General features: G+C 64.0%; 103 protein-coding genes and 5 pseudogenes (2 of these 108 running past the window's edge). 66 read left to right on the top strand and 42 right to left on the bottom strand.

Annotated features, from left to right (window positions below; genetic code table 11):
* Window positions 1-372: the end of a serine hydrolase domain-containing protein gene (locus tag VUG52_RS11120; RefSeq protein ID WP_050706080.1), read on the top strand. 519 nt of this gene lie to the left of the window's left edge; 372 of the gene's 891 nt are visible here — the last part of the coding sequence; its start codon lies beyond the left edge, outside the window; the stop codon is at window positions 370-372.
* A 31-nt stretch (window positions 373-403) separates the two neighbouring features.
* On the opposite strand, the gene VUG52_RS11125 is transcribed toward VUG52_RS11120, so the two are convergent.
* Window positions 404-1,441, bottom strand: coding sequence for a GGDEF domain-containing protein (locus VUG52_RS11125; RefSeq protein WP_262974318.1), 1,038 nt, complete (start codon window positions 1,439-1,441; stop codon window positions 404-406).
* 443 nt (window positions 1,442-1,884) lie between these two features.
* On the opposite strand from VUG52_RS11125, the gene VUG52_RS11130 reads away from it, so the two are divergent.
* The 4 genes from VUG52_RS11130 to VUG52_RS11145 all read left to right on the top strand — a co-directional run bounded on the left by VUG52_RS11130 (window position 1,885) and on the right by VUG52_RS11145 (window position 4,430).
* Window positions 1,885-2,706 (top strand): AraC family transcriptional regulator, encoded by an 822-nt coding sequence (locus VUG52_RS11130; RefSeq protein ID WP_050706078.1) that lies wholly within the window; start codon window positions 1,885-1,887, stop codon window positions 2,704-2,706.
* Window positions 2,707-2,778: 72 nt separating this feature from the next.
* Window positions 2,779-3,165 carry a cupin domain-containing protein gene (locus VUG52_RS11135; protein ID WP_050706077.1) on the top strand — a complete coding sequence of 129 codons (387 nt, stop codon included), beginning with the start codon at window positions 2,779-2,781 and terminating at the stop codon, window positions 3,163-3,165.
* A gap of 242 nt (window positions 3,166-3,407) precedes the next feature.
* Window positions 3,408-3,983: an NAD(P)H-dependent oxidoreductase gene (locus VUG52_RS11140; RefSeq protein ID WP_050706076.1), complete on the top strand. Its 576-nt coding sequence runs from the start codon at window positions 3,408-3,410 to the stop codon at window positions 3,981-3,983.
* A 72-nt stretch (window positions 3,984-4,055) separates the two neighbouring features.
* Entirely contained in the window at window positions 4,056-4,430 is a 375-nt protein-coding gene (locus VUG52_RS11145; protein ID WP_050706075.1) for a MerR family transcriptional regulator, read from the top strand.
* Between the two features lie 110 nt (window positions 4,431-4,540).
* Here the strand turns inward: VUG52_RS11145 and VUG52_RS11150 are convergent.
* Together VUG52_RS11150 and VUG52_RS11155 are read right to left on the bottom strand one after the other, a co-directional pair.
* Window positions 4,541-4,627 (bottom strand): annotated as a pseudogene (locus VUG52_RS11150) (integrase); the annotation flags it as partial.
* A 150-nt stretch (window positions 4,628-4,777) separates the two neighbouring features.
* The gene (locus VUG52_RS11155; RefSeq protein WP_050706074.1) at window positions 4,778-5,500 is read right to left on the bottom strand and encodes a CPBP family intramembrane glutamic endopeptidase; all 723 of its coding nucleotides are present in this window, start codon (window positions 5,498-5,500) and stop codon (window positions 4,778-4,780) included.
* A 136-nt stretch (window positions 5,501-5,636) separates the two neighbouring features.
* Between VUG52_RS11155 and VUG52_RS11160 the strand changes: the two genes are divergently transcribed.
* Both VUG52_RS11160 and VUG52_RS27245 read left to right on the top strand, forming a co-directional pair.
* Window positions 5,637-6,179 carry an AAA family ATPase gene (locus VUG52_RS11160; RefSeq protein ID WP_050706073.1) on the top strand — a complete coding sequence of 181 codons (543 nt, stop codon included), beginning with the start codon at window positions 5,637-5,639 and terminating at the stop codon, window positions 6,177-6,179.
* Window positions 6,180-6,258: 79 nt separating this feature from the next.
* Window positions 6,259-6,447, top strand: coding sequence for a hypothetical protein (locus VUG52_RS27245; protein ID WP_050706072.1), 189 nt, complete (start codon window positions 6,259-6,261; stop codon window positions 6,445-6,447).
* A 33-nt stretch (window positions 6,448-6,480) separates the two neighbouring features.
* On the opposite strand, the pseudogene VUG52_RS27250 reads toward VUG52_RS27245, so the two are convergent.
* A pseudogene (locus tag VUG52_RS27250) lies at window positions 6,481-6,819 on the bottom strand (DUF7079 family protein); the annotation flags it as partial.
* Between the two features lie 105 nt (window positions 6,820-6,924).
* On the opposite strand from VUG52_RS27250, the gene VUG52_RS11170 reads away from it, so the two are divergent.
* Both VUG52_RS11170 and VUG52_RS11175 read left to right on the top strand, forming a co-directional pair.
* Window positions 6,925-7,164 (top strand): hypothetical protein, encoded by a 240-nt coding sequence (locus VUG52_RS11170; protein ID WP_050706071.1) that lies wholly within the window; start codon window positions 6,925-6,927, stop codon window positions 7,162-7,164.
* A gap of 67 nt (window positions 7,165-7,231) precedes the next feature.
* Window positions 7,232-7,495 (top strand): contact-dependent growth inhibition system immunity protein, encoded by a 264-nt coding sequence (locus VUG52_RS11175; RefSeq protein WP_052895967.1) that lies wholly within the window; start codon window positions 7,232-7,234, stop codon window positions 7,493-7,495.
* Window positions 7,496-7,651: 156 nt separating this feature from the next.
* On the opposite strand, the gene VUG52_RS11180 is transcribed toward VUG52_RS11175, so the two are convergent.
* A complete protein-coding gene (locus tag VUG52_RS11180; protein ID WP_050706069.1) occupies window positions 7,652-8,569 on the bottom strand; it encodes a LysR family transcriptional regulator in 918 nt (305 codons plus the stop codon).
* Window positions 8,570-8,694: 125 nt separating this feature from the next.
* Between VUG52_RS11180 and VUG52_RS11185 the strand changes: the two genes are divergently transcribed.
* From VUG52_RS11185 to VUG52_RS11205, 5 genes are all read left to right on the top strand, one after another.
* Complete coding sequence (locus tag VUG52_RS11185; RefSeq protein ID WP_050706068.1) at window positions 8,695-9,453, top strand: 5-oxoprolinase subunit PxpA; 759 nt, start codon at window positions 8,695-8,697, stop codon at window positions 9,451-9,453.
* 94 nt (window positions 9,454-9,547) lie between these two features.
* Window positions 9,548-9,793 (top strand): acetyl-CoA carboxylase, encoded by a 246-nt coding sequence (locus tag VUG52_RS11190; RefSeq protein WP_050706067.1) that lies wholly within the window; start codon window positions 9,548-9,550, stop codon window positions 9,791-9,793.
* 10 nt (window positions 9,794-9,803) lie between these two features.
* Window positions 9,804-11,177 (top strand): acetyl-CoA carboxylase biotin carboxylase subunit, encoded by a 1,374-nt coding sequence (locus tag VUG52_RS11195; protein ID WP_050706066.1) that lies wholly within the window; start codon window positions 9,804-9,806, stop codon window positions 11,175-11,177.
* Complete coding sequence (locus tag VUG52_RS11200; protein ID WP_050706065.1) at window positions 11,174-12,046, top strand: 5-oxoprolinase subunit B family protein; 873 nt, start codon at window positions 11,174-11,176, stop codon at window positions 12,044-12,046. Before VUG52_RS11195 ends, VUG52_RS11200 begins: the two co-directional genes overlap by 4 nt.
* The gene (locus VUG52_RS11205) at window positions 12,043-13,017 is read left to right on the top strand and encodes a biotin-dependent carboxyltransferase family protein (protein WP_050706064.1); all 975 of its coding nucleotides are present in this window, start codon (window positions 12,043-12,045) and stop codon (window positions 13,015-13,017) included. Before VUG52_RS11200 ends, VUG52_RS11205 begins: the two co-directional genes overlap by 4 nt.
* Window positions 13,018-13,093: 76 nt before the next feature.
* Here the strand turns inward: VUG52_RS11205 and VUG52_RS11210 are convergent.
* A pseudogene (locus tag VUG52_RS11210) lies at window positions 13,094-13,330 on the bottom strand (GNAT family N-acetyltransferase); the annotation flags it as partial.
* Window positions 13,331-13,438: 108 nt separating this feature from the next.
* Between VUG52_RS11210 and VUG52_RS11215 the strand changes: the two are divergent.
* Together VUG52_RS11215 and VUG52_RS11220 are read left to right on the top strand one after the other, a co-directional pair.
* Window positions 13,439-13,681, top strand: coding sequence for a DUF7660 family protein (locus tag VUG52_RS11215; protein ID WP_052895951.1), 243 nt, complete (start codon window positions 13,439-13,441; stop codon window positions 13,679-13,681).
* 104 nt (window positions 13,682-13,785) lie between these two features.
* Window positions 13,786-14,235 (top strand): hypothetical protein, encoded by a 450-nt coding sequence (locus tag VUG52_RS11220; RefSeq protein WP_050706063.1) that lies wholly within the window; start codon window positions 13,786-13,788, stop codon window positions 14,233-14,235.
* Between the two features lie 254 nt (window positions 14,236-14,489).
* On the opposite strand, the pseudogene VUG52_RS11225 reads toward VUG52_RS11220, so the two are convergent.
* The 3 genes and pseudogenes from VUG52_RS11225 to VUG52_RS11235 all read right to left on the bottom strand — a co-directional run bounded on the left by VUG52_RS11225 (window position 14,490) and on the right by VUG52_RS11235 (window position 18,180).
* A pseudogene (locus VUG52_RS11225) lies at window positions 14,490-15,387 on the bottom strand (DMT family transporter).
* A 23-nt stretch (window positions 15,388-15,410) separates the two neighbouring features.
* Window positions 15,411-16,922 (bottom strand): sensor domain-containing diguanylate cyclase, encoded by a 1,512-nt coding sequence (locus VUG52_RS11230; RefSeq protein ID WP_052895949.1) that lies wholly within the window; start codon window positions 16,920-16,922, stop codon window positions 15,411-15,413.
* 160 nt (window positions 16,923-17,082) lie between these two features.
* Window positions 17,083-18,180 (bottom strand): SDR family oxidoreductase, encoded by a 1,098-nt coding sequence (locus VUG52_RS11235; protein ID WP_050706060.1) that lies wholly within the window; start codon window positions 18,178-18,180, stop codon window positions 17,083-17,085.
* Between the two features lie 73 nt (window positions 18,181-18,253).
* On the opposite strand from VUG52_RS11235, the gene VUG52_RS11240 reads away from it, so the two are divergent.
* The 4 genes from VUG52_RS11240 (at window position 18,254) to VUG52_RS11255 (ending at window position 22,606) form a co-directional block, all read left to right on the top strand.
* On the top strand, window positions 18,254-18,640 hold the full coding sequence (locus VUG52_RS11240) for a MerR family transcriptional regulator (protein WP_050706059.1): 387 nt from the start codon (window positions 18,254-18,256) through the stop codon (window positions 18,638-18,640).
* 92 nt (window positions 18,641-18,732) lie between these two features.
* Window positions 18,733-19,257 carry an RNA polymerase sigma factor gene (locus tag VUG52_RS11245; protein ID WP_025339489.1) on the top strand — a complete coding sequence of 175 codons (525 nt, stop codon included), beginning with the start codon at window positions 18,733-18,735 and terminating at the stop codon, window positions 19,255-19,257.
* On the top strand, window positions 19,254-20,090 hold the full coding sequence (locus VUG52_RS11250) for a FecR family protein (RefSeq protein WP_050706058.1): 837 nt from the start codon (window positions 19,254-19,256) through the stop codon (window positions 20,088-20,090). Before VUG52_RS11245 ends, VUG52_RS11250 begins: the two co-directional genes overlap by 4 nt.
* A 77-nt stretch (window positions 20,091-20,167) precedes the next feature.
* On the top strand, window positions 20,168-22,606 hold the full coding sequence (locus VUG52_RS11255; RefSeq protein ID WP_050706057.1) for a TonB-dependent siderophore receptor: 2,439 nt from the start codon (window positions 20,168-20,170) through the stop codon (window positions 22,604-22,606).
* A gap of 322 nt (window positions 22,607-22,928) precedes the next feature.
* Here the strand turns inward: VUG52_RS11255 and VUG52_RS11260 are convergent, their stop codons facing one another.
* Window positions 22,929-23,843: a LysR family transcriptional regulator gene (locus tag VUG52_RS11260; protein WP_220690011.1), complete on the bottom strand. Its 915-nt coding sequence runs from the start codon at window positions 23,841-23,843 to the stop codon at window positions 22,929-22,931.
* Window positions 23,844-23,984: 141 nt separating this feature from the next.
* On the opposite strand from VUG52_RS11260, the gene VUG52_RS11265 reads away from it, so the two are divergent.
* Window positions 23,985-24,380: a RidA family protein gene (locus VUG52_RS11265; RefSeq protein ID WP_050706055.1), complete on the top strand. Its 396-nt coding sequence runs from the start codon at window positions 23,985-23,987 to the stop codon at window positions 24,378-24,380.
* A 166-nt stretch (window positions 24,381-24,546) separates the two neighbouring features.
* Window positions 24,547-25,260: a tellurite resistance TerB family protein gene (locus tag VUG52_RS11270; protein WP_050706054.1), complete on the top strand. Its 714-nt coding sequence runs from the start codon at window positions 24,547-24,549 to the stop codon at window positions 25,258-25,260.
* Between the two features lie 311 nt (window positions 25,261-25,571).
* Here the strand turns inward: VUG52_RS11270 and VUG52_RS11275 are convergent, their stop codons facing one another.
* Window positions 25,572-25,814, bottom strand: coding sequence for a hypothetical protein (locus tag VUG52_RS11275; protein ID WP_050706053.1), 243 nt, complete (start codon window positions 25,812-25,814; stop codon window positions 25,572-25,574).
* Window positions 25,815-26,427: 613 nt separating this feature from the next.
* On the opposite strand from VUG52_RS11275, the gene VUG52_RS11280 reads away from it, so the two are divergent.
* The 7 genes and pseudogenes from VUG52_RS11280 to VUG52_RS11310 all read left to right on the top strand — a co-directional run bounded on the left by VUG52_RS11280 (window position 26,428) and on the right by VUG52_RS11310 (window position 30,338).
* Window positions 26,428-26,928 (top strand): hypothetical protein, encoded by a 501-nt coding sequence (locus VUG52_RS11280; protein ID WP_050706052.1) that lies wholly within the window; start codon window positions 26,428-26,430, stop codon window positions 26,926-26,928.
* Between the two features lie 12 nt (window positions 26,929-26,940).
* Entirely contained in the window at window positions 26,941-27,183 is a 243-nt protein-coding gene (locus VUG52_RS11285; protein WP_050706051.1) for a hypothetical protein, read from the top strand.
* Window positions 27,184-27,583: 400 nt separating this feature from the next.
* Window positions 27,584-27,841 (top strand): hypothetical protein, encoded by a 258-nt coding sequence (locus tag VUG52_RS11290; protein WP_050706050.1) that lies wholly within the window; start codon window positions 27,584-27,586, stop codon window positions 27,839-27,841.
* 202 nt (window positions 27,842-28,043) lie between these two features.
* The gene (locus VUG52_RS11295) at window positions 28,044-28,202 is read left to right on the top strand and encodes a DUF3077 domain-containing protein (protein ID WP_256206004.1); all 159 of its coding nucleotides are present in this window, start codon (window positions 28,044-28,046) and stop codon (window positions 28,200-28,202) included.
* A gap of 163 nt (window positions 28,203-28,365) precedes the next feature.
* A pseudogene (locus VUG52_RS11300) lies at window positions 28,366-29,270 on the top strand (alpha/beta fold hydrolase).
* 378 nt (window positions 29,271-29,648) lie between these two features.
* Window positions 29,649-29,906 carry a hypothetical protein gene (locus tag VUG52_RS11305; protein WP_050706187.1) on the top strand — a complete coding sequence of 86 codons (258 nt, stop codon included), beginning with the start codon at window positions 29,649-29,651 and terminating at the stop codon, window positions 29,904-29,906.
* Between the two features lie 144 nt (window positions 29,907-30,050).
* A complete protein-coding gene (locus VUG52_RS11310; protein ID WP_050706048.1) occupies window positions 30,051-30,338 on the top strand; it encodes a DUF3077 domain-containing protein in 288 nt (95 codons plus the stop codon).
* A 160-nt stretch (window positions 30,339-30,498) separates the two neighbouring features.
* Here VUG52_RS11310 and VUG52_RS11315 read toward each other — a convergent pair whose 3' ends face one another.
* The 5 genes from VUG52_RS11315 to VUG52_RS11335 form a co-directional block, all read right to left on the bottom strand.
* Window positions 30,499-31,425: an RHS repeat-associated core domain-containing protein gene (locus tag VUG52_RS11315; protein WP_256206003.1), complete on the bottom strand. Its 927-nt coding sequence runs from the start codon at window positions 31,423-31,425 to the stop codon at window positions 30,499-30,501.
* Between the two features lie 651 nt (window positions 31,426-32,076).
* Complete coding sequence (locus VUG52_RS11320) at window positions 32,077-34,560, bottom strand: TonB-dependent siderophore receptor (RefSeq protein ID WP_050706047.1); 2,484 nt, start codon at window positions 34,558-34,560, stop codon at window positions 32,077-32,079.
* A gap of 110 nt (window positions 34,561-34,670) precedes the next feature.
* Window positions 34,671-35,606: a FecR domain-containing protein gene (locus VUG52_RS11325; RefSeq protein WP_050706046.1), complete on the bottom strand. Its 936-nt coding sequence runs from the start codon at window positions 35,604-35,606 to the stop codon at window positions 34,671-34,673.
* A gap of 10 nt (window positions 35,607-35,616) precedes the next feature.
* A complete protein-coding gene (locus VUG52_RS11330) occupies window positions 35,617-36,117 on the bottom strand; it encodes a sigma-70 family RNA polymerase sigma factor (RefSeq protein WP_050706045.1) in 501 nt (166 codons plus the stop codon).
* Between the two features lie 254 nt (window positions 36,118-36,371).
* Entirely contained in the window at window positions 36,372-36,944 is a 573-nt protein-coding gene (locus VUG52_RS11335; protein ID WP_050706044.1) for a LuxR C-terminal-related transcriptional regulator, read from the bottom strand.
* A 135-nt stretch (window positions 36,945-37,079) separates the two neighbouring features.
* On the opposite strand from VUG52_RS11335, the gene VUG52_RS11340 reads away from it, so the two are divergent.
* The 6 genes from VUG52_RS11340 (at window position 37,080) to VUG52_RS11365 (ending at window position 43,493) form a co-directional block, all read left to right on the top strand.
* Window positions 37,080-38,258, top strand: coding sequence for an acetyl-CoA acetyltransferase (locus VUG52_RS11340; protein ID WP_050706043.1), 1,179 nt, complete (start codon window positions 37,080-37,082; stop codon window positions 38,256-38,258).
* A 2-nt stretch (window positions 38,259-38,260) separates the two neighbouring features.
* Window positions 38,261-39,802, top strand: coding sequence for a class I adenylate-forming enzyme family protein (locus VUG52_RS11345; protein ID WP_050706042.1), 1,542 nt, complete (start codon window positions 38,261-38,263; stop codon window positions 39,800-39,802).
* A gap of 229 nt (window positions 39,803-40,031) precedes the next feature.
* Complete coding sequence (locus VUG52_RS11350) at window positions 40,032-41,366, top strand: MFS transporter (RefSeq protein ID WP_050706041.1); 1,335 nt, start codon at window positions 40,032-40,034, stop codon at window positions 41,364-41,366.
* A 187-nt stretch (window positions 41,367-41,553) separates the two neighbouring features.
* Window positions 41,554-42,189, top strand: coding sequence for a LysE family translocator (locus VUG52_RS11355; RefSeq protein ID WP_050706040.1), 636 nt, complete (start codon window positions 41,554-41,556; stop codon window positions 42,187-42,189).
* Window positions 42,190-42,217: 28 nt separating this feature from the next.
* Window positions 42,218-42,514: a DUF3144 domain-containing protein gene (locus VUG52_RS11360; protein ID WP_050706039.1), complete on the top strand. Its 297-nt coding sequence runs from the start codon at window positions 42,218-42,220 to the stop codon at window positions 42,512-42,514.
* A 157-nt stretch (window positions 42,515-42,671) separates the two neighbouring features.
* Complete coding sequence (locus VUG52_RS11365) at window positions 42,672-43,493, top strand: MipA/OmpV family protein (protein WP_050706186.1); 822 nt, start codon at window positions 42,672-42,674, stop codon at window positions 43,491-43,493.
* 1 nt (window position 43,494) lies between these two features.
* On the opposite strand, the gene VUG52_RS11370 is transcribed toward VUG52_RS11365, so the two are convergent.
* Both VUG52_RS11370 and VUG52_RS11375 read right to left on the bottom strand, forming a co-directional pair.
* The gene (locus VUG52_RS11370; RefSeq protein WP_050706038.1) at window positions 43,495-43,959 is read right to left on the bottom strand and encodes a VOC family protein; all 465 of its coding nucleotides are present in this window, start codon (window positions 43,957-43,959) and stop codon (window positions 43,495-43,497) included.
* Window positions 43,960-44,000: 41 nt separating this feature from the next.
* Complete coding sequence (locus VUG52_RS11375) at window positions 44,001-44,183, bottom strand: DUF2986 domain-containing protein (RefSeq protein ID WP_050706037.1); 183 nt, start codon at window positions 44,181-44,183, stop codon at window positions 44,001-44,003.
* Between the two features lie 153 nt (window positions 44,184-44,336).
* On the opposite strand from VUG52_RS11375, the gene VUG52_RS11380 reads away from it, so the two are divergent.
* The 5 genes from VUG52_RS11380 (at window position 44,337) to VUG52_RS11400 (ending at window position 50,603) form a co-directional block, all read left to right on the top strand.
* Window positions 44,337-45,104 (top strand): ribonuclease T2 family protein, encoded by a 768-nt coding sequence (locus VUG52_RS11380; RefSeq protein ID WP_050706036.1) that lies wholly within the window; start codon window positions 44,337-44,339, stop codon window positions 45,102-45,104.
* A 22-nt stretch (window positions 45,105-45,126) separates the two neighbouring features.
* Window positions 45,127-46,818, top strand: coding sequence for a phospholipase D-like domain-containing protein (locus VUG52_RS11385; RefSeq protein WP_050706035.1), 1,692 nt, complete (start codon window positions 45,127-45,129; stop codon window positions 46,816-46,818).
* Window positions 46,819-47,238: 420 nt separating this feature from the next.
* On the top strand, window positions 47,239-47,874 hold the full coding sequence (locus VUG52_RS11390) for a lytic polysaccharide monooxygenase auxiliary activity family 9 protein (RefSeq protein ID WP_028689290.1): 636 nt from the start codon (window positions 47,239-47,241) through the stop codon (window positions 47,872-47,874).
* A 37-nt stretch (window positions 47,875-47,911) separates the two neighbouring features.
* Window positions 47,912-48,961, top strand: coding sequence for a chitinase (locus VUG52_RS11395; protein ID WP_050706034.1), 1,050 nt, complete (start codon window positions 47,912-47,914; stop codon window positions 48,959-48,961).
* 175 nt (window positions 48,962-49,136) lie between these two features.
* The gene (locus tag VUG52_RS11400) at window positions 49,137-50,603 is read left to right on the top strand and encodes a DNA-3-methyladenine glycosylase 2 family protein (RefSeq protein WP_050706033.1); all 1,467 of its coding nucleotides are present in this window, start codon (window positions 49,137-49,139) and stop codon (window positions 50,601-50,603) included.
* Between the two features lie 28 nt (window positions 50,604-50,631).
* On the opposite strand, the gene VUG52_RS11405 is transcribed toward VUG52_RS11400, so the two are convergent.
* Window positions 50,632-51,429, bottom strand: coding sequence for a helix-turn-helix transcriptional regulator (locus VUG52_RS11405; protein WP_050706032.1), 798 nt, complete (start codon window positions 51,427-51,429; stop codon window positions 50,632-50,634).
* A 299-nt stretch (window positions 51,430-51,728) separates the two neighbouring features.
* Here VUG52_RS11405 and VUG52_RS11410 point away from each other — a divergent pair, with 299 nt between their 5' ends.
* Entirely contained in the window at window positions 51,729-53,093 is a 1,365-nt protein-coding gene (locus VUG52_RS11410) for an APC family permease (RefSeq protein WP_050706031.1), read from the top strand.
* A 17-nt stretch (window positions 53,094-53,110) separates the two neighbouring features.
* Entirely contained in the window at window positions 53,111-54,220 is a 1,110-nt protein-coding gene (locus tag VUG52_RS11415; RefSeq protein WP_220690013.1) for a DmpA family aminopeptidase, read from the top strand.
* Between the two features lie 102 nt (window positions 54,221-54,322).
* Here the strand turns inward: VUG52_RS11415 and VUG52_RS11420 are convergent, their stop codons facing one another.
* Entirely contained in the window at window positions 54,323-55,651 is a 1,329-nt protein-coding gene (locus VUG52_RS11420; protein WP_050705635.1) for an MFS transporter, read from the bottom strand.
* Window positions 55,652-55,825: 174 nt separating this feature from the next.
* On the opposite strand from VUG52_RS11420, the gene VUG52_RS11425 reads away from it, so the two are divergent.
* Both VUG52_RS11425 and VUG52_RS11430 read left to right on the top strand, forming a co-directional pair.
* Entirely contained in the window at window positions 55,826-56,929 is a 1,104-nt protein-coding gene (locus VUG52_RS11425) for a sugar diacid recognition domain-containing protein (RefSeq protein ID WP_050705636.1), read from the top strand.
* A gap of 101 nt (window positions 56,930-57,030) precedes the next feature.
* The gene (locus VUG52_RS11430; RefSeq protein ID WP_050705637.1) at window positions 57,031-58,170 is read left to right on the top strand and encodes a glycerate kinase; all 1,140 of its coding nucleotides are present in this window, start codon (window positions 57,031-57,033) and stop codon (window positions 58,168-58,170) included.
* 849 nt (window positions 58,171-59,019) lie between these two features.
* On the opposite strand, the gene VUG52_RS11435 is transcribed toward VUG52_RS11430, so the two are convergent.
* On the bottom strand, window positions 59,020-59,193 hold the full coding sequence (locus VUG52_RS11435) for a hypothetical protein (RefSeq protein WP_220690015.1): 174 nt from the start codon (window positions 59,191-59,193) through the stop codon (window positions 59,020-59,022).
* Between the two features lie 201 nt (window positions 59,194-59,394).
* Here VUG52_RS11435 and VUG52_RS11440 point away from each other — a divergent pair, with 201 nt between their 5' ends.
* The 8 genes from VUG52_RS11440 to VUG52_RS11475 all read left to right on the top strand — a co-directional run bounded on the left by VUG52_RS11440 (window position 59,395) and on the right by VUG52_RS11475 (window position 68,609).
* Complete coding sequence (locus tag VUG52_RS11440) at window positions 59,395-60,417, top strand: LacI family DNA-binding transcriptional regulator (protein WP_050705807.1); 1,023 nt, start codon at window positions 59,395-59,397, stop codon at window positions 60,415-60,417.
* A 72-nt stretch (window positions 60,418-60,489) separates the two neighbouring features.
* A complete protein-coding gene (locus VUG52_RS11445) occupies window positions 60,490-61,260 on the top strand; it encodes a sugar phosphate isomerase/epimerase family protein (protein WP_050705806.1) in 771 nt (256 codons plus the stop codon).
* Window positions 61,253-62,212: a sugar kinase gene (locus VUG52_RS11450; RefSeq protein ID WP_050705805.1), complete on the top strand. Its 960-nt coding sequence runs from the start codon at window positions 61,253-61,255 to the stop codon at window positions 62,210-62,212. The genes VUG52_RS11445 and VUG52_RS11450 overlap by 8 nt, the downstream gene beginning before the upstream one ends.
* 57 nt (window positions 62,213-62,269) lie before the next feature.
* Window positions 62,270-63,547 carry an MFS transporter gene (locus VUG52_RS11455; RefSeq protein WP_050705804.1) on the top strand — a complete coding sequence of 426 codons (1,278 nt, stop codon included), beginning with the start codon at window positions 62,270-62,272 and terminating at the stop codon, window positions 63,545-63,547.
* Between the two features lie 10 nt (window positions 63,548-63,557).
* Window positions 63,558-64,544 (top strand): 2-hydroxyacid dehydrogenase, encoded by a 987-nt coding sequence (locus VUG52_RS11460; RefSeq protein WP_050705803.1) that lies wholly within the window; start codon window positions 63,558-63,560, stop codon window positions 64,542-64,544.
* Between the two features lie 202 nt (window positions 64,545-64,746).
* Complete coding sequence (locus VUG52_RS11465; RefSeq protein WP_050705802.1) at window positions 64,747-65,493, top strand: gluconate 2-dehydrogenase subunit 3 family protein; 747 nt, start codon at window positions 64,747-64,749, stop codon at window positions 65,491-65,493.
* 3 nt (window positions 65,494-65,496) lie between these two features.
* On the top strand, window positions 65,497-67,284 hold the full coding sequence (locus tag VUG52_RS11470; protein ID WP_331832982.1) for a GMC family oxidoreductase: 1,788 nt from the start codon (window positions 65,497-65,499) through the stop codon (window positions 67,282-67,284).
* A gap of 11 nt (window positions 67,285-67,295) precedes the next feature.
* On the top strand, window positions 67,296-68,609 hold the full coding sequence (locus VUG52_RS11475; protein WP_050705800.1) for a cytochrome c: 1,314 nt from the start codon (window positions 67,296-67,298) through the stop codon (window positions 68,607-68,609).
* Window positions 68,610-68,659: 50 nt separating this feature from the next.
* Here VUG52_RS11475 and VUG52_RS11480 read toward each other — a convergent pair whose 3' ends face one another.
* The 4 genes from VUG52_RS11480 to VUG52_RS11495 all read right to left on the bottom strand — a co-directional run bounded on the left by VUG52_RS11480 (window position 68,660) and on the right by VUG52_RS11495 (window position 73,078).
* Window positions 68,660-69,310, bottom strand: coding sequence for a TIGR04211 family SH3 domain-containing protein (locus VUG52_RS11480; RefSeq protein ID WP_050705799.1), 651 nt, complete (start codon window positions 69,308-69,310; stop codon window positions 68,660-68,662).
* Between the two features lie 349 nt (window positions 69,311-69,659).
* A complete protein-coding gene (ppnN, locus tag VUG52_RS11485; protein ID WP_050705798.1) occupies window positions 69,660-71,033 on the bottom strand; it encodes a nucleotide 5'-monophosphate nucleosidase PpnN in 1,374 nt (457 codons plus the stop codon).
* Between the two features lie 198 nt (window positions 71,034-71,231).
* On the bottom strand, window positions 71,232-72,431 hold the full coding sequence (gene pncB, locus VUG52_RS11490) for a nicotinate phosphoribosyltransferase (RefSeq protein ID WP_050705797.1): 1,200 nt from the start codon (window positions 72,429-72,431) through the stop codon (window positions 71,232-71,234).
* Window positions 72,428-73,078 carry a nicotinamidase gene (locus tag VUG52_RS11495; protein WP_050705796.1) on the bottom strand — a complete coding sequence of 217 codons (651 nt, stop codon included), beginning with the start codon at window positions 73,076-73,078 and terminating at the stop codon, window positions 72,428-72,430. Before VUG52_RS11495 ends, pncB begins: the two co-directional genes overlap by 4 nt.
* A gap of 142 nt (window positions 73,079-73,220) precedes the next feature.
* On the opposite strand from VUG52_RS11495, the gene VUG52_RS11500 reads away from it, so the two are divergent.
* Window positions 73,221-73,922 carry an NUDIX hydrolase gene (locus VUG52_RS11500; RefSeq protein ID WP_050705795.1) on the top strand — a complete coding sequence of 234 codons (702 nt, stop codon included), beginning with the start codon at window positions 73,221-73,223 and terminating at the stop codon, window positions 73,920-73,922.
* A 56-nt stretch (window positions 73,923-73,978) separates the two neighbouring features.
* Window positions 73,979-74,374: a hypothetical protein gene (locus VUG52_RS11505; RefSeq protein WP_050705794.1), complete on the top strand. Its 396-nt coding sequence runs from the start codon at window positions 73,979-73,981 to the stop codon at window positions 74,372-74,374.
* A gap of 3 nt (window positions 74,375-74,377) precedes the next feature.
* On the opposite strand, the gene VUG52_RS11510 is transcribed toward VUG52_RS11505, so the two are convergent.
* Window positions 74,378-74,995, bottom strand: a complete 618-nt coding sequence (locus VUG52_RS11510) for a LysE family transporter (RefSeq protein ID WP_050705793.1) — start codon at window positions 74,993-74,995, stop codon at window positions 74,378-74,380.
* Between the two features lie 205 nt (window positions 74,996-75,200).
* Here VUG52_RS11510 and VUG52_RS11515 point away from each other — a divergent pair, with 205 nt between their 5' ends.
* From VUG52_RS11515 to VUG52_RS11525, 3 genes are all read left to right on the top strand, one after another.
* Complete coding sequence (locus VUG52_RS11515) at window positions 75,201-76,403, top strand: TolC family protein (RefSeq protein WP_050705792.1); 1,203 nt, start codon at window positions 75,201-75,203, stop codon at window positions 76,401-76,403.
* Window positions 76,404-76,508: 105 nt separating this feature from the next.
* Window positions 76,509-77,705, top strand: a complete 1,197-nt coding sequence (locus VUG52_RS11520; protein WP_050705791.1) for an efflux RND transporter periplasmic adaptor subunit — start codon at window positions 76,509-76,511, stop codon at window positions 77,703-77,705.
* A 15-nt stretch (window positions 77,706-77,720) separates the two neighbouring features.
* A complete protein-coding gene (locus VUG52_RS11525) occupies window positions 77,721-80,867 on the top strand; it encodes an efflux RND transporter permease subunit (protein WP_050705790.1) in 3,147 nt (1,048 codons plus the stop codon).
* Window positions 80,868-80,954: 87 nt separating this feature from the next.
* Here the strand turns inward: VUG52_RS11525 and VUG52_RS11530 are convergent, their stop codons facing one another.
* The 5 genes from VUG52_RS11530 to VUG52_RS11550 form a co-directional block, all read right to left on the bottom strand.
* Window positions 80,955-81,452, bottom strand: coding sequence for an HvfX family Cu-binding RiPP maturation protein (locus tag VUG52_RS11530; RefSeq protein WP_050705789.1), 498 nt, complete (start codon window positions 81,450-81,452; stop codon window positions 80,955-80,957).
* A 128-nt stretch (window positions 81,453-81,580) separates the two neighbouring features.
* On the bottom strand, window positions 81,581-82,306 hold the full coding sequence (locus VUG52_RS11535; RefSeq protein WP_050705134.1) for a hypothetical protein: 726 nt from the start codon (window positions 82,304-82,306) through the stop codon (window positions 81,581-81,583).
* 91 nt (window positions 82,307-82,397) lie between these two features.
* The gene (locus VUG52_RS11540; protein ID WP_050705135.1) at window positions 82,398-83,498 is read right to left on the bottom strand and encodes a hypothetical protein; all 1,101 of its coding nucleotides are present in this window, start codon (window positions 83,496-83,498) and stop codon (window positions 82,398-82,400) included.
* A gap of 28 nt (window positions 83,499-83,526) precedes the next feature.
* On the bottom strand, window positions 83,527-84,159 hold the full coding sequence (locus VUG52_RS11545; RefSeq protein WP_050705136.1) for a LysE family translocator: 633 nt from the start codon (window positions 84,157-84,159) through the stop codon (window positions 83,527-83,529).
* 2 nt (window positions 84,160-84,161) lie between these two features.
* Window positions 84,162-84,938: a YqcI/YcgG family protein gene (locus tag VUG52_RS11550; protein ID WP_050705155.1), complete on the bottom strand. Its 777-nt coding sequence runs from the start codon at window positions 84,936-84,938 to the stop codon at window positions 84,162-84,164.
* Window positions 84,939-85,127: 189 nt separating this feature from the next.
* On the opposite strand from VUG52_RS11550, the gene VUG52_RS11555 reads away from it, so the two are divergent.
* On the top strand, window positions 85,128-86,048 hold the full coding sequence (locus tag VUG52_RS11555) for a LysR substrate-binding domain-containing protein (RefSeq protein ID WP_050705137.1): 921 nt from the start codon (window positions 85,128-85,130) through the stop codon (window positions 86,046-86,048).
* Here the strand turns inward: VUG52_RS11555 and VUG52_RS11560 are convergent.
* A complete protein-coding gene (locus VUG52_RS11560) occupies window positions 86,029-86,940 on the bottom strand; it encodes a LysR family transcriptional regulator (RefSeq protein WP_050705138.1) in 912 nt (303 codons plus the stop codon). The two genes, VUG52_RS11555 and VUG52_RS11560, sit on opposite strands and share 20 nt — an antisense overlap.
* A 114-nt stretch (window positions 86,941-87,054) precedes the next feature.
* Here VUG52_RS11560 and VUG52_RS11565 point away from each other — a divergent pair, with 114 nt between their 5' ends.
* The 8 genes from VUG52_RS11565 to VUG52_RS11600 all read left to right on the top strand — a co-directional run bounded on the left by VUG52_RS11565 (window position 87,055) and on the right by VUG52_RS11600 (window position 102,984).
* Window positions 87,055-88,260, top strand: coding sequence for an MFS transporter (locus VUG52_RS11565; RefSeq protein ID WP_050705139.1), 1,206 nt, complete (start codon window positions 87,055-87,057; stop codon window positions 88,258-88,260).
* 168 nt (window positions 88,261-88,428) lie between these two features.
* Window positions 88,429-90,789: a DNA polymerase II gene (locus VUG52_RS11570; protein WP_050705140.1), complete on the top strand. Its 2,361-nt coding sequence runs from the start codon at window positions 88,429-88,431 to the stop codon at window positions 90,787-90,789.
* Between the two features lie 77 nt (window positions 90,790-90,866).
* Window positions 90,867-95,351, top strand: coding sequence for an NEL-type E3 ubiquitin ligase domain-containing protein (locus VUG52_RS11575; protein WP_050705141.1), 4,485 nt, complete (start codon window positions 90,867-90,869; stop codon window positions 95,349-95,351).
* Between the two features lie 95 nt (window positions 95,352-95,446).
* Window positions 95,447-99,916, top strand: a complete 4,470-nt coding sequence (locus tag VUG52_RS11580; protein WP_050705142.1) for an NEL-type E3 ubiquitin ligase domain-containing protein — start codon at window positions 95,447-95,449, stop codon at window positions 99,914-99,916.
* Window positions 99,917-100,121: 205 nt separating this feature from the next.
* Window positions 100,122-100,688 (top strand): DUF4174 domain-containing protein, encoded by a 567-nt coding sequence (locus VUG52_RS11585; RefSeq protein ID WP_050705143.1) that lies wholly within the window; start codon window positions 100,122-100,124, stop codon window positions 100,686-100,688.
* 167 nt (window positions 100,689-100,855) lie between these two features.
* Window positions 100,856-101,347: an HvfA family oxazolone/thioamide-modified RiPP metallophore gene (locus VUG52_RS11590; protein WP_050705144.1), complete on the top strand. Its 492-nt coding sequence runs from the start codon at window positions 100,856-100,858 to the stop codon at window positions 101,345-101,347.
* Window positions 101,348-101,441: 94 nt separating this feature from the next.
* Window positions 101,442-102,275 carry an HvfB family MNIO-type RiPP peptide maturase gene (locus VUG52_RS11595; protein WP_050705156.1) on the top strand — a complete coding sequence of 278 codons (834 nt, stop codon included), beginning with the start codon at window positions 101,442-101,444 and terminating at the stop codon, window positions 102,273-102,275.
* Window positions 102,268-102,984, top strand: a complete 717-nt coding sequence (locus VUG52_RS11600; RefSeq protein ID WP_050705145.1) for an HvfC family RiPP maturation protein — start codon at window positions 102,268-102,270, stop codon at window positions 102,982-102,984. Before VUG52_RS11595 ends, VUG52_RS11600 begins: the two co-directional genes overlap by 8 nt.
* Before the next feature lie 41 nt (window positions 102,985-103,025).
* On the opposite strand, the gene VUG52_RS11605 is transcribed toward VUG52_RS11600, so the two are convergent.
* The 10 genes from VUG52_RS11605 to VUG52_RS11650 form a co-directional block, all read right to left on the bottom strand.
* Window positions 103,026-104,270, bottom strand: coding sequence for a saccharopine dehydrogenase family protein (locus VUG52_RS11605; protein WP_050705146.1), 1,245 nt, complete (start codon window positions 104,268-104,270; stop codon window positions 103,026-103,028).
* A gap of 30 nt (window positions 104,271-104,300) precedes the next feature.
* Window positions 104,301-105,398, bottom strand: a complete 1,098-nt coding sequence (gene nspC, locus VUG52_RS11610) for a carboxynorspermidine decarboxylase (protein WP_050705147.1) — start codon at window positions 105,396-105,398, stop codon at window positions 104,301-104,303.
* Window positions 105,399-105,743: 345 nt separating this feature from the next.
* Complete coding sequence (locus VUG52_RS11615; RefSeq protein WP_050705148.1) at window positions 105,744-105,929, bottom strand: hypothetical protein; 186 nt, start codon at window positions 105,927-105,929, stop codon at window positions 105,744-105,746.
* 60 nt (window positions 105,930-105,989) lie between these two features.
* Window positions 105,990-106,904 (bottom strand): pyridoxal-phosphate dependent enzyme, encoded by a 915-nt coding sequence (locus VUG52_RS11620; protein ID WP_050705149.1) that lies wholly within the window; start codon window positions 106,902-106,904, stop codon window positions 105,990-105,992.
* A 15-nt stretch (window positions 106,905-106,919) separates the two neighbouring features.
* On the bottom strand, window positions 106,920-107,606 hold the full coding sequence (locus VUG52_RS11625) for a helix-turn-helix transcriptional regulator (RefSeq protein WP_050705150.1): 687 nt from the start codon (window positions 107,604-107,606) through the stop codon (window positions 106,920-106,922).
* 242 nt (window positions 107,607-107,848) lie between these two features.
* Window positions 107,849-109,552, bottom strand: a complete 1,704-nt coding sequence (locus VUG52_RS11630) for an amidase (protein WP_050705151.1) — start codon at window positions 109,550-109,552, stop codon at window positions 107,849-107,851.
* A 184-nt stretch (window positions 109,553-109,736) separates the two neighbouring features.
* Complete coding sequence (locus tag VUG52_RS11635; protein WP_050705152.1) at window positions 109,737-110,321, bottom strand: hypothetical protein; 585 nt, start codon at window positions 110,319-110,321, stop codon at window positions 109,737-109,739.
* Between the two features lie 16 nt (window positions 110,322-110,337).
* A complete protein-coding gene (locus VUG52_RS11640) occupies window positions 110,338-110,901 on the bottom strand; it encodes a hypothetical protein (RefSeq protein WP_050705157.1) in 564 nt (187 codons plus the stop codon).
* 174 nt (window positions 110,902-111,075) lie between these two features.
* Window positions 111,076-111,912, bottom strand: coding sequence for a glutathione-dependent disulfide-bond oxidoreductase (gene yghU, locus VUG52_RS11645; protein ID WP_050705153.1), 837 nt, complete (start codon window positions 111,910-111,912; stop codon window positions 111,076-111,078).
* A 273-nt stretch (window positions 111,913-112,185) separates the two neighbouring features.
* A protein-coding gene (locus VUG52_RS11650) for a DMT family transporter (RefSeq protein WP_050705154.1) crosses the window boundary here: on the bottom strand, window positions 112,186-112,804 show its 3' portion. It continues 341 nt past the right edge of the window; the window shows 619 of its 960 coding nt (coding positions 342-960); the start codon falls outside the window, past its right edge; its stop codon occupies window positions 112,186-112,188.

Raw genomic sequence — 112,804 nt, forward strand, 5'->3', positions numbered from 1 at the left:
GTCTATCACGGATTGCTGATCGGCCCTGTTTCGCAGGCTGCCCTTTTCCTGGAGCGTCTGCTCGCCGGGACACTGCTTCCGGCCGACCTGCTCCAGGAAATGCAGGCAACAAAGGTGTTGGGTGGGCCAATGACTGGCCGACCGTGGGTTGCGCCTGGGTATGCCCTGGGCCTGATGCGCGGGACGATCGAGGGCGGCTTGACGCTGGCCGGGCATACCGGGTGTGGCCCCGGCAGTGTGGTGGCGGTCTATCGATGCGCGGTTGGTGAGGCCGTCGCGTGTTGCGCGGTATTTTCGACGGCCTCAGATGAGGGACGTATTGAGGCGCTGGTCGCTCAGGAGGTACGCAAGGCGCTTGAGGCTGTGCGTTGAGGCTGCCTGGTACTTGTTCCGCCTTGGATTCTCACAAGATCGGCGGTGCATAGACAACTTGGTCGCGCCCTCCCTGTTTGGCTGCATAAAGTGCGCTGTCGGCGCGCCGTAGTGCATCATCGATCTGCTCGCTATCGGCGACCAAAGTACATCCCACACTGAGACTCACCCTCAGCGGACCGCTGGAGAGTTGCATCGGTCTGCTGCCAACGATCAGGCGCACGCGCTCCGCGATCCGCACCAGCTCGTCACGGTCCTGTACCCGCAGCAATGCGACGAACTCCTCACCGCCCTGGCGTACCAGCAAATCCTCCGGGCGAAGGGCAGCTCGCAGACGACGCGCACACTCGCAAAGCACCTGGTCACCGTCAGCATGACCGTACTTGTCGTTTACAGACTTGAAGTGGTCAAGGTCCGCATACAGAGTACACAACTGCAGATCTTTCTCTTTTGCCAAACGGCGTTCACGATCCTGGAAGGCGGCCAACGCGCCGCGGTTCCATAGCTGTGTTAGCGGATCAAGCAAAGCCTTGCGTTGCTCACGGTCCATTTCAAGGCGTAAGTCGTGGTTGGCCTGTATCATGCTGCGCAGTTGCAGATAACCCTCCGCGAGCGTGGCCAAGTCTCTGAAGTTGGCCTGCTGCGCCTCACTTAGCAGGCGTGGGCGAGGGTCGAACATGCATAGCGTTCCGATCGCTTTGCCGTTTCCGGCACGCAAGGGGTGACCGGCGTAGAAGCGGATGTAGGGTGCGCCAAGTACCAGCGGATTGTCGGCGAATCGAGAATCGCACTCGGCGTCGGCCACCAGCAGGGTGTCCTCACCCAGAATGGCGTAGCCGCAGAAGGACACATTGCGCGGAGTCTCGTTTACGTCTAGCCCGATCCTGGCCTTGAACCATTGCCGATCGTGATCAATCAGGCTGATCAGCACAGTATCCACGTGCGCCACTTCCTGAGTGAGCCGCACCAGCGTATCGAGGTAATGCTCAGCCGGTGTATCCAGCACATTCATTTCATCGAGGGTGCGCTGGCGCAACGTTTCGTCAGTCGGTATGGGACAAGCCGGCATGTCGTTTCTCCAGTCCATGGGGTAGCGTCTCCCAAAAGGTAAGGTTTGACGCCTAGACTGAATCTACTCTAGACAGTTGAACGGATAAGGTCGAAACCATCAGTCGCCAAGGTTTCTCATGGGGATTTAGGCTTCCTCATGGCTGGCAGAACGCTATCGACCCATTGCAGACCTCGTACGCCATTGCGCGCTGCTAGGCCCGCAGCTATCGGCCAGAAGAGCTCGATTGTTGTCATAGATGGACGAGTCTATTACGGCGGTTCACCTCTGGCCGTTTGCTGCTCTCTGCGTAGGACCGCTATGGGTCGTTAGTGGTCAGTCGCCGAACGGCCACTATCGACCCACAGCGGACATTCAGCGGAAATGGATTGGGGTGTCCGCGCAAATCTGAAATAGGATGAGCCATCCTCATCCAACATTGCACACTAGCAGCAAGCTTATCTATGGCACGAAAAGCAAACCCGTCCTGCGCTGATTGGGTCATACGCAGTGCCACGCCTGGCAGCGTGGAGCGCATCGAGGCGTGGTTTGGCGGCCATGGCTACGACCCCCATCGGCACGATACCTACTCGATAGGCCGTACCCTTGCTGGCGTACAGAGCTTTCACTACAGAGGGGCGCTGTGCCACGGCGTGCCGGGCAACACCCTGGTGCTGCACCCGGACGAAGTCCATGACGGCATGGCCGGAACGGATATCGGCTTTCGCTACCGGATGGCCTACATCGATCCTTCGCTGATCCAGAGCGTGCTCGGCGGCGAACCGCTGCCATTCATTGCCGGCGGGCTGTCCAGCGACCCTCGCCTCTATCGCGCCAGCGAGGCCTTCGTACAGGCACTGGATCATCCGTTGGAAACACTGGAGGAGCAGGACGCCGTCTATGACCTGGCCATGGCGCTGCGTACAGTCGGCGGCAAGCCCCGCGGCCGCAAGCGCCTGGACTACCGCTCGGCCGAGCGCGCCAGGGCGTTCATCATGGAGCACCTTGACCACGGCATCACACTGGAAATGCTCGAACAGGCCAGCGGCCGTGAGCAGTGGAGCTTGTCACGGGACTTTCGAGCCCTTTACGGCACCAGCCCATACCGTTTTGTCACGCTGCGGCGCCTGGACTGTTTTCGCAGGCTGATCCTGGATGGCTTCACCTTGGTCGATGCAGCCCTCGCTGCAGGCTTTCATGACCAGAGCCACATGACCCGGCACTTTACCCGCGCCTACGGCGTGCCGCCTCTGCGCTGGCTGGAACGCTTGCGGCCTGCCCGCTGACTTGCAGGATCGTACAAGAGACGCGTGCATTCTCTTCGATAGCCTGATCACTCTAACTACAGAGGATCTGCCATGACCGACTTACACCCGCAACGCGCATCGCAACCTGTGAACCTGGCTCAGAAGGCTGCATTGATCGAGCAGCAGTGGAGCCCAAGGGTAGTCGCGCAAATGAACGACTACCAATTCAAGGTCGTGCGCATCGAAGGGGAATTCATCTGGCACTCGCACCCGGAGACGGATGAAGCGTTCCTGGTGCTAGAAGGCACCTTGCGTATCGATCTGCCAGAGGGCAGCGTGTATGTGCAGCCGGGTGAGCTGTATGTCGTGCCGCGTGGTGTAGAGCACAGAACAGCGGCCCAGGCGGAAACGAAACTGATGATGATCGAGCCGCGAGGCGTTCTGAATACCGGTCATGAAGGAGGGGAGCGAACTGCGGTGAATGACGTCTGGATCTGAGTTGACGTTGCAGGCGATGAGGCCGGTACCCACAAGGGCCTTGGATCGATGTGCGCTTTGAGTCGGAAGCGGGAGCTCACGAGCGGTCGTTTTCGACCCATAGCTGCCGTTCACCAAGGGCAGGATTTCTAGCTTTGGCCGCTGGATGTCGCGCACTGCAACGGCCCCAGAGCAGCCTGAGCAGTTGACTCTCCCGTTATGGTCAGGCTTTACCCTGCACGCTTCATGTTCAGGATGAAGTGATGATGAGCAAACGAGTACTAGTGGTGCTGGGGCACCCGTCAAGCGAGAGTTTCTGCGCAGCGCTGACCGAGAGCTATGTCGAGGCAGCCAGAAGTGCCGGCCATGATGTAAGGATATTACGGCTTGATGCTTTGAGCTTTGACCCGGTACTACGCAGCGGCTACCGGCAAGCGCAGCCACTGGAGCCCGATCTGCTCAGGGCCCAGGCCGACATCACCTGGGCCGAGCACCTGGCCTTTATCTACCCCATTTGGTGGGGCGGTATCCCTGCATTGATGAAGGGCTTTTTCGACCGCGTGTTCCTGCCCGGTTTCGCGTTTCAGTATAGGGCAGGCAAAGCTTTCCCCGAGCAACTGCTCAAGGGTCGAACAGCGCATCTGCTGGTGACGATGGATACACCGCCGTGGTACTACCGCTGGGTGTATCGCATGCCTGGCCTTCACCAAGTGCGCAAGACCACGTTGCAGTTCTGCGGTATCAGAACGCTGCGCACCCTGATGTTCGGGCCGCTGCTCGGCTCCAGCGCGCGGCGGCGTGGAGCCTGGCTCGAACTGGCACGAGGCATCGCCAGCTGACCTGCGGCTATGTGGTTCCCGAACCGCTGGCGCCATGCAATGATGCCCCGCACCCTTTTGAAAAGGACATTCATGTATATCGGCAAAGCCGCCCAACTGTCGGGCACCACGGTCAAGACCATCCGCCACTATGAAGCGATTGGCCTGCTGCCGCCGCCCGAGCGCCAGGGGCAGTACCGCGTTTACAATCAGCAGAGTGTCGAGTTGCTGACGTTCATCAAATGCGCGCAGCAGTTGGGTTTCAAACTGAAAGAACTGCAGGCCATTCTGCTGAGGCATCAGGGTGCTGATTTGCCGTGGGAGTTGGCGGGCAAGGCCATTGCCGACAAGAAACGCGAAGTGCTGGGGCAAATCACTGGGCTGCAACAGATATACGCAGGGCTCGAAGCGTTTGAAGCAAGCCTTGCAGGTGCCAAGTATCAGTGCGGGCTTAAGCGTCTGCCATAAGCAACGAAGCCAGCTGCTGGCTTCGATTTAAATGCGAGCGCCGCAGGAGCGGGTTTGGCCCGCCAATAGGGGCGTAAAAACATCATCCAGGCTTTGACGATTCGGGCCTACTGCCGGGTGGAGAGATGCTCTGAGGCGTGTAGCCGGCATGGAAAAAGACAATCCTCGCTGTGGCGATGGGCTTGATGTATCCGGGCCTGTAGGGTCAGCCGCTCGTTGGCACTGATGAGATTCGTGATTCCCGGGTAAACACCGCTGGACTGAGCGCCTGGTAAAACCGCAGCGGATGGGGTGGCGGTGGTTGAAAACGGCCTATTGTGGAGGCGCCGCCCTTGAGTGGCTGGCATTCAGCCCATCGGGGCACCGAGTAATGCTATCGCCGTCCCATGGGTGACCACGGCCGGAACCGTTCCCCACCACAATCGAACCTGCGCGCACACCAGACCCTCTACCAGGGTGAACAGCATGATGGGCCATCCCACTTGGGTGAGGATAAACGCCAGACAGGCGTGACACGCGCTGAACGCAATCGCACTGCCCAGTGCGGCTCGCTGTGCTGATGTCACACGCTCTAGCAGACCTTGCAGCATGCCTCGAAACAGTACCTCCTCAAGCGCGTTCCCAGCAAAAGCAAAAACGACAAAGCCCAGCATCCAGGGGAGAGGGGGCGATTCGATACCTTGATAAATTCTTATCGGTATACCAATGGCACAACCTGCTGCCATTCCTATGGCAAGACCGCAAGCGCGGTTGCCTTTGAACCCTGTTACCAGTCGCCAGAGCGCTGGAGCCAGCCTCGCGAGGCAAGTAATCAGCAGTATTGAAGCCAAGCCAAGCAACGCGAGAATCCACACACTGGCATGGAATTGGAGTGCTGGTTTACCGCCTACCATCCACAATCCGCAGGGTGTCATCAGGTCCCGTGTGAACATGAATGCAGTCAAGAGAATTGCCACACGCAAACCCATCATTGAGCACGGCGTGATCCAGAACCAGGCGGCGAACAAGCAAAGGACAGGAGAGAGAATCAGTACGTAGTCCAGCAGCGGCGTGAGGGCGTTGAGAACCATCATTTCATCCGTGAGAGTGGCAGGGAACAGGATACGGGACCTGCGCCCAAACTGCTTCGAGTGTGTGCTTGCAGTTGACCATGTCGGCGATTGCCGTAAAATCGCGCGCCCAAAATTCAGCAGGCAGGGAGCTTCAATGCAACGGGTGATGATCATTGGTCAGCCAGGGTCTGGGAAAAGTACCCTGGCGCGCAAGCTGGGTGAGCGCACAGGGCTGCCGGTCGTGCATATCGACACGATTCACTGGCAGCCGGGGTGGGTCGAACGCAGCCGTGACGAGAAGACGCGTCTTTGCCATGAGGTCGAGGCCCGTGAACGCTGGATCTTCGAAGGCGGACACTCGACCACATGGAACAACCGGCTGGCCCGCGCCGACATGCTGATATGGATCGATCGCTCGGCGCCGCTTCGATTCTGGCGCGTGCTCCTCAGGACGGCGCTGAACCGCGGTCGCTCTCGGCCCGACCTGCCGGACGACTGTCCGGAACTGCTGGCCAACCTGCCGGAGTTCTTCAGGTTCATGTGGCGGACGAAAACCTCGTCTCGGGAGGCGATGAGGCGATTCGTGGCGACGGCGCCGTCAGGGTGTCGCGTGGTCTGCCTGCGGTCGAATCGGGATACCGAGGTTTTTCTCGCTAGTCTGGGCGCGCAATCTGATCAGGCAGTGCAAGGCCACTAGAGACTCGATTGCGCTTGATTGGCGGCAGACGTCTGCCGTGAAGCATGTCAGAACGTTTTAACCTGCCCAAGGATGGCCCATGGCGCTGACCAGCAAGATCACGACCTACAACCCTGAATGGCCGCAACGGTACCAGTCGGACAAAGTGCTGCTCGCTTCGGCATTCGGTGATGAACTTCTCGCCACAACAGCGTCTGATTTCTGCGGCGACGCAGCCAGCAGCTGCTTGGAGAAGTGGTCTTTCGCACACGGTGAGATGTTTCAATAGCCAATCGTCCGTCCATCCTACCCACTCGCCGGCAACGCTTCGCAAATTCGACTCAAGGGCCGGGAAAACCTCTCCCCAAAGAATGGTCTGAATATCTCCCGGCGAGTATTCGCTTTCAATGATGGCCTTAGTCACGTAGGCGAAAGTAGCGTTATCGATCTCGGTATCAAGGAATAACTCGGAAAGGGCTTGCCAAACCTTAAGGCGTCTTTGGTCGACCACGGACACAATTCCATCGCTCGGCTGCCGAAAGTCTGTAGAGATTACTTTTTCCAGATGCGGATGTCTGCTATGGGCCGAAAGCGGCCATTCTCGAGTGAGCCCTTCGATCCATAGCGAATCGCCGTGGCTGCCTGTGTAGAGACCGGACACATGGTGCCTGGCAAAGCAGCCAAGGTGGGGTTGGGCTTTGCGTGTGCTTGCCCAGGTCTATAAGCTGCAGCCTTAGTCCCAATCAACTTCGCAAGAGGCAAACCTTTGTCCACCGATCCGCTGTGTCTCGTTTTTGTTCCGGCGCTTGTATCCCTGCTCAAGGCGGCGGAGGATCGCAAAGGCTCCCAGCTCAGCGAGGATGAGGTGCTTGAGATTCGCGATAATGCAACCGCGACAGCAATACCCTTCAGTGTCGCCGTCGCGTTGGAAAAAGAGCGGGGTTACGAGGACATCGTTCCAGAGGAGTGCTGGAAGGAATGGCAGCGAGTACGCTCATTTCTCTGAGCAAACAGTCCTCACACAACCGTTCGGGGCCGGAAATTGCGCAATTGCTATCGGAGCCATGGATCAAATGACGACAGTCTCCAGCCTCATCGGCCCTTGGAAAGGTGCGGCGTCGACAACGTTGCTACAGCGTTGTCGAAATGCCTGGGACACGCCTTTCGAAGAGCTTTCAGATCTCATGGTCGCTACTTTTCTGAGCCAGCGAATCGCAGTTCCTCAACTGTTGGTCGAGGCCATGCGGCGGTTGGATTCAGAGCCCCGCGATGACACGGAGTACTTCGATGGCCAACTGGCTGAGGCAGTTTCGGCGCTGAAAGCTGACGGTGTCTGACCGTTAGCTGCCCGGCTATGGAGCGATAGCGGCATCGCAACAGAACACCAGTATGTATGCATTCCTCAGCCTGTCTTAATCGCCATTCCACAACCACCGAAAGTGCTCGTTTGCAACGTCACGTCCGCCCATGACCCGGATAGGCTTTCGTTGCTTTCAGCGCCGTGCGGAGAGTTGTTGCGGCGCTAGGAATGCATCGTGGAAGTAATTGTGGAACGCGTGCATCGCCGGGCTGAATTCCCGCTCGCGATGCCAGGCCAGGCCGACGCTCATGGGGGTGACCTTGTCGGTAATGGTCACCGTTTCGATGCGTTTACCCTCCAGCGACCAGGGGCGATGTACCAGGTCGGAGAGGATCGCCACGCCGCTGCCGTTGGCCACCATGCTGCGCACTGCCTCCACAGAGCTGGTGCGGATTCGCACATTGGGCTGCTGCTGGGCATGTTCCCAGTAGCGCATGGCGCTTTGTTCGGCTTCGTCGACGGTAAGCAGGATGAACGGCTCCTGTGTGACGTCGGCAAGGCTCACGGCCGAGCGCTCGCACAGCGGGTGATGGCTGGGCAGCCACAGCCGGCGCTCGGAATTGAACAGGGTTTTCGAGACGATGTCCGGGTGGGTCAGGTTCGAGGTCAGCACCACCGCCATGTCGAACTCGCCTTCCAGCAGGCCTTGCTCGATGGCCTGGCGCTCCCGTTCGTGCACTTCGATGGCCACGTCCGGGTGCCAGTGTTCCAGGCGTTGCAGGTGATGGGGCAGGAAGTAGCCGATTACCGTGTAACTGGCCGCTACCCGCAACAGGCCGGTGGCCCGAACGTCCGGCAGTGGGCTGTTGAGGGCGTCCTCTACGCTGCGCAAGATCACGTAGGCCCGGTTGAGAAAGTGCCGTCCGGCATCGGTCAGGCTCATGCCCTGGGCCGAGCGCTGGAACAGTAGCGTGCCGAGCATGCCCTCCAGTTCCTTGATCGCAGTGGTCACCGCTGACTGGGAAATATTCAGATGAATCGCAGCTTGGGAGATTTGCCCGATCTCGGCCGTGGCGACGAAGTAGCGAACCTGGCGCAGGGTCAGTGACATGAACACTCCGCTTGATGGGGTATCTGTTTTTCAGAAGATATCCCCTCGGATAATAGATCTTCCCAAGGGGGTGACTGGAACTTAACGTGCTCTGCATGAAGTCACAAGCGTCAGGAGCACGTGTCATGCAGGCAGTAGATTTCAATTCGGACATGGGCGAAGGCTTCGGTCCGTGGACGATCGGCGACGGGGTCGACAACGAACTGATGGGCTTCATCAGCTCGGCCAACATCGCCACCGGTTTCCATGCCGGCGACCCCGGCACCATGCGTCGCACGGTCGAGCAGGCCAAGCGCCTGGGCGTGGCCGTCGGTGCCCATCCGGGCTTTCGCGACCTGGTCGGGTTCGGCCGCCGCCACATCCAGGCATCGGCCCAGGAGCTGGTGGACGACATGCTGTACCAGCTGGGCGCCCTGCGGGAGCTCGCCCGCGTTCAAGGCGTGGCCCTGCAACACATCAAACCTCATGGTGCGCTGTACATGCACCTGGCCCGGGACGAAGAAGCGGCGCGCTTGCTGGTGGAAAACCTGCAGCGCCTGGAGCCTGAACTGCTGCTGTATTGCATGCCCGACTCGACGATCTGGCGTATCGCCACGGAGCTCGGCCAACCGGTGATCCGCGAGTTCTACGCCGACCGCGAATACGACATCAGCGGCTCCATCGTCTTCACCCGCAATGTGCGTGCCTACGACCCCGCCCAAGTCGCTGCGCGGGTACTGCGTGCCTGTCAGCAAGGCGTGGTGCGCACAGTGGAAGGTGAAGACCTCGCGATCGAATTCGATTCCATCTGCTTGCACAGCGATACACCCGGTGCCCTGGCACTGGTCGAGGCCACCCGCCAAGCGCTCGATGGCGCGGGGATCCAGGTGCGCGCACCACGATAAAGCCATCTAAGACACCTGGCGCACAGACGCCAGGGTTTGCTCGGCACACAGATTTTTTGCCTGCCTTTCTACAACTATTCCAAGAGGAACAGACATGGCGCAGCACACCGTCATCACCCCATTGCCTGGGACTTTCTACCGCAAAGCCACTCCGGAATCGCCGAACTACGTCGAGGCCGGTGCCAACGTCAGTGCCGACACGGTGATTGGCCTGATCGAGGTCATGAAGCAGTTTTCCGAACTGACCGCGGGTACGGAAGGGCGTCTGGACGCGTTTCTGGTCGAAGACGGTGATCCGGTGGAGCCGGGTCAGGTCATCGCGACACTCGAAGACGCGTGAGGGCACGACCATGACCCAAGGCATTGGTAAACTGCTGATCGCCAACCGTGGCGAGATTGCCGTGCGGATCATCCGTGCCGCGAAAGCGCTCGGGATTCCAACCGTGGCAGCATGCAGCGAAGCAGACACCGACTCCCAGGCCGCGCGCATGGCCGACGAAGTGCACATTCTTGGCCCGGTCCGCGCTGACAAGAGCTACCTCAATATCGAGGCCTTGCTCGGTGCCCTGAAGGCCACCGGGTCCAACGCGGTGCACCCCGGTTACGGCTTCCTTTCGGAAAACGCCGATTTCGCCGAAGCGGTACTTGCGGCCGGCGCGATTTTCGTCGGCCCATGCCCCGAGACCATCCGCCGCATGGGTGACAAGGCCGAAGCCCGGCGCACCGCGCAAGCGGCGGGCGTGCCGGTGGTGCCCGGTTCTGCCGATGAACTGTTCGATGTGGAGTCGGCGCTCGAGGCCGCCAGATCCGTCGGCTTCCCGCTGCTGATCAAGGCCTCGGCCGGAGGCGGTGGACGCGGAATTCGTCTGGCGGAAAACCCGCAACAGTTGCGCGAAGAATTCCCCCGTTCCCAGCGCGAAGCCCAGGCCGCCTTTGGCAATGGCGCGGTGTATCTGGAGCGCTTCATCGGCAAGGCCCGGCATATCGAAGTGCAGGTGCTGGGCGACGGCAAGCAGGCGGTGCACCTGTTCGAGCGCGAATGTTCGCTGCAACGCCGTCGCCAGAAGATCTTCGAGGAAGCGCCGTCGCCGGTCCTCGATGCGCAGCAGCGCGAGGCCCTGTGCGCGAGCGCCGTGCGCCTGACCGAGGCGCTGGGATACAAGGGCGCCGGCACCCTTGAATACCTGTACGACGACGCCACCGGCGAGTTTTTCTTCATCGAGATGAACACACGGATCCAGGTGGAACATCCGGTCAGCGAGCTGATCACCGGTATCGATCTGGTCCAGGCCATGTTGCGCATTGCCGGTGGCGAGCCACTGGGACTCAGGCAAAGCGATATCGAGATCAACGGCGCAGCCCTGCAGATGCGCCTGAACGCCGAAGACCCCGCGCGGGATTTCTTCCCAAGCCCAGGGCTTGTGCAAGCGCTGCACTGGCCGCAAGGCGAGGGCGTGCGGGTCGACAGCCATCTGTATGAAGGCTACCGGGTGCCGCCATACTATGACTCGTTGCTGGCCAAGCTGATTGTTCATGGCCGTGACCGCGCCGAAGCCCTGGCCCGCGCGCGACTGGCGGTCGAGCAGACCACGCTCACCGGCATGGCCAGCACCTTGTCGTTGCATGGCGAACTGCTGGAGCAACCCTGGTTGCACACCGCCGACTTCCACACCGGCACTTTGGAAACCTGGCTGGCCGAGCGCCGCAGTGAAGGTGCAGCATGAGCAGTCCGATTCGCTACAGCTTTGGCGCCGACGAACACCTGTTTGCCGAAGTCAGCGACAGCATGTCCCTTGAAGCCTTCTTCAAGGGCATGGCGGTCACCCGCGCGGTGGAGCGTCTGGCCCTCGATGGCGTGCTCGACGTGTGCTTGGCCAACGCCTCGTTCCAGATCCGCTTTGACCCGGATCGCATCGCGCCGGCCGATCTGCTTGAAGCGGTGAAGGGGGCCGAGGCCCAGGCCGTGGCCGAGCGCACGCTGCATACCCGGATCATCGAGATCCCGGTGCTCTACAACGATCCCTGGACCCACGAAACCCTGATGCGCTTTCGCGACCGCCACCAGGACCCGAATGCCACGGACCTGGAGTACGCCGCGCGCATCAACGGCTTGGCCGACGTCGAGGCGTTCATCGCCGCCCACAGTGGCGCGCCGTGGTTCGTTTCGATGGTGGGCTTCGTCGCGGGCTTGCCGTTCATGTTCCAGATGGTCGAGCGCGAACGCCAGTTGCAGGTGCCCAAGTACCTGCGACCCCGTACCGACACGCCGAAACTGACCCTGGGTCATGGCGGCTGCTTCGGTTGCATCTACTCGGTCCGTGGCGCCGGTGGCTACCAGATGTTTGGCGTCACCCCGGCACCGATCTACGACCCGCAGCAGAGCCTGGCGTACCTGAAGGAGCACATGGTGTTCTTCCGTCCCGGCGACATCGTGCAGTTCAAGCCGATGGACCGCGATGCCTATGACCACGCCGTGGCCGAGGTCGAAGCCGGGCGCTTCGATCTGCGCATCCGTCCAGTCGAGTTCTCGCTCGATGCGTTCCTCGCCGACCCGATCGGTTATCCCAAGTCGCTGCAGGAGGTGCTGGCATGATCAAGGTGCTCAAACCCGGTCTGGCCACCTCGGTGCAGGACCTCGGCCGCGAAGGCTACTACCACCTGGGTATCCCGCCTTCCGGGGCGCTGGACCAGTACGCCCTGAGCGCGGCCAACCAGTTGGTGGGCAATCCGGCCAATTCGGCGGCGCTGGAGTGCACCTTGCTGGGGCCGGAGCTGGAATTTCAGCAGGACGCCCTGGTGGCGGTATGTGGTGCGCAGATGACGCCGAAGGTCGATGGCGTGGACATGCACTTGGACACCGCTTTCGAAGTGAAGGCCGGCCAAGTGCTGCGTTTCGATTTTCCCAAGGCTGGCGCGCGGGCTTATCTGGCGGTGGCCGGCGGTATCGATGTGCCGGTGGTGCTCGGCAGTCGTTCCACCTACGCACTGGGGGCGCTGGGTGGCTTTCAGGGGCGCAGGCTGGTGATGGGTGATGAACTGCCGATCGGCACCGCCAGCGGCAAGGGGCGTGCCGGGGCGAGTCTGCCCATGGCGTTGCGACAGTCGCTGGGAGGGGAGATCACCCTGCGGGTGGTGCCGGGGCTGTACTACGACCGCCTGACCCTGGCGGCGGCGGACAGCTTTTTCGCCGAAGCCTGGACCGTCGGCTCGGAGGCCGATCGCATCGGCTATCGCTTCAAGGGTGGCAGCCCGCTGAGCTTCCAGCCTCGCGAGCAGCCGTTCGGCGCCGGCTCCGACCCTTCGAACATCGTCGACAGCTGCTACCCGATCGGCTCGATCCAGGTGCCGGCAGGGCTCGAGCCCATCATCCTGCACCGCGATGCGGTGTCCGGTGGCGGTTACGCGATGATCGGCACGGTGATCAGCGCCGACCTCGACCTGGTTGGACAGATGCAACCCAACCAGAAGGCCCGCTTCGTCGCGGTGACGCTGGAGGAGGCGCTGCAAGCCCGACGTTCCTATAAGAAAAAGCTCAGCTGTCTGAGCAAGCTGTTCCCTTCCTGAAAAGCCAAAAAGGCAAGCCAACGCCGCATTTCGGTGCGGGGGCGGCTGCCCGCGCTTCAACCTCTGACGTAAAGAATTAGCGACTGGCAGTCGATCTTTCTAACCAGTCAGCACGAGTCATCTCCCATATTTCGACCTCCATCTGTCCAGATACGAAATCTCCTGCCCGCACGTCTACCAAGCGCATACCCTCATGTGTCGAGACCTTGCGAGATGCGTCATTGGCAACAGCTTTGGGAGCCTGCATGACCGGACGCGACAGGGTCTCGAACCAATAGGCATTGATAATCCGGCATGCCTCGCGCATGTAGCCCTACCAAAGCGACGGTCGAGGGCAGACCGTCGCTATCCGACCCTTAGCGGCCATTCATAATCTGAAAGACAATGCCTACCTGCGTATACCTTAGCGAGGGAGAAACTTGTGGATCTTCATGAACAATTGGCCGAGGTCATGGACGCGACGACCTTCTTGGCTTTCGTCCACGCCCTAGCGGCTGATAAACGCGCAAGCAACGATTGGGAGAATACCAGCGTTGAAGCCTTCCTGGATGCCGCAATAGCTTGGGCCGAAGTCAGTGAATTTGGTATCCGCCAAGGGCTTTCACCTTCCAACCCGTGGGCGCAGTTCGCTACATTTCTTTACTGTGGAAAAATTTACGAATAAGTGAAGAGCAATTCCGCTTCTGTTGTGTGTTTGCGAGTGGTCTATCGCCAGAACGCCTTGAAAGCTCTCTGGTAGGCTTCAAAGCCTTGATTAAAGGAGCCAGTATGCGTATCACCCAAGATTTACGTGCAAACGAAATCCTCAGGCTTGAGCATCTCTTGGAGGGTTTTAACTATTCGGTCTGGGTCAACACCTATGGGCCCTTTGACCTGGATAGGACGCTTGAAGAGCAACTCGCTTTTTCCACCGGTAACGAAGTGATCATCGGCGGGCAGTCCTGCGTGACCGCAAGCGAGGCTCGCAGTGAGGTTACCGAGCAACTGCTGCACGCCGGGGATGGCGGTTACGGCCCACTGGATTTGGATGCAAAACGCTCCGAAATCCTGAGTCTTCTTGAGGACCTGTTCACGCATGTGCGCCTAGACCAGGCCAGCACCCTAACTTCATTTTGGCTAACCAAGGGCCATCCGGCATACCCAGTGTTCTGGGACTTCGCTTTCGATATTCATCAGGGTGGGAAAAGATGGATTCTGATGGGCAGTAGCAGCGACTAGGCTGGGATAGCTAAGCTTTCTGAAGACTTGGCCAAGCTTGCTGCTATGACCGCCTTGGGTCGATAGCGGTCAGTCGTGAACGGCTGATATCGCCCCATTACTGACAGTAAATCCTGCAGCAATCTTTGTGGGAGATTCTATGGTCGGGGAAAGCCGCGACAGCAACCGGATCTATCTGACCTACGATGTTGCGGTTTGTTAATGTGATGCGGTGGCGCGAGTATGCACTCCTCGGGGCGCTTGCTCGCCGTGTTTTACCCTGCGGACGGCTGTGGCACTTTCTTGCCTAACCGGATCAGCTCGTTGGAGAAACACAATCCGCAGAGGATCAGCCCGGCCCCCAGGTACAAAGTGTCTCGTGGCACTTCATTGAGGATCACGAACGCCAGAAGCGCGGCAAACAGTGGTTCAGTCAGTTCCAGTGCCTGGACCTGCGATGGCTTCAAATACTCGATGGCCTTGGTGGTACAGAAGAAGCCGAGGATGGTCGGCAACGCGGCCAGGGCCAGCAATGTCATGACCGCTGCCAGCGACAGCTCTCCAATGATGAACCCATCGGTTGCAGCCGGCATCAGCAGGTAGAGGCTGCCGAAAAACAATAGTTGCCGAGTGAAATGCAGCCCCCCGGAGACGCCCATGCGTTTCATGGCAACCGAAAATGCACCATAGCCGCAGCCTCCAATCGCAGCGAGCACTGTGCCTTGCAGCGTGAAACCTTGTTCCAGGTCGGCTCCGAAGATCACGGCAATACCGGCTATCGTCAATCCGGCGCCTACTGTCGCGTTGGCGGTGATAGGGTCCTTGAGGACTATCCGCCCCAGTAATATCGAAGAAATGGACGCGCTTGCCATCAGGATCACCACGACGCCTGCCGCGGCGTAATGGCTATAGGCCGAGGTTTCAAAGTGGAACAACACGAAAATGCCGAGAAAGGCAAACGGCGGCATGGAACCACTTGGCCGTATGCAGGGGGCGCTTGAGAAACAGTAGCAGTGCTGATAACAACAGGCAGCCGAGGACTGTTTTTATCAGGGCGATGCTGCTGGCGCTGAATCCACTGTTCATCAACACTTTGCTGAGTACGCCGATCGTTGCATTCAGTGCAGCGGCACAGAGTGCAAAGAGTACGCCTTTGCCGAAACGAGATTGCATTTGTACATTCCTTGTTATTGGCTTTATGCCTTCGCCCGGTCGACATGCAGGCGATTGCGGCCCGCCTGCTTGGCGGTATAGAGCGCCCGGTCGGCACGTTCAATCAGCGATGGCGGGCTGTCGAGGGCCGTTCCATCGACGCAGGCGATGCCGATGCTGGCGGTCACATGCCCGAAAGGGCTGCCTTTGTGAGGGATAGGTTGCAAGGCCAGGCGCTCGAGCATCAACCTGGCGACGACGACCGCTCCGTCGTTGTCGGTCTCGGGCAGGATCACGGCCAGTTCTTCACCCCCGTAGCGTGCCAGCAGGTCGCGAGGGCGGCGGATGCAGGAAGAGAGCAGGGAAGCTATCTGCTGCAGGCAGGCGTCGCCAGCCGGATGCCCATAGGTGTCGTTGTAACGTTTGAAATGGTCGATATCGATCATCAGCAGAGCCAGCGGGGTGCCATTTCGATGGGCCGTGCGGATTTCCTGGGGCAGCGCCTCGTCAAAGCAGCGCCGGTTGGCAAGCCCCGTGAGCGCATCGTGCATCGCCAGGCTTTCCAGTTGTTGGTTGCTCTCCAGTAACTGCTGTTGGGTCAGCCAAAGTTCGTTTTCGACCGCACTTCGTCGGCTCATGGCACGAATCAGCAACCAGCCAATGGTCCCGATCAGTGCCAGCAGCGCAGCGACCACCAGTGACGACAGCAGCGCCTCGAGCCGCCAGGCCGAGAGTGCTTCCTGCTTGCCCAGCGCGACCGTTGTCACCAGGGGTAGCTTGTCGCTCTTGCGAAACGCGTAGAGGCGCTCCACGCCGTCCAGGCTGGAGGTGAACGATGCGGTGCCCGCTGGCTGGTCAACGAGATATTTGGTAAAGATGGGCGACTTCGAAAAGTTGCGCCCCATGTCCTGTTCCCGAAATGGGTAGCGCACCAGCATGGAACCGTCGGTATAGGCCAGCCCGATGGCACCGTCATGGCCGACATCCAGTTTGCCGAAAAGCTGCAGGAAGTTCTCGACGCCAAGCGTCATGGCGACAACGCCGGCGAACTCGCCATGGTCATCGCTGAATCGCCGGCTGATGGTGATCACCCATTCCTGGTTGACGCGGCTACGGATTGGCAGGCCGATGAAAGGGTCGCGGGATGGGTCGTCACGGTGGTGGATGAAAAAGGCTCGGTCGCTGCTGTTGGCACCGTCGGGGATGGGACGGTTGGACGACATCAGCCAGCGTCCATCCCTTGCGTAGATAGTGATGCCGCTCATCGGCGGCATCAACGGTTGCTGGCGCTTGACCAGTTGATCCAGACGTTCGATCTGCGCAGGCCCGGCCCCCTCGGTTTCCAGACGCTCGACCAGGCCGAGCAGCAGCATCGAGCTCTGACGGACGATACCTTCCGAATAGGTGGACAGTGCCTGGGTCAGGTTAAGGCCATGGACGTTGACGTCTTCCAGGGCGCGCTCGCGAGAAGCCATGACCTTCCACAGCGTTAACGAGGCGAGAGAGCAACCGATGACCGATAGCAGTAGCACAACGAGGTGGATGTCACGCTTCACGTCAATTCACACGCCTTTTTCCCTAAAGACCAAGTTGAGCGTCGATACGCTATAACTAACCAGACGGTCAGGAAGTAACCATCCGGTTCATATGCAATAATATAACACCGAAGTTGCTGAAGTGTTCGACAGAATTACGCGCTCTATCAGAACCCGTTTGTTAACTTCCGGCAGGATTTGCAGAAGTGTGAACACGAGAGGGTAAGTAACCTTGGACGTAGCGCACGGTCTTTTCCAACGTTCGCGCCATGTCGGGATGTCCCAACTGGTACTTTTGTTCCAGTTGCTGACTGTCACTCATGTCGAAGCGCTGCGTCTGGATGAAGTTCAGTGACTCGGCGCTGATCGACAATCGGGTGGCCAGGCCGGGAATCGCCAATAGCCACTTCAGCAACCCTATGGGTACATGGCGGCGGGGTGCCTTGATATTCAGCGTTTGGGCCAGTTGCTCGAGCATACCCTGCAGGTTCGGGGTGTGCTCATACAGCGCCAGGACCTGCCGGTTGGCCATCGACGGGTCGAACGCCACGTAGGTCATCATCTTTACCAGGTAATCGACGCTGACCAATGGCAACCAGTGCCTGGCGGAACCAGGGACAGCCTTGAACCGGCCCAGTGCCAGATTTCGAATGAGGTCGGCCAGAGGTTGTCCTTCAGGGATGTGCCCGCTCTCGCTGTGGCCACACACCGTAGCAGGATGAACGATCGAGTAATCTGCGCCTGCCTCCTGCATGTAACGGATGACTGCGAAATGGGACTCCAGCTTGCTGCCCTCGTAGCCCCCCACACGGTCGTATACTGCAGACCAGTTGGTGTTTTCAGGGTGCTCGTTATCAACTCCGATCCTTGCCAGATGGGGGAGGTTCTGCAGCATATAGCCGCCCACCATCAGCAAGCGGATACGCTGGCTCGCCGCGAGCATGGCGACCCTCAGTGCCCCTTGTACATTGACTGCGCGGGCCTGCTCCATTGTCAGACCCCAGGTAAACTGCGCCGCGAGGTGGAAGACCACAGCGACGGAAGCTACGCATTGCCTGTCTGTTTCGCTGAGTCCAAGCCCATCCCTGCTGATGTCTCCTTCAACTGCATTTATATATGCAGGGTTACCTCCCAGTTGGCCTACCTGCTCTTTGAGGCGTTCAATATTTTCAGGGTTGCGCATGAGCACCCAGGTCTTGTGCCCTGTCGCAGTAAGACGGGCCAATAAGTGTTGGCCGACAAACCCACTGCCGCCGGTGACGAAGCATTCCACGCTCATATCTGAATCCTTGTCTGGATGATCGGCGCAGGCTAAGGTGTAGAGCGTACTCTACAGTCAAGGAATTTTTACTGTGAATGTTGGAGAGTTGGAGCGCCGGAGTGGCGTCGGCCGCCATACATTGCGCTATTACGAGCAACTCGGGCTTATCGTGGCCCATCGCCAAGCCAACAACTACCGTAGCTACAGCGACCAGACCGTTGTTGATCTGGCCTTTATTCAAAGTGCCCAGAGCGGCGGTTTTTCGCTCGCCGAGATCGGCGACATCCTTGCGGCCAAGCGGGGTAATACGATCGATTGCGCGCAGGGCGCGATGTTGGTAGCCAGCAAGATGGCCGACATTCAAGCGAAGATCACCACGCTGCAAGCCGCCTATGTTCTTCTGGACGCGGAGCGTGCAAAGCTGGAAGCCAGTGCCATTGCCAACGGGCTGACCATTCCTCACCTTCCTGCGATTTAGCATGGCTCGAAGCCGTAGCTTGTTTATTCGCAATTATTTCTCATTTACACTTGTGTCTTGTTTCGGGGCCTACCTCTTATTCAGGATGCATCGTGTCGTTCGATCCCGCCAAACCGACGCTGCTGTCTACATTGGTACGTCACTATGACGATCTGGTGGACCACATTCGCCGACGCTTCGGCGACAGAAGCATGGCGCGCGATGTAGTGCATGACGTGTGCGTGCAGTTGCTTGAGCGCGGTGAGAAAGACGACGTCCGAACCCCACTGGCCTTGCTACGAAAAATCTCCCATGACACCGCTGTGAGTCGCTATCGTAGCGATCGCCGCCGAGGCGCCTGGGTAGAGGCTATCTCCGAGCTGCCTGAGGTGGCCTGCCCGGCAGCCACCCCGATGACCAGGTATGACAGCGAGCGCGAGTTTCAACTGCTCGTCGACGCTATCACAGACCTCCCACCTCGCTGTCAGGCTGTTTTCGTCATGCACAAGATTCACGAAATCCCCCAGGCAGAAGTAGCCGCTCGCCTCGGTATCTCCATCAAGACAGTGGAAAAGCACCTGCGCCTGGGGTTGGCGGCGTGCAGGCAACGGCTTGGGCGCGATGAGGTGCATCCATGACCAAGCAGCCCGAACAGGCGCCACTGGACGAGGCTCTGGGGCGACATCGTGAAGAGCTCAAGCAGCTGTTCCCCATGCCGCCGTCCAGGCCTGCGCCCTCGAAAGCGGTGAAGTCGGCAGGTATCACGCTGGCGCTTGCGATCGCCTTTGCAGCCCTGGCGTGGCTTAACCCTGTCTACAAGAGCGAGCGTTTCGCTACCGCCATTGGTGAGCGGCGCGCTGTGCTGCTGGGCGATGGAAGCAAGCTGCTGCTCGACAGTGGCACGCATGTCGATATCAGTTGGCGTCTGCTCAGCCGCGAAGTCGACCTGCGCGCAGGGCAGGCGCTTTTCGATGTGTCCTCGGCCGTGTACCGCCCCTTCGTGGTGTCCGCTGGCCTGGCGAAAGTCGAGGTGCTCGGTACGCTGTTCAATGTTCGCCGCCTGGATAACGACGCGGTGCGTGTGTCCTTGGCCCGTGGGCGCGTGGACGTCACCGCGGCGGCTGCAGCACAAGCGCCTGTCACCCTCAGGCCAGGGCAACAGGTCGACTCGATTGGCGGGCAACTGATGCCGGTTGCGAAGGCCGACGCCTCCAGGGCGATGGCATGGAAAGATGATCGCATCGTGTTCGAGCAGACGCCGCTGGATGAAGCGGTGTCGTTGCTGCGCCTCTATCGCAAGGCCCCCATCGAGCTGAGCGACCCAAGCCTGGCCGCACTCAAGGTGACAGGGGTGTTCGAGGCGCACAATGTCGACCTGCTACTGGATCTGCTGCCCAGCATCCTGCCCGTCGCCGTGCTGCAACAAGGGGATGGCAGCGTCCGGATTCAACCCAAATCGACAAGAAAATAATTCTCAGGCGCAGGTAGGGTTTCTCGATCTCCATGGCGGCTACTGAAAAAGCCCAACCATAAAAAGGAACTCGAGAAGTGCATTTTCCCCTCCGCAGTCGCCAGCTACGCTTGTCATTGCTCGCCAGTAGCCTGCTCATCGCAATGTCGGCCCAGGGCCGGGAAAAGGTGAACATGGATCTCCCCGCCGCGCCGCTGGGCGAGGCCATCAACGCGCTCGCACAGCAGTCTTCGGTGCAGATCATCTTTGCCAGCGATCTCGGCGCAGGCCGAGACGCGCGTGCGGTGAAAGGGCGGTTCACACCTGAGGAAGCACTTCAAACGCTGCTCAAGGACAGTGGCTTGCAGGTACAGGCCAAGGATGAGCGCACGTTCGTCATCGTCGCGCAGGGTGCCCCTGCATCCAGCCCCGCAACCCACAGCGTGCCCGTGGAAATGGCGCAGATGGAAATCACCGCCTCGCGCACCAGCAGCAGTCTGGTTTTTGCAACGCGGCAATCCACCGTTCTGGAGCATGAACAACTGCAGGAGCTGCGCCAAGGTTCAGAGAGCCTGGCCACGGTACTCGCCAAGGCGATTCCTGGCATGTCCGACTCCAGCCGCACCGTCACCGAGTATGGCCAGACCCTGCGCGGGCGCAGCATGCTGGTCATGGTCGACGGGGTGCCGCTCAATACCAACCGCGACTCTTCGCGCAACCTGGCCAACATCGACCCGGCACTGATCGAACGGGTCGAAGTCATCCGTGGCAGCAGCGCCATCTACGGCAGCGGCGCCACGGGGGGCATCATCTCCATCACCACACGGCCTGCTGGTGGCGAAAACCGTGCCGAAACCAGCCTGAGCGCCACCTCGCCGCTCACCCGCCTGGGCAGCGATGGCCTGGGAGGCCAGTTTCAGCAGTATTTCGCAGGCTCTCAGGGCGCGGTGGACTACTCGTTCGACTTCGGTACCCGCCATATTGGGGCATCGTACGATGCGCACGGAGACCGGATCGCCCCGGAGCCAAGCCAAGGCGACCTGTTCGATTCGAACATCTACAACATTGGCGGCAAGCTGGGGCTGCACATCGACGAGAACCAGCGAATCCAGCTTGCAGTCAGCCGCTACGATGCCCGCCAGGACACCGATTACGCTACCGACCCGAGCGTCGCGAAACTCCCCGCAGGCTCTGTGCCGGCCAATGCGATCAAGGGCCTGGACCTCGACGAGCAGAACCGCATTCGCAACACGCTGGTGAACCTGGAGTACGAGAATCTCGACATTCTTGGAAGCCGGCTTTCTGCCCAGATGTACTACCGGGACTACTTCACCCGCTTCACCCCGTTCGACGCCCGAGCTGTTGTCACCCGCGGCGGCAATGTCGACCAGATCATGCAGAACAGTGAAGTCTTCGGCAGCCGCCTGACCCTGCGCACGCCACTTGGCGACAGCGGCAGTACCGAGCTGGTGTGGGGTGGCGACTATAACCAGGAGCGCAGCGACATGCCGCTCGACGTCTTCGACCCTGCGGCTTATGACGCCAGTGGCGGCCTGGTATTCGACAAGACCGGCAAGCTCACCTACATGCCCCCGCTGAGGACGCGTAGCGCCGGAGCGTTCGCCCAGCTGCAGCATCGCTTCGACGAGCATTGGTCTATCGACGGCGGCCTGCGCTACGAATACTCCACCGCCGAGTTCGATGACTTCGTTCCGTTGTCTGAATCCACGGCTACCTCCCCGGTGGCGGTGAAGGGTGGCGACATTCATTACGATGCGGTGCTGTCGAACCTGGGCATCGTCTACTCACCGGTACTCGGCCAGGAAATCTACGCCTCTTTCAGCCAGGGCTTCCAATTGCCCGATGTGGGCATTCAGTTGCGCAATGCGCGCCGTGGTTTCGACATCGACGCATCGAACCTGGAACCGGTCAAGACCAACAACTACGAGCTTGGCTGGCGAGGAGAGCTGGGCAGCAACACCCTCGGTACCTTGGCGCTGTTCTACACCACCTCCAAACTGGGGGATGTGCAAAGTTTCAACAATGGCCTGATTCTGACCCGCACCAAGGAGCGCATCTACGGAGCTGAAGCCAGTGCCGATTGGCTATCGGACGATGCGGTGTGGGGCGCAGGGGGGAGTGCGACCTGGATGCGCGGGCGAGAAAAACCGGACGGCAAAGGCTGGCAAGACATGACCGGCTATCGCGTTCCGCCGCTGAAGCTGACCGCCTACGTGCAATACAAGCCGACCCTGGATTGGAACAACCGCTTGCAAGCCACGTTCTTCGACGCCAAGGACTACAGGCTCGATGGCGTGGACAGCTTTGGTCGGCATCAGGTGAGCAGCTATACGACAGTCGACCTGATCAGCCAGTACCAGATCTCCGCTGACGACAAGGTGAGCGTCGGCATCCAGAACCTGTTCAACCGCGACTACTACCCGCTCTACAGCCAGTTGCTGCGCAATAACAACAACACCAGCCACTTGCCGGCACCAGGCACTGTGTTGACTGCCAGCTATACGCACAATTGGTAAAGTGGTGAGCAATCACCGGGCGGGTATCGAGCCCGGTGGTCATTTACAGCTGGCCGTGCCGACTTCAAGTGAAATCCTGTCTATGTGGGAGCGGGCTCGCCCCGCGAACACGGGCATAGCCCGTGCCAGGTAGATTCGTTTCCAGGGCCGACCTCTTCGCGGGACAAGCCCGCTCCCACAAAGATTGCAGCGGGACTCACTGTCAGCTATGGGTCGGAAGTGGCCGGTCACGAAATGCCGCTAACGCCCCATAGTTGGCCTCCGCCGCACTGTCAGAAAACGGGCAGCAGCGGAAATTCGGTGGAGCGGCCTTGCATCTGTTTCAGCCAATCACTGGCGCATGCTCGGCCATCAACTCGATTATCCAGTCGATAAACACCCGCACCTTGGCGCTGACATGTCGATTCGGCGGGAAGGCCAGGTACATCGGCATCGGCGACATGTGCCAGTCTTCAAACAGCGGTAGCAGCTCGCCGCTGCTCAGGTGCGGTTTGGCCATGTACTGCGGCAGCCAGAGCATCCCCAGGCCAGCCAGGCCGGCGGCAAGGTACGCATTGCCGTCATCGACCGTCAGTTGTGGGCGGGCCTGGACCTCTATGCGCTCCTCACCTCGCTGCATCGCATAGGGCAAGGTTTTGCCTGTACGAAACCAGAGAAAGCCGATGGTTTTGTGCTGGCCTTCCTCTAACTCACGGGGGTGCACCGGTGTCCCGAAGCGCTGCAAGTAGCCGGGCGTGGCATAGATGCCGAGTTTCAAGTCGCCCACATGCCTTGCCACCAGGGACTGATCGGTGATCTCGCCGCCACGCACCACGCAGTCGACGTTTTCACCAATGATGTCGACGATGCGATCACTCACGCCCACGGTCAGCTGGATTTCAGGATAACGTGCAAAGAATTCCGGCAAGGCGGGTATGAGCAGCATTCGCGCCAGCGGGCTGGGTACATCCACCCGCAGCCGTCCGCGTGGTGTCGTGGACGCGCTGGACAAGCTGGTCTCGGCGTCGTCCATGTCGACCAGTAGCCGAACCACGCGTTCGTAGTAGGCCGCGCCGTCGGCGGTGACATTGACCTTGCGTGTGGTGCGGTTGAGCAGGCGCACGCGCAGCCTCGCTTCCAGCTGCTGAATGAGCTGCGTCACGGTGGTCTTGCTCATGTGCAGGGTGGCGGCCGCCTTGGTGAAACTGCCGGTTTCCACCACTCGGGCAAACGCCTGCATTGCATCGAATCGGTCCATTCCACGCCTCGTTCGCACCTGGATTGTTTGGAGTATACAAACAGTCCTGACCAGAACTGCCCGTTTATCCAGGGAAGAGGGCCTTCTTATAGTGGCCTCACCGTAGACACCGGGCTTTGATGGCCCAGAACGAGGTAGGTAATGTCCAGCAAACGTGATGTCGTTTTCCCGCCAGATCGCCATGCATTGTACGAGTTGCACCGCTACTCGCCTGCGATTCGCTCCAATGGTTTTCTGTTCGTATCCGGTCAGGTCGGCAGCCGCAAGGATGGTTCGGCCGAGCCTGACCTCGCGGAGCAGGTTCGTCTGGCCTTCGCCAACCTCAACGCGATCCTGGCCGAGGCCGGCAGTAGTTTCGAGGATGTGATTGATACGACCATCTTCATGGTCGATCCCGACTCGAAGTTTGAAACCATCTGGGAAGTGGCGGCCGAGTATTGGGGCGAAGCGCCTTATCCTACGGTGACCGCTCTTGGCGTGACCTGGTTGTCCGGCTTCGACTTCGAGATCAAGGTGATTGCGAAGCTGCCGCGATAGAGGCGGTCCAGCCCCTACTTCCGATTCAAGTCGCAGGGCGCGTTCATGCTATTTAGCTGCACTCGGTCGGCCCCCGGTTACCCGTCGGCCAGACGGTAATGGCGGTTCGCCTTGCGGGGGCTATCGTTGCTTGTCTGGGCGACGACTACCGACCGAGGGCGGTGCCATGAACACGAGTGATCTACTGGAACAGTTGCTTCGGGCTGGGCAGGGCGCGCAAGCGCAACAAGGGCGCGGCGGCATGTCAGCACAAGATGGCCTGGGTGGTTTGCTGGGAGGGCTGCTTGGCGGCGGCAGTGGAGCAGGGGGCGGTGGTGGCCTTGGTGGTTTACTGGGTGGCCTTCTGGGTGGCGGTGGTGGCAACGCCGGCGCTTCCGCTCAGGGACGCTCTGCTGGTGGCGTCAATTACGCGGCTCTGGCGTCGTTGGGCATGATGGCGTTCCAGGCTTATCAAAGCTGGCAGCGCAGCCAGGCGGCAGCCCCGCAACAGACCGTGCGTACCGTGGATCAGTTGTCTGGCCCCGAGGCCCAGGATCACAGCCATGCGATCTTGCGTGCGCTGATTGCGGCAGCCAAGGCTGACGGTCGCATCGACCCGCAGGAAGAACAGTTGATCTATGCCGAAATCAAACGTCACACCAGCGACCCGCAACTGCAGCAATGGCTGGATGAGGAAGTCAGCAAACCACTGGATGCTGTCGAGGTGGCGCAGTCGGCCCAGGACCCGGGCATGGCTGCGGAAATGTACCTGGCCAGTGTGATGCTGGTGGATGACCAACAGGACGCGGAGCGGGCCTACCTTGATGAATTGGCCAGTGCGTTGGGGATCGATCCGACGTTGCAGGTGCATCTGGAACAGCAGGCGAAGGGGGCCGCTTGACCTGACTGAGATGCCTGCGCAGCTGATCAACCTGTAGCCAGCGCAGGCTAGGTCCGAGAGATTGCGCGCACACTCGGGCTATTCGTTTCGATCCGAGGCGGACATTGCTCCAAGACCGTGTTTTCAACGCAAGCCTGATTGTTGGACAGCGTGGGAGCTGGCTGGCCCCGCGATCACCGGCAATGCCGGTGCCATACGCCGCATCGCGGGGCAAACCCGCTCCCACGTTGGTAATGCTTGTAACGTTGTTCCCTGCACGACTGCGTAGCCCATAGGGCCAGGCGATCTCCTACAGGAACCTGACCTGGGCTTCAACCCACCTCCGTGAACCGCCGCCGCGTCATGAACAGCACCGCGCCCAACGGCACGGCCAGGAGCGCCAGCAGCTCCAGGTCAAAGCCCAGCACCTGCTGCTGGTCGAAATTGAAGATGCCGACCAGGCCCGCCGCCAACATCGCCACGCCCAGCCACTTACGTAAGGGGTATGGTTTCAGAAACTGAACGAGGAGTGCGCCCAGTACCAGAAGGATGGCAGCTTGCATGATGTAGGGCATATGCAGCTTCTCAGACCGGATGACCAAAAGTGGGGGATTCTCTACAAGCGCTGGGTGAGATGTAAACCGTCTTTTTCGGGCTGGGTAGACGGGCAGGGGGGAGATCCCGCGCCGCGTCCTACAGGGATTAATCAGATTTTCCCTATTTCGAGTAGTCCGTTTCCGAAGCATGCTCTACCCGCTTTTACGCCATCCAACCTAGGTCTAGCCTTGCCTTGCTGGGTCGCTACAAAAAAGTAGCGACCGGGTCTGCAAGCCCGAGCGGGACATCTAGATCAGCACCACCCATTGCCATTGGTCTCAAGGCATTGGCCGTGCATCACGGTGGCTGCGTACGGGTGGCCTTCGGGTCAGTCGGGCTTGCTCTAGTTGCCCCGGTCTTGCAGGCCCGTACGTGGCCGCCACCCCTTCGTTTGCAAGCGATGAGTTGCGGGCTGATCAGCGTAACTAGAGGGTTTCAACATGAAGATTTTCCCCGACCCATGAGTTTCGGCTTCTTGCTATGCAGCCATTTCGCGGCACAAGACCGCTTCTAAAGGGATCGTGTCAACTTTCAGCTGCATCTGGATGCCCGACTGTTCAGAATCTCCGCTTATTTTGTAAGGAAGCGTTAATGAACTTTGAAGGGACACACCAGTACATGGGCAACCACGGGATCGTGTTCAACATTTCGCAGATCACCCTCACCGACAGTGACCGCGGTCGCTTGCGCGAGCTGCATTTTGGCGAAGCAAAGCATGCCCATTACCAAGTTACCAGCAAAGTCGTAGAGGTGTACGACAAGATGCAGGCCAAAAACCTGCCCTGCGTGATGATGGTAGGTATTTCCAAACCGCTGACCCGTCAACAAGCAGACACCCTCAATGCCCAGCGCACCAGCATTGCTAACCTGGCGCTCTCCGCTTTCGGTGGTGCTGCCCGTGCTGTGGGCAATCTGGCCGGGCCAGTAGCAGGGCTTGCCGCCGGTACTGCTGTAGGTATGGGCGTGCGCTCTTACGTTAATGACGTCTTACCCACCTACCATGCTGGTGACGTAGTCGTGAGCATTCAGGCTCAGGTAAGTGGTGGGATTGGCCCGCAGCGTACTGCCGAATCACTTATCATCAGGGCTTGAGAGGAGGTGCACATGTCCGAATTTACGCAGGCAGTCATCTTCGTTGCACTGGCTTTTCTATTTGAACGGTTCATGAGGCCATACTTGCTGCGTAAGTGGCTAGGCGTTGCGTTGGTCATTGCTGGACTGATTGGTTGTGTTGCGCTGAGCCAGACTCGTTTGCAGAGCTTTGACCTGGGATTGATGTCTGCCCTTGCAGTGCCGCTCGGCATAGGGTTGTTCCTGAGCAGACGACGATTTGAGGGGCGAAAGTAGGATCCTGGAGCGGCCTTGCACCTGTTTCGCCCGGTCTGCAAGCCTGCGCGGTATTAGGGTCTGTAGGAAATGTGTCTGTGCGAAGGCCAGACAAGGCGAAACGGGGGGAGGAACGGCCGGGGTCGCGCCCGACTGTACTGGAGTACATGAGCATTCCGAGCCCCGTTTCAACGCAGTATGGGCGAGTGCAGATACATTTCGTATAGAGCCTAGGATGGTGGTCACCATGATCTTCGGCGTTGAGTAGTGGGTCTCGCTTTATGGTGGCTACGTGCTGGTGACCTTTGGGTCAGCCGGGTTTTCGCCTCGTAATACCCCGGTCTTGCAGACCTGCACGTAGCTGCCGCCTTTTACCTGCAAGTGAAAAGTTGGGGGCTGTCTAATACATTGCGAGGTATTTTTGCTTAAGATCGCCCCGGATCCACTGCCGTCCACCGAATCCCCCCACCTCCTTGAAGACACTCTGTTCCAGGCCTATGAGTACGTCATGTGCGCACTGGCCGTCGCCCATCAGCTGTTCAGCCACCTGCCCAAATCACCGGCCACCCTGGTGATGCTGACGATGATGCACGAGCTTGATGCCACCCGCATGCTGCTGGAGTCGGCTTTGGCCCAGCTCCAGATGAGTGAACGACCGCCGTCATACACGTTGCACTGACAGGGTTGCCACAGACCCCAGCGTCGACCTAAATCATTGAGTGACGGTCAGTTCCACAAGAGAGGATTTCGCAAATGGACAACGAAACCCCTGCAGACTTCGGCCAGCTCGGCTGGACCGTCAGTAGCTGCACCTGCCTGGAAGGCTCCACCAAAGGTACGCGCCTGTTTCGTGTCGAGCCGGCAACTGCGCGAGCCACGCCATGGAGCAGGCCTCCGCGCTGCTCGACAGCACCCGCCGGGCGTCCTTCATCGGTGTGATGGACAACGAACCGGTGCTGGTCTGGGCATCGCACTACCTGAGCGATATGGCTAAGGCATTGATGGATGATGCGCATATGGGGATGTTGAAGAAGGTGTGAAACAGAGGCCGGTGGTCTGGGTGGGCAGCCGCGCCGACCCAGACCATGCTCGAATGCCCTCAACGCCTTCTATCGTGGCGACAAGTCCGTATAGTGCCTAGCTCTCATCAGTCAAAGGAGTGGCCATGAAACAAGCAGCACATCGCCTGGAGAGGGGAATCCAATGCGTATCGCAATGATCCTCGCGGCAGTCGGGACCACCTTGTCGTTGATGTCGACGTCGCTATCGGCGTCACCCGGCCAGCCTTCGTCTCCATTACCCACTGATCAGCAGCGTATCTCGGTCCAGGTCGAAGGCGAGGGCAGGGATGTGATCCTGATTCCGGGGCTGGCTTCGTCTCGCGAGGTATGGACTGACCTTACCACTCGGTTACGCCAGAGCCAGCGTCTTCACCTCGTGCAGCTCGCAGGCTTTGCCGGTTTGCCTGCGCTGTCCGATAGCGAAGGGAAAGTGGTCGCTCCGGTGGCCGAGGCAATTGCTGACTACATCCGCACCCAGCATATCGAGGCACCCGTGATCATCGGTCACTCGCTGGGGGAGAGGTTGCATTGATGCTGGGGGCTCGTCATCCCGATCAGGTCGGTCGTTTGATGATCGTCGATGCGTTGCCGTTCTATACGTTGCTGATTGATCCTTCGGCCACCAGCAAAACCGCTACCGTGCAGGCAGCAGCAATGCGCAGTTCGCTGTTGGCGGCATCGCCGGAGCAGAGCGAAGCGATGCAGAAGGCATCTATTGCCCGACTCGCCAAGACCGAGGCGGTCAGACCAGGGCTGGTTTCTGCGGGGATCAGCTCCGATCGCAAGACTGTGGCGGACGCCGTGTATGAATTGATGGTCACCGATCTGCGTCCCGAACTCGGGTGCATCAGCGCACCGGTCGAAGTCGTTTATGCATACGACGATTTTTACGGCGTGCCTGCATCCAGCGTCGATGCAACGTTCCGTCGGGCCTATGCCTCGACACCTGATATCCATTTCACCCGGATCGATGACAGTTTTCATTTCGTCATGCTCGATCAACCGGAACGGTTCGCCAGCGTTGTAGAAACCTTCCTCAAAAAGTAAGCAGAGCAGAGTCCGGCCAATGATTCGTTGGCGCGTCCTACATGGATGAATCAGATTTTCCCTATTTCGAGTAGTCCATTTCCGAAGCATGCTTCGCCCACTGTTGCGCCCTCGAAGTGGCGGCTAGTCTCGTTGGGTCGTTGCCAAATCAACGACCGGGCCTGCAAGCCCGTCTGAACATCGAACTGTACTCACCTTCGAGTCGCTGGCGTTTTCCAGTGGTTGTGCTCAATGGTGGCTACGTGCGGTTGGCCCTCGGGCCGGCCGGGTTATCGCTCGATGTTCCCCGGACTTGCAGACCCGCACGTAGCCGCCACCCATCCTCCTGCAGGTGAATGGGTGTCTGGTTGATCATTCATGAACGTCGAGTATGAAGTCATGTTGAAGATCGTCCCGGATCCACCCCCGTCCGCTGAATCCCCCCATCTCCTTGAAGACACCCTCGTCCAGGCCACCGAGTACGTCATGTGTGCACTGGCCGTTGCCCATCAGTCGTTCAGCCATCTGCCAAAATCACCGGCCACCCTGGTGATGCTGACGATGATGCACGAGCTTGATGCCACCCGCATGTTGCTGGAGTCGGCACTGGCCCAGCTTCAGATGAGTATGCGACCGCCGTCATACACATTGCACTGATAGAGCTGCCACGGGCCCCAGGTTCCGCGCCGCAATCAAAATTGCCGGGGCTGCTGCGCAGCCCTTTCGCGGCGCAAGGCCGCTCCTACAGGATCGAGCTAAATCAATGAGTTACGGTTAGTTCCACGAGAGAGGATTTCGCAAATGGACAACGAAACCCCTGCAGACCACGGCCAGCTCGGCTGGACCGTCGGCAGTTGCACCTGTCTGGAAGGCGCCACCAAAGGTACACGCCTGTTCCGTGTGGAACCCGGCAACTGCGCAAGCCACGCCATGGAGCAGGCCTCCGTGCTGCTCGACAGCGCCCGCCGGGCGTCCTTCATCGGTGTGATGGACAACGAACCAGTGCTGGTCTGGGCATCGCACTACCTGAGCGATATGGCCAAGGCATTGATGGATGATGCGCATATGGGGATGTTGAAGAAGGTGTGAAACAGAGCCCGGCGGTTCGAAAAGGACCGCCTAGCCTCATGACGGAATGCAGATAGGCAGGTTTATAAAGGAATGTGCACCGTATTCTACAGTACTCATTGCCCTCGCAGTCGTCGCGCCCAACTGACGAGTTTTGCTAACTTTCTATATATCGCGCAGGTCAGGCGTCAACTCGTATGTCGCTTGATTTCGAGTTTAAATCTGCGTTGCGCTCATAATATGAATTTCTGCGAAATAGTGTTGATTCTTTTGTGGGTAGAACCTTTATTTTGTCAAATGAGCTTTCAAAGAAAACCATTATTTCGGTTCCGGCGGCGTAGTCGAAATCCTTACCCCTTTCGAGGTTGTTAAAGTTCTGTATGTATACCCCGTAAGTGCGCGGGCTAGACTGAGTGAGGAATGCGCTTATGTTGGCGTAATGTTTTGCCAGTTTGTAGTTGTCAGTTGCGTAAAAGCCGTCTCCATGATCACCTTTGCCAAAATATTTATGGTCGATTCCCGCAGCTAACGATTTCTCATAAATCGAAGCGCTGCCATGAAATCCAATCAACTTATAACCAGTTGGCACATTATTGCGCTTAAATAAATGCCTTAGGGTTAGGGTGGTATCTGTAACAAACTGCCAAACTGTAATGTGTCCATCTGGATCTTTGTTGTTTACTGGGTCCCCCAAACAATAAATATATGGATTTAGGCCGCCTGCACCAAAAGGACTAATGCTGTCAGGGCTGTTGAAGCGCTTTAATGAGGGGCTGAACGCCCGGTAACCGTGACCTAAGTGATAGCGCTGCGTCAAAGGATCAAAGGGCTCGCCGTTAAAGCCAAGTAGCGCCAATACACCTTTATGCCAGCCATAGGGGGAATAGACAATGCATCGTCGAGGATGTGCGGGCTTGAACAGGCTCGAGGGCGAATGATTTTGTTCAGCGGCTATCAGAGTGGTGATGTACGAGCTGCATCTGAATTTTTGTCTGACGGATACGTCTGGTAGTGCACGGCTTAGAGTATTGCCTGACAAGACTTCGCCCGAGGTGCGCTTCGAATCAATAGACATTTGGATCCGTCCGGCAGTTACGGTCTGGAACATAAGCATTCCACGGCTACCTGAAAATAAATACTAGTAAAATTGATAGCTATCTGTTGAGGCACCGAAGCGAGCGGTTAAAAATTTCTGGTGGCGGCAGGAAAGTCGAACGTCACGCAGGCCGCGCTCGGTTTCTTAGGCGGCACCTACAGTAGGGTTTATTTCACCCGAATGGATGGCGGTTGATCAGCCGGAGCGGTTCGTCAGCGCTGTTGAGGCTTTCCTCAAGCCGTGAGCAGAGCGCGGGTGATGAAACGTTGGCGTGCTTACGGGCAGCCCTCTCAGGTCTTTGGGGGCAAGGGCTGTTGACCGAGTGAGGGCCTCCAGGTGTCCGCCGCAACCTTTGCAGCGCCTATGAGATCGAGCGCCGCCCGCGCGGCGCATCGCGGCACAAGGCCGCTCCCACATCTGTTTCGGGCCAGTCAGTCCTGTGCCATTACCTGGTCCGCCTTGTTGGCCCGACACGGTTTCAGCGTGGCCACCACTGCCGCTTCACCTGTCTCAAGACATGCACCAGGGCGGGCAACCATGAGATGTATGAGCGGCCTTGTGCCGCGATGCGCCACGCGGGCGACGCTCGATCTTACAGGCGCAGAAACCTTCGCGGCGAACACCTGGAAAGGCCTGGCCCTTACTGCGCCGACCCTGCCCCCATCAGAAACTCCCTTTGAGCGTCACCATGAAGTTGCGCGGCTCTCCATAGTAGTTACCCCAGCCGGTAGCCCCCACGGTCGAGTAATAACGCTTGTCCAGTAGGTTGTTGCCATTCAACGCCAGGCTCCAGTGCTCGTCGAGGCGGTACTGCACACGGCCGCTCCACAGGGTGTAGCCCGCCTGCTCGATGCTCAGGTTGCCCTGGCGGCGGAAGTTGTCGCTCTGGCTGGAAACCCCGGCGCCGACCGTCCAGCGCTCGAGCGCGCCGTCCAGCTGGTAGTCGCCCCAGACCTTGAGCATGTGCCGCGGGATGAAGCTGGAGGTGAAGGTCAGCTCGGTCGGGTCGGTCTGGTTGATGGTGTTCAGGTACTTGGTCTGGGTGTAGGTATAGCCCGCCAGCAACTGCAGGCGTTCGATGGGCGAGCCGCTGACCTCGGCCTCGAAGCCCTGGGCACGGACCTTGCCGCTGTCGGTGTAGCAGTACTGGTCGCCCGAGCCCAGGCAGGTGTCGGCGAAGTCGGTTTCGGCGCGGTGCTCCTCGACCGTGCGGAACAGGTTGAAGGCGGTGTTCAGCGCGCCGCCGAACAGCTCACCCTTGATACCCAGCTCGTAGTTGGCGCCGGTCTTGGGTTGCAAGGCTTGGCCCTGGGCATTCACCAGGTTGCTCTGCGGCTGGAAGATGTCGGCGTAGCTGGCGTAGGCGGTCCACTCATCGTTGAGGTCGTAGAGCACGGCGGCGAAGGGCGTGACCTGGCCGTTTTCCTGGCTGCGGTTGTGGACCCAGTAGTCCCAGGCCTGGGTGTAGGAGTCGCTCTTGTTGCGGTACCAGCTCACCCGCGTACCGAGCACCAGGGTCAATGGCTCGGCCAGCTTCAGGCGCAGGGTGGCGTAGGTGCCGTACTGGGTGGTGGTGGAGTCGGTGGGTACGCTACCGCCGCGGCTGGGGGCGGTCAGGAACGCGTCCTTGGACGGGTGGGGGAAGGCTGGCGACGGATCGAATGGATTCTGGGTACCGCTCAGCCCCATCAGCGCGAAGTAGTCGTGGGTCTGCTGGCGGCTGGCGTTGGCGCCGACAATCAGCTCGTGCTCGAGGCCGAACGCCTCGAACTTGCCGTCGAGGTAGCTATCGAAGCCGTAGTCGTCCTGGTCGTAGTCGAACCGCCCGGCATAGCGGCGGATCCCGGCGCTGCCGGCGCCCACCGGCACCGCGCCCTCGGCATAGCCGTACTCGATGTTCTGATTGTTGTGGGTGTAGACCGAGGCGAAGTTCAGCGTCCAGTCGTCGTTGAAGCGATGCTTGAGGTCGGCGAAGCCGGTGGTGCGCTGGCTTTGCTGGTCGTTCCAGCTGGCGCCAAGGCAGGTGGAGCGCGACAGCTTCAGGTCGCTGCCGTCGGCGTAGCGGGGCAGGCCGTGGTAGCAGGGCGAGGCGTCGACGTCTTCATAGGCAAGGCCCACGCCCAGAGTGGTGTCGGGTGTCACGTCCCAGTCCAGGGCGCTGTACAGCACCTGGTCCTGGCGCTTGGCGTTGTCGTAGAAATACTGACGATCCTGCAGGGTGGCCACGGCGCGGCCGCGCACGGTGCCCGACTCGTTGAGCGGGCCGCCCACGTCCACCTGGCCACGGTAGTTGTCCCAGGTGCCTGCGGACAGGGTCAGCGTGGTATGGGCCTTGTCCTGCCCGCGCTTGCGCACGAAGTTGACGCCGCCGGCGGACGAGCCTGAGCCCTTCATCATGCCGGCCGCGCCTTTGAGGATCTCGACGCGGTCGTAGAAGGCCATGTCGCTGGAGAAGCTGTTGGCCTGCACATAGTTGCCACCCACATCCAGCGGCACGCCGTCGTACTGGTACTGGCCGTCGAGGTTGAAGCCACGGGAGTAGAAGTACTTGCCGCCCATGGGCGAGTCGTAGACGGTGATGCCGGGGGTCTTGTCCAGCACCTGTTCCAGGGTGTTGAGGTTCTGGTCGTCGAGCATCTTGCGGGTCATCACCGTGACCGACTGCGGCGTTTCCTTGAGGCTGTGCACGCCTTTGCCGATGGTCACCGCACGCGCGGCGTAGGACTGGGTACCCTCGCTGGTGGCATCGAGGCGATTGGCGTCGATGGTCAACGGCCCCAGTTCCATCGCCGCGCCGTTGTCGGCCGGGACCAGCACATAGCCGCCGTTGCCCTGGCGCTGGGCTTGCAGCCCGCTGCTGGCGAGCAGGCGCAGCAGGCCTTCCTCGACGCTGTAGCTGCCGTCGAGCCCGGCGGTGCTGAGGTGGCGGGTCTGCTCGGTGTCGAACGAGATGGTCACTCCCGCTTGCACACCGAACTGGGTAATGGCGTTGCCCAGGGGGCCGGCGGCGATATGGTAGGTGTTCTGGCTGCTGGCCATGGCATGGGCCGGCGCGAACAACGCGCAGGGCACGGAGGCGAGGGACAGGCCGAAGGCGAACCGGCGGATGGCCAGGCGCAGGCGGGCGGTGGGGTGGGGAGCGGGCATTGGGTGATCCTTGCGTGTCATGGCGGAAAGTCGCTGTCGTCGCGGCTTGTGTCATGGACGGACGAGAATCGAAATCAGCAAGATTGCGGAGAACTTTTTTCGCTAAGGGTTCAGGCAGGCTCCACGCTGACCCAGTAGCGGCTCTGGTAGCGCACCTTCACCGGCAGGGATTTGGGCAGGTTCGCCAGGGCGATATCGGTGTCGTCGATACGGAACGAGCCGGAAATGCTCATGCCGCGAATGGCCGGGGCGCAGCGCAGCACGCCGGCGCGGTAGCGGCCCAGCTCGTCGATGAAGTCGCCCAGGCGCCAGTCGTTGACGCTGAGCATGCCCTGGACCCAGGCCGTCGAGTCGGCGGGCAGGGGCTGGGCGCGAGCCAACGTCTCGCGGTCGAAGTCGGCCTGTTGTCCGGCGTCCAGGCGCAGCACCTGGTCGAGGTGGTGTTGGGGGCGAATCTCGACGGCCGACTGCAACACGCCGACCCGTGTCTGCTCGGCTAGCTGCCGCACACTGAACCGCGTACCCAGTGCCCGCACGCTGCCGTTGTCGGTGTGCACGATGAACGGGCGCCGGGCGGGGTCGCTGGCGGTGCTGACCAGGATCTCGCCGCGGTACAGCTGGATCGCTCGTACCTGCGCATCGAAACGCACATCCAGCGCGGTGTCGACGTTCAGTTCCAGCTGCGAGCCGTCCTCCAGGCGCAGCGAGCGCCGCTCGCCGCTGCCGGTGCGCTGCTGGGCGAGCAGGGCGCGGTAGGGCAGCTGCTCGCTGGCCAGCCAGGTGCCGCCGCCGACGGCCAGTAGCATGCCCAGCACCTTCAGCACCTCGCGGCGCTGCGCCTGGGCCGCGCCCAAGCCCGACAGCGCGGCCTGGCTCGGCACCATTGCCCATTGCCGCTGGAGCTTCTCCACCCGCGCCCAGGCTTCGGCATGCGCGGGGCTTGCGGCCAGCCACGCCTGCCAGGCCTGGGTCCGTGCAGCGTCGGCATCACCGTCATTGAGCTGCACGTACCAGGTCGCGGCTGCTTCGAGCGTCTTCATATCCACAGCCCGGCCCTCAGCTCTCGACCACCAGCAGGCAGCGGGTCATGGCCCGGATCAGGTGGTTCTTCACCGTGGTGATCGAGACGTCGAAGCGTTCGGCGACCGCCGCATAGGTCAGCCCTTCCAGTTGCACCGCGAGGAAAATGTCCCGGGTCCTTGGGCCGAGCTCGTCGAGCATTGCATCGACCGATACCAGCATCTCGATGATCGACAGGCGAATCTCCGGCGACACGTCGACCGGCTCGGGCCGCAGGGCCAGGGCTTGCAAGTAGGCCTGCTCGATGGCGCGGCGGCGAACCTTGTCGATCAGCAGCGCACGGGCGATGGCGCTGAGGTAGCTGCGTGGCTCGCGGATGGGCGCCTGGTTGCGGGCGGTCATGACCCGCAGGAAGGTGTCGTGGGCCAGGTCGGACGCATCGGCGGTATTGCCCAGGCGCGCGCGCAACCAGCTTTTCAACCAGCCGTTGTTTTCGCTGTACAGCTGGTGCAGCGCCGAGCGGTCGAGCGTCGACATAGAGCGAGGTCCATGATGTAAATGGTAATTGCTCGCATTGTCTTGGTGTGGTGGTGGGATTGCAAGGGCTGGGGTGGTTCCAAGGGCTTTGTTCGGCATGGCAATGTCGGGACCGCTCTGCGGTCCTTTCGCGACACAAGGCCGCTCCTACAGGGGCCGCGATCGTCTGTAAGAGCGGTCTTGCCGGGGCGCCGGACCGGCCGGAAAAGGCTGCAACGCAGCCCCAGTGGGCCAGCGGGTTCCCGATCCTTCATTCAACTGATGAAAATAATTTTCGAAACCAACTCCGCACTGTTCTTCGCTTGCAACTTCTTCATCAACCTTGCCCGATGCACCTCCACCGTCCGATGCGAGATCCCCAGCTTTCGGGCCACCTCCTTGCAGGTCAGCCCATTGACGATATGCAAGGAAATCTCCCGCTCCCGCGGCGTCAGTTGCACCGTCGGCGCCGGCTGCCGGTCGAGCCGTTCGAAATGCCAGATCATCAGCTTGAACGGATCCTCCGCCGTCAGCGTGAAGCCCTGGGCCCTGGCCCAGAACACTTCGCCGTTGCGGTGCTGCATGAAGCGTTCGTCGGAGTAGAAGGCGCCCAGCCCGTTGCGCAGCCAGTGCTCGCTGCGTTCGCCGATGCTCTGGTAGTCGGCGTGGGACGGGTAGAGCAGCAAGGTCAGGTGCCCGCGCAGTTCTTCGCGGGTATAGCCGAACAGCCGGGCGAAGGCCTCGTTGCAGTCGAGCATGCGCCGGTGGCCGGTGATCAGCTGTGGCGCGGGTGAAACCTGGAATGCCAGGCGTTCCAGGTCCGGGGAGGCGTGGGTAGGTACGGTCATCAGGCTTCCTGCCTTGGGGGTCACGTCCCGTATGGCTCACTACTTACTTGCGTACGTAGTTGCCCCAACTAGCGTGGGATTTGGATACTGCCACATTGTATGCAATACCCGCTTCAAGGACAGAAGAAAATCACCATGCTCCACGATTCCATCGCCATCGTTGCCGCCGCGCACAGTCGCTTCGGCCGCCTGGATGGCCTGAACCTCGAGGACCTGATCGTCCAGGTTACCCGCGATGCCCTGCAGGACGCGGCCATCGACGCCGCCGAGATCGACGCGCTGTTCCTCGGTCACTTCAACTCGGGCCTGGTGGCCGACGGCTTCCCGGCTTCGTTGATGCTGCAGGCCGACCCGCAACTGCGCTTCAAGCCCGCCACCCGCTGCGAAAACGCCTGCGCCTCGGGCTCGGCGGCGATCCAGGCCGGGATCAACGCGATCCGCAGTGGCGCCGCCGAGCTGGTGCTGGTGGTCGGCGCGGAGAAGATGACCGGCAACAGCACGGTCGAGGTCACCCGGGCGCTGGCCGGCGCCGGCTACCAGAATGCCCTGGCGGAGGCCGGGCTGAGCTTCGCCCAGCTGTTCGGCCAGGTGGCGCAGCAGTACACCGAGCGCTACCACAGCCCGCTGGCGTCGATGGCGGCCATCGCCGTGAAGAACCACGCCAACGCCATGGCCAACCCGCTGGCGCAGATGCACCGGGTGATGGACTTCGAACACTGCAACCAGGTGTCGCCGGGCAACCCGCTGATCGCCGCGCCCCTGCGCCTGACCGACTGCTCGCTGATCAGCGATGGCGCAGCGGCGATCGTGCTGGCCTCGCCCAAGCGCGCCCGCTCGATGCGCCGCCAGGTGGCGATCCGCTCGATGGTCCAGGTCAACGACTTCCTGCCGCTGTCGCGCCGCGACATCCTCGCCTTCGAGGGGCCGCAACGGGCCATCCACGGGGCGTTGCGCGAGGCGGGGGTGACCCTGAACGACCTGAGCTTCGCCGAGGTGCACGACTGCTTCACCATTGCCGAACTGCTGATCTACGAGGCCATGGGCCTGGCGCCAAGGGGCGAGGGGCACCGGGCGCTGGATGACGGCATCGTGCGCCAGGGCGGGCGCTTGCCGGTGAACCTGTCCGGCGGGCTCAAGGCCAAGGGCCATCCGGTGGGCGCCACCGGGGTGTCAATGCATGCCCTGGGCTTCGCCCAGCTGACCGGCAAACCCATCGGCCTGGGCGTGCCCAACGCCGAGTTCGGCCTGCTGTTCAACATGGGCGGCATGGCGGTCGCCAACTATGCCAGCGTGCTGCAAGCGGTCAGGGTCTGAGGATGAACATCGCGCATTGGCTGCAGGATGCGGCCCAGCGCTGGCCCGAGCGCCCGGCGCTGTTCGACGGGGAGCGTCAGGTTGCCGATTACCGGATGTTTGCCACCCAGGTACGGGCACGGGCGCTGGCGTTGCGTCACACGCATGGCATCGAACCGGGTGACCGGGTGGCGTTGCTGATGAAGAACAGCTGCGCCTACCTTGAACTGCTCTACGCCATCTGGTGGAGCGGGGCGGTGGCGGTGCCGATCAACAGCAAGCTGCACGCCCTGGAAGCGGCCTGGATCGTCGGCAATGCCGGGGCGCGCCTGATCTATACCGACGAGGGCGCGGTCTTCGACAGCGCGACCCTGCCAGTCGGCTGCCGTGAGCTGGCCGCGCCTGCCCTGGTCGCGCCTGACCCGTCGGGCCGCGATGAACTGGCGCAGCCGCATCCGCGCCAGGACAGCGACCTGGCCTGGCTGTTCTATACCTCTGGCACCACGGGCCGTTCGAAGGGCGTGATGCTGTCCCATGGCAACCTGGTCGCCATGTCGCTGTGCTACCCGCTGGACGTCGACCCGGTGACTGCGGCCGATGCCGTGGTCTATGCCGCGCCGATGTCCCATGGCGCCGGGCTGTACAACTTCGTCCACGTGCGCTGCGGCGCCCGGCATGTGGTGCCGCAGTCTCGGGGCTTCCAGGCCGCCGAGCTGTTCGGCCTGGCGCAGGCCCTGAGCCAGGTCAGCCTGTTCGCCGCGCCGACCATGGTCAAGCGCATGGTCGAGCAGGCCCGCCAGCAGGGTTATGACGGCGCGGGCATCAAGACCATCGTCTACGGCGGCGGCCCGATGTACCTGGCGGACCTCAGCGAGGCCCTGGACACCTTCGGCCCGCGCCTGGTGCAGATCTACGGCCAGGGCGAATGCCCGATGACCATCAGCGCGCTGTCGCGTGAGGCCATCGCCGACCGTGAGCACCCCGACTGGCCCGCCATGGCCGCCTCGGTGGGGCGGGCCCAGGCCTGTGTCGAGGTCCGCGTGGTGGACGGCGCGGGCCAGCCGCTGGCGCCCGGCGAACCCGGCGAGATCAGCGTGCGCGGGCCGGTGGTGATGCAGGGTTACTGGGACAATCCGCAGGCCACCCAGGCGACCCTGGTGGACGGCTGGCTGCGCACCGGCGACATCGGATTGCTCGACGAGCGCGGCTACCTGACCCTGACCGACCGCAGCAAGGACGTGATCATCTCCGGCGGCAGCAACATCTACCCGCGCGAAGTCGAGGAAGTGCTGATCCAGCACCCCGACGTGTTCGAGGCCTGCGTGGTGGGGGAGGCTGACGCCGAATGGGGCGAGTCGGTGGTGGCCTTCGTCGTGCCGCGCACGCCGGGCAGCCTCGATGCCCAGGCGCTCAACCAATGGTTCCTGGCGCGCATGGCCTCGTTCAAGAAACCGAAGAAATACCTGTTCTGCGCCGAGCTGCCGAAGAACAGCTACGGCAAGATTCTCAAGACCCAGCTGCGCCAGTGGCTGCAGAACCCCGACGGGGCGTTCGCCAGCCACTGACCCTAATGCCAGTCAGTTAGCGCTTCATCGCACTTATTGGGGCTGCTTTGCAGCCCTTCGCGGGTAAACCCGCTCCCACAGGATCGCGCAAACGCTGAATCGAGCGCTGTACCTGTGGGAGCGGGTTTACCCGCGAAGGGTCGCGCAGCGACCCCAATTGCCTTAACTGACTGGCATTAGCCACTGACCCGCATCTTTCATGGAAAGCACCACGACAGGAGTTCCCGACATGGGCATGTCACCCGGCAACACCCAGCGCCAGCGGCGCCGCGCCTTTATCGGCGCCACCACCGGCCACTTGATCGAGTGGTACGACTACGGCGTCTACGGCTTCCTGGCCTTGTACATCGGCAAGGCCTTCTTCGTTTCCGACGACCCCACCAGCAGCCTGCTGGCGAGCTTCGCGGCCTTCGCCCTGAGCTTCTTCATCCGCCCGCTGGGCGGGTTGTTCTTCGGCCCGCTGGCGGACAAGATCGGCCGCCGCCGCACACTGATCACGGTGCTGGTGATGATGGCCGGTTCTACCTTCCTGCTCGGCCTGCTGCCGACCTACGCCAGTATCGGCATCGCCGCGCCGGTGATCCTGGTGCTGATCCGCTGCGTGCAGGGCTTCTCTGCCGGCGGTGAGATCGGCACCATCACCAGCTTCATCTCCGAATACGCCGGGCCCGGTCGACGCGGCTTCGCCACCTGCTGGCTGATGGTCACCGCGGTGCTGGGCCTGCTGCTGGGCGGCGCCGTGGCCAATGGCATGACCTGGGCGCTGGGCGCCGAGCTGATGCAGGACTGGGGCTGGCGGATTCCGTTCCTGATCGCCGGTCCCTTGGGCTTCATCTCGCTGTACATTCGCCTCAAGCTCGAGGACAGCCCCGAGTTCCTCGCCCTGGTGGAAGCCGGGCAGACCTCCAAGGCGCCGCTGCGCGAGGTATGGCAGTGGAAGCGCGCGATCGCCCTGGTGTTTTTCATCATTACCCTGCACAGCTCGATCTTCTACCTGGTGCTGACCTTCGCCTCGACCTACATGTCCAACACGCTGAAGTTCGACAGCGGCACCACCTTGCTCTACGTGTTCGTCGCCAGCCTGTCGGCGGCGCTGGTGATGCCATTCGGTGGCGCCTTCACCGACCGCTACGGGCGCAAGCCGTTCCTGATGGTGATCGGCACCCTGGCGACCCTGGCCATGTACTGGTTCTTCAAGACCGCGCCCGGCGCTACCCCGGCCACCCTGTTCTGGCCGCTGATGGCGGTGGCGATCCTGTTCGGGCTGTATGCTTCGTCGACCTACGCGTTGATGAGCGAACTGCTGCCGACGCGGATCCGCTCCACCGGCATCGCCATGGCCTATAACATCCCGGTGGCGGTGTTCGGCGGCAGCGCGCCGCTGATCTCCACCTGGCTGATCAAGGTGACCGGGGATATCACTGCGCCGTGGTACTTCTACGTGGGCACCGGTGTGGCGTCGCTGGTGGCGCTGGTGGTGCTGCGCAAGGAGGATTTCGTCGCCTGTGGCCACGCTGCGCGCCAGCCGGTTGAACCGAACCCATTGAACCTGCGTTCGGCCTGAGGGCAGGAGACCTTTGTGGGGGCGGGTCTATCGGGGCGCCGAACCGCCGCGAAGCAGGCAACGTGGTGCGTGGTACCGGCTTCGCCGGTGTTCGCGGGTAAACCGGCCCCCACAGTCAGGGATTTGGACCAGAGCAGCATTCTGTTACAGTCGCCGCCTCACTTTATCGGTCCGGGGATGTACAAGGATGTCGCTTCACGATTGGTTCGGTTTTGTCGTCGTCTCGATGCTGGTGACCCTGTCGCCAGGCCCAGGGGTCATCATGGCCCTGTCCAACTCGTTGTCCCACGGGCCGAGGCGGGCAATGCTCGGTTCGCTCGGCAACGCCTTCGGCCTGCTGGTGGTGTCCACCGCCACCAGTGCCGGCCTCGGGATGCTGCTGCAAACCTCGGCCACGGCCTTCCTGCTGCTCAAGGTGCTTGGCGCGAGCTACCTGATCTACCTGGGCATCAAGCAGTGGAAGCGTCGCACCAGCGCCTTTGACCAGCTGGAGCAGCCGACCAAGGCCATCGCCAGCAATCGCCGGCTGCTGCTCAACGGCGTGACGGTGGCGCTGACCAATCCGAAGGCGATCCTGTTCTTCGCCGCCTTCCTGCCGCAGTTCATGCGCACCGGCCACGGCGCCGACGGCCAGCTCGGTCTGTTGGTGGTCACCTTCGCCCTGTGCTCGATGCTCTCCCATGCCTTCTATGTCACCCTGGCCCAGGCCTTGAAACGCCAGCTGGCCGCACCGAACCGCGCGCGCCTGATGAACCGCCTGTTCGGCGTGTCGTTCATGACGCTGGGGGCCAGCCTGTTCACTGTTCAGGCCAAGACAGCCTGAAGCAAACGTCTCCAATAGGTATACCGCCATGGCACAAGCCACCGACCAGGCCTTCTACGACCGCGCCGACGCGCATATCGAACTGGCCAACCAGCAGATCGAAAAGCTCGAGGACCTCGGCAAGGTCAGCGCTTCGATGACCTTCGCCGCCAGTCGCTTCAATGCCTGGATGACGGCGCGCAGCTTCAAGTCGGCACAGGAGATGGCCGCCGCGCGGGAGGAGCTTCTGAAGTACTTCTGCGAGCAGTACCGGATGATGCTCGAGGACAACCTCGATGAACATATCCAGCAGTTCGACCGCTATGTGCTGGGCAAGGACAGCTGAGGTCCGCCCAGAAAATCTGGCGATCTTCACACGACCTTGACAATCGCTGGAAGGAACGTTGACAGAGCCTCGCTAAAGTTCGCCCCCGTTGAAATGCACCGGGCAATGCCGGTGCGTTTCCCGTGGTGTCGAAACCCTTATCCAGCGAGTCATGATCATGTTCGAATCAACGTCCATCAGGAAGATACTGGGCACTTCGCTTGCCCTCAACGCGGCGCTTGCCTGCAGCCAGGCCAGTGCCCAGGAAAAGACTGCGCCGGACATCATCTGGGGCGATGAGACCCAGGTCACCGCCGGCTTCGCCCTGCATGCCGCGCCGCGCTACATGGGCGCGAAGGGCAGCCAGGGCCACCTGTTGCCATCGGTGACCCTCCAGCGCGGCATCTTCTTCGCCGACAGCCTCAAGGGCGTGGGCGTTCAGCACCAGTTCGACAGCGGCTTCAGTGCCAGCCTCTCGCTTGGCTACGACTTCGGCCGTGCCGACGGTGACAGCAAGTACCGCAATGGCTCGGATTATTTAAAAGGCATGGGCGAGGTAGGCGGTGCGACGGTGGTCGACATCAACCTGGCCCAGCAGGTCCTGCCCTGGCTGGCGATCACCGCCGATGCCGAGCTGCGTACCGGTGGCTACAAACGCGGCAACCGCTATCAGTTCGGCCTGCTGAGCACGCTGCACCACAACGACGCCGACACGGTGACCCTGGGCGTCAACGCCCATGCGGGGCAGGCCAGGTACAACCAGACCTACTTCGGCGTCACCGCCCAGCAAAGCGCCAACACCGATTTCGATCGATTCAAGGCCGACCAGGGCATCTATGCCTACTCGGGCGAGCTGTCGTGGATGCACCGGTTTGACCCGCACTGGTCGACCATCGCCAGCGTGAATGTGATGCACTACACCGATCAGGTTCGCCACAGCCCGATCATCCGCCAGGATACGCCGGTCACCTCGACCGTCGGGGTGCAGTACACGTTCTGACTCAGGCCTGCGGGAGGAATGCCTCCTCGATGAAGGCTTCGAGCGCCTGTGCCTCGATGATCTCGATCGAGAAATGCCCGAAACGCTTTGGCAGCCAGATGATGCGGGCACCGGCAGGCGACTGCAGGTGCTCGCGCGCCAGCGGCTTGCCGTTCTCGTCCTCGGGCTGGATGCCGTTGGCCGTCAGTTGGTCATAGGCCTGTTCGATGTCCGGGGTGGAATAGCAATGGCGGTAGATCATCCCTTCGCCGTGGCTGTCGAGCAGGTCCTTGAGGTTGCCCGCCAGCGGCTGCACCAGCATGAAGCGTTCCTGACCGACCCGGGCGATGGCGTAGTGCACATGCAGGCCGCCGCGTTCCCAGACGAGCGTGCGCGAGATCTCGGCGCCCAGCACCTGGGCGTAGTAGGTACAAGCGGCCTGCAGATCGGCGACCAGCACGTCCACGTGGCTGAATTTCAGGTCCATCGCATCGCTCGCTATCTCGGCAGGTGTTGTCATTGTCAGGCTCAGGGCTGTGCGGGGGAGGCGCTGTCCGCCGTGGTCGGTTCGGCCTGCTGGCTGGCCTCGGCCGCCAGCTTCAGTCGGTCGGCCTTGCAGATGTAGGTATTGCGGTTTTTCGGCGCCAGTTTGGCGCTGGCCTTCTTGGCGTGGGCTTTCAACAGCTGGTTGATCTTTTTACGACGGTTCATGTTTTTCGCTTCATTGGCGCCTGGTGGTACGGCAGGAGAGAACGATACAACAAAGCGCCACTGACGAATCGTCATATTCGCGCTACACCATCACCTGACGGGTTTGCACGAAGGGCAGGCACGGAGCCTGTCGAACCCGACAAGGAGGTCATCATGCAAGGATCACCACGGCATTGCGCCTGGGCTAGAACACTGCTTTGGGGCTGGCTGGCCGCCGCCTCGCCGATCTTCGCCGAGGAAATCTGCGCGTTGCCCGACGTCGTCGAGCCCGCGCCGGTGCGCCCGGTGGACTACGTCAACAAGGACTTGCCCACCGACTACCTGGCGCTGGTGCTGTCCTGGTCGCCGGAGCACTGCGAGGCCCAGCGCAACAAGCCCAAGGCGCAACGGGACAAGCATGCCTTCCAGTGCTTCTCCGGCAACCGTTTCGAGTGGGTGGTGCATGGCCTGTGGCCGCAGAACCGCTATGCCAAGTCCAACCAGGACCATCCTCGCAACTGCCAGAGCGTCGGCTCGCTGCCGGCGCCACTGGTCAGGCAGCACTTGTGCATGATGCCGGGGCCGGACCTGATGCAGAACGAATGGCAGGCTCACGGCACCTGTGGCTGGTCGTCCGCCGACCGCTACTTCGCCGATATCCAGCGGGTGTACGACACGCTGCGCCGTCCCGACACGCAAGCCATGCTCGGTAGCGATCCTGGCCCCAATCAACTGGTGAACGCCAAGGTCAGCGACATCAAGCAGGCCTTCCTGGCCCGCAACCCTGCATTGCCGGCACAGAGCCTGCGGGTCTCGGTGGGTTCGGGCAACCGCCTGAAGGAGCTCTGGGTGTGCCTGGACAAGCAGCTTGCCCCGATTCCGTGCCCGAGCGGCGGGACCCCCGACAACCAGCAGATCAAGGTCAGGACGCCGTTCCAGTAACCGGCCTGCAAGGAGTGCACCCATGCGAGCTTCCGCCACTGGCGACTACCTGCGCATCCGCGCCATCGCCGGCACCCATGTCGTGTTCCTGGCCTGGGACTTCGTCACGCCGCCGAGCCTCGAGACACTGGTCGGCGAGCAGAACCTGCTGGGCTTTGCCGTGCACCGTCGGTACTTCGACGCGGCCGGCAAGCTGCGAACCCAATACTACCTGCGCGGCCTCAAGCGCTTCGCTGACAAGGACAAGGGACTGCCACCGGGCACGCTGGTGCCGACCAGCGAGCAACCGATCCAGAGTTTCCTGTGGGCCGACTACACCGTCGCGCCCGAAGGGGAGTACGCCTACACGGTGCAGCCGGTGTTCGGCGAGCCCAGGAACTTGAGCATCGACGAAGCCCGGGGCGTCTCGGTGCGCGTGCGCTGTGAGCCGACGCTTGCTCCGGGCGGCGAGGGCCTGGGGCACGATATCCATTTCAACCGCGGCGTGATTGGCTCCCAGGCTTATGCCAGGGAGTTCGACAATGTCGCTCCCGATCCGGATGCGCCGGCCTCCAAACCGATGAAATGGCTTTCGCGGGGCCTGTACGAGGCCCTGCTCGACTTCATCGGGCGAGGCGGCGCGAAAGGCATGGGCCTGCGCGCGGCGTTCTATGAGTTCCAGTACCTGCCGGTTGCCCAGGCTCTGCGCGAGGCCGCCCGTGAAGGCGACGTGCAGATCGTCTTCGATGCCCAGAGCAAGTACAAGGCGAACAACCTGGCCACCATCGAGCAGGCCGGCCTGCAGGCCTGGGTGCATCCGCGCACGGTCAGCGAAGGCATCCGCCACAACAAGTTCATCGTGCTGCTCAAGGACGGCCAGCCGGTCAGCGTCTGGACCGGCTCGACCAATATCTCGGCTGGCGGGATCTTCGGCCACTCCAATGTCGGCCATGTTGTCCACGACCCCATCATCGCGCGGCAATACCTGGACTACTGGACGCGGCTGCAACAGAACATGACCCCGGCGAGCTTGCGAGTGCCCAACGCCCAGGCCAGCCCGTTGCCCGCCTTGCCGTTGCAGCCGGGCACCTACCCGCTGTTCAGCCCCCGCGAGCGCAAGGAAACGCCCCAGGCGCAGAAGACCTTGCAGTGGTATGCAGACCTGGCCGGCAATGCCCGGCAATTGGTGTGCTTCACTGCTGCGTTCGAGATCGCCCCGGAGTTCCAGAAGGTGCTCCAGGCGCAGAACGATGTGCTGCGCTACGTGATCAAGGACGACCCGCTCAGGAAGACCGAGGACATCGGCACCGACGGTGACGTGATCTTCGCCGCCGGCAGCTACCTGGGCGAGGACAACCCGCTGACCAACGCGCTCAAGGAGCGTGACAACCCGCTCAACAGCAACGACTTCGTGCATACCAAGTATCTGCTGGTCGACCCGTTGGGCGAGCAGCCCACGGTGGTGACCGGGTCGGCGAACTTCAGCGCCGCCTCCCAGGAGAAGAACGACGAGAACATGCTGGTGATCCACGGCGACACCCGGGTGGCGGACATCTACTTCGGCGAGTTCATGCGCCTGTTCGATCACCACTACGCGCGCTACCTGGCGGCGAAGTACCAGGCCCGGCCTGGGAGCACTGGCAACTACCTCAAGCCGCAGGCCGGGCAATGGTTGCCCGCGCACCTGGATCCGTCTAACTACCGGTCGAAGCGGCGCCGCTATCTGGTCGGCTGACAGTCTCCTCAGGCCATACGCAATCCCTTGTAGGAGATCACAAAGCCCTTCCGAGCTGCGCTGTCGCGGAGGAACAGGGTTCCAGCGTGGGAGCGGGCTTGCCCCGCGATCACCGGCGGAGCCGGTGCCAAACGCCGCATCGCGGGGCAAGCCCGCTCCCACGCTGTCCCAGCTAAATCAACGTATTATGTTTTGTTCCATTAGAGCAGCCATGCGCCGCCTGGGCATGTAGGTGATTTGCTCCATGATGGGTAGGAGAAGCATAGCGATACTGTATGAATATCCAGTATTCATTGGGGTTTCTCCCAACGGTCGGCTTCAGTGCGCAAAATCGCCCCGTGGACAATAAATCCAGCTCCGTTAGTTTGAAGGCCTCTCCTTCGGAAAGGGAGAGTTCTCAAATCAAATGGAGCTATGAACATGAACCAACCACAAAACCAGAACCCACTTCGCCATGGCCGCGTCACTTCCCCGGCTTCCCGCGGCGCCGTCGCCATCGACCTCGGCGTGCTCAGCGGCTGGCAGGTCGACGAAATGGAAGGCGGCAAGAACTTCCCGGCCCTGGCGGCCGGCCCGTTCCCCGCACCGTTCCAGTCGGACAACCCAAGCGTCGCCCCGCCCGCCGACGGCTACATCCTCAGCGGTGGCAAGACCGACGCCCGCGACTGCGTCAACTTCACCGACGAGGAGATGAGCAAGAAGCTCAACCGCGCCTTCACCTGGCCGCTGGTGAACGTCGACCCCGGGCAGCTGTTCAAGGTGACCTGGCGCTACACCGCGCCGCACACCACCCGCGGCTACCGCTGGCTGATCACCAAGGACGGCTGGGATCCGAAACAGCGCATCACCCGTGCGCAGCTGGAGGACAAGCCGTTCGCCGAGGACTTCTACCCGCAGGTGCCGTACTACAGCCATGCCGGCGAGCTGAAGGCCAAGGTAGACCACGAAGTGAAGCTGCCGGCCAACAAGAAGGGCCGTCATGTGATCGTCCTGATGTGGATCGTCGCCAACACCGGCAACGCCTTCTACCAGGCCTTCGACGTCGACTTCAAGTAAGTCCGCGAATCTTCCACACGTTCTAAAGGATTGGAACATGTCAAAGATTGACTTTACCCAACTGAAGGCCGCGCGCGACGACGCCGCCTCGCGCATGCCCAGCCTCGAGGGCAAGAAGATCCTCATGGGCTACTGGCACAACTGGCCGGCGGGCCCTGCGGACGGCTACCAGCGCGGGCAGTTCGCCAACATGAGCCTGGAGGAGGTGCCGCGCGACTACAACGTGGTGGCCGTGGCGTTCATGAAGGGCAGCGGCATCCCTACCTTCAAGCCGTACAACCTGTCCGACGCCGAGTTCCGCCGCCAGGTCGGCGTGCTCAACAGCCAGGGCAGGGCGGTGCTGATGTCGCTGGGCGGTGCCGATGCGCATATCGCGCTGAACCCGGGCCACGAACAGCCGCTGGCCAATGAAATCATCCGCCTGGTGGAAACCTACGGTTTCGACGGGCTGGACATCGATCTTGAACAGAGCGCGATCGACTTCGCCGCCAACAAGACCGTCCTGCCCGCCGCGCTGAAGCTGGTTAAGGATCACTATGCCGCCGAGGGCAAGCATTTCATCATCAGCATGGCACCGGAGTTCCCCTACCTGACCAGCGCCGGGCGCTACGTCGACTACCTCAAGGCACTGGAGGGGTACTACGACTTCATCGCCCCGCAGTTCTACAACCAGGGTGGCGACGGGCTGTGGGTGCAGGAGGCCAACAACGGCAGGGGCGCCTGGATCGCCCAGAACAACGATGCGCTCAAAGAGGACTTCCTCTTCTACCTGACCGAAAGCCTGGTCAGCGGCACCCGCGGCTTCACCCGGATCCCGGCCGACAAGTTCGTCATCGGCCTGCCGGCCAACGTCGATGCCGCCGCCACCGGCTATGTGGTCAACCCGACGGCGGTGACCAACGCGTTCAAGCGCCTGTACGCCAAGGGTGTGTCGATCAAGGGCCTGATGACCTGGTCGGTCAACTGGGACAACGGGGTCAACAAGGACCACGTGCCCTACAACCAGGAGTTCAGCCGACGCTACGGGCCGCTGATCAACGGCACCAAGGCGCCCGCACGCACCCGCAAGGCACCGACCGGCGCCTGATCGAACCTGCATCGGGCAGACGTGCCTGATGCCCGGCAGTCGAGGCCTGCCGAGGTGATCGATCGATGAGAATCCGATGCCGCAAGGCATCGGATTTTTTGTTGTGTGCAGGACTGCAAGCCATATGTCCGAAAATGGCGAGCCGCAAGCGCATCCAGGGCATAGGATGTCGCTCATGACCAACCTCATCGATTCCCCCGAAAGCGATGCCTGCTACCTGGCCCTGAAAGCGCATGACGCGCGCTTCGATGGCGCCTTCTTCGCCGCAGTCACCAGCACCGGCATCTATTGCCGGCCGGTGTGCCGGGTGAAGACGCCACGGCGCGAGAACCTGCGTTTCTACCGGCATGCCGCCCAGGCCGAGGCGGCGGGCTTCAGGCCGTGCCTGAGATGTCGCCCTGAGCTCGCGCCGCGTGCGGTGGCGTGGAGTACCGAGGATGCCTCGCGCATCCTGGCCGTGCAGGCGGCGCGCATGCTGGACGAGCCGCAGAGCGTGCGTACGATGGTCGACATCGCCCGCCACCTGGGGGTGAGCGACCGCCATCTGCGACGCATCTTCGAGGCGCATTTCGGGGTCTCGCCGCTGCAGTACCTGCAGACACGCCGGCTGCTGGCGGCCAAGCAACTGATCGCCGACACGCAGCTGCCGATGACCCAGGTGGCGTTGGCCAGCGGCTTTGGCAGCGTGCGGCGCTTCAACGATGCGTTCTCCCAGCATTATGGCCTGAACCCCAGCGCGTTGCGCCGCGCCCGCTCGACCGCCAATGGGCATGGGGTGAGCATTCGCCTGGGCTGGCGCCCGCCCTATGACGTGGAGGCGATGCTGGGCTTCCTGCGCCTGCGCGCCATCCCGGGCCTGGAATGGGTGGAGGGCCGGCAGTACATGCGCACCCTGCGCCTTGTGCAGGGCCAGCAGGCGTGCAGCGGCTGGCTCAGTGTGAGCCTTGACGACCAGCGTGCCCAGGCGCAGGTGACCATCAGTGACAGCCTGGCAGGCATGCTGCCCACGCTGATCAACCGCGTGCGGGCCGCGTTCGACCTGGATGCCGACCCGCTGGCGATCCACAGTGTGTTGCAGGCCACGTTCCCGGCGAGTGAAGGCATGCGTGTGCCAGGTACGCTGGACGGTTTCGAGCTGGCGGTGCGTGCCGTGCTTGGCCAGCAGATCACCGTGGCCGCAGCGCGCACACTGGGCGCGCGCCTGGTCGGCACCTTTGGCGAACCCATCCAGACCCCCGTTGCAGCGCTGGACCGTCTGTTTCCCACGCCAGCCAGCCTGGCGGCGGCCAGCGGTGACGCCCTTGGCCGCCTGGGCATCACGCGCCAGCGCCAGGCTGCGCTCAAGGCCCTGGCCGAGGCCGTGGGGGAGGGGCGCCTGGTGCTGAGCCCCGGCGTCGATGTCGCGGCCACCTGCGCCCAGTTGCGTGCCTTGCCCGGCATCGGCGACTGGACGGCCCAGTACATCGCCTTGCGCGCGTTGCGCTGGCCCGATGCGTTTCCGGCGGGTGACGTGGCGCTGCAGAAGGCCCTGGGCGTCAACAGCGCCATTGCCGCCACACAGGCTGCGCAGGATTGGCGGCCCTGGCGTGGCTATGCGGTGCTGCGTGCCTGGCAGGGGCTGGCAGGCGCGGCGCGTCCGTGAGTGTCTTGGCAAACGCTGTGTGGCGGGCTCAGGGATCCTGCGGATCATGCCCCAGCGATTGCAGGAACAACGAGAACAACTCCGGTTGCGACGAAATATCCAGCTTGGCGTAGAGATGCCGGCGATGGACCTTGATGGTTTCCGGGGAGATGGCCAGGCGCTCTGCCATGGCCTTGGATGAATACCCCCGCAGGATCAGCCGGGCGATCTCCAGCTCGCGCTCCGACAATACCTTGGCCCCGAACAGGCTCATGGCATCGCGCACCTGATGGGCCATGCCTGCCACGGGCGCTGGGCGCAGGCTCTGCTGCAGCCAGTGCTGGGCCATCAGCGCGACCACCCACGGGCACACCACCGCCAGCAAGCCATGGCTGGCGCTGTCGAACCGCTCGCGGCGTCCCAGCGACAGCGACAGGGCGCCACTGTCAGCCAACTGCACGATGAACTGCACCTCGTCTTCCAGCACATGGTCGTGGAAGTACTTGAGGTAGTACTCGCTCTGGCGGAACTGGTCTGGTGCCACTTCCTCGAGCCGGTGCAGACCGTCGCCGATGCGCTCCTGGCAGGCCTGGTAGAACGGGTCGAGCTGGTACAGGCCGCTCAGGTACAGGGCCATGGCTTCGGGGTTGCCTTCACCCCGGGCATCGAAGATCTCCAGCGCCCGGGGCAGGCCGGCGCGGGGGTAGAACATCGCCAGCGCATTGTCGAACGCCAGCCACTGCTGCAACAGCAGGATCAACTGGCGCCAGAAGCGTGGCTGACCGATCTGCTCGACGGTGCGGGCGAGGCCTGCGTGAGTGCTGGCTTCGGTGAACAGGTTGTGCATGAGACCCCATTGCTGGCGACTGTTACGAGTCAGTTGACTGGAATGAGGGGGCGTGGGAGCGGGCTTGCCCCGCGATATTGCAGGGTTGCCTGACGCTACGCCATCGCGGGGCCAGCCCGCTCCCACAAGATTTGACCTGCGATTGCGCAGTCTTGTGAGGTTTCCCGCTCCCCGTCAAGAGGCGTACCCCCTTTAGGTAATTGGCCCAATCGCTGCGCCAGCCTACATTCCAGCCCAGGTCCAGCGGCCGCGTGACCGGTTTTCCCCTCACAACCAATAACAACCAGAGGAAAAACGCCATGAGCTCCAGCGCAGCGCCCACGGGCGCACTCCAGCAACGGCTGGGGGTGTTCGACGTGGTCGCCATCACCGTGTCGGCGGTGACCCCGGCCAGTTCCGTGTTCGTCATCGCCCCGTTCGCCATCCAGCAGGCCGGCAGCGGCGCCTTTCTCTCGTTCATCATGGCCGCAGTCCTGGCGCTGATGTTCGCCTGGTGCTACGCCGAGCTGGGGCGTGCCCACAGCTCCGCCGGTGGCGAATACGTGTACGCCAAGCGGGTGTTCGGCGGGCTGGCCGGCTACGCCACCTTCCTCACCGTGCTGGCCTCGATGCTGTTCATCCCGCCGGTGCTCGCCGCCGGTGCCGCCACCTACCTGAACAACGCCCTGGGCACCACGTTCGACACTCAGGCGGTAGCCCTGGTGATCGTGGTGTCGAGCTATGCGCTGGGCATTCTCAATATTCGCCTGAACGCCTGGATCACCGGGTTGTTCCTGTTCTGCGAAGTCGCCGCGCTGCTGGTGATCGTGACCCTGGGTTTCGGCAACGCCAGCCAGCCGGTGGCGAGCCTGCTGCAACCGCAGATGCTCGAGCAGGGCAGCCTGGTCGTCGCGCCCTGGGCGCTGGTGCTGGGGGCGGTGGGCATGGCCCTGTTCGCCTTCAACGGCTACGGTGGCGCGGTGCTGCTGGCCGAGGACATGAAGGACCGTGGCCGTACCGTGCACCGGGCGGTGCTGTGGTCGTTGGTGGTCGTGGTGGCGATCGAGGTGATTCCGCTGGCGGCGCTGCTGATCGGCGCGCCGTCGCTGCGGGCGATGCTGGCCAGCGGCGACCCGATCGGCTACCTGCTCACCGCCCACGGTAACCAGACCCTGGCGCGGCTGGTGAGTGCCGGGATCTTCCTCTCGGTGTTCAACGCCATCGTCGCCATCGTCATCCAGGTCGGCCGGGTGGTGTACAGCAGCGGCCGCGATGCGATCTGGACGCCCACCCTCAACCGTGCCTTCACGCTGATTCATCCACGCTGGGAGTCGCCGTGGCTGGCGACCCTGTTCCTGGCCGTGCCGTCGGCGTTGCTGAGCCTGTCCGGCAGCCTGGAACAACTGACTTCGTTCACCGTGCTGCTGTTGCTGCTGATCTACCTGGTGGTGGCGGCCTGCGCGCTGTGCAGCCGGGTACTGCGACGCGACCGCGAGCACCCGTACCGCATGCCGCTGTGGCCATTGCCGGCCCTGCTGGCGGTCAGCGGCGCCGGCTGGCTGCTGGTGACCTTGCTACGCGAAGCGTCGCTGCGCGACCTGTCGATCATTCTCGGGCTGCTGGCCGTGTCGGTGACGCTGTACAGCACCCACGGCCGGCTCAGCCCGACCTTCCAGAAATTATGAGCAACCAAGGAGTACACATGCGTGCGCGTCAACTGGGCATCACCCTCGGCCACGGCACCCCGGGCCCGTTCAATGCCATCACCGACGTACCGGGAGTACGGGTCGGCCACAGCACCCTGATCGATGAACAACGCCCGGCGCCGATCCGCACCGGGGTGACCCTGATCGAGCCGCGTGCGGGCGCGGCCCGGCAGCAGCCGTGCTTCGCCGGTTGCCATGTGCTCAACGGCAACGGCGACGCCACGGGGCTGGAGTGGATCCGCGAGGCCGGGCTGTTGACCACGCCGATCGCCATCACCAACACCCACAGTGTCGGCGTGGTGCGCGACGCGCTGATCGCCGCCGAGCGCGAGCGTCTGCCGGACGACGCGGTGTACTGGTGCATGCCGGTGGTGATGGAAACCTACGATGGCCTGCTCAATGACATCTGGGGCCAGCACGTGACGCCGGCGCAGGTGCGCCAGGCGCAGCAGGCCGCGGAGTCAGGCCCGGTACAGGAAGGCCCGGTGGGTGGCGGCACGGGGATGATCTGCCACGAGTTCAAGGGTGGCATCGGCACCGCCTCGCGGCGCCTGGAGGACGGGCAGGGGGGCTGGACCGTCGGTGTCCTGGTGCAGGCCAACCATGGCCAGCGGCGCGAGCTGCGGGTTGATGGGTATCCGGTCGGGCGCCAGCTGGGGCATCTGCCGTCGCCCTTCGCCGAGGCCGAGACGGGCACCCCGGGCATGGGCTCGATCGTGGTGGTGATCGCCACCGACGCCCCCTTGCTGCCGCACCAGTGCCAGCGCCTGGCGCAGCGGGCGTCGATCGGCATCGCCCGTACCGGCGGCGGTACCGAGGACTCCAGTGGGGATATCTTCCTGGCGTTTTCCACCGGCAACCAGGATCTGCCCGCGGCGGACTATGCGCGCAAGGGACTGGCGCAGTGCACGGCGGTGCGCATGCTCAACAACGACCATATCTCGGCGCTGTTCATGGCGGCGGCGGAAGCGGTGGAGGAGGCGATCGTCAATGCCTTGCTGGCGGGGAGGACGATGCAGGGCAAGGGCGGGGTGGTGGTGCCGGCTCTGGAGGGGGATTTGCTGTTGACGGCGTTGCACGAGGCGGGGTGGAAGCCTCGCAACTAGCGTAATGACCATCGCGGGGCAAGCCCGCTCCCACAGATCCTGTGCCGGCTGCTGGCTACGGGCGTGGGAGCGGGCTTGCCCCGCGATGAGGTTGTCTGCTGTCTAGCGGGCTCCAGCCAACACGGCACTACCACCCCGCGATACCCGCAACGCCACCAGGCTGCCAACCACGATCAACCCCGCCAGCGCATACAGCGCTGCATCGGTCGAACCGGTCTGGTCCTTGATGAACCCCACCAGGTAAGGGCTGAGGAAACCGGCCATCTGCCCCACCGAGTTGATGATCGCCAGGCCCGCCACGGCGGTGCCGGCGGTCAGCAGCGCGGTCGGCATCGGCCAGAACATCGGCAGGCCGGTCAGCGCGCCCATGGTGGCGATGGACAGGCCGAGGATGGCGATGGGCGGGTTGCCGGCGAAGTTCACCGCGATCAGCAGGCCCACGGCACCCATCAGCATCGGCACCACAAGGTGCCAGCGGCGCTCGTTGCGCAGGTCCGCCGAGCGACCGACCAGGATCATGAACACCCCGGCCAGCAGGTACGGGATGGCGCTCAGCCAGCCGATCAGCAGCGGGTTGTCGAAGCCCATGTTCTTGATGATCGACGGCAGCCAGAAGTTGATGGCGTAGACGCCGCTCTGGATGCAGAAGTAGACGAAACCGAAGGTCCAGATCAGCGGGTTGGTCAGCACCGACAGCACGCTGTCACCGCGGGTGGCCGGCTTGCTGGCGGCGTCGGCCTTGAGGTCCGCCTCGATCAGCTGGCGCTCGGCCGGGCTCAGCCACTTGGCGGTCTGGTAGCCGTCGCTGAGCAGCACGATGGCCAGCGCGCCGAGCACCACGGTGGGCAGCCCCTGGATCAGGAACATCCACTGCCAGCCGGCCAGGCCATGCTGGCCGGCGGCGAAGTGCTCGAGGATCCAGCCGGAGAACGGTCCGCCGAGCAGGCCGGACACCGGGATCGCTGACATGAACAGGGCCATGATGCGGCCGCGGCGGTCCGCCGGGAACCAGCGCGAGAGGTACAGCACCACGCCGGGGAAGAAGCCTGCCTCGGCGGCGCCGGTGAGCAGGCGCAGGGCATAGAACTCGGTGGGGGTGGTGACGAACAGCAGGCAGGTGGACAGGCTGCCCCAGGCGATCATCATCAGCGCGATCCAGCGCCGCGGGCCGAAGCGGTTGAGCGCCAGGTTGCTGGGCAGGCCGCAGAGCACGTAGCCGATGAAGAAGATACCGGCGCCGAGGCCGTACACGGTTTCGCTGAATTTCAGCGCGTCGAGCATCTGCAGCTTGGCGAAGCCGACGTTGACGCGGTCCAGGTAATTGAACAGGTAGCAGATGAAAATGAACGGAATCAGCCGCAGGGTGATGCGCCGGTACAGCGCGTTGCGGGTGATCTCGATGCCTTGGTCAGGGGCGGGGCTGTGTGCCATGATCGGGTTCTCTGTTGTTATGGTTGTCACCGCGTCGCCTGTGCCGGCGCTCGCCTTGAGCAGTCTCGGGGAGTGTAGCGCGGCTGTCTTTGTGCTTTTGCACAGCTTCAGGTAAAGGCTGCTGTGCCGCCGACCAAAGTCCCAAAGCCTAGGCTTAGACCCAAGGACCCTTACATGTTCGAGCTGGACCACGACCTGGCCCAGGACATCGTCAACCGGGCGATGGCCATCCTGCCGTGCAACGTCAACGTGATGGACAGCCAGGGCCTGATCCTCGGCAGTGGCGAGCCCGATCGTATCAATACCCGCCACGAAGGCGCGCAGCTGGTGCTGGCCAACGGCCGCATCGTCGAGCTGGACGGGGAGGCGGCCAAGTGCCTGAAGGGCGTGCAGCCTGGCGTCAACCTGCCGCTGATGCTCGATGGCCGGCTGATCGGCGTACTGGGGCTGACCGGTGATCCGCAGCAACTGCGCACCTACGGGGAACTGGTGCGCATGACCGCCGAGATGCTGCTGGCCCAGCGTCACCTGCAGGTGGAACAGCAATGGCGCCGCCAGCGCTGTGACGACCTGCTGGCGCTGCTGCTGGGCGGCAGCGGTGAGTCACCGCGCCTGGTCGACGAGGCCCAGCAACTGGGGCTCAAGCCCAACCTGCCACGGATTCCCTGCCTGTTCGAGCTGCGCGCCGGGCCGCCAGCCGAGGCCCTGTCGGCCTGGCTGATGAGCCGCTATCCGGACAGCTGGTGCGTCAGCCCCGCGCGCCAGTCGCTGTTGTGGTGCCGCCCTGCGGGCGTGGTGCTGGATGAGCCGCGCCTGTTCGAGCGCCTGCTGCGCCATGGCTGGGACGTCGAGCGCCTGGCACTGGGCAGCCCGGCGCAGAGCCTGGAGCAATTGCGCCGTGGTTACCGGCGGGTGCGCGACCTGCTGGCCTATGGCCGGGAAGTGCTGCCCGATGAGCGTCTGCTGAGCCTGGCGCGCTACCGCCTGCCGGCGCTGCTCTGGCGGCATCGCAACGATGATGCGCTGGATGAGCTGCTCGAACCGTTGCAGCGCATCCGCGCCAGGGATGCCAGCGGCCAGCTGCTGCTCACCCTGCGCGCCTGGTGCGCCCATGATGGTCAGAGCCAAGCCTGTGCCGAGGCGCTGGGGATCCATCGCAACAGCCTGCGTTATCGGCTGGAGCGGATCGCCGAGCTGGGGGAGGTGGATCCGTTGCGGATGGAGGGGATGCTGAGCCTGTATTTGGGGTTGCAGTTGTTGCCGGCAAAGGGGCTGTAGAGGCATCCGCCCAATCAACGCCCCTGCGTTTTGTGCATCCGACCGAGGCTGGCGTGGCGTACACCTGTCAGCATGCGCGACAACAGGACAGGAGAATCCCCATGAAGATTGTCATCGCCCCCGATTCGTTCAAGGACAGCCTCGATGCTGCCGGTGTCGCCCGCGCCATCGCCGCCGGCCTGGCCGAGGTGTGGCCGGCGGCCGAGTGCATCGAATGCCCGATGGCCGATGGCGGCGAAGGCACCATGGAGGCGATCGTCGCTGCCAGCCATGGCGAACTGCGCCGCCAGGTGGTGCGCGGCCCGTTGGGTGAGCCGGTCGAGGCGGGTTGGGGCTGGCTGGCCGAGAGCCGCACGGCGGTGATCGAGATGGCCCAGGCCAGTGGCATCCAGCTGGTGCCCAACGGCCAGCGCGACGCTTGTCGCAGCAGCACCTGGGGCACCGGCGAACTGGTGGCGGCGGCGTTGGCGGCCGGTGCCTCGCGCATCGTCCTGGCCATCGGCGGCAGCGCCACCAACGACGGTGGCAGCGGCATGTTGCGGGCGTTGGGCCTGCGCTTGCTGGATGCCCAGGGCGAGCCGTTGGCCGAGGGCGGACTGGCCCTGGCGCAATTGGCGCGCATCGACGCCGGCGACCTGGACCCACGCCTGGCGCAGGTCCAGGTGGAGGTTGCCGCCGATGTCGACAACCCGCTGTGCGGTGACAACGGCGCCTCGGCAATTTTCGGCCCGCAGAAGGGCGCCAACCCTGAGCAGGTGCAGGCCCTTGACCGGGCCCTGGCGCATTTTGCCGATCATTGCGCGGGTTTACTCGGCAGGGATGTGCGTGACGAGCCGGGTAGCGGCGCGGCCGGGGGCATGGGGTTTGCCGCCAAGGCGTTCATGGGCGCGCAGTTCCGCCCGGGCGTCGAGGTGGTTGCCGAGCTGGCCGGGCTCGATGGGCTGGTGCAGGGGGCGGACCTGGTGATTACCGGTGAAGGGCGTTTCGATGCCCAGACCCTGCGTGGCAAGACGCCGCTTGGGGTGGCGCGGGTGGCCAAGCGTCATGGCGTGCCGGTGGTGGTGTTGGCGGGGACCCTGGGGGCTGGATATGAGCAGTTGTATGCGCAGGGTATCGATGCGGCCTTTGCCTTGGCCAGTGGGCCGATGAGCCTGGAGCGGGCTTGTGCCGAGGCGGGTGGGTTGCTGAAGGCGCGGGCCGGGGATTTGGCGAGGTTGTGGCAGGTGGCGCGGGAGCGCTGATGGGGCCATGCCTGGCGATTGTTGTTGTTGTTGTTGTTGTTGTTGTTGGATGGTTTTGTAAGTTGTATGCGCATTCATTTGTGATGTCGACGCTTATTCACCTTTCCGCCCTTACGGCGGGTTACTTTGGTCTTGGCCAAAGTAACCAAAGCCGTTGCGCTCCATTCATCCGGCCCTACGCTTCGCTCCGGGTTCCCTCACTCCGGCCTTGCTCCCGGGAGGACCGCGCTGCAGGGCCCATCCTGGGCCCCAGCGCTTGACGGGCATCCATGCCCGTCACCTCCCTCCGCAAGTCCTGCGTTCGGCCTCCTGAAGTCGCGAAGTTACGAGCGGCGCCTGGGCTGGCGCAGCTGTCGCTAGTTGGAGATTAATTAATCTCTCGATCGTTTCGCGGGGCAAGCCCGCTCCCACGCAATAGTCGACGTTATATAACCCTGTAGGAGCGGGCTTGCCCCGCGAAAGGGCCGGAACAGCAAATATATAATTAACGGTCAAACAACTAACTTCGCATCTCTTGCTCTTGCTCTTGCTTCTAAGCGCGCGATAGTCCAGGCGCCGCCAATTGCGACTTCAGGAGGCCGAGCGGAGTTCTTGCGGAGGGAGGTGACGGCCATGGATGGCCGTCAAGCGCTGCGCCCCAGGATGGGGCGTTCAGCGCGGTCCTCCCGGGAGCAAGAACGGAGCGAGGGAACCCCGGAGCGAAGCGCAGGGGCCGGATGAACGGAGCGGGGCGGCTTTGGTTACTTTGGCCAAGACCAAAGTAACCCGCCGTAAGGGCGGAAAGGTGACTAAATGTCGATATCTTCTACGAATGCGCACACAAAAATCAAAAAAATCACCCAAGAGCCTTCAGGCAATAAACTCCGACTCCCCACCCCCCCGTACCTCCCCATCATCCTGCCGAACACTGAGCACCACAGCCCCCCCACACAACCCAATCAACCCCACACTGGCCACCAGGATATCCCCCATCCCCATCCCGGCAAGCAGCAAAATCAGACTGATCCTAAACAGTGTGGTCATGGCCATCTCCAAGGCAGGGCGAACGAACTCCGTAAAACACCATAACCCCGCAGCCCCCCATGTACAGCGCCAGGGCAAGCGTTTGGCACTGAATCCACCCGCTTTGGCAGAAAGCCCGTCACTTGACGCCACCCCCCATCCCTGATTTCATTGAAACCGTTTTCATCAACCCTGCAAAAGCGCAAACAAGAAGGAAACAGGGTGAACAAAGAGCCAACATCCGTCCGTGGTCGGGTCACCATCAGCGAGGTCGCCAAGGCCGCCGGCGTTTCCAAGGCCACGGTCTCGCGCTACATGGGCGAAGACCGGCAGCTGCTCGCCGAAGCCACCGCGCAACGCATCGAGGCCGTCGTCGAACGCCTCGGCTACCGCCCCAACCGCATGGCCAGCGCCCTCAAGCGCGGTCGTACCGGGTTGATCGGCATGCTCCTGGCGGATATCCGCAACCCTTACTCGGTGGCGGTGATGCACGGCGTCGAGACTGCCTGCCGCCAGCACGGCTACAGCCTGGTGGTGTGCAACACCGACTACGACGACGACCAGGAACGCAGCCATCTGCAAGCCCTGCAGTCGTACAACGTCGACGGCCTGATCGTGAACACCCTCGGCCACCGCGCCGACGAGCTGGCCAAGTTGGCCCGCGACCTGCCGATGGTGCTGGTCGACCGGCAACTGGCCGGCCTGGCCGTCGACCTGGTGGGGCTGGACAACACCGATGCTGTCGAACAGGCCCTCGATCACCTGCAGCGTTGCGGTTATCGCGACATCCTCGCCGTGACCGAGCCGCTCGACGGCACCAGCTCCCGCCAGGAGCGGGTTGACGCTTTCCAGGCCTCCATCGCCCGACGCCGTGGCCTGCGTGGGCAGGTGCTGGGGGTGGGGGCGGACCTTTCGGAGCAGTTGGACAGTTTCATCGCCGGGGCAGGGCACGGCCCGCAGGCCTTGTTCACCTGCAACGGCGTTGCCACCCTGGAGGTGGTGCGTGCGCTGCACAGCCGCGGCGGGGTGTTGTTCCAGGACGTGGGCCTGCTTGCGCTCGACGAGCTGGACTGGTACCCGCTGGTGGGCAGCGGCATCACCGCCCTGGCCCAGCCCACCGGGCGGATCGGTGCCGCAGCGTTCCAGTGCCTGCTGGAACGCCTGCAAGGCAGCGGTTCGCCGGCGCGGCGCCTGGATTTGCAAGCCGAGCTGATTCCGCGAGGCTCCACCCGATCACAAGCATGACGGCGTCCTTGACGCCGTTGCTGCTGGCGAAAAATGAAACCGGTTTCATCTACAAGAACAAGGACCACACACATGCAAACGCCCATTGTCTCCATCAGCTTGTCGAGTTTCGGTGCCGATGCCGTGCGGCGCCTGGGTCAGGCCAGCTACCTGCCGTTGCTGGCCGCCGCCGGTGCGCGGCGGGTGGAATGGCGTGAGGAACTGTTCGACGCCACGCCCGCTGCCGCCACGCTGGCCAACCTGGCCGCCGAGCATGGCCTGCAGAGCCTTTACTCCACGCCACTGGAGCTGTGGCGCGAGGACGGCAGCCTGGAGCCGGCCATTGCCCAGCGCCTGCAACTGGCAAGCGAAATCGGCGCGGTGGCGCTGAAGGTGTCGCTGGGGCATTACCAGCCAGGCTGTGACTTGCAAGCCCTGGCGCCGTTGTTGGGGCACAAGGCAGCGCTGTATGTGGAAAACGACCAGACGCCTCACGGCGGACGGCTGCAGGTCCTGGAACGATTCTTCCGCGAGGCGCAGGAAAAGGGCGTGGCACCGGGCATGACCTTCGATATCGGTAACTGGTACTGGCATGACGAGTCGCCGCTGCTGGCGGCACGACTGCTGGGCCGCTGGGTGCGCTACGTGCACTGCAAGGCCGTGGCGCGGCGTGCCGACGGACGTCTGGTCGCGGTCGTGCCCCAGGCGCTTGACCTGGCCGAGTGGCGCGAACTGATGACGCATTTTGCCCCGGACCTGCCGCGAGCCATCGAGTACCCCTTGGCCGGGGACGACCTGCTGGCGCTGACCGCGCGGCAGGTCGCGCAACTGGCGCAGCTGGAAGGGCAGGTGTGCCATGGCTGAGCGCGACGTCCTGTGTTTCGGTGAAACCATGGCCATGTTCGTGGCCGCGCAGCCGGGCGAGCTGGCCCGGGTCGAGGGTTTCGGCAAGCGCATTGCCGGTGCCGACAGCAACGTGGCGATCGGCCTGGCGCGCCTGGGCCTGGGGGTGCGCTGGCTGAGCCGGGTCGGTAACGACTCGCTCGGTGCCTTCGTGCTCGACACCCTGCGCCAGGAAGGGCTGGACTGTTCGAGCGTCGAGATCGATGACGAGCACCCCACCGGGTTCCAGCTCAAGGAACGCTGCGATGATGGCCGCGATCCGCAAGTCGAGTATTTCCGCCGTGGCTCGGCGGCCAGCCGGTTGTCGCCTGCCCAGATGCAGCCCGCGTTGCTGCAAGCCCGGCACCTGCATGCCACCGGCATTCCGCCGGCCTTGTCGGCCAGCTGCCGCGCGCTCTGCCACCAGTTGCTGGACGACATGCGCGCCAATGGCCGCAGCATTTCCTTCGACCCCAACCTGCGGCCTTCGCTATGGCCGGACCGTCCGACCATGGTGCGTGAGATCAATGCCCTGGCGTTCAAGGCCGACTGGGTGCTGCCGGGGCTTGAGGAGGGGCGCCTGCTCAGCGGTCGCCAGTCGCCGCAGGCCATCGCCGAGTTCTACCTGGAGCAGGGTGTGCAATACGTGGCCATCAAGCTTGGCGCCGAAGGCGCCTACTGGCGCGATGCCAAGGGTGAACACGGGGTAGTCCCGGGTTTTCCGGTGGCCCGGGTAGTCGACACCGTGGGCGCGGGCGATGCCTTCGCCGTCGGCGTGATCAGCGCCTTGCTCGAGGGTTTGCCGCTGCGCCGGGCCGTGGCCCGGGGCAACTGGTGCGGCAGTCGCGCGGTACAGAGCCGGGGCGACATGGAAGGCTTGCCGCAACGCCACGAACTGGACCTGCACGAAAACGCTTCGATCCAACCACGCTGAATCGCCGGACCGTCCGGCACCTGATGTGACAAGAACAACAAGACCAGGAGAATCCCCATGCAGCTTGATCGACTCGCTCCCAGACGCTGGTGGTACATCATGCCCATCGTCTTCATCACCTACAGCCTGGCCTACCTCGACCGGGCCAACTATGGCTTCGCCGCGGCCTCGGGCATGGCCGACGACCTGAAGATCACCCCGGCGCTGTCGTCGCTGCTCGGCGCGCTGTTCTTCCTCGGCTACTTCTTCTTCCAGGTGCCGGGCGCCCTCTACGCGCAAAAACGCAGCGTGAAGAAGCTTATCTTCGCCAGTCTGATCCTCTGGGGCGGCCTGGCGACGCTGACCGGCGTGGTCCACGACGTCTACCTGCTGATCGTCATCCGCTTCCTGCTGGGCGTGGTGGAGGCGGCGGTGATGCCGGCCATGCTCATCTACCTCTGCCACTGGTTCACCCGCGCCGAGCGCTCACGGGCCAACACCTTCCTGATCCTCGGCAACCCGGTGACCATCCTGTGGATGTCGGTGGTTTCGGGTTACCTGGTGCAGCAGTTCGACTGGCGCTGGATGTTCATCATCGAAGGCGCGCCGGCGATTCTCTGGGCGTTCATCTGGTGGCGCCTGGTGGATGACCGTCCGGAGCAGGCCAAGTGGCTGGACGCCCGCGAGAAGGCGGCGCTGCGCCAGGCGCTGGACGCCGAGCAGCAGGGCATCAAGCCGGTGAAGAACTACCGCGAGGCGTTCCGCTCGCCCACCGTGCTGATCCTGTCGCTGCAGTACTTCTGCTGGAGCATCGGCGTGTACGGCTTCGTGCTCTGGCTGCCGTCGATCCTCAAGCAGGCGGCGGCGCTGGACATCGTTACCGCCGGCTGGCTGTCGGCGGTGCCGTACCTGGGGGCGGTGGTGGCCATGCTCGGGGTGTCCTGGGCCTCGGATCGCCTGCAGAAGCGCAAGCGTTTCGTCTGGCCGCCGCTGCTGATCGCCGCCCTGGCGTTCTATGGCTCGTACAGCCTGGGCACCGAGCATTTCTGGTGGTCCTACGCCTTGCTGGTGATCGCCGGGGCCTGCATGTACGCGCCCTACGGGCCGTTCTTCGCCATCGTCCCCGAGCTGCTGCCAGCCAACGTCGCCGGGGGCGCCATGGCGCTGATCAACAGCATGGGCGCGCTGGGCTCGTTTTCCGGCTCGTGGCTGGTGGGCTACCTCAATGGCGCCACCGGCGGTCCCGGTGCCTCCTACCTGTTCATGTGCGTGGCGCTGCTGCTGGCCGTGGCCCTGACCGCAGTTCTCAACCCCTTGCAACAGACACGCCGGCAAAGCCTGGCGCCCAGCCAATAGGTAACGTGCAATGAAGAAACGCATCGTCCTCTACAAACGCCTCTCCGACACGCTCATGGGCCGCCTGCAGGCGCATGCCGAGGTGACCCTGGTCGAATCGCCCAGTGCCGACGGCCTCGCTCGGCTGCGTGCGGCGCTGCCGGGCGCCCACGGGCTGCTCGGCGCCAGCCTGCGCCTGGACGCCCCCTTGCTCGACCTGGCGCCGCAGCTGGAAGTGGTCTCCAGCGTCTCGGTCGGCGTCGACAACTACGATATCGACGCCTTCGACCATCGCGGCGTGCTGCTGACCAACACCCCCGACGTGCTCACCGAAACCACCGCCGACACCGGCTTCGCCCTGATCCTTGCCTGTGCCCGGCGCGTCGTCGAGCTCGACGGCTGGATCCGTGCCGGCCACTGGCAGGCGGGCATCGGGCCGGCGCAGTTCGGTTGCGACGTGCAGGGCAAGACCCTGGGCATCGTCGGCATGGGCCGTATTGGCGAAGCCCTGGCCCGCCGCGCCCATGCAGGCTTCGGCATGCGCGTGCTGTACCACACCCGCCAGCCGCGGCCCGAGGTGGAGGCGCGGTTTGCCGCCGCGCATCGCAGCCTGGAGGCCTTGCTGGCCGAGTCCGATTTCGTCTGCCTGTGCCTGCCGCTGACCGCCGCGACCGAGAACCTGATCGGCGCGCCGCAGCTGGCGCTGATGAAGCCGTCGGCAATCCTGGTGAACATTTCCCGTGGCCGGGTGCTGGACGAAGCTGCGTTGTTCCAGGTCCTGGCCGAGCGGCGCATTCGCGGCGCCGGCCTGGACGTGTTCGTGCGCGAGCCGTTGCCGGCCGATTCACCGTTGCTGCAACTGGACAACCTGGTGGTGACGCCGCACATCGGCTCGGCCACCGAGGAGACCCGCGAGGCCATGGCCCGCTGCGCGGTGGACAACCTGTTGGCCGCCCTGGCCGGCGAGCGGCCGCAGAACCTGGTCAACCCGCTTGCCTGGTCGCGGCGAAACCCATGAGCGGGGCGAGCACTGCGCTCGCTCCGTGCTTGCCATAACAACAGCCCTTGCCCGATTCGATATCCCGGGGTCGCGCCGCGACCCTCTGGCAAAACAAGGCCGCTTCGTCGAGACAGCGCTGTCTCGGCCTGCGGCCCCGGGATCTCCATCGGTGAAAAGGGCGACGATTTCCGTATGACCTGATCAACAGAGAGACATCCTCATGTCCAAGGACCAACCCGCCTCCGTGCAACCGGCGCGACGGGCGTTCCTGCGCCAATCCCTGACCTTGATCCCGGTGGCGACCCTCGCCGGCACGGGACTGGGCGGCGCAGTGCTCGCCGACAGCGCCACCCCGGCACCCGCCGAACCGGCCCGACCGGCCCCGGCACGGGCCTACCAGCCAAGCTTCTTTACCCAGGAGGAGTGGGCTTTCGTCAGCGCCGCCGTGGCCGTGCTCATCCCCACCGACGCCCTCGGCCCCGGTGCGGCCGATGCCGGCGTGCCCGAGTTCATCGACCGTCAGCTCAACACCCGCTACGGCAGCGGCGGGCTGTGGTACATGCAGGGGCCATTCCGCCCCGACGCACCCAGCGAGCTGGGCTACCAGCTCAAGCTCAGTCCCCAGGAGATCTACCGGCTGGGCATCGCCGAAACCGACGCCTGGTGCCAGGCGCAGTTCGGCAAGGTGTTCGCCCAGCTCGGCCTTGAACAGCAGCAGCAGGTGCTCGAGGCCCTGGACGGCGGCAAGCCGGCCTTTGCCTCGGTGCCGGCGGCCACCTTCCTCGGCATGCTCTGGCTCAACACCCGCGAGGGCTTTTTCAGCGACCCCCTGCACGGCGGCAACCAGGGCCTGGCGGGCTGGAAGCTGGTCGGATTCCCCGGCGCCCGCGCCGATTTCATGGACTGGGTGGAGCGCGACGAGCGCTATCCCTTCCCGTCAGTGTCCATCAGCGGCGAGCGAGGTTGAGCCATGAGCCAAGTGATGAAGAAAGTCGATGTGGTCATCGTCGGGTTCGGCTGGGCCGGGGCGATCATGGCCAAGGAGCTGACCGAGGCCGGCCTGCAGGTGCTGGCCCTGGAGCGCGGCCCGGCCCGCGACACCTACCCGGACGGCGTCTATCCGCAGACCATGGACGAGCTGACCTACAACTCGCGCAAGAAGCTGTTCATGGACATCTCCCGCGAGACCGTGACCCTGCGCCACAGCGTCAACGACGTGGCCGTGCCGTACCGCCAGTTCGGCGCCTTCCTGCCCGGCACCGGCACGGGCGGAGCCGGGCTGCACTGGTCCGGAGTGCATTTTCGCGTCGACCCGGTGGAACTGCGCCTGCGCAGCCACTATGAGGAGCGCTACGGCAAGCGCTTCATTCCCGAAGGCATGACCATCCAGGACTTCGGCGTCAGCTATGAAGAGCTGGAGCCGTACTTCGATTTTGCCGAGAAGGTGTTCGGCACCTCCGGCACGGCCTGGTCGATCAAGGGCCAGGTGGTGGGCCGCGACAAGGGTGGCAACCCGTTCGCCGCCGACCGCTCCAGCGACTTCCCGCTGGCGGCGCAGAAGAACACCGTGTCGGCGCAGTTGTTCGAGAAGGCCGCCCGCGAGGTTGGCTACCACCCCTACAACCTGCCGTCGGCCAACACCTCCGGGCCCTACACCAACCCCTACGGCGCGCAGATGGGGCCGTGCAACTTCTGCGGCTACTGCAGCGGCTATGCCTGCTACATGTACTCCAAGGCCTCGCCCAACGTGAACATCCTCCCGGCCCTGCGCCAGGTGCCGAACTTCGAGCTGCGCAACAACGCCCATGTGCTGCGGGTCAACCTGACCAGCGACAAGCGCCTGGCCACCGGCGTGACCTACGTCGACAGCCAGGGGCGCGAGGTGGAGCAACCCGCCGACCTGGTGATCCTCGGCGCGTTCCAGTACAACAACGTGCGCCTGATGCTGCTCTCGGGCATCGGCAAGCCCTACGACCCGGTGAGCAACGAAGGGGTGGTCGGGCGCAACTTCGCCTACCAGAACATCTCCACCGTGACCGCGTTCTTCGACCGCGACAGCCACCACACCAACCCCTTCATCGGCGCCGGCGGCAACGGCGTGGCGGTGGACGACTTCAACGCCGACAACTTCGACCATGGCCCGCACGGCTTCGTTGGCGGTTCGCCGTTCTGGGTCAACCAGGCGGGCGCCAAGCCGATCTCCGGCACCAAGGTGCCGCCGGGCACGCCGAAATGGGGCAGCGGCTGGAAGGCCGCGGTGGCCGACAGCTACCGGCACATGCTGTCGATGGACGCCCATGGCGCGCATCAGTCCTACCGCGACAACTACCTCGATCTGGACCCGGTGTACAAGGATGCCTACGGCTTGCCCCTGCTGCGCATGACCTTCGACTGGAAGGACAACGACGTGAAGATGAACCGCTTCATGGTCGAGCGCATGGGCAAGATCGCCGAGGCCATGGGACCCAAGGCGATCAGCGCGGGCAAGAAAGCCTTCGGCCAGCACTTCGATGCCTCCACCTACCAGACCACCCACCTCAACGGCGGCGCGATCATGGGCACCGACCCGAAAACCAGCGCACTCAATCGCTACCTGCAGTGCTGGGACGTGCACAACGTGTTCGTGCCCGGCGCCTCGGCTTTCCCCCAGGGCCTGGGCTACAACCCCACCGGCCTGGTGGCGGCGCTGACCTACTGGTCGGCGCGGGCGATCCGCGAGCGCTACCTGAAGAACCCCGGTCCATTGGTGCAGGCATGAGGAAGGCCAACATGAAGACATTGCTCATCGCCATGCTGGGCCTGGGCGCCAGTACCTTGCTGCAGGCCGCCGACGCGGTGGACCCGGCGCAGGTCAGGCAAGGCGAATACCTGGCCCGCGCCGGCGACTGCGTGGCTTGCCACACCGCCAAGGGCGGCAAGCCGTTCGCCGGCGGGCTGCCCATGGAAACGCCCATCGGTACCCTGTACTCGACCAACATCACCCCTCATGCAAGCGGTATTGGCCAGTACAGCTACGAGGACTTCGAGCGTGCCGTGCGCCAGGGCATCGGCAAGGATGGCAGCACGCTGTACCCAGCCATGCCGTACCCGTCCTACGCCCGGGTCAGCGACCAGGGCATGCAGGCGCTCTACGCCTACTTCATGCACGGCGTACAGCCGGTGGAGCAGCAGAACAAGGGCAGCGACATCCCCTGGCCGCTGAGCATGCGCTGGCCGCTGGCGTTCTGGCGTGGGTTGTTCGCGCCGCCGGTCAAGCCGTTCGAAGCCGCCGGGCGCGATCCGGTGGTGGCGCGCGGCGCCTACCTGGTCGAAGGGCTGGGGCACTGTGGCGCGTGTCACACGCCGCGGGCGCTGACCATGCAGGAAAAAGCCCTGGATGCCGGCGACGGTGCGGCGTTCCTGTCCGGCAGCGCGCCCCTGGAGGGCTGGATCGCCAAGAGCCTGCGCGGTGACCACAAGGATGGCCTGGGCAGCTGGGACGAGGCGCAGATCGTTGCCTTCCTCAAGACCGGGCGCAACGAGCGCACCGCGGTGTTCGGCGGCATGAGCGATGTGGTCGAGCACAGCATGCAGTACATGAGCGACGCCGACCTGACGGCCATCGCCCGTTACCTCAAGACCCTGCCGCCGGTGAACCCTGACGACAAGCCGTTCCACGAGGATCCTGCCGTCGCCCAGGCACTGTGGCAGGGCAATGACGGCAAGACCGGCGCGGCGCTCTACGTCGACAACTGCGGTGCCTGCCACCGCACCGACGGCAAGGGCTACGCCCGGGTGTTCCCGGCGCTTGCCGGCAACCCGGTGGTGCAGGGCGAGGATGGCACCTCGTTGATCCATATCGTGCTGGAGGGCGCGACTCTGCCGGCCACGGCGACGGCGCCCTCGACCTTCAGCATGCCGGGCTTCGGCTGGCGGCTGTCGGACCAGCAGGTGGCCGATGTGGTCAACTTCATCCGCGGCAGCTGGGGCAACCAGGCACCGGCGGTGGAGGCGGGGCAGGTGGCGCAACTGCGCAAGCAGGCGCCGCCGGCACTGAAGGCCGAGTCGTTGATCGGCGATACCACGGGTATCCAGGAGCCCTGAGCAGTGGCCGGGGGCAACGGGTCTGCACGACCTTGCCCCTGGCCCCTCACTCAGAACCAGCGGTCGTTGCGTTTACGGCCGCGGGTCAGCGCCGGCAGGATCAACCCCGCCAGCAGCCCGGCCCCGGCGATGCTGCCGCCGTAGACCATGTAGCGCATCATCACCTGCTTGTTCTCGTCACCCAGGCGCGCCTGGGTGTCGCGCAGGGTCGACTGGCTCTGCGCCAGTTGCTCGTTGAGCGCCTTGTTGCGGCTTTCCAGCTCGTCGATCAGCGCCTTGCGCGAGTCGAGGGTCTCCTGCATGCCCTGCACGCGGTTCTTCCAGCTGTCGTCGATGCTCTTCAACTGGCCGGACAACTCGGCCACCTGGGCGTCGAGCTGCGGCAGGCGTTCGTTCTGGCCGGGCACGGCCTGAAGGTCGTTGCTGAGTATCCACACCAGGTCGCCGTTCTGCCCGCGCACCTGGCTGTAGTTGCCCTGGCTGGTCACCAGGCTGACCTTCTGTCCGGACTTGAGCGTGCCAACGATGCGGTGGCCATCGGTGGGGCCGCTGCGCACGTAGGTGCTCAGGCTGTCGCTGACCCAGCGCGCATCGCTGGCCGGTTCTTCGGCGTGAGCCGGAGCGGCGAGGGCGATCAGGGCGGCGATCAGGCCGCCGCGCAGGGCGGTGAGGGCAGGGGAAGCGGGCTGGATGTCTGGCATGCTGGTCTTCGCTGAAACAGGACGAATGAAGGCCCGATGACTGGGCCGGCGATCCGGTCGGGTGGATTGACCGTCAGCGAAAGACCGTTTTTTTGTAGGCAGGTTCACTGCCTGGCGCAGGAAATGTCTGCAGGATGTTGCTGGCCTTATCCCCATCAGGACATCGCCCAGCCCATCGGGCTAAGCTGCCGCGCAGCGAACAGCGTTGCAACCTTTATCAGCGTGGGAGCGGGCTTGCCCCGCGATGCGATAGATGGCACCGGCTTTGCCGGTGATCGCGGGGCAAGCCCGCTCCCACACTGCCCCGCTCAATCACAGCATGACTTTTTGCTCCATTGGAGCGGCTACCTCAGGCCACCACCTCATAGCACGGCACATACGCCGCCCCGCCGGGCAGCTTCATGCGGTGCTGGTCGACGAACGCCTGCAGCAGGCGTCCGAGCGGGTCGAGGATCGCCGCGTCGCCACGGATCTGGTACGGCCCGTGCTCCTCGATCAGGCGGATGCCCTTGTCCTTGACGTTGCCGGCGACGATCCCGGAAAACGCCCGGCGCAGGTTGGCCGCCAGTTCATGGGGCGGCAGTTCGCGGCGCAGGGCCAGGTTGGCCATGTTCTCGTGGGTCGGGTCGAACGGGTGCTGGAAGCCCTCGTCGATCTTCAACAGCCAGTTGAAGTGGAAGGCGTCGTTGCGCTCGCGGCGGAACTGCTTGACCGCCTTGAGCCCCTCGACCATCTGCCGGGCCACTTCGGCCGGATCGTCAATGATGATCTGGTAGTGACGCTGGGCGGCCTCGCCGAGGGTGGCGCCGACGAAGGCGTGCAACTGCTGCAGGAAAGCTTCGGCGCTACGCGGCCCGGTGAGCACGACCGGGAACGGCAGGTCCTGGTTGTCCGGGTGCATGAGAATGCCGAGCAGGTACAGGAACTCCTCGGCGGTGCCGGCGCCGCCGGGGAAGATGATGATGCCGTGGCCGACGCGGACGAAGGCCTCCAGGCGCTTCTCGATGTCCGGCAGGATCACCAGTTCGTTGACGATCGGGTTGGGCGCCTCGGCGGCGATGATGCCCGGCTCGGTCAGGCCCAGGTAGCGGCTGCCGTGCATGCGCTGCTTGGCATGGGCGATGGTGGCGCCCTTCATCGGGCCCTTCATCACGCCCGGGCCGCAGCCGGTGCAGACATCCAGCTTGCGCAGGCCCAGTTCGTGGCCGACCTTCTTGGTGTACTGGTATTCCTCGCTGCTGATCGAGTGGCCGCCCCAGCACACCACCATCTTCGGCTCGACGCCCGGGCGCAGGGTGCGGGCGTTGCGCAGCAGGTGGAAGACGTAGTCGGTGAGGCCTTGGGAGCTCTCGAGGTCGATGCGCTGGCTGGCCAGCTCGCTCTCGGTGTAGACGATGTCGCGCAGGGCGCTGAACAGCATTTCGCGGGTGCTGGCGATCATCTCGCCGTCGACGAAGGCGTCGGCCGGGGCGTTGAGCAGCTCAAGGCGCACGCCGCGGTCCTGCTGGTGGATGCGTACCTCGAAGTCCTTGTAGGCCTCGAGAATGGTCTTGGCGTTGTCGACATGGGCGCCGGTGTTGAGGATGGCCAGGGCGCACTGGCGGAACAGGGTGTAGAGGCTGCCGGTACCGACTTCGCTCAGTTGCTGGACTTCACGTTGCGACAGCGTCTCCAGGCTGCCCTTGGGGCTGACGGAGGCGTTGATGACATTGCGTTGGGGCATCTGGTCTTTCCTGTGCGGGTAAAACATCCTTCTTGGACAACACCATACAAGCAAATGTGCGTGGCAACGAGGGGGCGGGCGAAAAAGCCTGGCTGCCAATGGTGGGAGTGGCCTTTATAGGAGGGGCTTTGTGGGAGCGGGCTTGCCCCGCGATCAGGGCCGGTAAGGCATCGCGGGGCAAGCCCGCTCCCACAAAGGTCATGCCACCTTGAACACGTGGCGAAGGTATGCCACGAAATTCTCGTCCCGGCACTGGGTCTTGCCCGGGCTGTCGGAGATCTTCGCCACCGGCGCGCCGTTGCAGGCAGTCATCTTGATCACCATGTTCATCGGCTTTACCCCGGGGATATCGCAGGTGAGGTTGGTACCAATGCCGAAGCTGACATGGATCCTGTCATTCAACGCACGGTACAGCTCGAGCATCTTCTGGAAATCCAGCCCATCGGAAAAGATCAGCGTCTTGCCACGCGGATCGATACCCAGCCGCTGGTAATGGGCGATGGCCTTTTCGGCCCAGGCCAGCGGATCGCCCGAGTCATGGCGCAAGCCATCGAAGAGCTTGGCGAAGTACAGGTCGAAGTCCTTCATGAACGCGTCCATGCCGATGCAGTCGGTCAGGGCGATGCCCAGCTGGCCGCGGTACTCGCGCACCCAGCACTCCAGCGCCGCCGCTTGGCTGTCCACCAGCCGTGGGCCGAGCTGCTGGTGGGCCATGAACCATTCGTGGGCCATGGTACCGATGGGCTTGATCTGGTATTCGCGGGCCAGGTGCACGTTGCTGGTACCGACGAAACGCCCGGGAAAATCACGCTTGAGGATATGCACCACTTCTTCCTGTACCCGGTAGGAGAATCGCCGGCGGGTACCGAAGTCGGCCAGTTGCAGACCGGCCAGCTCGTCGTCGCTGGCTTCGGCCCTGAGCCAGTCGAGTTTCTGGTACAGGCGCTCGCCGACCTGCTCGATCAGTACCTCGCGATAGCGGTAGCGGTTGCGTACCTCGCTGATGATCGCCAGCAGCGGGATCTCGAACAGGATCACGTGCAGCCACGGGCCGCGCACGCGGATCGCCAGTTGCCCGGCATCGTCGAGGCCGACCTGCACATAGCGCAGGTTGAAGCGGAACAGGCTGAGGAAGCGGATGAAGTCCGGCTTGATGAACGGGATCTTCTCCAGGTAGGCCAATTGGTCATGGGTGACCGAGACATCGGCCAACTGCTCGACCTGGTAGCGGATCTCGGCGAGGTAGGGCGCCAGGTCCTCGTCGTTGCGGCAGCGAAACTCCCATTCCACCTCGGCGTTGGGGTAGTTGTGCAGCACCGCCTGCATCATGGTGATCTTGTAGAAATCGGTGTCCAGCAGGTTCTGGATGATCCGTGGGCCAAAGACGCTGTCGCTCATGGGCGGTCCTCCTTGAGTTGGTCGAGCCGGGTGTCGAGGGCCTGTTCGTCGGCGCACAGGTGGATGCCGGTGCTGGCCATTTCATCGCAGGCCGCCTGTGCACCCTCGGCGCTCAGGGCGCGGCAGGCCGGCAGGTACAGCAGCACCTCGAAACCGGCGCGGCGCAGTTGCAGGGCAGTGGTGCGCACGCAGTAGTCCAATGCCAGGCCGCCGACGATGATCGCCTGGACCTGTTGCACCTTGAGGAACTCGATGACGCCGGTGGAGCGGCGCTCGGCCAGGTCGTGGTAGCAGGCGCCATAGGGGTGCAGGTCCGGCTCGACGCCTTTCCAGACGAAGTAGTCGTAGTCGATGGGGGCGGGCAGGCCGGGCAGCAGCTCGAAGCCCGGCGTGCCGGGAACACAGTGGCTGACCCAGGTCAGGTCGGCATTGGCCAGGGGCAATGGTTGCAGCATCTGCCCGGGCTCGGCGACCACCCAGGCGGCGTTGGCCGGGTGGGCGTCCTTGCTGCCCAGGCGCAGCGAGGCGCGCCGGGCCATGGCATTGAGCGCAGGTGCGATCAGGTGGCCACCGGGCACCGGTAGCTCCTTGGGGGCGTTGGCGGTGAAGCCATTCTGCGCGTCGACATCGAAACTGGCGATCTTCATCGGAGGAGGCTCCTCAGCTGGAATGGGTATATATTTCACCTGGTGTATTAAGTGTGTCAAGATTATTTTTATTCAGGTGATGAGGCTTGATCGATTTAATCGCCCTGGTGGAATATAAGGGGTCTTGATGAGGAACCGTTGCGTGAACACAGCAGAAGTCCTGGCCAGTGTCGATATCGTCGCCTTGCGCCTGTCGCCGCACAGCCAGCGCCTGGAGGTGTTGCTGCATCCGCGCGAGCGAGAGCCCTACAAGGGTCAGTGGGCCCTGCCGGGTGTCATTGTCAATGGCCGTACGCCCGACAACAACTTGGATGCCGCCGCCTGCCGGGCCCTTGCGGAAAAGGCCAAGGTATACCCGCGCCACCTGGAGCAGGTCGGCACCGAGGGCAATGGGACCCGCGATCCTCGGGGCTGGACCTTGAGCACCTACTACCTGGCGTTGCTCGACCCTGCGGTCCTGGTGGAGGATGCGCAGACTGCCTTCTTCGATCTGCAAGGCGTCCTTGATAATGAACCACCATTGCCGTTCGACCATCGCCTGCTGGTCGAGCGCGCCTATGAACGGCTGGCAGCCAAGGCCGTGTACACCAACCTGCCGATGTACCTGGCACCCGAGCGGTTCACCGTGCTGGATGCCCTGGCCGCCGCGCAGGCGTGCCTGGGGCAACCGGTCAACAACACCTCAATGCGCAAACGCCTGGAGCGCATGAAGAGCGAAGGCTGGGTGCAGGACACCGGAGAGAAGAACCAGCCCAGGCTGGGGCGGCCACAGCAACTGTACCGGCATACCCCGCAGGGGAGCGGGGCGTTCATGTTCGACCGGAGTCTGTTGACGGGAGGATAGTCAGGACAGGTCGCGGCCTCTTCCTGCAGTCGTCGAGTAACGACTATCCTTGCCCCATGACCAACCTGCCTCCCCAACGCCATCCTTGTCCGCCGGGCGCCTGCGACTGCGGCCGCGAACGCCTGGCCGACGGCCCCGAGCGACGCATCCTGCTGCTCACCCGCGAGGAGGAGAAGCGCCTGGTCGAACGCCTGGAAAACCTCAAGGATCTGGAGGACCTGCAGCGCCTGCAGGCACGCCTCTACGAACAACTGGGCATCCGCGTGCATATCGCCCCGGGCTTCAACGAAGTGCGCACCATGCGCGGCATCGTCATCGAGCTTGCGGCGCAGACAGGCCTGTGCCGCAAGACCCGCCAGTCGATCCCCGCCGCCATCCGTCGCGGGCTGGAGCGCAATCCGCAGGTGGCCTTCCGCCTGCTCGACGCCCACGACCTGCTGCGCGACGCCTGAACTTCAGCGCATTGCCGCCAGCTTGATGCCGAAGCCCACCAGGCAGGCGCCGGCCAGGCGTTCGAGCAGGTTGGCAATGCGCGGGCTGGCGCGCATGCGCTCGGCCAGGCGGTGGGTCAGCAGCACCGCCACCAGGCCGTAGAGCAGGGTCAGGCCGGCCACGGTCAGCGCCATGAAGGCGAAGGTCACCACGCCCTGGTGGCGCACCGGGTCGATGAACAGAGGGAAGAACGCTATGTAGAACATGATCGCCTTGGGGTTGAGCAGGGTGATCATCATGGTCTGGCGCAGGTAGCGGCCGCTGGCCATGCCGCTGTCGCGCGGCGCGCCGCCGGGCTTGCTCAGCAGCATGCGCAGGCCGAGCCAGGCCAGGTAGGCGGCGCCGGCCCACTGCACCACGTGGAAGGCGGCCGGGTAGGCGGCCAGCAGGGTGGCGACGCCGGCCACCGCCAGCCACATCAGCACCTGATCACCGAGGATCACCCCGAAGGTGGCCGCCAGGCCGCCCTTGATGCCGCCCTTGCCGGTGGCGGTGATCAGGGCGAAGTTGCCGGGGCCGGGGATCGCCAGGAGGATGAGGAAGGCGATCACGAAGGCGCCGTAGTCGGTCACGCCGAGCATGGGGAAGTCTCCTGATGAGGGGGCAGTCCTGGATATATGCCATCTTTCGCGCTGTTTGCACAGCCACGGCGGCATGGACCGGTTGCGACCCACGCCCCGGTGGCGGATTACAGAATTGTAATCTTCACGCCACCCCCTCGATAACCACCCCTGCCTAAAGTCCCTCGCCAAAGCATTCCGCCGCTTGTCGACGAGGACTTCCGCCGTGCCCATCCCCCGCAAGATCGCCTTGCTCTGCCTGTTGCTGGCCGGCCCTGCCGGCGCCCAGGGCCTGAGCCTGGACCAGGCGCTCGACGCCGCCTTTGCCCAGAACCCGGACTTCGCCGCCATCGGCCGCGAGATCGGCATCGCCGAGGGCGAGCGCCGCCAGGCCGGGCTGATCCCCAACCCCGAGTTGTCCTGGGAAGTCGAGGACACCCGCCGCGACACCAGCACCACCACCGTGACCCTCAGCCAGGCCCTGGAGCTGGGCGGCAAGCGTGGCGCGCGAATCGAAGTCGCTGAAGCCGGCCAGGCGATCGCCCGGCTGGAGCTCGAACGCCAGCGCAACAGCCTGCGCGCCGATGTGATCCAGGCCTTCCATGCCGCCTTGCGGGCACAGACCGCGCTGGAACTGGCGCAACAATCGCAGGCGCTGACCGAACGCGGCCTGCGAGTGGTGGAAGGGCGGGTGCGGGCCGGGCAGTCCTCACCGGTGGAGGCCACCCGTGCCCAGGTCCAGTTGGCCCAGGCCGAGGCGGCGGTGCGTCGGGCACGCACTGAACATGGCGTGGCCAACCAGGCCCTGGCGCGCCTGACGGGCAGTGCCGAGGCCCGCTTCGACCGGCTTGATGCGAGCAACCTCTCGCCCGGCCCGGCGCCGCAGGCCGAGCACCTGCTGGCCAAGGTCGAGCAGACTGCCGACTGGCGCCTGGCCGCGGCGCAGATCGAGCGTGGCGATGCCAGCCTCGGTTCCGAGAAGGCTCAGCGCATTCCCAACCTGACCGTCAGCCTGGGCAGCCAGTACAGCCGCGAGGACCGTGAGCGGGTCAACGTGGTCGGGCTGTCGATGCCGCTGCCGCTGTTCGACCGCAACCAGGGCAACGTGCTGGCCGCCGCCCGCCGCGCCGACCAGGCCCGCGACCTGCGCAACGCCGTGGACCTGCGCCTGCGCAGCGAAACCCGCAGCGCCCTGGAGCAGTGGGGCACGGCCATGGGTGAGGTCCAGGCCTACGACCGCACCATCCTGCCCGCCGCCCAGCAGGCGGTGGACACCGCCACTCGTGGCTTCGAGATGGGCAAGTTCGCCTTCCTCGATGTGCTCGATGCCCAGCGCACGCTGATCGAGGCACGCGGGCTGTACCTCGAGGCGCTGGCCCAGGCGACCGATGCCCGGGCGCAGGTGGAACGAATCTACGGCGAGCTTTGAGCTTCGACCCATCGCGGGGCAAGCCCGCTCCCACGGGAATGCGTGGGAGCGGGCTTGCCCCGCGATGGGCCCTGAACTGCAACGACTTTTCCAGCAGGAGCAACAATGACCAACCCACGCAAGCTCGCCATCCTCGCCGCTGCCCTGGCCGTTCTCGGCCTCGGTGGCGCGGCCTGGACCGGCACCCTCGGCAAGGCCGGTAGCGACCAGGCCCAGCACGACGACCATGGCGAGGAAGGCCATGGCCATGAAGAAGGAAAGGCAGAGGAACATGCCGACGAGGAGGGCCAGCTGCACCTCTCCGCCGAGCAGATCCAGGCCGCCGGCGTGCAGCTGGCCACCGCCGGCCCGCGCACCCTGGGCACCGCCATCAGCTTCCCCGGCGAGATCCGCTTCGACGAGGACCGTACCGCCCACGTGGTGCCCCGCGTCCCCGGCGTGGTCGAGTCGGTGCAGGCCGAGCTGGGCCAGGCGGTCAAGCGTGGCCAGGTGCTGGCGGTGATCGCCAGCCAGCAGATCTCCGAACTGCGCAGCGAGCAGCAGGCCGCCCTGCGCCGCCTGGAACTGGCGCGCCTGACCTTCGAGCGCGAGAAGCAGCTGTGGCAGGAGCGCATCAGCGCCGAACAGGACTACTTGCAGGCCCGCCAGGCGCTGCAGGAGGCCGAGATCGCCGCCGCCAACGCCGGGCAGAAGGTCGCCGCCGTGGCGCCGGCCGGCAAGGGCAACCGCTACGAGTTGCGCGCGCCGTTCGACGCGGTGGTGGTGGAAAAGCACCTGACTGTGGGCGAGGTGGTGGACGAGACCAGCAACGCTTTCACGCTGTCCGACCTCAGTCGGGTCTGGGCCACCTTCGCCGTTGCTCCACGCGACCTGGACAAGGTGGTCAGCGGCCGTGGCGTCAGCGTCAGCGCGCCGGACCTCGGTGCCCAGGTGGAAGGCAAGGTCAACTACGTCGGCAGCCTGCTCGGCGAGCAGAACCGCGCCGCTACCGTGCGCGCCACCTTGGCCAACCCCAATGGCGCCTGGCGCCCCGGGCTGTTCGTCAACATCGCGGTTACCGTCGAGCGTTTCGACGCCGCCGTGGTGGTGCCGGAAAGCGCCCTGCAGACCTGGGAAGAGCAGACCGTGGTGTTCGCCCGCACCGACGAGGGCTTCGAGGCCCGTCCGGTCAAGACCGGGCGCCGCGACGCCGGCCAGGTGGAAGTGCGCGAGGGGCTGGCCGCCGGCACCGTGGTCGCCGCCGCCGGCAGCTTCGTCCTCAAGTCCGAGCTGGGCAAAGGCTCGGCCGAACACAGCCACTGACCGGGGACGCCATTCATGTTCGAACGTCTTATCCAGTTCGCCATCGAGCAACGCCTGGTGGTGATGCTCGCCGTGGTGCTGATGGCCGCCGTGGGCATTCACAGCTACCAGAAGCTGCCCATCGACGCCGTGCCCGACATCACCAACGTGCAGGTGCAGATCAACACCGCCGCGCCCGGCTACTCGCCCCTGGAGACCGAGCAGCGCATTACCTTCGCCATCGAGACCGCCATGGCCGGCCTGCCGGGCCTCAAGCAGACCCGCTCGCTGTCGCGCTCGGGATTGTCCCAGGTGACGGTGATCTTCGATGACGGCACCGACATCTTCTTCGCCCGCCAGCTGGTCAACGAGCGCCTGCAGGTGGCCCGCGAGCAGTTGCCCGAAGGCATCGAAGCGGCCATGGGCCCGATCTCCACCGGCCTTGGCGAGATCTTCCTGTGGACGGTCGAGGCCAAGGAGGGCGCGCTGAAGGACGACGGCACGCCCTATACCGCCACTGATCTGCGGGTGATCCAGGACTGGATCATCAAGCCGCAGCTGCGCAACGTGCCGGGCGTGGCCGAGGTGAACAGTATCGGCGGCCATGCCAAGCAGTACCTGATTGCCCCCGAGCCCAAGCGCCTGGCGGCCTACAAGCTGACCCTCAACGACCTGGTCGCGGCGCTCGAGCGCAACAACGCCAACGTCGGCGCCGGCTACATCGAGCGCAACGGCGAGCAGTTGCTGATCCGCGCCCCGGGCCAGGTGGCCTCGGCCGAGGACATCGCCAACATTGTCATCTCCAGCGTCGATGGCACGCCGATCCGCGTCAGCCATGTCGCCCAGGTCGGGCTGGGCCAGGAGCTGCGCTCGGGCGCGGCCACCGAGAATGGTCGCGAGGTGGTACTGGGCACGGTGTTCATGCTGATCGGCGAGAACAGCCGCACGGTGTCCCAGGCGGTGGCGGCCAAGCTCGAGGAGATCAACCGCAGCCTGCCCAAGGGCGTGGTGGCGATCACCGTCTATGACCGCACCAACCTGGTGGAAAAAGCCATCGCCACGGTGAAGAAGAACCTCATCGAAGGCGCGATCCTGGTCATCGCCGTTTTGTTCCTGTTCCTGGGCAACATCCGCGCGGCGCTGATCACCGCCATGGTCATCCCGCTGTCGATGCTGTTCACCTTCACCGGCATGTCCAGCAACAAGGTCAGCGCCAACCTGATGAGCCTGGGCGCGCTGGACTTCGGCATCATCGTCGACGGCGCGGTGGTGATCGTCGAGAACGCCATCCGCCGCCTGGCCCATGCCCAGCAGCATCATGGTCGCATGCTGACCCGCTCCGAGCGCTTCCACGAAGTGTTCGCCGCCGCCCGCGAGGCGCGCCGACCGCTGATCTACGGGCAACTGATCATCATGGTGGTGTACCTGCCGATCTTTGCCCTGACCGGGGTCGAGGGCAAGATGTTCCACCCCATGGCGTTCACCGTGGTGATGGCGCTGCTGGGGGCAATGATCCTCTCGGTGACCTTCGTGCCGGCGGCCCTGGCGCTGTTCGTCACCGGCAAGGTGAAGGAGGAGGAGGGCGTGGTCATGCGCACCGCCCGCCGCCGCTACGCCCCGGTGCTGGAGTGGGTGCTGGGCCGGCGCAACCTGGCCTTCGCCGGCGCCGCCACCCTGGTGCTGCTGTCCGGCGTGCTGGCCAGCCGCATGGGCAGCGAGTTCATCCCCAGCCTCAGCGAGGGTGATTTCGCCCTGCAGGCCCTGCGCGTGCCGGGCACCAGCCTGTCGCAGTCGGTGGACATGCAGCAGCGCCTGGAGAAGACCATCATCGCCCAGGTGCCGGAAGTCGAGCGGGTGTTCGCCCGTACCGGTACCGCCGAGATCGCCTCCGACCCGATGCCACCGAACATCTCCGATGCCTACGTGATGCTCAAGCCCCGCGAGCAATGGCAGGACCCGGGCAAGCCGCGCGATGAGCTGATCGCCGAGGTGCAGCGCGCCGCCGCCAGCGTGCCGGGCAGCAACTACGAGCTGTCGCAGCCGATCCAGCTGCGTTTCAACGAGCTGATCTCCGGGGTGCGCAGCGATGTTGCGGTGAAGGTGTTCGGCGACGACATGGAGGTGCTCAACCGCACCGCCGCGCAGATCGCCGCCAGCCTGCAGCAGGTGCCGGGAGCCTCCGAGGTGAAGGTCGAGCAGACCACCGGCCTGCCGGTGCTGACCATCGATATCGACCGTGACAAGGCGGCCCGTTACGGCCTGAACGTGGGCGACGTACAGGACGCCATCGCCATCGCCGTGGGGGGGCGCACTGCCGGCACTCTATACGAAGGCGACCGCCGTTTCGACATGGTGGTGCGCCTGTCGGAGGCGCTGCGCACCGATGTCGACGGTCTGTCCAGCCTGCTGATTCCGGTGCCGGCCAGCGCGGCCGCAGGTGCCTCGCAGATCGGCTTCATCCCGCTTTCGCAGGTGGCTACCCTGAATCTGCAGCTGGGCCCCAACCAGGTCAGCCGCGAGGATGGCAAGCGCGTGGTGGTGGTCAGCGCCAACGTGCGTGGGCGTGACCTGGGCTCGTTCGTCGAACAGGCCTCGCAGACGCTGATCGACCAGGTGCAGATCCCGCCGGGCTACTGGACCCGCTGGGGTGGCCAGTTCGAGCAGCTGCAGTCGGCGGCCGAGCGCCTGCGGGTGGTGGTGCCGGTCTCGCTGCTGCTGGTCATGGCCTTGCTGCTGATGATGTTCAACAACCTCAAGGATGGCCTGCTGGTGTTCACCGGCATCCCCTTTGCCTTGACCGGCGGGGTGTTGGCGCTGTGGCTGCGGGATATCCCGCTGTCGATCTCGGCGGGGGTGGGCTTTATCGCGTTGTCGGGCGTGGCGGTGCTCAACGGCCTGGTGATGATTGCCTTCATTCGCAACCTGCGCGAGGAAGGCCGGGGCCTGCGCGCGGCAGTGGAAGAGGGCGCGTTGACACGTTTGCGGCCGGTGCTGATGACCGCGCTGGTGGCGTCGCTGGGCTTCATCCCCATGGCCCTGGCCACCGGCACCGGCGCCGAGGTGCAGCGGCCGTTGGCGACGGTGGTGATCGGCGGGATCCTGTCGTCGACTGCGCTGACCTTGCTGGTATTGCCGGCGTTGTATCAGTGGGCGCATCGGCGGGATGAGTCAGGGGTAGCGTAGGGCCCTATCGCGGGGCAAGCCCGCTCCCACGAAGCCCGCTTCCTCGAAGTTGTCGCTTCGTGGGGGCGGGCTTGCCCCGCGATGGTTTTAGCGCCGCCGCCACAGCCAGTGATCCAGGCTCAATCTTCCAGCCCCCTTCAACAGCAACGGCAACAACGCCACCAGGTAGATCAGCGGCAGCTTGAAGTTGCCAAAACCCTGGTCGGTGATCGCATACCCCCGTCCCAGTTCCGCCAGGCTCGACCACTGGCTCGGCCAGTGCACCGCGGCAATCGCCACCACCGTCACCACCATCAGCACCGCCGAGGCCAGCCGGGTACCGAGCCCCAGCAGCAGGAGCAGCGGGCAGATCAATTCGGCCCACATCGACAGCTGCCAGTTGAGGTCCGCCGGCAGCAGGTTGAACGGGAACGGAAAACTGCCTTGCAGGTCGGCGAACCAGTTGGCGCCGTTGAACTTCTCCAAGCCCGACTCGAAGAACTCCCACGCCAGGAACAGGCGCAACGGCAGGTCGGCGCTCCAGTTGCCGGTGTGGTCGAGGGCGTTGAACAGCTTCCATTCAGCAAACAGTGGCAGGGCTTTCATGGGCAGGCTTCCCGGTGCAGGCGGCAACGGCGGGGTGCCGTCGCGCTGTTGTGGCCGGGAGTGTGTAGGGCGGGGGTATCGGCAGTGTGTCGGGGGCGGTGGGTTTATGTATCGCTGTGTAGCGAGGCTCAGCGGTTGCTGGTCAGGCGCTGTTGCGCCGCCGCGCAGCCGTTGATCTCCACCGCCTTCTGCAGGAAGGCCTGGCGCTGGCGGGGGTCGAGCTCACCGAGCAGCCGGTAGATCTCGGCCTGGTAGTCGCGCTGGCGCCCCCACTGCATTTGCAGGCCTTGCGGGCGGGTGCGGCTGCACGCCAGGCGGGTGGCCGGCTGGGGGTAGTAGGCGGCGTACAGGGTGGCCATGCTGGGGACCGCCTCCAGGGCCTCACGGTAGGCGGGGCTGGCATTGTACGGCGAACACCAGTGGGCGATGGCCAGCGCGGGCGGGGCGAAGCCTTGCTTGAGGCTGGCCTCCAGCAACGGGCAGGCTGCCTCGGCGATCTGTCCTGCCGGCAGATAGGTGGTGTAGTACAGCGCCAGGCGGTACTGGGCCACGGGGTGGCCGAGGGCCACGGACCTCTTCAGCAGGGCCACCGCCGTTGGCAGCGTGTGGGCCAGCGCCTGGCCTTGGCGGCTGAGCTCGGGGTCGCCGCCAGCGGTGCGCAGCGGGCTGGCGCTGTCGACCTGGCTGTCAGCCTGCTCCAGCAACGGCAATGCCTGGCGATAGAGCAGGTCGGCATGGGGGTCGATGCTCACGTCCAGGGCCTGGGCGGCTGTGGCGGCCAACAGCAACGGCAACGACGCGGCCAGACAGGCGCGGGGGCGGGCCAGAAGCGAGGGGACGGCGGGAGTGGTCATGGCAATTACACGGTGCCTCGGGCGGATCAGGAGCGACGACGGCCTATTCTATCCATCCGCGTGCCCTCCCCGAAAGCCCGGCGTGCGGCCATCAGACCAGCTTGATCGGCGCGACCTTGCGCAGGGCCTGTCTTTCCTGGGCCAGCCCCAGCTTGGCGGTGATCACCTTGGCCAGTGCGTTGTTACCCAAATCATTGAAGTGCAGGCGGTCGACGAACAGGTGCTCGGCGAACACCGGCGAGCTGCTGAGCATGCTGTTCATGTCGTAGCAGGGAACCGGGTCGGCCTGGCTCTTGATGCGGCGGAAGAAGGCCATGTGCAGCTGGCTGTCGAAGGTGTCGCCGAGCAGGCGGTCGAAGTTCGACGGCTGGCGCTCGAGCTTGGCTAGCACAGCCTGTTCCGCCTTGGGCACTGCCTCGCGGCACCAGGGCAGCAGCGGCTGCAGGATGAAGGTGAGGGTGGTGTGGCCGTCGGCCAGCAGGCGGTCCCACTGGCGCAGGGTACGGCCCACGGCATCGGCAGCGCGAATCAGGCGCTTGTCCGGGCTTGATAGCGGCTCCACTTGCGGCCAGTGTGTTTCCCGGGCTGGCGCCAAGAGCTGGCCCAGGCGTTGCCAGAACGACTCGCGGCGAGCCTCTCCGGGCGCTTGCACGCCTTCGTTGAAACGATTGAGAAAGTCCTGGTAGGCCTGCGCCCGGTGCGGGTCCTGTGCGCCGGCGAGTACCTCGGCGAGGGCCTCCTGGGCCAGCGTGTTCAGGCCGCTGAGCACCACCACGTGGCCGATCTGGCCGAAGCGGTGCTGGTGGGTGAGGAACATCAGCAGTTCCTGGGTGGCGTTGAGCCCGCAGCCGGCCAGGCTCAGCCAGATCTCGCCGGTCAGCACCGACAGGTACGAGGCCACGGTGTGCTCGTCGGAGCTGGCGCCGATGCCCATGGCGGTGGAGCCGCCGACCAGCAGGTTGACCCGCGCCGCGCCGCCGCGCTCGGCCACCGAGAAGCGCTTGCCGGCGCAATGGCTGTAGCGCATGCCCAGGGCGTCGGTGTTGATGGTGCCGGAGCGATAGCCGCGCTCGTGCACGTACAGCGTGTGCGGCGCACGGCGACTGCCCAGCTGCAGGAAACGCTGGTAGTCCAGTGCCAAGGGGTCGGGCGTGCCCATGCTGCCGGTGGCGGCGGGGTCGATCGGGGTCATGGGCGCTCCTTCTTTTTTCGGGGTTGGCTCAGGCGGCCAGCTCCTTGAGGTTGTAGGCCAGGCCGACGGCGGCGATCAGCAGCAGGGCGACCCCCGAGGCCAGGCTGATCACGCGGTTGCTGCGCGGCGAGGCGATCTTGCCGATGGCGAAGATGTACAGGCTGAGCACGGCGAAATCGATGGCGATCCACAGCAGCGACAGCACCACCATGCTCTTGCCGAACGACTCGGTGATCTGGATGAACTGCGGGAAGAAGGCAATGAAGAAGATGATGTCCTTGGGGTTGGAGATACCGACCATGAAGCCCTGTACCAGGCCGCCACGGCCCGGTTGCGTGCTGGTCGGGGCCTGCGGGGCGTTGTCGACCGGGGCCTGCAGCGCCTCGCGCAGGGTGCCCAGGGCGATGTAGCCGATGAACAGGCAGCCCAGCAGGCTCATGGCGCTGAGCCAGGTCTTGTCGATTGCCGCGCTGGTGAGGATGATCCAGGCGGCCGCGCCGATCAGCACCAGTGACGCCCAGTTGGTGCCGACGGCGGTGAACAGGGCCTTGCGCGAGCCCGAGGCGGCGGCGGTGTTGACGATCAGGGCCACCACCGGGCCGGGCGTGGCGATCAGCAGCAGGACGGTGAGGGCATAGGTGGCGGTCAGTGCGGTATTCACGATCAGTTCTCGGTGAGGGTTGCAGCGGTTGCGTGGGCATGGAACGGGCAGCGCGCCGGGCTCGGCGAACCGGGCTCCTGCAGTTGGTACTGCTTCCATTCGAAGTTGTCGTCCTGGCCGAAGAAGCCCAGGGTGTCGGGCATGACGCCGTCGTTGTAGTGGCGCACCCGATCACGGATGCGTGCACGGATGCGCTGGCCGCTTTCGGTGCTGGCGCTGGCGACCTCGTCGAAGCTCTCCCGCGGGTTGATGACGAAGGCGATGTGCCGGCCCAGGTTGCGGCTTTTCATCAAGCGGTGGGCGGGGAAGCTCATGTTGATGAACAGCGGCATGCCGGCGAAGCAGAACGACCAGCGCGTGTCGTGCGGATCCTGCGGTACTTCTTCGGGCCAGGGTTGCGGGTCGCGCGCATGGACCTGGTTCAGCACATCCCACGCCAGTGCCTGTTGCGCCTGCAGCGTGGTGTCTGGCGCTGTCTCGAGGAACACCAGCAGCGGGTTGCCGATGCGCTGCTTGAGCGGAATCGGCTCGATGGTGCGGATGTAGTCGCCCAGGCCCCGGGCGATATCGTCGGCCAGCCGTTCGGCACGGGCGAAGACGATATGGCAGGTGCGCGCGTTGACCGCCTTGCGCCCGAACAGGCACGGGAAGTCGGGGTTGGCGAGGGTTTCCTTGAAGTGTTCTATGGTCTTGTGCGTCCAGTGGTGGCGGTTCTGGACATGTTCATCGGCGAGCTCCAGCGCATCCAGGCGGTAGCAGTTTCCATAACCCGTAAACATGATTTCCCCAGGCATATCCGTATGCAGTGTTTAGTAGGACTTCTCGTTCAATAGATCGTTTTCGTTACATCTCAGCCGGTTTGCTATATTTAATTGTTATTTACCGGCATTTTCCGAGATGGTTCGCGCGTTGTAAAACGCCTGGATCTATGACCTACTATTAGCTTCACTCATGCTCTGGAAGGCGCCATGTCGGAACGGATTCAAGCCTTGCACGCCCTGCGCGCCTTCGAAGTGGCCTCGCGCTACGGCTCCTTCACCCGCGCGGCCCAGGAACTGGCCCTGACCCAGGGCGCGGTCAGCCACCACATCAAGACCCTCGAAGCCCTGTTCGGCTGCGACCTGTTCGAGCGTCGCGGCCCCAAGCTGCGCCTGACCGAGCATGGCCGGCTGTTGGCCCAGGAACTCAAGGTCGGCTTCAAGATCATCGAGAACGCCTGCGCGCTGCTGCGCCAGGACCGCTACGGCGTGCGCCTGAAGGCGCCGTCCACGCTCACCGTGCGCTGGCTGCTCAGGGCCCTGGACGGCTTCAAGCGGGTCGACAACAGCTGCTCGGTGCAACTGTCCAGCGTGTGGATGGACATCGACGCGGTGGACTTCTATTCCGAACCCTATGACTGCGCCATCCTGCTGGGTAACGGGCGCTTCCCGGCAGACGTGGAGAGCCTGAAGCTGTTCGATGAATGGCTGATCCCGGTGTGCCACCCGAGCTACCTCGAGCAGGCCCGACCGGAACTGTCGGTGCTCTCCGGCTGCGAGTTCCTCCACCCCTCGCCGGACCGCCGCGACTGGCGGCGCTGGCTGGCGCGCATGGACGCGCTGGACATCAGCATCGACCAAGGCCAGGTATTCGACACCCTCGACCAGGGCATCTCGGCCGCCCAGCAGGGGTTGGGTATCTCGGTGGTCGACCTGGTGCTGGCCAGCGCCGACCTGGCCGCGGGCAACCTGGTCACGCCGTTCCCCCACGCAGTGGCCACCGGCGACGGCTACTACATGACCTGGCTCAAGGCCAGCCCCAAGGCCCACCAGATGCACAAGCTGCGCGACTACCTGGTGGCGCAGGTGCCGGCGTTGTCGCACAAGGACATCAGCTACCTGTACGGCTGAGGTCGGTGGCGGGCAGCACGCGTTCGAGCATGAAGTCGATGAACACCCGCAGCTTGGGCGGCATCTGCCGACCCGATGGCCACAGCAGGTAGAAGCTGCCGCGCCGCTCCATGAAGCTGTCGAGCACGCTCACCAGGCTGCCTGCCGCCAGTTCCTTGCGCACGCTGAAGTCCGGCAGGCAGGTGATGCCACGGTGGTTGAGGGCGAAGCAGATGCGCGTCTCGACATGGTTGCAGACCATCGAGATGGGAAGCGCGTAGTCCTGCTCGGGGTGCTCCCGGCGCAGCGGCCAGGTTTCCAGCTTGCCGCTGCTGGGGAAGCGGTAGTGCAGGCAGCTGTGCCCGGCCAGTTCGCGGGGATGCTGCGGCGTGCCGCGCTCGCGCAGGTACTCCGGGGACGCCACCAGGCGATGCTGGAAGTGCCCGAGGAACTTGGCGTTGAGCCGCGAGTCCAGCGGCTGGCCACCGCGCATCACCACGTCGAAGCCCTCGCCGACGATGTCAACCATGCGGTCGCTGAAGTCCAGGTCCAGTTCGATCTCGGGGTAGCGCGCCATGAACTCGGCCAGCGCCGGCATCACCAGCCCGGTCACCTGCGGCAGGCTCACCCGCAGGCGTCCGCGAGGCGCGCCGCTGGCCTGGGACAGTTCCTGCTCGGTGGCTTCGATTTCGGCGAGGATGCGCCGGCTGCGTTCGAGGAACAGCGTGCCCTCGGCGGTCAGGGTGATGCTGCGCGTGCTGCGGTGGAACAGGCGCACGCCCAGGCGTTCCTCCAGCCGCGCCACGCGCTTGCCCACGGCGGAGGCGCTGATCCCCAGCGACTGGCCGGCGGCGACGAAACTGCGGGTCTCGGCGACTCGGTTGAAGATCATGAAGCCGCTGAGGCTGTCCATGCTGCGCTCCGATTGCGGACATTGATGTCCTGACTGAGTGGAATTGTACCCGGCTTTTTCCGCAATACCCCAGCAGCGCACCATGCCTGCCTTGATCGATAGCCGGAGACAACCATGCATTCACCCTCCCCGACGGCGAGCGTCGCCGCATCCCCCGCCAGTGCCGCGCGCCTGCCCCTGAGCGGCCTGCTGGCCCTGGCCCTGACCGGCTTCATCGCCATCCTCAGCGAAACCCTGCCGGCAGGCCTGCTCGACCAGATCGCCGACGGCATGCAGATCAGCCAGGCCATGGCCGGGCAGTGGGTCACGGCCTATGCCCTGGGTTCGCTGCTCACCGCCATTCCACTGGTAACCCTGACCCAGGGCTGGTGGCGACGCCGCGCACTGCTGCTGGCGATTGCCGGGTTCGTGCTGTTCAACGGGCTGACTGCCGTGTCGCCGGACAACATCCTCACCCTGTGCCTGCGCTTTCTCACCGGTGCAGCTGCCGGCCTGGCCTGGGGGCTGATTGCCGGCCATGCGCGGCGCATGGTGGCGCCGGCCCAGCAGGGCAGGGCCATGGCGGTGGCGATGCTGGGCCAGCCCATCGCGCTGTCACTGGGCCTGCCCATCGGCACCTGGCTCGGCGCCTGGCTGGGCTGGCGCGCGGCCTTCGTGGTGGTCACGGTCGCGGCGTTGCTGCTGACCGTCTGGGTGGTGCGGGCGGTGCCGGACTTCCCCGGCCAGGCCGCCGGCAAACGCCCTGCGGCGCTGGCAGTGCTGCGCACGCCGGGCGTGGCGCGGGTGTTGCTGGTGATCCTGGCGTGGATCCTCGGGCATAACATTCTCTACACCTACATCGTGCCGCTGCTGGCGGCGGCGGGCATGGCGGCCGAGGTGGGCCAGGTGCTGATGACCTTCGGCCTGGCCTCGCTGGCCGGTATCGTGCTGGTGGGCCTGGGTGTCGACCGTCATCTGCGCGGGCTGGTGTTGCTGTGCCTGGCCGGGTTCGCCCTGGCGACCCTGGCCTTGGGGCAGGCGCAAGGTGCTGCCTGGCTGGTGCATGTCAGCGTGGCGCTGTGGGGGATGACCTATGGCGGTGCGCCGACGCTGTTGCAGACCGCCTGCGCCGATGCGGCGGGCGAGGGCGGCGATGTGGCGCAGTCGATGCTGGTGACGGTGTGGAACAGCGCGATCGCCCTGGGGGGGATCATTGGCGGGCTGCTGCTGGTCGGCGCCGGGGTCGGGTCGTTTGGCGTGGTGGTGCTGGGGTTGGTCGCGCTGGCGTGGCTGCTGGTGTTGAGCGGGCGGCGGACCGGGTTCGTCGCGGGCGCACGTTAGCCTGATCGGCCGCAATCGCGGGGCAAGCCCGCTCCCACGTTCGAATCCTGGCAGGGCGTGGGAGCGGGCTTGCCCCGCGATAGGGCCAGGCCTGGAAACACCCCTTTATGCCAAGAGGAACGGTACAATCGGCCCATGTGAGAAAAGCAGCGATTCGAGGTTCCCGCAGTGCCGTTGCAACAAGGCTTCGTCCTGACCCGCCACTGGCATGACACGCCCGAGGGCACCTGCGTGGAGTTCTGGCTGGCCACCGACCAGGGCCCACGGCGCCTGCGCCTGGCCGCCCAGCCCTCGGTTGCGTTCATTCCCGCCGCCCAGGCCGCCCACGCCCGGGCGCTGCTGGCCGATGAACAGGGCGTCGAACTCAAGCCGCTGCAATTGCGTGACTTCGACCTGCGCCCGGTGATGGGCCTGTACTGCCGCCAGCACCGCCAGTTGATCGCCCTGGAAAAGCGCCTGCGCGCCGCCGGTGTCGAGGTGTTCGAAGCCGACATCCGCCCCCCGGAACGCTACCTGATGGAGCGTTTCATCACCGCCCCGGTGCTTTTCGATGGCCGCCCCGACAGCCAGGGCGTCCTGCACGATGCCCAGCTCAAGCCCGACCCGGACTACCGTCCGCCGCTGCGCCTGGTGTCGCTGGACATCGAGACCAGTGAACGCGGCGAGCTGTACAGCATCGCCCTGGAAGGTTGTGGCCAGCGCCAGGTCTATATGCTCGGCCCGGCCAACGGCGAGGCGGACCAGCTGGACTTCGACCTGCACTACTGCGCCGACCGCGCCGAGCTGATCGTCTGCCTCAACCAGTGGCTGGCCCGCCACGACCCCGATGCGATCATCGGTTGGAACCTGGTGCAGTTCGACCTGCGCCTGCTGCACGAGCATGCCCAGCGCCTGAACGTGCCGTTGTGCCTGGGCCGTGACGGCGCGCCGATGCACCTGCGCGAGCACGGCAGCCGTAGCCACTTCTTTGCCGAGGCCCCAGGCCGATTGCTGATCGACGGCATCGAGGCCTTGCGCTCGGCGACCTGGAGCTTCCCCTCGTTCAGCCTTGAGAGCGTCGCGCAGCAGTTGCTGGGCGAGGGCAAGGCCATCGACACACCGTACCAGCGCATGGACGAGATCAATCGCCGCTTCGCCGAGGACAAGCCGGCCCTGGCCCGCTACAACCTCAAGGACTGCGAGCTGGTGACGCGGATCTTCGCCCATACCCGCTTGCTCGAGTTCCTCCTCGAACGGGCCTCGGTCACCGGGCTGGCCGTGGACCGCAGCGGCGGATCGGTGGCTGCGTTCTGCCACCTGTACATCCCGCACATGCACCGCCTGGGCTATGTCGCGCCGAACCTCGTCGGCGGCGAGGGCGAGGCCAGCCCGGGCGGTTTCGTCATGGACTCGCGGCCCGGACTGTACGACTCGGTGCTGGTGCTCGACTACAAGAGCCTGTACCCCTCGATCATCCGCACTTTCCTCATCGATCCGGTGGGGCTGGTCGAGGGTCTGCGCCAGCCGGACGATGCGCATTCGGTGGAGGGCTTTCGCGGCGGCCGTTTCTCGCGTCGCCAGCATTGCCTGCCGGCGATCGTCGAGCGTGTCTGGCAGGGGCGCGAGGCGGCCAAGCGCGCGGGCAACGCGGCGCTTTCGCAGGCACTGAAGATCATCATGAACGCCTTCTATGGCGTGCTCGGCTCCAGTGGCTGCCGCTTCTTCGACCCACGGCTGGCCTCGTCGATCACCATGCGCGGGCACCAGATCATGCGTCAGACCCGGGCGCTGATCGAGGCGCGGGGCTTTGATGTGATCTACGGCGACACCGACTCCACCTTCGTCTGGCTCAAGGGGGCCCACGACGAGGACGCCGCCGCGCGCATCGGCCGCGAGTTGGTGGCCGAGGTCAACCAGTGGTGGCAGCAGCACCTGGCCGATACCCTCGGCCTGGAAAGTGCCTTGGAGTTGCAGTACGAAACCCACTACCGGCGTTTTCTCATGCCGACCATCCGCGGCACCGACGAGGGCAGCAAGAAGCGTTACGCCGGCCTGGTGCAGCGTGCCGACGGCAACGAGGAGATGGTCTACAAGGGCCTGGAATCGGTACGCACCGACTGGTCGCCGCTGGCCCGGCAGTTCCAGCAGGAGCTGTATGGCCGGGTGTTCCGTGGCCAGCCCTACCGTGACTATGTGCGTGGCTACGTCGAACGCACCCTGGCTGGCGAACAGGACGAGCTGCTGATCTACCGCAAGCGCCTGCGCAGGCCGTTGGCCGACTACCAGCGCAACGTCCCGCCGCATGTGCGCGCAGCAAGGCTTGCGGACGAATACAACAGCCGTCTCGGCCGGCCCTTGCAGTACCAGCGCGGCGGCTGGATCAGTTACGTGATCACCACCGCCGGCCCGCAGCCGCTGGAGAACCTGCAGGCGCCGATCGACTATCAGCACTACCTGAGCCGCCAGTTGCAGCCGGTGGCCGACGCCATCTTGCCGTTCGTCAACGATGACTTCACCCGTCTGACTGATCGACAACTGCTGCTGTTCTGAGCGGGTGTTAGCTATCTAATCATTGCTATCGCCTCGTTTTGCCTAGCCTCGGGCCTCCACGCACCTTGGAGGTCAGCATGCACAGCACCACCCAGCAGCCATCGGTTGCAGTCGATACCCTGGCCGTGGCCCAGGCCTACCAGGACCAACTGATCGTCAAGCGTCTGCCCGAGTGGGTCATGCGGTTGAGCGAGGCCGAGTTCACGCTGCTCGGTGATGCCTTGCGCAATCTCATGAGCTATGAGCAGAAGCTTTCGGCGGTGTTTGCCCGGATCACCAACATCGACGATTTCGCCAGGCCGTTGCTGGATCAGACGCTCGATACCTTGCAGCATCCGCTCCATGCCCTGCTGGATTTGCCTGCCACCCAGGACACGATGGATATCGGCAACCTGTATTTTCGTCGTTGGTATGTCTACGAGTCACCCACTGTCAGCTACTGGTCTACACGCGTGCCTGCCATGGACAGCGATTACTACGATGTGCCGTTGCTCGAGGCAGCACTGCGCAATTTCACCGAGCAGGAGTGCCGTCAGCAACCGCGGCGCAACGCCGTGGTCGATGACAAGGGTAAGCACCAGACCAGCCTGTCGGCGCTGTCCTTTGCCAGGATGTGCCGAACATTGGACTTGGGACAGCGGTATCAGCAACACCTCGACTCGATACTGCTCGAAGATACTGATGGACAGAGCGTCAAGGCATTGTTGGCTCAGTTCCTGCGCCGCAGCATGCTTGCCGATGCCTTGCAGGCCAAGGCGCGGGGAGTGTTGAACGAGGCCGAGCTGCAATTGGTGATCGGATTGTGTCGTGACGACCAGCTAGGCCGGCTCGATGACGCTCAGGTCCATGCCAGGCAACTGAAGATCTTCGGATGCGCGGTGCAGCGCGTCGTTGTACTGGATGTCATTGATGAAGGGGTGATCTTCAATACCAGAAAGCGGGTACTGGTATACGTGCCAGGCGATCCACAAGGCGCATGGAGTGCCAATGACAATCTTGAGGGTTACACACGTCATGTGCTTGGCCAGCGATTGCGCAAGGATGACTACCGTCGGTTCTTCAGCCGCTTCGTGCGTCGTCGTGACAGCCACCGGGTGTTCTCGGCGATCCGCAAGCGTCTGAATGACGTCGCATCCTGGGCGACCCGCGATCTCGATGAGCAGACCTCGGGCCAGCCCATGCCGTTGTTCGAGCATCTGGCGGATGCCTGGATCGCCCAGATAAAGGACGATGCTGCGATGATCGCCACGCCCGTGGCGCAATTGGACCGCCAGGTGCAGGCCGAGCACGACAGGCAATTGCTGGCTGAAGGCTGGATGTTGCTGAGCGTGGCCGGGATGTTCGTGCCGGTGCTTGGCGCGGCGCTGGCGGCGGTGATGGTTTACGAGCTGCTGCGCGAGTGTTTTCAGGCCGTTGATGATTGGCGTCACGACGAGCGCGATGCCGCGCTGGAGCACTGGTTGCATGTTGGCAAGGGTACGGTGGTGCTGGTCGCGACCGCCGCAACCGTTACCTTGGCGCGTCGCGGTTGGAGCAAAGTGGACAGCTGGGTCTCGGCGCGGCTGAACGATGGCGGTGAAAAACTGTGGAACGGCGACTTGCAGCCCTACCGAGGCGAAGCGCCACCGAGCGATGCGGTCATCGACGAACAGGGTATTCACCGGCATGGTGCGAACAGTTGGGTCGAGATGCAGGGGCACTGGTATCCGATCAGTCAAGACAGTGCCGGCGAGCCTTGGCACCTTTCGTCCTATCAAGGGCACAGCCCGCAGTTGCGTCACAACGGTGCGGGGGCCTGGCGGCTCTGGCACGAGCAACCGGCCGAGTGGAGCGGTTCGCCCATGATGCTTCGTCGCCTGGGCCGGCCATTCAGCGCGCTCGACGAACAGCAGATCGAGCATGTCATGGCCATTCACGCTTTGAACGAGGATCAGCTGCGGGCCTGGCATGTCTTTGCCCGGCGCCCGGACGCGGCAGTGATTGACACGGCCAGTCGCCTCCTGCTGGCCGGCCGTATCGGAAATCTGGTTCAGCAACTGCGCAGCGGTGCGACCATTGCCGATACGGCACTGCTGCAGCGCGCGCGCAGCCTGCCTGATGCATCGGGTCAGGACGGTGAGTCATTGGCCGATGTGGTGTGGGCCCATCGCCGTGTCCTGTTGCAGCAATTGTATGACTCGGCGTTTCCCGACACCGAAGCCAGTTCGATCCTGCGCGGCAGTTTCACCAGCCTGCATCGTCTGGCGGCAGATGAGGTCTGGCGAACAGCCAGCGTCGATGACCAGACGGCGTTGCTGCTAACCCGGCGGGTGCCGTTGTCCATGGCCCAGGCCGCCAGAACCCAGGTCATGGGTATCCGCATGACCCGTGTGTACGAAGCGCTGGTATTCGACACACCGCAGACACTCGATCTCGGGAGGGTTGTCCTGCACCTGCTCGCACGCCTGCCGGGCGCCGCGACCAGACCTGGCTGGCGATTGTTCGATGGCGATGCCGACCAGCCATTGCTGACCACGGCGGGGCAAGGAACGCCTTTCGACCTTGTTCATCGCAGTGGCGTATTCAGCTGTCGTACCAGCGACGTTGCGGCTGGATCGAGCATGGGCGAGCTGTTCGACACCTTGGCCCAAGCCTATGCTAGCGAACATTGGACCACGCTTGGTCTTGAGACACCCAATGCGTCTGCCTTGCGGGCTCGCTTGCTGACGGATGCCAGCAGCAAGCGGAGCATGATCACGACGTGGCTGGGTGCGAACCAGCCAGGCGATGCGTTCCTGGTCCCACTGCAGCTGGGCGATGGCAGGATAGGTTATCCGTTGAGTGGTGGACGGTTCTGGGCGACCATGGGCCAGCGTCCACCGAGGGCCCTGCAGGCGAGGCTGCGAGACCTCTATCCGGCGTTCAGTGATGAGCAGATCGGACGTTGGCTGGAGGGAGAAGACGCACGGGCGCGCCTGGAAGCGTTGGAGCAACAATACAACGTACTGAACAACCACCTGAAACAGTGGGTTCGCGGTGCATTTCCCACATTCGAACTGTTGGCTCGGCGTGCCCTTCGCAAGGGCCTGATCGACTGCTGGCGCTGGCTGGTCCCGGAGCTGGAGGGTGACCTGGAGGAGCCGCGGCGCTACATGTTGTTCCAGGTTCGCAGTCGTCTGCAGTACCTGCCGAGTATTCCGTCGTCCGTCAGCTTCCCCCACATCTCTATTCTCGGGCTGCATGACATGCGCCTGGAGTCGATTCCGGATGATTTTCTGAGGGCATTTCCCAATTTGCGCAGCCTGGAGATCACCCACTGTCGGCTCAAACGCCTGCCTTTGCCGGAAACCCTCACCGGGCAGCTAGAGGTGCTTGACCTTTCGGGCAACCAGATCGCACTGGATGAGGGACAAGCCCTGGTTCTGGCCAGTTGCCAGTCACTGGTGTATCTCAATCTCTCTTTCAATCCCTTGGGCAGGAGCTTCTCGGTTTTCGGCATGCCCAGGCTCAATGCCTTGCATCTTCAAGCCAGTCAGTTGGACAGCTTCCCCTATGGGGTCATGGACAGCCCGGAGCTACACACGCTGGACCTCAGGGACAATGCGCTGTACGAGTTCCCCGAAGACTTTCACCAGTCGGACCTGTGGCGGGTGGGTAGAGTCAACCTTCACGGCAACCTGTTCGCTGCAGCGCCGGAGTCCTTGAGCCGATGGCATTGGCTGGAAGCCAGTCGCGTGCCTTACCGCCTGCGCTGGCTGGATGTCGTGCCAGCCGAAAGGCGTGACGACATGTCTGCCCTGTGGACGCAACTGGAAACGGAACAGGGTTCTGCCGACTTTTTCAACACGCTGGCCGCGCTGACTTCATCGGGTAACTTCAAGTCGGCGCCATTGGCCAGGAATTTCGCGGTGCGCCTGCTGGACATGTTCGAATTCATGAGTCGAGACCCTGTGCTCAAGCGGGAGTTGTTCGACAACGCTGCCGTGACCGACTGCCAGGACAACGCAACGATTCGCTTCACCGACCTCGAACTACGTGTACTGGTGTGGCGGGCGCGACACAGCGAACTGGCACGTCAGCCGGAACAGGCGCTGCTGCACCTGGGCGGGCAACTCTGGCGGATGAACGTGCTGGATCAATTCGCGGCGGAGCATGCGCTCAGTGCGGGCGCGAGCAGCGAGTCTATCGAGTTCGCCCTTGCCTACCGCATTGCGTTGCGCAGCAAGCTCGACCTGCCGATCCAGCAGGATGACATGCTCTACGCCGGCATTCCAAACCTCACTCCCTGGGACCTGCACAATGCCACGCATGCCGTCGTTGTCGCGCAGTCGGCGGATAGCCTGGCCCAGTACCTGGCCAGGCAGCCGTTCTGGCAGGACTACCTTCGGGCCAACTATGCCAGTCGGCTCAAGGTCCCTCCACGCATGCATGAGGAGCTGCAACGGCTCATGGACCTTGGCGACAGGGAACAGGACATCGCACGTCTGCATATCGACAACCAGCAACGGGAGCATGAGGTGATGCTGCAGTTGACCCGCGAAGCCATGGGCAGGGCCAGGACGATATCCCTGGACAGGGCCTGAGCAGGCTGGATTTGCGCAAAGGTGGTAATGGGTTAGCGTCAGGCATGCGCAGGTGCCCGTTAGGCTCGTAGACCTTTTCGAGCCGGAGTAACGAGATGGGCACCGTAGTCAAAGGGGAAGCAAGCAACATCGATACGCTGGCTATCGAACAGGCCTACCAGGATCGCCTGGTTGCCCGACGCCTGCCACCGTGGCTGGGTGGGCTGAACCCGGCTCAGTTCGCCGTGCTGGGCGAAGCGCTCAAGACCAGTTTGCGCTGTCGTCAGGGGTTGCGCAGGGTGCTGGCACGGATTCAGGGTATCGACCAGTTTGCCAGGCCGCTATTGCAGCAAGCCCTGGGCGACCGCCATGCTGTCGGCCAGCCTGTCGATAGCTTGTCCTTTCGCCGGCAGTATTTCCACGTTGCGAACGAGGGTGGCCTGATTGCCGGGCGCTATCCGTTGCAGGGGACGAGCGACTACGAGATTCCCTTGCTGGAAGCGGCCTTGTGCAACTTTACCGCGCAGGAAGCTGGCGCCAACGGGCAGCCGCGGCGCAACGCGGTGGTGGACGAAGCGGGGAGGGGCCTGTCTGCTCCGGACGCCAAGGGTTTTGCCGCCTTGTGCCGGGAGCTCGACCTGGGCTCACAGTACCAACGTCACCTCGCTGGCGTGCTGGATTCGGGTATTGCCGGGCAGGATGCCAAGTCGCTGTTCAGGCAGTTGCAGCAGGCCAACCTGCTGATCGATGCCTGTAAGGCCAGGGCCGAAGGCGTGCTGAGCGACACCGAACTGGCCTTGATCATCGGCCTCTATCGCGACGGGAAACCGGGCAGGCTTGCCGGTGCCCCGGTGATCGCCAAGCAGATGAAGGCATTCGGTTGCGAGCTGCAGCAGATCGTCGTGCTGGATGTGATCGACAAGGGGTGGCTACGCGATACCAGCAAGCGCGTGCTGGTGTACATCCCTGGCGACCCCCACGGCCCCTGGAGTGCCCGTGACGACCTGGAGGACTTTGCCCGGCGAGTGCTGGGCAAGCGACTGCGCAAGGTCGAGTACCAGCGCTTCTTCCGCCGCTTCGTGCGCAGGCGTGACAGCCAGGTGTTCTTTACCAGGGTCCAGGAACGGCTGGGAGACGTGGTCGACTGGGCGACCCGGGACCTGGACGAGCACATGCATGCCTACCCAGGCCCATTGTTCGAGCATCTGGCCAGCGCCCGTATCGCCCAGATCAAGGACGACGCCGCGATGATCGCGCCACCCGTGACCCAGCTTGATCGGGCGTTGCAGGCCGAGCACGACAAGCGTCTGGCGGCCGAAGGCTGGACGTTGCTTGGCCTGGCCGGACTGTTCATACCCCAGCTTGGTATCGCGTTGCTGGCGGTGATGGCCTGGGATCTACTGAAGGAGACCTTTCAGGCCGTCGAGGACTGGAGCGAAGGCGACACCAATGCCGCCCTGGATCACCTGTTGACGGTGGGCAAGAGTACCGCGCTGGTGGGGGCAACGGTGGCGGGCGTGGTGGTGATGCGGCGGGCCTGGAGCCTGGTAGACGAATTGGTGCCGGCCCGGCTCGAAGATGGCAGCGAGAAGCTGTGGAGCGGCGACCTGACGCCTTTTCGCAGTGACGCGCCGCCTGCCGCCGCGCAAGTGGACGAGCAGGGCGTCTATCAGTTGGGCAACCAGCGCTGGATCCGCATGGAGGGGCACTATTACCCAGTGCGTCTGCGGGCGAGCGACGAGCAATGGCAGTTGCTCCCATACAAGGGGCATGGACCCTCGCTGCGCCATAACGACGCTGGCGCCTGGCGAGTGTGGAGCGAGTCGCCGAGCGAGTGGGAGAGCCGGCACAGGATGTTTCGCCGGCTGGGCGGTGCGTTCGAGCGTCTGGACGGTGCGCGTATTGATCAGGCGCTGGCGATCCACGGGCTGGATGCAGGTTACCTGCGTGGTCTTCATGTGTATGGCCGGGCACCGCAGGCTGAGCTGGCCGATACGGTGGCGCGCATGGAACTGTTCGAGCGGATCCAGGACGCGACAACTCGGCTGCGCGCAGGCACCCAGGTCGCCGATGCGGTGGTGCTGGACAAGGCCAAGTCTTTGCCGGCGGCAGGGCAGACGAGCAACCAGGCGCTGGCCGAACGACTGTGGCAGGCGCGTCGAACTGTGTTCCGACAACTGTACGATGAACAAAATATCGATTCCGAGGCCACGCGGCTTTTGCGGCGGGACTTCGCCAGTCTGCATCGGCCGGCCGCACAGGCGCTGCTGCGCGAGGCAAGCGATAGCGACCGGCAGGTGTTGTTCGATGAGCGCCGTGTACCCCTGGCGACGGCCCAGGCGGCCAGCACGCGGGTTCGGCACATTCGCCTGGCCAGGGTCCTGGAGGCGTTGACCTTCGATACCCCGCAGAACCTCGATCTGGCCAGGGTGGTCCTGGCGCTGCTCGAAAAGATGCCAGGCGCGGCTACCGCACCGGCCTGGCGGCTTTATGATGGCGCCGCCAGCGAGCCATTGCTCAGCACCTCGGGCACGGGGCGAGCGCTGCAACTGGTGCATCGCACCGGTGACTTCCAGCTTGCGGACCACAACGGTGGCGCCATCGGCCGGCCGGGCGAGCTGTTTACGGTACTGGCACAGGGTTACGACGCCGACCAGCGGCTGGCGATGGGCATCGGCGAGCCGTTCGCCGAATCATTGCGCGGCGAACTGGCCCGGCGGGCGTTACAGCAACGCCAGTCCGTCGCGGGTGTGTTGGGCCTGGAGCGAACACCAGTCTCGTTCATGGCCCCGCAACGGCTTGAAGATGGCCGCATTGGCTATCCGCTCAGCGGTTGGCGCCGCTGGTTGGGTATCAGCAACAACCGGCCGCGCGCATTGACGGCCAGGTTGCGCGACCTGTACCCGGCGTATACCGATACGCAGATCCAGCAATGGCTTGAGCAATCGCAGCAGGCGGGGCGCGATGTCGAGTCGGTCCTGACTGACCTGGAGCGCCAGCATGCCCTGCTGGGCAAGGCACTCACTAGCTGGAAGCGCAAGGCGTTCGCCACCACCGAATGGGAGGCGCGACGCGACCTGGGGCGCGGATTGATGGACTGCTGGCGGTTCCTGATTCCCGAACAGGCCAATGGCACGCTGCCGGCCGGAGGCTACCTGCTGACCCAGACCGGCAGCCGCTTGCAGCAATTGCCGAGACTCCCTGCCCAGGTCAGCTTTCCCCATGTGTCGAGCCTGGCGCTGCGGGCCATGCGGCTACGTGAGATCTCCGACGCGTTTCTGCACGCCTTTCCCAATTTGCGAACTCTGGAGATTACCCACTGCAAGCTGCAGCAGTTGCCGGCGTCGCTGAACGAGCGATTGGAAGTGCTCGATCTGTCCGGTAACCGGATCACCCTGGATGCCGAGCAGGAACGGACCCTGGCCAACTGCAGGTCGCTGTTCTACCTGAACCTGTCGTACAACCCGCTGCGTAGGACGCTCTCTGTCCGGGGCATGCCGCAGCTCAATGCCTTGCTGCTCAGCAACACGGAGGCGACCGCTTTGCCCGATGGGGTTCTGCAAGCTCCGCGCCTGCATACGCTGGACCTCAGCGACAATGGTATCGAGACGCTGCCCGAAGACTTTTACCAATCCCACCTGTGGCGCGAGGGCAGGGTAAGTCTGTTCGGCAATCCCCTGGCCGCGAGTGCGGATGCGGTGACCACCTGGAACCCTGTCTCGCAGACCCGGGTGCCTTATCAGTTGCGCTGGCTCGATCTGGTGGACCGCGACGTGCGCGACGACATGGCGGCGCTCTGGACTCAACTGGAGGGTGAGGCCAACTCCGCAGAGTTCTTCAACCTGCTGGCCGAACTCACCGATTCTGCGGACTTTCAAGGCGAGTTCGCTGCTCGCTACCTGGCGGCGCGACTGTTGCGCATGTTGCAGGCGATGCAGCAGAACCCGGCCTTGCGCGAGGAACTGTTCGACAACTCGGTGGTGACCCGCTGCGAGGATAGCGCGACGTTCCGCTTCAGTGACCTGGAGGTACGCCTGAAAGTCTGGCAGGCCGAACAGGGCAAGCTGCCGGGCCAGCGCGAACAGGCCCTGCTGCATCTGGGCGGCCAGCTCTGGCGCCTGCAGCGCCTGGACGAGTTGGCCTGGACCCACGCCGAGCTCATGCCGACCGCGGGCGTGGAGTCGCTGGAGGTGGCGCTGGCCTATCGGATCGACCTGCGCGACGAGCTGGACTTGCCGGTCGAGCTCAGCGACATGCTCTACCGCGGCGTGGCCAACCTCAAGCCGGCGGATCTCGCCTGGGCGCGCAACTGGATCCGGGCGGCGCAGACCGAGAATGCGATCAGCGAGTGGATGGTGGGTCTGCGCTTCTGGCGGCAATACCTGGAAACGACCTTTGCCGAACGCCTGCGGGTTCCCCAGGCCGACCACGACACCCTGGACGACCTGCTGGCCCTGGATGCCCCGGAGGAGGCCATCGACCGTCTGCATGCGCGGATCCAGCGGCGCGAGCACGACACTATGGTCGCGCTGACCCGCGAGGCGCTGGCCAGGAACGCGCTTAGCTGGCAGGTGCCGCTGCATTGACGGGTCTCACGGGCGCGGGCATTGGACTATGCTCAGCTCAGCCGTCGACGGTTTCCGGGAGGCAGCGGCCAGTCAGGAAGGATCCGGTAATGGCCAGTTACCTTTAGCCTGAGCAGCGGCCTTGTCAGGTGGTTTAGGCTCCCGCGTCGGATCTTTCTCCCTGATCCGCAGTCTTTGGTGTTATCGAGATAATAAGGAGATGCCCATGCTCGTCCGGTCACTGACCCTCGCCGCCCTGCTTGCCATAGCCGGCCCCCTGTACGCCGCCGACAGCGATGCGCCCCTGGCCAAGGAACTCGGCAAGGCCAGGCCCCTGGTGGTCATTGCCCCAAGTTCGGCCGACCCGACCCTGCGCGGCCTGGAAGAGGCGCTTAAAGACTCCGCTACCCAGGCCGGCTTCAAGGAGCGTGGCCTGGTGCTGTACAGCGTCGCCAACATGATGGGCAAGCGCGAGGACAAGAACCTCGAGCAGCAGACCACCATGGCCCTGATCCGCGAGCTCAAGCTGGGGGCGAGCAAGGGCACCAAGGTGATCCTGGTGGGCAAGGACGGCGAGCGCCATATGCTCAAGGACGACGACAGCGGCGCGAAGCTCGACCCGCAGGTGATCTTCAAGGCGGTGGACGAACTGCCGGCCAGCGAGAAGGCGGTCACCGTGCCCGAGCCGGTTGCTGCCGCCCCCGAGGAGCCCAAGGCCAAGGACAGCAAGACCAAGGACAGCAAGGCCAAGCCCGCCAAGCCGGCCGTACCGCCCAAGCCGCTGGAGGACTGAACGCTCTATCACGGCCCTCTGCGCAATCAGGGGGTCGTTCATGTATCACTGTGTATCTGCGCTTCGCCGCGACCCATTGGCATACAAAACATCGCCTGCCTCGATACATCCGCGACACACCGCTGCGGCTCAATGGCTCCACTTTCCAACCACAGTGGAGCGACACCATGAAAACGACCCGTCAAACCCTCGGCCTGCTCGGCGCCACCCTGCTCGGCGGCATGGTATTGGGTAACAGTGCTTTTGCCGTAGAACCCCTGGCCCAAGGCTACCAGCTGGCCGCCGCCAAGACCCCGGGCGAAGGCAAGTGCGGCGAGGGCAAGTGCGGTGCCGGCGGCAAGGCCACGCAGAGCGAAGGCAAATGCGGCGAAGGCAAGTGTGGCGCCAGTGCCAAGGCCGGAGCCGAGGGCAAGTGCGGTGAGGGCAAGTGCGGCGACGCCTCGTTCGCCCGCACTGACAGCAATCACGATGGCAAGGTCTCCCGCGAGGAATTCCTGGCCGTGGCCAAGGACCGCGCGGCTGACTTCGACAAGATCGACCGCAATCACGACGGCTTCATCTCCGAGCAGGAGGCCCACGATCACTTGGCGGCGATCTACAAGGCCAACGGCAAGGCCATGCCTGATGGGCTGTTCAGCCATCTGACCAGCAAGTCCTGAAGCTTATCGCCGGGCCAGCCCGCTTCCACACTGCCATGCGTGGGAGCGGGCTGGCCCCGCGATGCCGTTCAACGCCCCGCGGAGCCCTGCAATCATGCCCCATCCCCAATTGCACACCGGCCTCGGCCTGCGCCGTGGCCTGCTGCCCGACCTGCTGACGATGGAGGCGGGCGCGGTGGACTTTCTCGAGTGCGCCCCGGAAAACTGGATCGGCGTCGGCGGCGCCTTCGGCCAGGGCCTGGCGCGCCTGGCGGAGCGATTTCCCATCGCCTGCCATGGCCTGTCGTTGTCACTGGGCGGTACCGCGCCGCTGGACCAGGGGTTCCTAGAGCGCACCCGTCAGTTCCTCGACCGCCACCAGGTGCGGATGTACAGCGAGCACCTGAGCTACTGCAGCGACGACGGCCACCTCTACGACCTGATGCCGATCCCGTTCACCGAAGAAGCCGTCCACCATGTGTCCGCACGCATCCGCCAGGCCCAGGATGTGCTAGGTCGGCGCATCGCTGTGGAGAACATCAGTTACTACGCCGCGCCGTACCAGGCGATGCCCGAACTGGACTTCGTCCGAGCCGTGCTCGACGAGGCCGACTGCGACCTGTTGCTGGACGTGAACAATGTCTTCGTCAATGCCTGCAACCACCGCTACGACGCCCGAACCTTCCTCGCCGGCATCCCCCGTGAGCGGGTGGTGGGCATGCATGTGGCCGGTCATTACGACGAGGCGCCGGACCTGAAGGTCGACACCCACGGCGCGCCGGTCAAGGAGGATGTCTGGGTGCTGTTCGCCGATGCCTGCCGGCGCTTCGGGGCACAGCCCACTGTGCTCGAGCGCGACTTCAACTACCCGCCGCTGGCCGAGCTGCTGGCCGAGACGGCGCGGATCCGTAGCCTGCAACGTGCTCATGGAGCGCCAGGCCATGACTGAGACCCTGTGCACCCAGCAGTTCACCCTGGCGCGCCACCTGCGCGACCCAGCCGCCAACCCGCCGCCGCCCGGCATCGAGGCACGGCGCCTGAAGGTCTATCGCGAGCTGTTCTACGGCGCCATCGAAGGGCTGCTGGCCGGCAGTTTCCCGGTGTTGCGCCGGACCTTGGGCGATCAGCGCTGGCATGCGCGGGTGCGTGATTTCTACGCCCATTACCGCAGCCAGACACCGCTGTTCACCGAAGTCGCCGAGGCATTCATCGACTACCTGCAGGGTATCGAGCCCGATACGCCCTGGCAGCTGGAACTGGCGCACTATGAATGGATCGAGGCGCAGCTGTACCTGAGTGACGCCGAGGATCCGCCGCACGATCCTGAGGGTGACCTGCTCGAAGGCGAGCCATTGTTGTCGTGCGTGGCACGGGTGCTGGCCTACCGTTGGCCAGTGGAGCGCATCGGCCCGGACCACCAGCCGAGCGAGGCTGCGGAACAACCCACCTTGTTGCTGGTGTACCGCGACGCCGGCCTGCAGGTGCGTTTCGCCCGCTTGGCGCCGCTGGCCTGGCAGCTGCTGATGGGGCTGCCCGGCACTGGTCGCGAGCGCTTGCGCGCGCTGGGCGATCAGCATCTGCAGCAGGGGCTGCTCTTGCTGCGACAATTGCGCGAGCAAGGCATCATTGTCGGGACCGTGCAGCGCGCGGTGCCGTAAAAACAGAAGGGGCGCCATCTGGCGCCCCTTCGTCGTGCAGCTTAGGCGTCAGCGTCCCACGGACGATCGCCTTTTTCATCCTTGACGCGGGTCGGCAGGCCCATCACGTCCAACGCCTTGAGGAACGGCTCGGCCGGCAGCTCCTCGACGTTGACCATGCGCCCTGCGTCCCACTCGCCACGGGCAACCAGCAGCGCGGCGGCCACCGGCGGCACGCCGGCGGTGTAGGAGATGCCCTGGCTGTCGGTCTCGGCGTAGGCTTCCTCGTGGTCGGCCACGTTGTAGATGAACACCTCGCGCGGCTGACCGTCCTTGGTGCCCTTGACCAGGTCACCGATGCAGGTCTTGCCGGTGTAGCCCGGGGCCAGCGAAGCCGGATCCGGCAGCACGGCCTTGACCACTTTCAGCGGTACCACTTCCAGGCCTTCGGCGGTCTTGACCGGCTGCTCGGAAAGCAGGCCGAGGTTCTTCAGCACGGTGAACACGTTGATGTAGTGCTCGCCGAAGCTCATCCAGAAACGCACGTTCGGCACGTTGAGGTTCTTCGAGATCGAGTGCACTTCGTCGTGGCCGGTCAGGTACAGGTTCTGCGAACCCACCACCGGCAGATCGTCGGTGCGCTTGACCTCGAACATGGTGTTGCTGGTCCACTGGCTGTTCTGCCAGCTCCAGACTTGCCCGGTGAACTCGCGGAAGTTGATTTCCGGGTCGAAGTTGGTGGCGAAGTACTTGCCGTGGGAACCGGCATTGACGTCGAGGATGTCGATCGAATCAATGCGGTCGAAATACTGCTGCTGCGCGAGTTTCGCGTAGCTGTTCACCACACCCGGGTCGAAGCCGACACCGAGAATGGCGGTAATGTTCTTCTGCTGGCACTCTTCGAGATGCTTCCACTCGTAGTTGCCATACCAGGGCGGGGTTTCGCAGATCTTGCCCGGTTCTTCATGAATCGCGGTGTCAAGATAAGCGACACCGGTATCGATGCAGGCACGCAGCACCGACATGTTGAGGAAGGCGGAACCAACGTTGATCACGATTTGCGATTCGGTCTCGCGTATCAGTGCCTTGGTTGCCTCGACATCGAGGGCGTTGAGCGAGAAGGCCTGGATGTCGGCGGGTACCTTGAGGCTACCCTTGGCCTTGACGCTGTCGATGATGGCCTGGCATTTGGAGATGTTCCGTGACGCAATCGCAATACGACCCAGTTCGTCGTTATGCTGTGCGCACTTGTGGGCCACCACCTTGGCGACACCTCCTGCACCAATGATAAGAACGTTCTTCTTCAATTCAGCTTTTCTCCTTCATGAAAGCCTGTCTTACGACAGGCTCGAAACGTAGTCTTCGAACCCGAACTCGCGCACCACCTCGACGCTGCCGTCGAGTTGCTTGACCGCGATGGACGGCATTTTCAGACCGTTGAACCAGTTTTTCTTGACCATGGTGTAACCGGCGGTGTCAACGAACGACAGGCGGTCACCGATCTGCAGCGGCTTGTCGAACTGATACTCGCCGAAGATATCGCCGGCCAGGCACGACTTGCCGCAGACCATGTAGGTATGCGCGCCGTCGTTGGGCGCCATCTTGGCGTTGAGGCGGTAGATCAGCAGGTCGAGCAGGTGTGCCTCGATCGAGCTGTCGACGACGGCCAGGTGCTTGCCGTTGTACAGGGTGTCGAGCACGGTCACTTCCAGCGAGGCGCTGTTGGTGATGGCCGCTTCGCCCGGCTCCAGGTAGACCTGCACGCCGTACTGTTGCGAGAAGGCTTTCAGGCGCGCGCAGAACGCGTCCACCGCGTAGTCTTCGCCGGTGAAATGGATGCCGCCACCGAGGCTGACCCACTCGACCTTGTGCAGCAGGTGGCCGAAGCGCTCCTCGATGTGCGTGAGCATCTTGTCGAACAGGCCGAAGTCGCCGTTCTCGCAGTTGTTGTGGAACATGAAGCCGGAGATCTTCTCGATCACCTTCTCGATTTTCTCAGGGTCCCACTCACCGAGGCGGCTGAACGGGCGTGCCGGGTCGGCCAGCAGGTAGTCGGAGCTGCTCACCTGCGGGTTGACGCGCAGGCCGCGCACCTTGCCCTCGGACTGCTCGGCGAAACGCTCGAGCTGGCCGATGGAGTTGAAGATGATCTTGTCGCAGTTCTCGAGCATCTCTTCGACTTCATCGTCGGCCCAGGCCACGCTGTAGGCGTGGGTTTCACCGGCGAACTTCTGGCGGCCGAGCTTGAGCTCGAACAGCGAGGACGAGGTGGTGCCGTCCATGTACTGCTGCATCAGGTCGAACACCGACCAGGTGGCGAAGCACTTGAGAGCGAGCAGGGCCTTGGCCCCGGACTGCTGGCGCACGTAGGCAATCTTTTCCATGTTGCCCAGCAGTTTCTGTTTATCGATGAGGTAGTACGGCGTCTTGATCATTTAAAGGCCCCCGGCCAGGCCGGCCAAAAAAAGGACACGCATTGTGCCTTCACTTGCCGCGCTACGAAAGGGCGCGAGGCGCATTTCGTCCGAGTTGCGCGCGCACTTCGTTGGCGAAGCGCCATCAGGCCCGTGGCTGTGCCGCCCCTGGTGCCGGACCGGTCCGTGCCGCGATGGCCGACCGACAGCCTTTTCCTGCTGGGGCATCGGCAAGTCGAACAAACAAATGTGACTATCGTAATCGGCTGTTCCCGGACGCAGGGAGAATCCGATGAGCGCGGGAAGGGAGCGATCATTCAATGCTTGGCGGGCAGGGTGATCGTTATGTTTTCAGTGATATAGCGTTCAGGCGATCCTGCCCAGTGGCCACGGTTCCAGGCGCAGGCTGCGCAGCAGCAGGTCGGCCTGGGCCTGGATGGATGCGCGGGTCGGCTTGATCTGGCCCGAACTGCCGGGGGCCATGCCGAAGCGGAAGGTCGCCAGCGACGTGGACCAGAGGAACAGCAGCAGATGCTTCGGAGCGGTCCGCACGATCAGCCCCGGCCTATCCCGATAACGTGTTCGCCGACAGCTGCGCAGATTCAGCCTGGATCAGCAGGCCGCTCGCCAGGCGCGGATCTGTTCCAGCGTGGCGGTGGCGCCACCGCAGACGATCACCAGCACATTGCCGTAGGCCGCCATGGCCTCGGGGCGTTCGAGCAGGGCCAGCGCGGCGCCGCAGGCCGGCTCCACCAGCAGGCGATGATCGCGCAGCAGCCGCTCGCAGGCGTCGAGGGCTTCGCGGTCATTGACCAGGTGGCTGAGCACCGGGTGCTGGCGGGTGCAGGCCAGCGCCTGCTCGGCGACCCGCTTGGCGCCCAGCGAAGTGGCCACTGAAGCGATGCGCGGCAGTTCCACGGTATGTCCGGCGGCCATGGCGGCATGCAGCGATGCCGCGCCATCGGTCTCCACCGCCAGTACCGGCACGTCGTGCCAGCCGTTGCGCTGCAAGCCCTCGACCACCCCGCGGAGCAGGCCGCCGCCGCCAACCGAAAGCACCACCGCGTCGGGCTTGAAACCTGCTGCGGCGACTTCGTCGATCATGCTGGCGTGGCCGGTCCACAGCAGCGGATCGTCGAACGGGTGGATGAAGGCGTCGTCCGCGCCGACCAGGGTCTGGGCGTGTTCATTGGCTTCCTGCCAGGAACTGCCGCGCACGACCACGCTGGCGTCTTCCAGGCGCAGCAGTTCCCTGGCCCGTTCGGTGGTGGTCTCGGGCACCACCACGGTCACCGGCACGCCGAGCTTGCGGCCGGCATAGGCCACCGCCAGGCCGGCGTTGCCGCCGGATGACGAGACGAAATGCCGGGCACCGCGGGCATGGTGGACCTCACAGGCATGGCCGACGCCGCGCAGCTTGAACGAGCCGCACGGTTGCAGGGCTTCGAGCTTGAGCCACACCGGGCGGCCGGCGCTCAGGGACAGCGGGCGGGATTCGATCAGCGGGGTAGCAATGTGCAGCGGCATGATGGGCTCCGGGGTTCAGTCGCGGGCAGCCGTGGCGGGCTCGCCGCGCAGCTGCTCCAGGTAGTTGTAGACGGTATAGCGGGTCACGCCGAGGGCCTCGGCGGCTTTCTCCACGCCACCCTTGACGATGAACAGGCCGCGCTCCTGCATGATGCGCACGGCTTCGACCTTGGCCTGCTTGTTCATCCGCCCCTGGCCGCTGCGTTGCAGCGCGTCCTGGATGATCCCGGCCATCAGCGCGGGCATGTCGGCTGCCTCGTCGGCGGGCGCCGGTGTGGCGCCCAGTGGCTGGAAGTGCTGGAGAAAGGCCATGGCAGCCTCCAGGCCGGTGACGTCGGTGTTTACGCACAGGCTGGCGAAGGGTTGGCCATCGCGATCACGGAAGATCGCCGTGGCGCTGCGCAGGCTGCGACCCTTGAGGGTGGTGGGGTAGTCGGGCAGCACCACTGGCGCAGAGCCCTGTTGGTCGGCCGAGGCCTGCATCAGCGCCTTGAAGCCCTGGTCCTGCTCGGGGGCTGCGAGAATCGGACTGCCGACCCGGCGGCCGGAGAGATGGCCGTTGACGATCGCCACCACCGAGCGCTCCGGGTGCTCGAGGTTATGCAGGAGGATTTCGACGTTGCGTGGGACGACACTGCCCAGGGCCTGCAGGGTGGCCTGGAGGACAGTCAGGGTGAGTTGGCGTTCTTCGATGAGGGTCATGGCATCATGCAAATATCAACACAAAGTTGATATTTGCATGATTTGTTGAGTTTTGCCAGCGTGCTCGTTGACCACGCCCCTCAAGCCTTGCGCGATCGTTGTAGGAGCGGCCTTGTGCCGCGAAAGGGCCGCAGAGCGGCCCCGGCGATCTTGGTCTCATCACTGAACCTGGGGCTGCTATGCAGCCCTTTCGCGGCACAAGGCCGCTCCTACAGGATGTGGCCGGTACTTTGGCCTTGGGGTCAGCCCAGCTTGGGCGTGCGCGGCGGGATCATGCGGCGCGAGCCGGTCGACTCGAAGGCGGCAGCGAATTTCAACAGATTGTTGTCACTGTACGCCTTGCCGGCGAAGGTCAGTCCCACCGGCATGCCGATATCGGCCATGACGCCCATCGGCACGGTCACGGTTGGCACGCCCAGGTGACGGATCGCCAGGTTGCCGTTGGCCACCCAGATACCGTTGCTCCAGGCGATGTCCGCCGACGCGGGGTTCACATCGGCATCCGCCGGGCCGACGTCGGCCACGGTGGGGAACAGCACCGCGTCCAGGCCCTGGGCGTCCATCCAGTCTTCCAGGTCGAGCTTGCGGGTGGCTTCCAGGCCGCGCAAGCCGTCGGGCACGCTGGCGATCTGGTCCCAGCTCTTCAGGCCGCGCTTGGCCATGTTGACGTATTCGTCCATGCCGGCGGCCAGGTCGTCCTCACGGTTGGGCAGGGTGCCTGGGTCGTGGGGGAAGATCTGCGGGCCGTCGACATCGGCCAGGCGGTTGAGCTTGGGATCGTCGTTGGCGCGCAGAAAGTCGTCGAAGGCCCAGCCGGACAGCTCCCACAGTTCGTCATGGAGGAATTCCTTGCTGACGATGCCACGGGTGAACACGGTCGGCGCGCCCGGGCGATCGCCCTCGCAGTTGGAGACCAGCGGGAAGTCGGTCTCGACCACTTCGGCGCCGGCCGCTTCCAGGGCCTGGCGGGCCTGCTGCCACAGTTCGATCACGCTGGCGCGGGTGTTGATGCGCTGGCCGGTCGGGCCGCCGATGCCGGGTTTTTCCGAGGTACCGGCTTCGGGGTCGGCGTTGATGTACATGCGTGGCACTGCGAAGCGCTTGCCCTTGAGCGACTCGGCGCCCACGGCGAGGTCCAGGTACGACTGCGGACGCACGCTCGAGGCGGCCGGGATCGGCACCCACGGCTGCAGGCGCCACAGGTCGCCGCGGCTGTCGGCGTCGTCGGCCACCACCACGTCGAGGATCTCCAGCAGGTCGGCCATGGTCCGGGCGTAGGGCACGACCACGTCCATGGTCGGCGTCAGCGGCCAGTTGCCGCGCACCGAGATCACCCCGCGCGACGGGGTGTAGGCGCACAGGCCGTTGTTAGAGGCCGGGCCACGGCCACTGGACCAGGTTTCCTCGGCCAGGCCGAAGGCGCTGTAGCTGGCGGCGGTGGCGGTGCCGGCGCCGTTGGACGAGCCGGAGGCGAAGGGCGCGGTCAGGTAGGCGGCGTTGTACGGGCTTTCGGCGCGGCCGTAGACGCCGCGCTGCATACCGCCGTTGGCCATGGGCGGCATGTTGGTCTTGCCCAGGCAGATGGCGCCGCCGGCGCGCAGGCGCTCGACGGTGAAGGCGTCACGCTGGGCCACCAGGTCCTTGAACGCCGGGCTGCCGGAGGCGGCGGTCAGGCCCTTGACCAGGTAGCTGTCCTTGGCGGTGTAGGGAATGCCGTCCAGCGGGCCGAGGGTCTCGCCACGGGTGCGGCGGGCGTCGGAGGCTTCGGCCTCCTTGAGCGCTTCAGGGTTGCGCACGACCACGGCATTGAGTGCGGTGGCGGTGTCCTTGCCATCGTAGGCGTCGATGCGCGCCAGGTAGGCCTTGACCAGCTCGACGGCAGTCGTGCGGCCGGACTCGAGCGCGTCGCGCAGCTCGGCAATGGAAACCTCGGTTACCTCGATCATGCTGTCACCACAGTTGTGCAGGTGGAAAAATCATGGCGCGAGTGTAGCAAGAAGGTCCCGATGGGCGCAGGCATGCAGTGGCGAAATGCTTCGTTGCAGCGCGGCATTCAGGCGCTGCGGGGCAGGGCTGAATAACGAGGAAGCGGCGAACCGCCGCTCCCAGGTTATCGATGGGCTTTGGTGATTACAGCAACTTGCGCTGTACCGCCTCGTCCAGGGTGCTGCGGGCCAGTTCGCGGACCACGTCGCGGGTATCGGCCTGGAATGGCAGGCCGACGATCAGTACCAGCTGCATCCAGGTGCGCACCGACTCGCTCTTGCTGACGCGGCCGATTTCCTTGCCGTCCTTGTCCTTGAACACGGTCTCCAGGGTGAAGGTGTTCTTGGCGGTCGACGGCACGATGAAGAAGGTGAAGCCGGTGATGAACGCCGAGGCCACGACGAACTGCTCATGGTTGGTCAGGGTCGATTCGGCGTACAGGTCGGCCGTGCCTTTCTGCGTGGTCACCTGGGTGAAACGTCCGGACTCCTGGTAAGTCTCGGTGAGGGTCTTTTCCCACATCTGCGCCTGCGCGCCGGCAGCGGCGGTAGCCGGGTTGTTGTTGGCCTTGAAGAGCGACGTATTGCGCAGGTAGGCATTGGGCTTGACCGCCTCGACGCTGGCCTTGGGCGGCCAGGTGCCGACCGGGGCGAGGTCGCCGGTGGAGTAGGAGACGCAGCCGCCGAGCAGCAGTGCGCCGAGCAGCAGCAGGTGTTTGAAACCGTTCATGGGGCGATCCCTTCTTTCAACGTTTGGCCAGTTGCACGGTGGCGGTATCCATCAGCTCGGTCACCAGCTGGTTGAGCTGTTTCGAACCCATGGTCGGTGCCCAGTATTCGCGGCCATACAGGCCGACATTGCGCTCGAGCTTGACCTGGTCCTTGGCCCTGGCCAGCTCGGTGCCGTTGCGGTCGACGATGACCAGGTCGCCGGCGACATCGAAACTGTCGACATAGATCGGGCCATTGACCCAGATCCACAGCGTCAGCGTCAGCAAGGCGCCGGGGAAGTAGCCTGGATGCGGGGCGCGACGGCCCTTGAGGGAGGTCATGTCGAATTTCAGCAACACGTCCTGCTCGTCGAGGCGGGTGGGGTACTCGCTGATTGCCTTGAAGTAGCCGCCTTTTTCCACGTACTGGCCGAGCTGGCTGGTCAGCGAGCGGCTGATGGTGGTGCGCGTGGCTTCGTCGATGCCGGGGGCGGACACCACCACGTCGGCGATCTGCGCGGTGCGTGGGCTGGTGATGGTGGCAGGGTGTGGCGGGGTGCCGACCGGGCCGGTGACGTTATAGGAAATACAACCGGTCATGGACAGCAAAGCCGCCAGGGTGGCGGCTCGCAGCAGTGTGTTCAACGTGGGACTTCCTTGCGCAGGTTTGAAATCTGAGCAGGATGACGGCCGCGTTGCAGGGAACTTTAGGATGCGGTGATATTAAATTGATATTGATCTGGGAACAGGGCCGGCAATCGACCCCGTTCGATATCAGGCAAGATCCGCCGCCGAATGGCGTTCCGCCACCTGGCTGGCTTCGTCGCCCCAGGTTCGATTGACCCGGGTGCCGCGTTGTACGGCCGGGCGCTGGGCGATGGCTTCGGCCCAGCGCTGCACGTTCGGGTATTCGTGCACCGCGAGGAACTCCGCCGCGCCGTACAGGTTGCCGCGCACCAGCTGGCCATACCAGGGCCACACGGCGATGTCGGCGATGCTGTACTCGGGGCCGCCCAGGTAGGCGCTTTCGGCCAGCCGGCGGTCGAGTACGTCGAGCTGGCGCTTGGCTTCCATGGTGAAGCGGTTGATGGCGTACTCGAACTTTTCCGGCGCATAGACGTAGAAATGGCCGAAACCACCGCCCAGGTAAGGCGCCGAGCCCATCTGCCAGAACAGCCAGTTGAGGGTTTCGGTGCGCGTGGCCAGGTCCTTGGGCAGGAAGGCGCCGAACTTTTCCGCCAGGTACAGCAGGATCGAACCGGACTCGAACACTCGCACCGGCGGTTCGACGCCGCGGTCGAGCAGGGCGGGAATCTTCGAGTTGGGGTTGACCTGCACGAAGCCACTGCCGAACTGGTCGCCCTCGCCGATGCGGATCAGCCAGGCGTCGTATTCGGCGCCGCCGTGGCCGAGGGCCAGCAGTTCTTCCAGGAGGATGGTGACCTTGACGCCATTGGGCGTGGCCAGGGAATACAGCTGCAGCGGGTGCTTGCCGGTGGGCAGCGGCTTGTCGTGGGTGGGGCCGGCCACCGGGCGGTTGATGCTGGCGAACTGGCCGCCGGAGGGCGCCTCGAAGGTCCAGACCTTGGGCGGAACGTAGGGCTTGCTCATGGGGAGTCTCCAAGTAGGCGCTATGCAGGTGGACTGCTTTCTATGCCATGGGTTCGCTGTATGGGGCAAATGCAATGTACGCGGTCGTGGGATGCATGGGCCTGAAAAACGCAATATTTTGATTCAACCGGCGCAGCGTAGGAGCGGGCTTGCCCCGCGATGGACCTGGCACCGGCTTTGCCGGTGATCGCGGGTCAAGCCCGCTCCCACGCTGGTGACGCTTGTAGCTTCGTTCCCTGTGCGATAGCGCCGTTCGACGGGGCGGGCAATTTCCTAACGTGCCGAGGCGGGCGCCGGTGTGGCTGGCGCCTCGGGCTTCTTCGCAGGTTTCAGCCGCGACACCCCGAACAGCACCAGCACCAACCCGGCCACCTGGTACAGCGAAACCGCCTCGCTGAGGATCAGCCACGATGCCAGCATGGTCAGCACCGGCCCCAGGTTGCCCACCGCCGCCGTGTGCGTGGGGCCCATGCGCTGGATCGCCAGGGCCACCCAGTAGATCGGCAATACCGTGGAGAACAACGCCATCAGCGCCGCGTTGAGCCACACCGCGCTCGGCAACTGCAGCAACGGCGCGACATCCGCCACCAGCAGGTAATGAGCCAGCACCATCAGCGACGAGGCGCTGCCGCACAGGCCGGCCAGGCGCATCGAGTTCATGCGCTTGAGCATCATCCCGGTGCCGGAGTAGTACAGGGCATAGGTCACCGCGCTGGCGAACACCCAGAGCGAGCCGACCAGCACCTGGTTGCCGGCGCCCGTGCTGCCGATGTCATGCACGAAGGCAATGCCCAACCCGAGGTAGCACAGGCCCATGGCCGCCAGCGTACGCAGGGTGGGGCGTTCGCGTTGAACAACGGCCTGGATCACCAGCACCAGGGTCGGGTAGGTG

The sequence above is a fragment of the Pseudomonas sp. LH21 genome, from assembly GCF_036549575.1.
Classification (GTDB): Bacteria; Pseudomonadota; Gammaproteobacteria; order Pseudomonadales; family Pseudomonadaceae; genus Aquipseudomonas; species Aquipseudomonas peradeniyensis.

What these genes read in the sequence shown, in the direction of transcription:
- VUG52_RS11145 (WP_050706075.1), top strand. Translation starts at nt 4,056, where the DNA reads ATGTATATCGGCAAAGCCGCCCAACTGTCGGGCACCACGGTCAAGACC.
- VUG52_RS11320 (WP_050706047.1), bottom strand. Translation starts at nt 34,560, where the DNA reads ATGCCCGCTCCCCACCCCACCGCCCGCCTGCGCCTGGCCATCCGCCGG.
- VUG52_RS11235 (WP_050706060.1), bottom strand. Translation starts at nt 18,180, where the DNA reads ATGAGCGTGGAATGCTTCGTCACCGGCGGCAGTGGGTTTGTCGGCCAA.
- VUG52_RS11345 (WP_050706042.1), top strand. Translation starts at nt 38,261, where the DNA reads ATGAACATCGCGCATTGGCTGCAGGATGCGGCCCAGCGCTGGCCCGAG.
- VUG52_RS11530 (WP_050705789.1), bottom strand. Translation starts at nt 81,452, where the DNA reads ATGAAAGCCCTGCCACTGTTTGCTGAATGGAAGCTGTTCAACGCCCTC.
- yghU (WP_050705153.1), bottom strand. Translation starts at nt 111,912, where the DNA reads ATGAGCAAGCCCTACGTTCCGCCCAAGGTCTGGACCTTCGAGGCGCCC.
- VUG52_RS11405 (WP_050706032.1), bottom strand. Translation starts at nt 51,429, where the DNA reads ATGCACAACCTGTTCACCGAAGCCAGCACTCACGCAGGCCTCGCCCGC.
- VUG52_RS11510 (WP_050705793.1), bottom strand. Translation starts at nt 74,995, where the DNA reads ATGCTCGGCGTGACCGACTACGGCGCCTTCGTGATCGCCTTCCTCATC.
- VUG52_RS11540 (WP_050705135.1), bottom strand. Translation starts at nt 83,498, where the DNA reads ATGACCCCGATCGACCCCGCCGCCACCGGCAGCATGGGCACGCCCGAC.
- VUG52_RS11190 (WP_050706067.1), top strand. Translation starts at nt 9,548, where the DNA reads ATGGCGCAGCACACCGTCATCACCCCATTGCCTGGGACTTTCTACCGC.
- VUG52_RS11495 (WP_050705796.1), bottom strand. Translation starts at nt 73,078, where the DNA reads ATGAAGATCGCCAGTTTCGATGTCGACGCGCAGAATGGCTTCACCGCC.
- VUG52_RS11330 (WP_050706045.1), bottom strand. Translation starts at nt 36,117, where the DNA reads ATGTCGACGCTCGACCGCTCGGCGCTGCACCAGCTGTACAGCGAAAAC.
- VUG52_RS11395 (WP_050706034.1), top strand. Translation starts at nt 47,912, where the DNA reads ATGTCAAAGATTGACTTTACCCAACTGAAGGCCGCGCGCGACGACGCC.
- VUG52_RS11475 (WP_050705800.1), top strand. Translation starts at nt 67,296, where the DNA reads ATGAAGACATTGCTCATCGCCATGCTGGGCCTGGGCGCCAGTACCTTG.
- VUG52_RS11355 (WP_050706040.1), top strand. Translation starts at nt 41,554, where the DNA reads ATGTCGCTTCACGATTGGTTCGGTTTTGTCGTCGTCTCGATGCTGGTG.
- VUG52_RS11295 (WP_256206004.1), top strand. Translation starts at nt 28,044, where the DNA reads ATGGAGCAGGCCTCCGCGCTGCTCGACAGCACCCGCCGGGCGTCCTTC.
- VUG52_RS11450 (WP_050705805.1), top strand. Translation starts at nt 61,253, where the DNA reads ATGGCTGAGCGCGACGTCCTGTGTTTCGGTGAAACCATGGCCATGTTC.
- VUG52_RS11130 (WP_050706078.1), top strand. Translation starts at nt 1,885, where the DNA reads ATGGCACGAAAAGCAAACCCGTCCTGCGCTGATTGGGTCATACGCAGT.
- VUG52_RS11285 (WP_050706051.1), top strand. Translation starts at nt 26,941, where the DNA reads ATGTCCGAATTTACGCAGGCAGTCATCTTCGTTGCACTGGCTTTTCTA.
- VUG52_RS11180 (WP_050706069.1), bottom strand. Translation starts at nt 8,569, where the DNA reads ATGTCACTGACCCTGCGCCAGGTTCGCTACTTCGTCGCCACGGCCGAG.
- VUG52_RS11195 (WP_050706066.1), top strand. Translation starts at nt 9,804, where the DNA reads ATGACCCAAGGCATTGGTAAACTGCTGATCGCCAACCGTGGCGAGATT.
- VUG52_RS11265 (WP_050706055.1), top strand. Translation starts at nt 23,985, where the DNA reads ATGTCCAGCAAACGTGATGTCGTTTTCCCGCCAGATCGCCATGCATTG.
- VUG52_RS27245 (WP_050706072.1), top strand. Translation starts at nt 6,259, where the DNA reads ATGGCGCTGACCAGCAAGATCACGACCTACAACCCTGAATGGCCGCAA.
- VUG52_RS11455 (WP_050705804.1), top strand. Translation starts at nt 62,270, where the DNA reads ATGCAGCTTGATCGACTCGCTCCCAGACGCTGGTGGTACATCATGCCC.
- VUG52_RS11390 (WP_028689290.1), top strand. Translation starts at nt 47,239, where the DNA reads ATGAACCAACCACAAAACCAGAACCCACTTCGCCATGGCCGCGTCACT.
- VUG52_RS11600 (WP_050705145.1), top strand. Translation starts at nt 102,268, where the DNA reads ATGACTGAGACCCTGTGCACCCAGCAGTTCACCCTGGCGCGCCACCTG.
- VUG52_RS11380 (WP_050706036.1), top strand. Translation starts at nt 44,337, where the DNA reads ATGCAAGGATCACCACGGCATTGCGCCTGGGCTAGAACACTGCTTTGG.
- VUG52_RS11280 (WP_050706052.1), top strand. Translation starts at nt 26,428, where the DNA reads ATGAACTTTGAAGGGACACACCAGTACATGGGCAACCACGGGATCGTG.
- VUG52_RS11155 (WP_050706074.1), bottom strand. Translation starts at nt 5,500, where the DNA reads ATGGTTCTCAACGCCCTCACGCCGCTGCTGGACTACGTACTGATTCTC.
- VUG52_RS11470 (WP_331832982.1), top strand. Translation starts at nt 65,497, where the DNA reads ATGAGCCAAGTGATGAAGAAAGTCGATGTGGTCATCGTCGGGTTCGGC.
- VUG52_RS11640 (WP_050705157.1), bottom strand. Translation starts at nt 110,901, where the DNA reads ATGACCGGTTGTATTTCCTATAACGTCACCGGCCCGGTCGGCACCCCG.
- VUG52_RS11595 (WP_050705156.1), top strand. Translation starts at nt 101,442, where the DNA reads ATGCCCCATCCCCAATTGCACACCGGCCTCGGCCTGCGCCGTGGCCTG.
- VUG52_RS11575 (WP_050705141.1), top strand. Translation starts at nt 90,867, where the DNA reads ATGCACAGCACCACCCAGCAGCCATCGGTTGCAGTCGATACCCTGGCC.
- VUG52_RS11200 (WP_050706065.1), top strand. Translation starts at nt 11,174, where the DNA reads ATGAGCAGTCCGATTCGCTACAGCTTTGGCGCCGACGAACACCTGTTT.
- VUG52_RS11315 (WP_256206003.1), bottom strand. Translation starts at nt 31,425, where the DNA reads ATGTTCCAGACCGTAACTGCCGGACGGATCCAAATGTCTATTGATTCG.
- VUG52_RS11175 (WP_052895967.1), top strand. Translation starts at nt 7,232, where the DNA reads ATGACGACAGTCTCCAGCCTCATCGGCCCTTGGAAAGGTGCGGCGTCG.
- VUG52_RS11370 (WP_050706038.1), bottom strand. Translation starts at nt 43,959, where the DNA reads ATGGACCTGAAATTCAGCCACGTGGACGTGCTGGTCGCCGATCTGCAG.
- VUG52_RS11550 (WP_050705155.1), bottom strand. Translation starts at nt 84,938, where the DNA reads ATGTTTACGGGTTATGGAAACTGCTACCGCCTGGATGCGCTGGAGCTC.
- VUG52_RS11125 (WP_262974318.1), bottom strand. Translation starts at nt 1,441, where the DNA reads ATGCCGGCTTGTCCCATACCGACTGACGAAACGTTGCGCCAGCGCACC.
- VUG52_RS11520 (WP_050705791.1), top strand. Translation starts at nt 76,509, where the DNA reads ATGACCAACCCACGCAAGCTCGCCATCCTCGCCGCTGCCCTGGCCGTT.
- VUG52_RS11220 (WP_050706063.1), top strand. Translation starts at nt 13,786, where the DNA reads ATGCGTATCACCCAAGATTTACGTGCAAACGAAATCCTCAGGCTTGAG.
- VUG52_RS11525 (WP_050705790.1), top strand. Translation starts at nt 77,721, where the DNA reads ATGTTCGAACGTCTTATCCAGTTCGCCATCGAGCAACGCCTGGTGGTG.
- VUG52_RS11420 (WP_050705635.1), bottom strand. Translation starts at nt 55,651, where the DNA reads ATGGCACACAGCCCCGCCCCTGACCAAGGCATCGAGATCACCCGCAAC.
- VUG52_RS11465 (WP_050705802.1), top strand. Translation starts at nt 64,747, where the DNA reads ATGTCCAAGGACCAACCCGCCTCCGTGCAACCGGCGCGACGGGCGTTC.
- VUG52_RS11365 (WP_050706186.1), top strand. Translation starts at nt 42,672, where the DNA reads ATGTTCGAATCAACGTCCATCAGGAAGATACTGGGCACTTCGCTTGCC.
- VUG52_RS11400 (WP_050706033.1), top strand. Translation starts at nt 49,137, where the DNA reads ATGACCAACCTCATCGATTCCCCCGAAAGCGATGCCTGCTACCTGGCC.
- VUG52_RS11415 (WP_220690013.1), top strand. Translation starts at nt 53,111, where the DNA reads ATGCGTGCGCGTCAACTGGGCATCACCCTCGGCCACGGCACCCCGGGC.
- VUG52_RS11375 (WP_050706037.1), bottom strand. Translation starts at nt 44,183, where the DNA reads ATGAACCGTCGTAAAAAGATCAACCAGCTGTTGAAAGCCCACGCCAAG.
- VUG52_RS11350 (WP_050706041.1), top strand. Translation starts at nt 40,032, where the DNA reads ATGGGCATGTCACCCGGCAACACCCAGCGCCAGCGGCGCCGCGCCTTT.
- VUG52_RS11360 (WP_050706039.1), top strand. Translation starts at nt 42,218, where the DNA reads ATGGCACAAGCCACCGACCAGGCCTTCTACGACCGCGCCGACGCGCAT.
- VUG52_RS11635 (WP_050705152.1), bottom strand. Translation starts at nt 110,321, where the DNA reads ATGAACGGTTTCAAACACCTGCTGCTGCTCGGCGCACTGCTGCTCGGC.
- VUG52_RS11275 (WP_050706053.1), bottom strand. Translation starts at nt 25,814, where the DNA reads ATGCCCTACATCATGCAAGCTGCCATCCTTCTGGTACTGGGCGCACTC.
- ppnN (WP_050705798.1), bottom strand. Translation starts at nt 71,033, where the DNA reads ATGCCCCAACGCAATGTCATCAACGCCTCCGTCAGCCCCAAGGGCAGC.
- VUG52_RS11185 (WP_050706068.1), top strand. Translation starts at nt 8,695, where the DNA reads ATGCAGGCAGTAGATTTCAATTCGGACATGGGCGAAGGCTTCGGTCCG.
- VUG52_RS11250 (WP_050706058.1), top strand. Translation starts at nt 19,254, where the DNA reads ATGACCAAGCAGCCCGAACAGGCGCCACTGGACGAGGCTCTGGGGCGA.
- VUG52_RS11565 (WP_050705139.1), top strand. Translation starts at nt 87,055, where the DNA reads ATGCATTCACCCTCCCCGACGGCGAGCGTCGCCGCATCCCCCGCCAGT.
- VUG52_RS11435 (WP_220690015.1), bottom strand. Translation starts at nt 59,193, where the DNA reads ATGACCACACTGTTTAGGATCAGTCTGATTTTGCTGCTTGCCGGGATG.
- VUG52_RS11335 (WP_050706044.1), bottom strand. Translation starts at nt 36,944, where the DNA reads ATGACCGTACCTACCCACGCCTCCCCGGACCTGGAACGCCTGGCATTC.
- VUG52_RS11340 (WP_050706043.1), top strand. Translation starts at nt 37,080, where the DNA reads ATGCTCCACGATTCCATCGCCATCGTTGCCGCCGCGCACAGTCGCTTC.
- VUG52_RS11460 (WP_050705803.1), top strand. Translation starts at nt 63,558, where the DNA reads ATGAAGAAACGCATCGTCCTCTACAAACGCCTCTCCGACACGCTCATG.
- VUG52_RS11585 (WP_050705143.1), top strand. Translation starts at nt 100,122, where the DNA reads ATGCTCGTCCGGTCACTGACCCTCGCCGCCCTGCTTGCCATAGCCGGC.
- VUG52_RS11625 (WP_050705150.1), bottom strand. Translation starts at nt 107,606, where the DNA reads ATGACCCTCATCGAAGAACGCCAACTCACCCTGACTGTCCTCCAGGCC.
- VUG52_RS11620 (WP_050705149.1), bottom strand. Translation starts at nt 106,904, where the DNA reads ATGCCGCTGCACATTGCTACCCCGCTGATCGAATCCCGCCCGCTGTCC.
- VUG52_RS11580 (WP_050705142.1), top strand. Translation starts at nt 95,447, where the DNA reads ATGGGCACCGTAGTCAAAGGGGAAGCAAGCAACATCGATACGCTGGCT.
- pncB (WP_050705797.1), bottom strand. Translation starts at nt 72,431, where the DNA reads ATGAGCGACAGCGTCTTTGGCCCACGGATCATCCAGAACCTGCTGGAC.
- VUG52_RS11270 (WP_050706054.1), top strand. Translation starts at nt 24,547, where the DNA reads ATGAACACGAGTGATCTACTGGAACAGTTGCTTCGGGCTGGGCAGGGC.
- VUG52_RS11305 (WP_050706187.1), top strand. Translation starts at nt 29,649, where the DNA reads ATGTTGAAGATCGTCCCGGATCCACCCCCGTCCGCTGAATCCCCCCAT.
- VUG52_RS11430 (WP_050705637.1), top strand. Translation starts at nt 57,031, where the DNA reads ATGAAGATTGTCATCGCCCCCGATTCGTTCAAGGACAGCCTCGATGCT.
- VUG52_RS11630 (WP_050705151.1), bottom strand. Translation starts at nt 109,552, where the DNA reads ATGATCGAGGTAACCGAGGTTTCCATTGCCGAGCTGCGCGACGCGCTC.
- VUG52_RS11425 (WP_050705636.1), top strand. Translation starts at nt 55,826, where the DNA reads ATGTTCGAGCTGGACCACGACCTGGCCCAGGACATCGTCAACCGGGCG.
- VUG52_RS11310 (WP_050706048.1), top strand. Translation starts at nt 30,051, where the DNA reads ATGGACAACGAAACCCCTGCAGACCACGGCCAGCTCGGCTGGACCGTC.
- VUG52_RS11480 (WP_050705799.1), bottom strand. Translation starts at nt 69,310, where the DNA reads ATGCCAGACATCCAGCCCGCTTCCCCTGCCCTCACCGCCCTGCGCGGC.
- VUG52_RS11590 (WP_050705144.1), top strand. Translation starts at nt 100,856, where the DNA reads ATGAAAACGACCCGTCAAACCCTCGGCCTGCTCGGCGCCACCCTGCTC.
- VUG52_RS11560 (WP_050705138.1), bottom strand. Translation starts at nt 86,940, where the DNA reads ATGGACAGCCTCAGCGGCTTCATGATCTTCAACCGAGTCGCCGAGACC.
- nspC (WP_050705147.1), bottom strand. Translation starts at nt 105,398, where the DNA reads ATGATCAAGACGCCGTACTACCTCATCGATAAACAGAAACTGCTGGGC.
- VUG52_RS11555 (WP_050705137.1), top strand. Translation starts at nt 85,128, where the DNA reads ATGTCGGAACGGATTCAAGCCTTGCACGCCCTGCGCGCCTTCGAAGTG.
- VUG52_RS11140 (WP_050706076.1), top strand. Translation starts at nt 3,408, where the DNA reads ATGATGAGCAAACGAGTACTAGTGGTGCTGGGGCACCCGTCAAGCGAG.
- VUG52_RS11135 (WP_050706077.1), top strand. Translation starts at nt 2,779, where the DNA reads ATGACCGACTTACACCCGCAACGCGCATCGCAACCTGTGAACCTGGCT.
- VUG52_RS11205 (WP_050706064.1), top strand. Translation starts at nt 12,043, where the DNA reads ATGATCAAGGTGCTCAAACCCGGTCTGGCCACCTCGGTGCAGGACCTC.
- VUG52_RS11410 (WP_050706031.1), top strand. Translation starts at nt 51,729, where the DNA reads ATGAGCTCCAGCGCAGCGCCCACGGGCGCACTCCAGCAACGGCTGGGG.
- VUG52_RS11535 (WP_050705134.1), bottom strand. Translation starts at nt 82,306, where the DNA reads ATGACCACTCCCGCCGTCCCCTCGCTTCTGGCCCGCCCCCGCGCCTGT.
- VUG52_RS11445 (WP_050705806.1), top strand. Translation starts at nt 60,490, where the DNA reads ATGCAAACGCCCATTGTCTCCATCAGCTTGTCGAGTTTCGGTGCCGAT.
- VUG52_RS11160 (WP_050706073.1), top strand. Translation starts at nt 5,637, where the DNA reads ATGCAACGGGTGATGATCATTGGTCAGCCAGGGTCTGGGAAAAGTACC.
- VUG52_RS11260 (WP_220690011.1), bottom strand. Translation starts at nt 23,843, where the DNA reads ATGGACCGATTCGATGCAATGCAGGCGTTTGCCCGAGTGGTGGAAACC.
- VUG52_RS11385 (WP_050706035.1), top strand. Translation starts at nt 45,127, where the DNA reads ATGCGAGCTTCCGCCACTGGCGACTACCTGCGCATCCGCGCCATCGCC.
- VUG52_RS11505 (WP_050705794.1), top strand. Translation starts at nt 73,979, where the DNA reads ATGACCAACCTGCCTCCCCAACGCCATCCTTGTCCGCCGGGCGCCTGC.